Origin of the sequence: Thiocystis violacea (assembly GCF_016583565.1) — a bacterium.
Lineage (GTDB): Bacteria > Pseudomonadota > Gammaproteobacteria > Chromatiales > Chromatiaceae > Thiorhodococcus > Thiorhodococcus violaceus_A.
Genome location: NZ_NRRF01000005.1, coordinates 1 through 115,343 on the forward strand (window position 1 = coordinate 1; position 115,343 = coordinate 115,343).

General features: G+C 66.8%; 88 protein-coding genes (1 of these 88 running past the window's edge). 28 read left to right on the top strand and 60 right to left on the bottom strand.

The window, feature by feature from the left end; all coding sequences use genetic code 11:
- Positions 1 to 534 (bottom strand): helix-turn-helix domain-containing protein (locus CKO23_RS03150; RefSeq protein ID WP_207168410.1); only part of this gene is annotated, 534 nt, incomplete at its 3' end.
- A gap of 104 nt (positions 535 to 638) precedes the next feature.
- On the opposite strand from CKO23_RS03150, the gene CKO23_RS03155 reads away from it, so the two are divergent.
- The 7 genes from CKO23_RS03155 to CKO23_RS03185 all read left to right on the top strand — a co-directional run bounded on the left by CKO23_RS03155 (position 639) and on the right by CKO23_RS03185 (position 10,262).
- Positions 639 to 854 carry a 4Fe-4S dicluster domain-containing protein gene (locus CKO23_RS03155; protein WP_200328302.1) on the top strand — a complete coding sequence of 72 codons (216 nt, stop codon included), beginning with the start codon at positions 639 to 641 and terminating at the stop codon, positions 852 to 854.
- Between the two features lie 2 nt (positions 855 to 856).
- Positions 857 to 1,513, top strand: a complete 657-nt coding sequence (locus CKO23_RS03160) for a ferric reductase-like transmembrane domain-containing protein (protein WP_200328303.1) — start codon at positions 857 to 859, stop codon at positions 1,511 to 1,513.
- A complete protein-coding gene (locus CKO23_RS03165) occupies positions 1,510 to 3,309 on the top strand; it encodes an FAD-dependent oxidoreductase (protein ID WP_200328304.1) in 1,800 nt (599 codons plus the stop codon). Before CKO23_RS03160 ends, CKO23_RS03165 begins: the two co-directional genes overlap by 4 nt.
- 24 nt (positions 3,310 to 3,333) lie before the next feature.
- Positions 3,334 to 4,626, top strand: a complete 1,293-nt coding sequence (locus CKO23_RS03170) for an efflux RND transporter periplasmic adaptor subunit (RefSeq protein WP_200328305.1) — start codon at positions 3,334 to 3,336, stop codon at positions 4,624 to 4,626.
- The gene (locus tag CKO23_RS03175; protein ID WP_207168411.1) at positions 4,623 to 7,796 is read left to right on the top strand and encodes an efflux RND transporter permease subunit; all 3,174 of its coding nucleotides are present in this window, start codon (positions 4,623 to 4,625) and stop codon (positions 7,794 to 7,796) included. Before CKO23_RS03170 ends, CKO23_RS03175 begins: the two co-directional genes overlap by 4 nt.
- A 354-nt stretch (positions 7,797 to 8,150) precedes the next feature.
- Positions 8,151 to 8,969 (top strand): O-methyltransferase, encoded by an 819-nt coding sequence (locus CKO23_RS03180; protein WP_200328306.1) that lies wholly within the window; start codon positions 8,151 to 8,153, stop codon positions 8,967 to 8,969.
- Between the two features lie 150 nt (positions 8,970 to 9,119).
- Positions 9,120 to 10,262, top strand: a complete 1,143-nt coding sequence (locus CKO23_RS03185) for a hypothetical protein (protein WP_200328307.1) — start codon at positions 9,120 to 9,122, stop codon at positions 10,260 to 10,262.
- A 159-nt stretch (positions 10,263 to 10,421) separates the two neighbouring features.
- Here CKO23_RS03185 and CKO23_RS03190 read toward each other — a convergent pair whose 3' ends face one another.
- From CKO23_RS03190 to CKO23_RS03230, 9 genes are all read right to left on the bottom strand, one after another.
- Positions 10,422 to 11,510 (bottom strand): radical SAM protein, encoded by a 1,089-nt coding sequence (locus CKO23_RS03190; RefSeq protein ID WP_200328308.1) that lies wholly within the window; start codon positions 11,508 to 11,510, stop codon positions 10,422 to 10,424.
- A gap of 730 nt (positions 11,511 to 12,240) precedes the next feature.
- Positions 12,241 to 17,361 (bottom strand): CHASE domain-containing protein, encoded by a 5,121-nt coding sequence (locus CKO23_RS03195; protein ID WP_200328309.1) that lies wholly within the window; start codon positions 17,359 to 17,361, stop codon positions 12,241 to 12,243.
- 208 nt (positions 17,362 to 17,569) lie between these two features.
- Positions 17,570 to 20,377, bottom strand: coding sequence for an AMP-binding protein (locus tag CKO23_RS03200; RefSeq protein WP_200328310.1), 2,808 nt, complete (start codon positions 20,375 to 20,377; stop codon positions 17,570 to 17,572).
- A 269-nt stretch (positions 20,378 to 20,646) separates the two neighbouring features.
- Positions 20,647 to 21,582, bottom strand: a complete 936-nt coding sequence (locus CKO23_RS03205) for a diguanylate cyclase domain-containing protein (RefSeq protein WP_200328311.1) — start codon at positions 21,580 to 21,582, stop codon at positions 20,647 to 20,649.
- Positions 21,579 to 25,796 (bottom strand): PAS domain S-box protein, encoded by a 4,218-nt coding sequence (locus CKO23_RS03210; protein ID WP_200328312.1) that lies wholly within the window; start codon positions 25,794 to 25,796, stop codon positions 21,579 to 21,581. Before CKO23_RS03210 ends, CKO23_RS03205 begins: the two co-directional genes overlap by 4 nt.
- Positions 25,797 to 26,298: 502 nt before the next feature.
- A complete protein-coding gene (locus CKO23_RS03215; RefSeq protein WP_200328313.1) occupies positions 26,299 to 27,870 on the bottom strand; it encodes a methyl-accepting chemotaxis protein in 1,572 nt (523 codons plus the stop codon).
- 1,364 nt (positions 27,871 to 29,234) lie between these two features.
- A complete protein-coding gene (locus CKO23_RS03220; protein ID WP_200328314.1) occupies positions 29,235 to 29,543 on the bottom strand; it encodes a hypothetical protein in 309 nt (102 codons plus the stop codon).
- Entirely contained in the window at positions 29,519 to 31,174 is a 1,656-nt protein-coding gene (locus CKO23_RS03225) for a hypothetical protein (protein WP_200328315.1), read from the bottom strand. The genes CKO23_RS03220 and CKO23_RS03225 overlap by 25 nt, the downstream gene beginning before the upstream one ends.
- Positions 31,171 to 34,977: a DUF4132 domain-containing protein gene (locus tag CKO23_RS03230; RefSeq protein WP_200328316.1), complete on the bottom strand. Its 3,807-nt coding sequence runs from the start codon at positions 34,975 to 34,977 to the stop codon at positions 31,171 to 31,173. The genes CKO23_RS03225 and CKO23_RS03230 overlap by 4 nt, the downstream gene beginning before the upstream one ends.
- A 511-nt stretch (positions 34,978 to 35,488) precedes the next feature.
- Between CKO23_RS03230 and CKO23_RS03235 the strand changes: the two genes are divergently transcribed.
- Positions 35,489 to 39,766, top strand: a complete 4,278-nt coding sequence (locus tag CKO23_RS03235) for an EAL domain-containing protein (RefSeq protein ID WP_200328317.1) — start codon at positions 35,489 to 35,491, stop codon at positions 39,764 to 39,766.
- Positions 39,767 to 39,839: 73 nt separating this feature from the next.
- Here the strand turns inward: CKO23_RS03235 and CKO23_RS03240 are convergent, their stop codons facing one another.
- The 6 genes from CKO23_RS03240 to CKO23_RS03265 form a co-directional block, all read right to left on the bottom strand.
- Positions 39,840 to 41,057: a VWA domain-containing protein gene (locus tag CKO23_RS03240; protein WP_200328318.1), complete on the bottom strand. Its 1,218-nt coding sequence runs from the start codon at positions 41,055 to 41,057 to the stop codon at positions 39,840 to 39,842.
- Complete coding sequence (locus tag CKO23_RS03245; protein ID WP_200328319.1) at positions 41,047 to 43,437, bottom strand: DUF5682 family protein; 2,391 nt, start codon at positions 43,435 to 43,437, stop codon at positions 41,047 to 41,049. Before CKO23_RS03245 ends, CKO23_RS03240 begins: the two co-directional genes overlap by 11 nt.
- Positions 43,428 to 44,540 carry an ATP-binding protein gene (locus CKO23_RS03250; RefSeq protein ID WP_200328320.1) on the bottom strand — a complete coding sequence of 371 codons (1,113 nt, stop codon included), beginning with the start codon at positions 44,538 to 44,540 and terminating at the stop codon, positions 43,428 to 43,430. Before CKO23_RS03250 ends, CKO23_RS03245 begins: the two co-directional genes overlap by 10 nt.
- 33 nt (positions 44,541 to 44,573) lie before the next feature.
- Positions 44,574 to 44,828, bottom strand: a complete 255-nt coding sequence (locus tag CKO23_RS03255) for a PAS domain S-box protein (protein ID WP_200328321.1) — start codon at positions 44,826 to 44,828, stop codon at positions 44,574 to 44,576.
- A 109-nt stretch (positions 44,829 to 44,937) separates the two neighbouring features.
- Positions 44,938 to 46,482: a GTPase family protein gene (locus CKO23_RS03260; protein ID WP_242482183.1), complete on the bottom strand. Its 1,545-nt coding sequence runs from the start codon at positions 46,480 to 46,482 to the stop codon at positions 44,938 to 44,940.
- A gap of 8 nt (positions 46,483 to 46,490) precedes the next feature.
- The gene (locus CKO23_RS03265) at positions 46,491 to 47,720 is read right to left on the bottom strand and encodes a YcjF family protein (protein WP_200328323.1); all 1,230 of its coding nucleotides are present in this window, start codon (positions 47,718 to 47,720) and stop codon (positions 46,491 to 46,493) included.
- Between the two features lie 310 nt (positions 47,721 to 48,030).
- Here CKO23_RS03265 and CKO23_RS03270 point away from each other — a divergent pair, with 310 nt between their 5' ends.
- Genes CKO23_RS03270 through CKO23_RS03280 form a run of 3 tightly spaced genes read left to right on the top strand, consistent with a single transcriptional unit; the run spans position 48,031 to position 49,913 of the window.
- Positions 48,031 to 49,056 carry a serine hydrolase gene (locus CKO23_RS03270; protein ID WP_242482184.1) on the top strand — a complete coding sequence of 342 codons (1,026 nt, stop codon included), beginning with the start codon at positions 48,031 to 48,033 and terminating at the stop codon, positions 49,054 to 49,056.
- Positions 49,057 to 49,064: 8 nt separating this feature from the next.
- Complete coding sequence (trhA, locus tag CKO23_RS03275; protein WP_200328324.1) at positions 49,065 to 49,679, top strand: PAQR family membrane homeostasis protein TrhA; 615 nt, start codon at positions 49,065 to 49,067, stop codon at positions 49,677 to 49,679.
- A gap of 18 nt (positions 49,680 to 49,697) precedes the next feature.
- Positions 49,698 to 49,913 carry a SlyX family protein gene (locus CKO23_RS03280; protein WP_200328325.1) on the top strand — a complete coding sequence of 72 codons (216 nt, stop codon included), beginning with the start codon at positions 49,698 to 49,700 and terminating at the stop codon, positions 49,911 to 49,913.
- 87 nt (positions 49,914 to 50,000) lie between these two features.
- Here the strand turns inward: CKO23_RS03280 and CKO23_RS03285 are convergent, their stop codons facing one another.
- Positions 50,001 to 53,252: an efflux RND transporter permease subunit gene (locus CKO23_RS03285; RefSeq protein WP_200328326.1), complete on the bottom strand. Its 3,252-nt coding sequence runs from the start codon at positions 53,250 to 53,252 to the stop codon at positions 50,001 to 50,003.
- A gap of 332 nt (positions 53,253 to 53,584) precedes the next feature.
- Between CKO23_RS03285 and CKO23_RS03290 the strand changes: the two genes are divergently transcribed.
- The 7 genes from CKO23_RS03290 (at position 53,585) to tcuB (ending at position 62,784) form a co-directional block, all read left to right on the top strand.
- Entirely contained in the window at positions 53,585 to 54,559 is a 975-nt protein-coding gene (locus CKO23_RS03290; RefSeq protein WP_200328327.1) for a TIGR01212 family radical SAM protein, read from the top strand.
- A 21-nt stretch (positions 54,560 to 54,580) separates the two neighbouring features.
- Positions 54,581 to 55,576, top strand: a complete 996-nt coding sequence (gene ubiU / locus CKO23_RS03295; protein WP_200328328.1) for a ubiquinone anaerobic biosynthesis protein UbiU — start codon at positions 54,581 to 54,583, stop codon at positions 55,574 to 55,576.
- A 170-nt stretch (positions 55,577 to 55,746) separates the two neighbouring features.
- On the top strand, positions 55,747 to 56,667 hold the full coding sequence (gene ubiV / locus CKO23_RS03300) for a ubiquinone anaerobic biosynthesis protein UbiV (RefSeq protein ID WP_200328329.1): 921 nt from the start codon (positions 55,747 to 55,749) through the stop codon (positions 56,665 to 56,667).
- Positions 56,668 to 56,812: 145 nt separating this feature from the next.
- Complete coding sequence (locus CKO23_RS03305) at positions 56,813 to 58,687, top strand: sensor histidine kinase (protein ID WP_346014556.1); 1,875 nt, start codon at positions 56,813 to 56,815, stop codon at positions 58,685 to 58,687.
- Positions 58,684 to 60,078, top strand: a complete 1,395-nt coding sequence (locus CKO23_RS03310; protein WP_200328330.1) for a sigma-54-dependent transcriptional regulator — start codon at positions 58,684 to 58,686, stop codon at positions 60,076 to 60,078. Before CKO23_RS03305 ends, CKO23_RS03310 begins: the two co-directional genes overlap by 4 nt.
- Positions 60,079 to 60,269: 191 nt before the next feature.
- Positions 60,270 to 61,694: an FAD-dependent tricarballylate dehydrogenase TcuA gene (gene tcuA, locus CKO23_RS03315; RefSeq protein ID WP_200328331.1), complete on the top strand. Its 1,425-nt coding sequence runs from the start codon at positions 60,270 to 60,272 to the stop codon at positions 61,692 to 61,694.
- Positions 61,681 to 62,784, top strand: a complete 1,104-nt coding sequence (gene tcuB, locus CKO23_RS03320; RefSeq protein WP_200328332.1) for a tricarballylate utilization 4Fe-4S protein TcuB — start codon at positions 61,681 to 61,683, stop codon at positions 62,782 to 62,784. The genes tcuA and tcuB overlap by 14 nt, the downstream gene beginning before the upstream one ends.
- A 139-nt stretch (positions 62,785 to 62,923) precedes the next feature.
- Here tcuB and CKO23_RS03325 read toward each other — a convergent pair whose 3' ends face one another.
- Positions 62,924 to 63,862 (bottom strand): SAM-dependent methyltransferase, encoded by a 939-nt coding sequence (locus tag CKO23_RS03325; protein WP_200328333.1) that lies wholly within the window; start codon positions 63,860 to 63,862, stop codon positions 62,924 to 62,926.
- 157 nt (positions 63,863 to 64,019) lie between these two features.
- On the opposite strand from CKO23_RS03325, the gene CKO23_RS03330 reads away from it, so the two are divergent.
- Positions 64,020 to 64,568 (top strand): cytochrome b, encoded by a 549-nt coding sequence (locus tag CKO23_RS03330; RefSeq protein ID WP_200328334.1) that lies wholly within the window; start codon positions 64,020 to 64,022, stop codon positions 64,566 to 64,568.
- Positions 64,569 to 64,661: 93 nt separating this feature from the next.
- Positions 64,662 to 65,411, top strand: a complete 750-nt coding sequence (locus CKO23_RS03335) for a cobalt-precorrin-6A reductase (RefSeq protein WP_200328335.1) — start codon at positions 64,662 to 64,664, stop codon at positions 65,409 to 65,411.
- 87 nt (positions 65,412 to 65,498) lie between these two features.
- On the opposite strand, the gene CKO23_RS03340 is transcribed toward CKO23_RS03335, so the two are convergent.
- From CKO23_RS03340 to CKO23_RS03485, 30 genes are all read right to left on the bottom strand, one after another.
- Positions 65,499 to 65,957, bottom strand: a complete 459-nt coding sequence (locus CKO23_RS03340) for a DUF2802 domain-containing protein (RefSeq protein WP_440870557.1) — start codon at positions 65,955 to 65,957, stop codon at positions 65,499 to 65,501.
- Between the two features lie 142 nt (positions 65,958 to 66,099).
- Positions 66,100 to 66,501, bottom strand: a complete 402-nt coding sequence (locus CKO23_RS03345; protein ID WP_200328336.1) for a hypothetical protein — start codon at positions 66,499 to 66,501, stop codon at positions 66,100 to 66,102.
- Between the two features lie 81 nt (positions 66,502 to 66,582).
- Entirely contained in the window at positions 66,583 to 67,029 is a 447-nt protein-coding gene (locus CKO23_RS03350) for a chemotaxis protein CheW (RefSeq protein WP_200328419.1), read from the bottom strand.
- A gap of 228 nt (positions 67,030 to 67,257) precedes the next feature.
- Positions 67,258 to 68,178 carry a flagellar motor protein MotD gene (gene motD / locus CKO23_RS03355; RefSeq protein ID WP_200328337.1) on the bottom strand — a complete coding sequence of 307 codons (921 nt, stop codon included), beginning with the start codon at positions 68,176 to 68,178 and terminating at the stop codon, positions 67,258 to 67,260.
- Between the two features lie 6 nt (positions 68,179 to 68,184).
- Positions 68,185 to 68,931 (bottom strand): flagellar motor protein, encoded by a 747-nt coding sequence (locus CKO23_RS03360; protein ID WP_200328338.1) that lies wholly within the window; start codon positions 68,929 to 68,931, stop codon positions 68,185 to 68,187.
- Between the two features lies 1 nt (position 68,932).
- On the bottom strand, positions 68,933 to 70,015 hold the full coding sequence (locus CKO23_RS03365; RefSeq protein WP_200328339.1) for a protein-glutamate methylesterase/protein-glutamine glutaminase: 1,083 nt from the start codon (positions 70,013 to 70,015) through the stop codon (positions 68,933 to 68,935).
- A 4-nt stretch (positions 70,016 to 70,019) separates the two neighbouring features.
- Positions 70,020 to 72,098, bottom strand: a complete 2,079-nt coding sequence (locus CKO23_RS03370) for a chemotaxis protein CheA (RefSeq protein ID WP_200328340.1) — start codon at positions 72,096 to 72,098, stop codon at positions 70,020 to 70,022.
- A 57-nt stretch (positions 72,099 to 72,155) separates the two neighbouring features.
- Positions 72,156 to 72,908 carry a protein phosphatase CheZ gene (locus CKO23_RS03375; RefSeq protein WP_200328341.1) on the bottom strand — a complete coding sequence of 251 codons (753 nt, stop codon included), beginning with the start codon at positions 72,906 to 72,908 and terminating at the stop codon, positions 72,156 to 72,158.
- 217 nt (positions 72,909 to 73,125) lie between these two features.
- The gene (gene cheY, locus CKO23_RS03380; protein WP_200328342.1) at positions 73,126 to 73,503 is read right to left on the bottom strand and encodes a chemotaxis response regulator CheY; all 378 of its coding nucleotides are present in this window, start codon (positions 73,501 to 73,503) and stop codon (positions 73,126 to 73,128) included.
- 93 nt (positions 73,504 to 73,596) lie between these two features.
- Positions 73,597 to 74,328 carry an RNA polymerase sigma factor FliA gene (locus tag CKO23_RS03385; protein ID WP_200328343.1) on the bottom strand — a complete coding sequence of 244 codons (732 nt, stop codon included), beginning with the start codon at positions 74,326 to 74,328 and terminating at the stop codon, positions 73,597 to 73,599.
- 16 nt (positions 74,329 to 74,344) lie between these two features.
- Positions 74,345 to 75,172 (bottom strand): MinD/ParA family protein, encoded by an 828-nt coding sequence (locus tag CKO23_RS03390; RefSeq protein ID WP_200328344.1) that lies wholly within the window; start codon positions 75,170 to 75,172, stop codon positions 74,345 to 74,347.
- Positions 75,159 to 76,403, bottom strand: coding sequence for a flagellar biosynthesis protein FlhF (gene flhF / locus CKO23_RS03395; RefSeq protein WP_200328345.1), 1,245 nt, complete (start codon positions 76,401 to 76,403; stop codon positions 75,159 to 75,161). The genes CKO23_RS03390 and flhF overlap by 14 nt, the downstream gene beginning before the upstream one ends.
- A 23-nt stretch (positions 76,404 to 76,426) precedes the next feature.
- A complete protein-coding gene (flhA, locus tag CKO23_RS03400; protein ID WP_200328346.1) occupies positions 76,427 to 78,535 on the bottom strand; it encodes a flagellar biosynthesis protein FlhA in 2,109 nt (702 codons plus the stop codon).
- Between the two features lie 5 nt (positions 78,536 to 78,540).
- Entirely contained in the window at positions 78,541 to 79,686 is a 1,146-nt protein-coding gene (gene flhB / locus CKO23_RS03405; protein WP_200328347.1) for a flagellar biosynthesis protein FlhB, read from the bottom strand.
- 1 nt (position 79,687) lies between these two features.
- Positions 79,688 to 80,461 carry a flagellar biosynthetic protein FliR gene (fliR, locus tag CKO23_RS03410; protein ID WP_200328348.1) on the bottom strand — a complete coding sequence of 258 codons (774 nt, stop codon included), beginning with the start codon at positions 80,459 to 80,461 and terminating at the stop codon, positions 79,688 to 79,690.
- Positions 80,462 to 80,510: 49 nt separating this feature from the next.
- Positions 80,511 to 80,780, bottom strand: coding sequence for a flagellar biosynthesis protein FliQ (gene fliQ, locus CKO23_RS03415; RefSeq protein ID WP_200328349.1), 270 nt, complete (start codon positions 80,778 to 80,780; stop codon positions 80,511 to 80,513).
- A gap of 11 nt (positions 80,781 to 80,791) precedes the next feature.
- Entirely contained in the window at positions 80,792 to 81,541 is a 750-nt protein-coding gene (fliP, locus tag CKO23_RS03420) for a flagellar type III secretion system pore protein FliP (RefSeq protein ID WP_200328350.1), read from the bottom strand.
- On the bottom strand, positions 81,541 to 81,987 hold the full coding sequence (gene fliO / locus CKO23_RS03425) for a flagellar biosynthetic protein FliO (RefSeq protein ID WP_200328351.1): 447 nt from the start codon (positions 81,985 to 81,987) through the stop codon (positions 81,541 to 81,543). The genes fliP and fliO overlap by 1 nt, the downstream gene beginning before the upstream one ends.
- Positions 81,987 to 82,433, bottom strand: coding sequence for a flagellar motor switch protein FliN (fliN, locus tag CKO23_RS03430; protein ID WP_200328420.1), 447 nt, complete (start codon positions 82,431 to 82,433; stop codon positions 81,987 to 81,989). Before fliN ends, fliO begins: the two co-directional genes overlap by 1 nt.
- Positions 82,434 to 82,564: 131 nt before the next feature.
- Positions 82,565 to 83,542, bottom strand: a complete 978-nt coding sequence (gene fliM / locus CKO23_RS03435) for a flagellar motor switch protein FliM (RefSeq protein ID WP_200328352.1) — start codon at positions 83,540 to 83,542, stop codon at positions 82,565 to 82,567.
- A gap of 8 nt (positions 83,543 to 83,550) precedes the next feature.
- Positions 83,551 to 84,090 (bottom strand): flagellar basal body-associated FliL family protein, encoded by a 540-nt coding sequence (locus tag CKO23_RS03440; protein ID WP_200328353.1) that lies wholly within the window; start codon positions 84,088 to 84,090, stop codon positions 83,551 to 83,553.
- 237 nt (positions 84,091 to 84,327) lie between these two features.
- On the bottom strand, positions 84,328 to 85,824 hold the full coding sequence (locus CKO23_RS03445; RefSeq protein ID WP_200328354.1) for a flagellar hook-length control protein FliK: 1,497 nt from the start codon (positions 85,822 to 85,824) through the stop codon (positions 84,328 to 84,330).
- A 10-nt stretch (positions 85,825 to 85,834) separates the two neighbouring features.
- Positions 85,835 to 86,287 carry a flagellar export protein FliJ gene (locus tag CKO23_RS03450; RefSeq protein ID WP_200328355.1) on the bottom strand — a complete coding sequence of 151 codons (453 nt, stop codon included), beginning with the start codon at positions 86,285 to 86,287 and terminating at the stop codon, positions 85,835 to 85,837.
- Entirely contained in the window at positions 86,284 to 87,687 is a 1,404-nt protein-coding gene (gene fliI, locus CKO23_RS03455) for a flagellar protein export ATPase FliI (protein WP_200328356.1), read from the bottom strand. Before fliI ends, CKO23_RS03450 begins: the two co-directional genes overlap by 4 nt.
- A complete protein-coding gene (locus CKO23_RS03460) occupies positions 87,684 to 88,634 on the bottom strand; it encodes a FliH/SctL family protein (RefSeq protein WP_346014557.1) in 951 nt (316 codons plus the stop codon). The genes fliI and CKO23_RS03460 overlap by 4 nt, the downstream gene beginning before the upstream one ends.
- Positions 88,631 to 89,641: a flagellar motor switch protein FliG gene (gene fliG, locus CKO23_RS03465; RefSeq protein WP_200328357.1), complete on the bottom strand. Its 1,011-nt coding sequence runs from the start codon at positions 89,639 to 89,641 to the stop codon at positions 88,631 to 88,633. Before fliG ends, CKO23_RS03460 begins: the two co-directional genes overlap by 4 nt.
- The gene (gene fliF, locus CKO23_RS03470) at positions 89,631 to 91,322 is read right to left on the bottom strand and encodes a flagellar basal-body MS-ring/collar protein FliF (protein WP_200328358.1); all 1,692 of its coding nucleotides are present in this window, start codon (positions 91,320 to 91,322) and stop codon (positions 89,631 to 89,633) included. The genes fliG and fliF overlap by 11 nt, the downstream gene beginning before the upstream one ends.
- Before the next feature lie 38 nt (positions 91,323 to 91,360).
- Complete coding sequence (gene fliE / locus CKO23_RS03475; RefSeq protein WP_200328359.1) at positions 91,361 to 91,696, bottom strand: flagellar hook-basal body complex protein FliE; 336 nt, start codon at positions 91,694 to 91,696, stop codon at positions 91,361 to 91,363.
- Positions 91,697 to 92,028: 332 nt separating this feature from the next.
- Entirely contained in the window at positions 92,029 to 93,444 is a 1,416-nt protein-coding gene (locus CKO23_RS03480; protein ID WP_242482185.1) for a sigma-54 interaction domain-containing protein, read from the bottom strand.
- 114 nt (positions 93,445 to 93,558) lie between these two features.
- Positions 93,559 to 94,089, bottom strand: a complete 531-nt coding sequence (locus CKO23_RS03485; RefSeq protein WP_200328361.1) for a PilZ domain-containing protein — start codon at positions 94,087 to 94,089, stop codon at positions 93,559 to 93,561.
- A 160-nt stretch (positions 94,090 to 94,249) separates the two neighbouring features.
- Here CKO23_RS03485 and CKO23_RS03490 point away from each other — a divergent pair, with 160 nt between their 5' ends.
- A complete protein-coding gene (locus CKO23_RS03490; protein ID WP_200328362.1) occupies positions 94,250 to 94,519 on the top strand; it encodes a late competence development ComFB family protein in 270 nt (89 codons plus the stop codon).
- Between the two features lie 36 nt (positions 94,520 to 94,555).
- On the opposite strand, the gene CKO23_RS03495 is transcribed toward CKO23_RS03490, so the two are convergent.
- Positions 94,556 to 95,977, bottom strand: a complete 1,422-nt coding sequence (locus CKO23_RS03495; RefSeq protein ID WP_200328363.1) for an HDOD domain-containing protein — start codon at positions 95,975 to 95,977, stop codon at positions 94,556 to 94,558.
- Positions 95,978 to 96,162: 185 nt separating this feature from the next.
- Between CKO23_RS03495 and motA the strand changes: the two genes are divergently transcribed.
- Together motA and motB are read left to right on the top strand one after the other, a co-directional pair.
- On the top strand, positions 96,163 to 97,029 hold the full coding sequence (gene motA / locus CKO23_RS03500; protein WP_200328364.1) for a flagellar motor stator protein MotA: 867 nt from the start codon (positions 96,163 to 96,165) through the stop codon (positions 97,027 to 97,029).
- Positions 97,030 to 97,042: 13 nt separating this feature from the next.
- A complete protein-coding gene (motB, locus tag CKO23_RS03505) occupies positions 97,043 to 97,933 on the top strand; it encodes a flagellar motor protein MotB (protein WP_200328365.1) in 891 nt (296 codons plus the stop codon).
- A gap of 91 nt (positions 97,934 to 98,024) precedes the next feature.
- On the opposite strand, the gene CKO23_RS03510 is transcribed toward motB, so the two are convergent.
- Genes CKO23_RS03510 through CKO23_RS03525 form a run of 4 tightly spaced genes read right to left on the bottom strand, consistent with a single transcriptional unit; the run spans position 98,025 to position 103,544 of the window.
- A complete protein-coding gene (locus CKO23_RS03510; RefSeq protein ID WP_242482186.1) occupies positions 98,025 to 100,094 on the bottom strand; it encodes a putative bifunctional diguanylate cyclase/phosphodiesterase in 2,070 nt (689 codons plus the stop codon).
- Positions 100,095 to 100,122: 28 nt separating this feature from the next.
- Positions 100,123 to 100,572, bottom strand: a complete 450-nt coding sequence (locus CKO23_RS03515) for a response regulator (RefSeq protein WP_200328367.1) — start codon at positions 100,570 to 100,572, stop codon at positions 100,123 to 100,125.
- Positions 100,573 to 100,585: 13 nt separating this feature from the next.
- Positions 100,586 to 102,595 (bottom strand): PAS domain-containing sensor histidine kinase, encoded by a 2,010-nt coding sequence (locus tag CKO23_RS03520; RefSeq protein WP_200328368.1) that lies wholly within the window; start codon positions 102,593 to 102,595, stop codon positions 100,586 to 100,588.
- On the bottom strand, positions 102,588 to 103,544 hold the full coding sequence (locus CKO23_RS03525) for a PAS domain-containing protein (RefSeq protein WP_242482187.1): 957 nt from the start codon (positions 103,542 to 103,544) through the stop codon (positions 102,588 to 102,590). The genes CKO23_RS03520 and CKO23_RS03525 overlap by 8 nt, the downstream gene beginning before the upstream one ends.
- A gap of 382 nt (positions 103,545 to 103,926) precedes the next feature.
- Here CKO23_RS03525 and CKO23_RS03530 point away from each other — a divergent pair, with 382 nt between their 5' ends.
- The gene (locus CKO23_RS03530) at positions 103,927 to 105,021 is read left to right on the top strand and encodes a hypothetical protein (protein ID WP_200328370.1); all 1,095 of its coding nucleotides are present in this window, start codon (positions 103,927 to 103,929) and stop codon (positions 105,019 to 105,021) included.
- On the top strand, positions 105,018 to 105,785 hold the full coding sequence (locus CKO23_RS03535) for an OmpA family protein (RefSeq protein WP_200328371.1): 768 nt from the start codon (positions 105,018 to 105,020) through the stop codon (positions 105,783 to 105,785). The genes CKO23_RS03530 and CKO23_RS03535 overlap by 4 nt, the downstream gene beginning before the upstream one ends.
- A gap of 185 nt (positions 105,786 to 105,970) precedes the next feature.
- Here CKO23_RS03535 and CKO23_RS03540 read toward each other — a convergent pair whose 3' ends face one another.
- The 5 genes from CKO23_RS03540 to CKO23_RS03560 form a co-directional block, all read right to left on the bottom strand.
- Positions 105,971 to 106,843: an HDOD domain-containing protein gene (locus CKO23_RS03540; protein WP_200328372.1), complete on the bottom strand. Its 873-nt coding sequence runs from the start codon at positions 106,841 to 106,843 to the stop codon at positions 105,971 to 105,973.
- Positions 106,844 to 107,069: 226 nt separating this feature from the next.
- Positions 107,070 to 108,281 carry an HDOD domain-containing protein gene (locus tag CKO23_RS03545; protein WP_200328373.1) on the bottom strand — a complete coding sequence of 404 codons (1,212 nt, stop codon included), beginning with the start codon at positions 108,279 to 108,281 and terminating at the stop codon, positions 107,070 to 107,072.
- Between the two features lie 263 nt (positions 108,282 to 108,544).
- Entirely contained in the window at positions 108,545 to 109,540 is a 996-nt protein-coding gene (locus CKO23_RS03550) for a hypothetical protein (RefSeq protein WP_200328374.1), read from the bottom strand.
- 40 nt (positions 109,541 to 109,580) lie between these two features.
- Positions 109,581 to 109,865, bottom strand: coding sequence for a PilZ domain-containing protein (locus CKO23_RS03555; RefSeq protein WP_200328375.1), 285 nt, complete (start codon positions 109,863 to 109,865; stop codon positions 109,581 to 109,583).
- Positions 109,866 to 109,912: 47 nt separating this feature from the next.
- Positions 109,913 to 110,233, bottom strand: a complete 321-nt coding sequence (locus CKO23_RS03560) for a hypothetical protein (protein ID WP_200328376.1) — start codon at positions 110,231 to 110,233, stop codon at positions 109,913 to 109,915.
- Positions 110,234 to 110,516: 283 nt separating this feature from the next.
- On the opposite strand from CKO23_RS03560, the gene CKO23_RS03565 reads away from it, so the two are divergent.
- Positions 110,517 to 110,744, top strand: coding sequence for a putative motility protein (locus tag CKO23_RS03565; protein ID WP_200328377.1), 228 nt, complete (start codon positions 110,517 to 110,519; stop codon positions 110,742 to 110,744).
- Positions 110,745 to 110,812: 68 nt separating this feature from the next.
- On the opposite strand, the gene CKO23_RS03570 is transcribed toward CKO23_RS03565, so the two are convergent.
- Both CKO23_RS03570 and CKO23_RS03575 read right to left on the bottom strand, forming a co-directional pair.
- Positions 110,813 to 111,559: a putative metalloprotease CJM1_0395 family protein gene (locus CKO23_RS03570; RefSeq protein WP_242482188.1), complete on the bottom strand. Its 747-nt coding sequence runs from the start codon at positions 111,557 to 111,559 to the stop codon at positions 110,813 to 110,815.
- A 129-nt stretch (positions 111,560 to 111,688) separates the two neighbouring features.
- Positions 111,689 to 113,440, bottom strand: a complete 1,752-nt coding sequence (locus CKO23_RS03575; protein ID WP_200328378.1) for an AAA family ATPase — start codon at positions 113,438 to 113,440, stop codon at positions 111,689 to 111,691.
- A 209-nt stretch (positions 113,441 to 113,649) separates the two neighbouring features.
- On the opposite strand from CKO23_RS03575, the gene CKO23_RS03580 reads away from it, so the two are divergent.
- Positions 113,650 to 114,246 carry a YfbR-like 5'-deoxynucleotidase gene (locus CKO23_RS03580; RefSeq protein ID WP_200328379.1) on the top strand — a complete coding sequence of 199 codons (597 nt, stop codon included), beginning with the start codon at positions 113,650 to 113,652 and terminating at the stop codon, positions 114,244 to 114,246.
- A gap of 341 nt (positions 114,247 to 114,587) precedes the next feature.
- On the top strand, positions 114,588 to 115,343 hold the 5' end (the start) of the coding sequence (locus tag CKO23_RS03585; protein WP_200328380.1) for a methyl-accepting chemotaxis protein. 861 nt of this gene lie beyond the right edge of the window; only the first 756 of its 1,617 coding nucleotides appear in the window; the start codon lies at positions 114,588 to 114,590; its stop codon lies off the right edge, out of view.

A 115,343-nucleotide genomic window follows, 5' to 3' on the forward strand; every position in this document is an offset into this window, starting at 1 on the left:
GGTCTCGCAGACATCGCGACAGCGCTTGGCGAAATCACCATCGCGCGGGGTGTTGATCCAGCCCTGTACGCGATGCGGCTTGAGATCGATCTCGCGTAAGAAGCGTCCGATGGAGTGCGCGGAGATGGCGTCGACGATCCCGCGCGCCTTGGCCTCTTCAGCCAAGTCCTCATGGGTCCAGCGCGCCAGCGTCACTCCCTCGCGGACCGCAGGCTCGCACGCCAGGGCGATGATGGCGCAGATCTGCTCGGGGGTGAAGGTCGGCGGTGTCCCCGAACGCGGCTCATCGCTCAGACGCTCGAGCACCGGGTGATCCGCGCGCTCGCGCCAGCGGCGGCGCCAGCGTTGGACCAACGAGCGACTGACCTGCAACGTGGCGGCCGTTTCGTGCATCCCCTTGCCGGCGTCGGCGGCGAGAATGATTCGGGCTCGGATCGCCAGTTGCTGCGCCGTGGTGTGCTGACGCACCAACGCCTCCAACTGGGTACGTTCTTTGTCGGTGAAGGAAACGGGAATCGGGGTGCAGCGTGGCATCGTGTCATCAACTCGTCGGCGAAACTCAAGACAGATGAGTAGGATGCCATCGATCGCCCAGAAACAGTATTAGGACTTTCACTCTAGACCACTAGGCAAACCAGATGGCAATCAGCAGCATCGATGGATGTATCGGATGCGGGACCTGTGTTCAGTCCTGCCCGACCGACGTCATCCGCATGGACCCAGGCACCGGAAAGGCCGTCATTCGATACGTGGCCGACTGCCAGATCTGCCATTTGTGCCGAATGTATTGCCCGGTCGATGCCATCACCATCACGCCGGACAAGTCGATACCCGTTGTCGTCTCCTGGGGGTGAACGTGAAATCCGATACCAACAAGTGCCGGTTGATTGCAGCGGCACTGATGCTCTTGCTTCCGCCGCTGGTGCTCCTCGCCCTGGGGGACACCCCCAGGCGCTCGCTGCTGAAGGAAACGCTTTCCATGCTGACCCTGGCCGCGTTCTTTCTCCTGCTTGGGCAGTTTTTGCTCGGGCGCGGCGCGCGCTTCGTCAACGCGGGGATTCGGCTCGGCAGGCTGTTGAGCCTGCACAAGATCATCGGCTATTCGGTGGCGGGCCTGTTGCTCGTTCATCCCTTGCTGATCGTGCTGCCGCGCGCCTTCGAAGGCGGCATCTCTCCCCTAGAGGCATTGACGAAGATCCTGACCACCCTCGACAGCCTCGGCGTCGTCCTGGGGATGATCTCCTGGGTGCTGATGCTGGTGATCGGCGCCACCGCCCTGCTGCGCGCGAGGCTGGGGCTGGACTATCGCACCTGGAAGCTGGTGCACGCGCTGCTGTCGATCCTGCTGATGGTCACCGCCTCCTGGCACGCCATCGCGCTGGGGCGCCACACCGACGCGGCCATGTCGCTCCTGGTGGTGGCGCTGGCCTCGACGGCGGTGCTGGTGGTGATCCGGCAAACCCTCTCCGACACGCACAACCCCCTAACACGAACCCAGGGTGCCCGCCCATGAAGGATCCGCATGAGAACAACGGCATGTCACGCCGCCGCTTCCTGACGCTAGCCGGCGGAACCGCCGGGCTGACGACGCTCGCGGCCATGGGGCTGGCCCCGGGATGGGGCGAGAACCGGGCCGCCTTCGACCCCGATGACATGGACGAGCGGGCGCTCCAGACCGATGTGCTCGTGATCGGCGGCGGCATGGCCGGTCTGTTCGCGGCGGTCAAGGCGCACGACGCCGGCGCCCGTGTGATGGTGCTGTCCAAGGGGCGGCTCGGCGCCTCGGGACAGACACCGTTCGCCAAGGGCATCTTCGCGTTCGACGCGCGCGAGGCGGGCATCTCGCTCGATGCCTTCGTGGCCGAGGTGTCGCGCTCCGCGCTCGGCACCAACAACCCGGTCTACACGCGCCAGATGGCGGAGCATTCGGCGGCCAGGGTCGCGGAGCTGCGGGAGTGGGGCTTCTTCGACTCGCCGCTCTACAACAAGGCGTTCTCGCGGCCCATGGAGACGCGCGGCATCCCCCTGATCGAACGGGTCATGGTCACCCATCTCATTGAGCACGAGGGCCGCATCGCCGGTGCCGCGGGCTTCACCCTGGACGACGGGCAGCTGATCCAGGTTGCCGCCAAGAGCGTGATCCTCTGCACCGGTGCCGGCGGCTTCAAGCCCAACGGCTTTCCGATCTGCGACCTGACCCATGACGGCAGCGTGATGGCCTACCGGATTGGCGCCAAGGTCACCGGAAAGGAATGGAACGACGGCCATCCGGGCCAGGCGCAAAACCCGGCCGCCTGCTTCGACGGTTGGCACGGCATGTTCGAGCGCAAGCCGGACGTGACCGGTGTCGGCATTCGCCACGATCTCGGCGTGGAGCTGAACTACGCCGCCTATATCCATGGCGCGTCGCTGCCACCGGGTCCACCGGACAGGATGGCGGAAACGTTGGAAGGTGGTCCCTACAGGCCGCAGGGCTTCGACCATCCGCACGGGCCACCTCCACCGCCTGGAGGTCGACCCCTGGCCGGCGGTGCGGATCATCGCCCGCCGCCCCCTGGCGCCAAGGGTGGGCCTGGGGGTGGGCCTGGCGATCGACCCGGCGGCGACAAGGGTCCGCCCGGGATGCGCGGAGCGCCGGTCGGCGGCTCCTCGGCGGGCATGGCGATCCACAAGTCAGAGGGGCTGGTGCCGATCAACGACCGCTGCGCGTCCAACATCCCCGGACTCTATGCGGCGGGCGATGCCCTGGGATCCTACATGGCCGGGGCCATCTACACCCAGATCGGCTCCTCCCTGGCAGGCTCCGCGGTCCAGGGGGCCGTCGCCGGCGAGGCCGCCGCGGAGTACAGCAAGGGTGTGCAGATGCCGTCCGTGCCGGCGGACAAGCTGGCTCAAGTGGAGCGCGAGATGCTGGCGCCGTTGCGGCGGGAGGCAGGCTACGGCCCGGCCTGGGTCACGCAAACCCTGCAGGGCATCATGATTCCGAACTTCGTTCTCTACATCAAAAAGGAGTCCATGCTGAAGGCGGCGCTGGCCTATATCGAAGAGCTGCGGGATCACCATCTGCCGATGCTGCGGGCCAGCGACCTGCACGAACTCAGGCTGGCCCATGAGACCGCGAACATGATCGTCAGCGCGGAGATGAAGCTCAAGGCGTCGCTGATGCGCACGGAGAGCCGCTGCAGTCATTTCCGGCTCGACTACCCCGACATGGACGACGCAAACTGGCGGGCTTGGATCAACATTCACCAGGACGCCGAAGGCCGGATGCGGCTGGAGAAGCAGCCATTCGATCGCTGGCCGGCGTAGTTTGCCGATGGGACTCAAGCATCAATGCCACACTCCAGACGACCTCCCGACCCGGACGCCTCCTCGCGCGTGCGCCAGCCCGGCCGCAACTGGAAAATCGCGCGCTGGCTGCTGCCCCTGGTCGTGATCGGCGTCGGTTTGGCGATTGCCCAGATCCTTGTCAATAGCGGACCTCGGGCGCGGCTTGCCGCCCCTGCAAAACAGCCCCGGCTGGTGGAGACGCTCCGTTTCACGCCAGCCGAGGGCACACCCGTGCTCGAGGCCATGGGCACGGTCGTCGCCGCCCGTAAGAGCACCCTCTATGCACAGGTCAGTGGGCCGATCGTGTCGGTTAGCCGTCAGCTGATTCCCGGCGGCCTGTTCCAGGCCGGCGAGGAGATCCTGCGGATCGACGAAGCCGACTACCGTCTCGGTCTGCGCCAGCAAGAGGCCAACGTCGCGAGCGCTCAGGCCGCCCTGCAGGAGGAGTTGGGACAGCGGGTGGTCGCACGTCGCGAGTATGAACTGCTGGACCAGAAACTGGATTCAGTCGTCCAGGCCCTGGTGCTGCGCGAGCCACAGCTCGCCAGCGCCCGTGCCACGCTGGAAAGTGCCGAGGTCAGCCGCGATCAAGCCCAGCTCGCGCTTGAGCGAACCAAGGTCGTCGCACCGTTCCTCGGTATGGTCACCAGTCGAAACGTCGACTTGGGGACCCGTGTCGACCCCAGCACCGCCTTGCTCTCGCTCGTGAGTATCGAAAACGTCTGGGTGGACGTCAGCGTGCCGGTCGCCGATCTGCGCTGGATTACCATACCCACCAGCGACGCTGGCAGGGGGGCAAGCGTAGAGTTGCGGCAAACCGGCTGGGACGCGGGCACACGTCGCACCGGGCACGTCCTGCGCTTAATTCCAGAGCTGGACGGCGATAGCCGCATGGCGCGTCTGCTGGTTGAGGTCCCCGACCCCCTGGCCTTGAAACCGGAGCACGCCGGCCTGCCGCCGGTGATGGTGAATGACTTCCTGCGGGTGCGCATCAGCGGCCGTCCGCTTGAGGATGTTGTGGCCATGGAGCGCCGTTTGCTGCGCGATGGCGACCAGGTTTGGATCATGGCGCCGGACGACACACTCGAAATACGCCCCGTCGAGGTGGCTTTCCGCGGCCGTGATCAGGTGTTGATCAAGGCGGGGATCAGTCGCGATGACCGGGTGATCACTGCGGATATGGACACGCCCGTCGCCGGGACTCCGCTGCGCGAGCGCCGCGATTCTGGCGCTGTGACGCATGAAGATCAGGCACCGCCCAGTCAGCGCAAACCAGGCCCGGGAGCCGGATCATGAGCACCCCCACTATCGAGGCCGACAAAGACCGTGGCCCGATCGCCTGGATGGTGCACAACCGGGTCACCCCCAACCTGCTGATGCTGGTGTTCCTGGTGGGTGGCCTGTTTGCCTCCTGGACGATCAAGGAAGAGGTCTTCCCCGACTTCACCCTCGACCAGGTCGACATTTCAGTCACCTATTCCGGCGCCAGCCCGGAGGAAGTGGAGCAAGGCATCGTGCTGGCCGTGGAAGAGGCCATTCGCGGGATCGATGGGATCGAAGAGATCACCGCGACCGCCAGGGAGGGAAGCGCGGCCATCAGCGCCGAGCTGAGCGGTGACGCCGAGGCCATGCGCGTCTATCAGGAGATCCAGCAAGAGATCGACGCCATCACCACACTGCCCGAGGACGCGGAAGCACCTCGGGTCACCCTGGCCAGCCGCCAGCGCGAGGTGTTGGGACTGGCCGTCTCGGGGCCAGTGAGTGAGTGGACGCTGCACCAAGTCGCGGAGACGGTTCGGGATCGGTTGCTGCAACAGCCGGATATCAGCCAGCTGGAGATGCGTGGCGCTCGCGACTATGAGGTTCATGTCGACGTCGACCGTGACACCTTGCGCCGCTACAACCTCACGCTCGGCGATATCGCCACCATCATCGACAACAGCTCCGTGGAGCTGCCCGGCGGCAGCCTCGAAACCAAGGGCGGAGAGATCCTGCTACGGGTCACGCAGCGCCGCGATTGGGCCAGCGAGTTTGCCACCATCCCGGTCGTAGCGACCGGCAACGGCGGCTATCTGTCTCTCGGTGAAGTCGCCCGGATCAGTGACGGCTTCGAGGACGACGACAGCGCCCAGCACTACAACGGCAACCCGAGCATCGTCCTGCAGATCGACCGGGTCGGTGACCAGACGCCAGCGCAGGTCGCCGCAGCCACGCGCGCAGTCATGGCCGAACTTGCCTCCGAGCTGCCTCCCTGCGTCACCCTGGAGATCGACCACGATATGTCGGAAGTCTACCAGCAACGCCTCGATCTGCTGCTCAAGAACGCCTTCCTGGGTCTCCTGCTCGTGCTGGTGCTACAAGGGCTGTTTCTGGAATTCAAGCTCGCCTTCTGGGTCACCCTCGGCATCCCGACCAGCTTTCTCGGCGCCTTTCTGTTCCTGCCGCTGATGGATGTGTCGCTGAACATGATCTCCATGTTCGCCTTCATCGTCGCCCTTGGCATCGTGGTGGACGACGCCATCATCGCCGGGGAAAACATCTACGAGCTGCGCCAGCAGGGCATGGGATACCTGCGCTCGGCCATCGTCGGGGCGCGCGAGGTCTCGATGCCCATCGCCTTCAGCATCCTGACCAATCTGGTTGCCTTCATGCCCCTCTATTTCGTGCCGGGCACCATGGGTAAGGTGTTCCAGGTCGTCCCACTGGTGGTCTCGACGGTGTTTCTCATCTCCTGGGTGGAAGCCCTGCTGATCCTGCCGGCCCATCTGGGGCATTCCAATCCGGAGCACCGCAACCCCCTCGCGCGCTGGGCGCATACACGCCAGCAACGGGTGTCGGCCGCACTGGACCAGTTCATCACACGCCGGTATCAACCGTTGCTGGAGTTGTGCCTGCGCCAGCGTTATCTCACCCTGGCCGTCGGGATCGCCGTGCTCTCCATCGTTCTGGGATACGCCCTGAGCGGGCGCATGGGCTTCACCCTGATGCCACGGGTGGAAGGGGATCGCGCCATCGTCACCGCCACCCTCCCCTACGGCTCGCCAATGGAACAGGTCGAGCAAGTGCAGGCGCGACTGGTGTCCGCCATCGAACAAGTGGCCGCGGAGATCGGCCGCGATCAGCTCCTAAAGAGCATCGACACCAACATCCAGGAGAATGTCGTCAGCATTCGGCTGACCCTCACCGACGAGGCCATCCGTCCCCTAAGTACGCGCGAGCTGACACGCCGCTGGCGCGCAGCCAGCGGGGTGCTGCCGGGGGTGGAGTCGCTGCGTTTCGAGTCGGATCTGGGCGGACCGGGCCGCGGTGCCGCGCTGACGGTGGAATTGAGCCACGACGACATCGATCTACTCGATCGCGCCAGCGCGGCGCTGGCGGAACGGCTCGGCGAACTGCCGCTGGTGACGGACATCAAAGACGGATTCTCCCGCGGCAAGCAGCAGCTCGACTTCACCTTACTGCCGGAAGGACGCAGCCTCGGCTTGAGCGCCAGCGACCTGGCCCGACAGGTGCGCAACGCATTCTACGGCGCCGAGGCACTGCGCCAGCAGCGCGGCCGCAACGAGGTGAAGGTGATGGTGCGCCTGCCCGAGTCGCAGCGCATCAGCGAATACGACCTGGAGCAGCTCCAGGTGCACACGCCGGCCGGCGCCTGGGTGCCACTCATGCAGGTGGCGAAGGTGGAACGGGGACGGGCCTATACCAGCATCGAACGGCGTGACGCCCGACGCACGGTCAGTGTTACCGCCAACGTCGAGCCGGTGGACCAGACCAATCGGGTCGTCGCGGTCTTGGGCGATCAGATACTGCCCGACCTGCTGCGCCACTACCCGGGACTCACCTATAGCTTCCAGGGCAAGCAAGCCGACACCAGCGACAGCGTCACCAGCCTGCGCAACAGCGCCCTGGCGGCACTCGTCATCATCTACGCCATGCTGGCCATTCCCTTCCGCAGCTATGTCCAGCCGATTCTGGTGATGGCAGCCATCCCGTTCGGCGCGGTGGGTGCCCTACTCGGCCACCTGATCATGGGCTATAGCCTGAGCGTGGTGAGCATCATGGGCATGATCGCGCTCTCCGGTGTGGTGGTGAACGACAGCCTGGTGCTGATCGACTATGCCAACCGGCTCAGACGCCAGGGGTTCGACGCTCAGGCCGCCATGGTCGCCGCCGGCACCCGGCGTTTCCGCCCCATCCTGCTGACCACCATGACCACCTTCGGCGGATTGGCGCCGATGATTTTCGAAACCAGCATCCAGGCGCGGATCATGATCCCGATGGCCATCTCGCTGGGCTACGGCATTCTCTTCGCCACCCTCATCTCGCTGCTGCTGGTGCCGAGCCTCTACCTCATGCTCGACGGCATCGTTGCCGTTCGCCCGCCACGGACAGAGGACAGCCTTGATGTCCAGTCCAGCATCGGTTCGCCGATGACCCCGGCGCCCAAAGGAACGCTGCCGAAATAGCGCCGGACTCAAGAATGCCGGACTCGGGTGCGGCGCGGCACGAACTCCAGTCTTCGACGCCCGCCGCCGCTCTCCTGGCCTGTCCGCCGCGGCGCATCCATCCCCATGGACTGCTCACATTCGCCCCATCCTCGCTTCAAGGTCGCGACGTACTCTGAGTTCGTGTTGAGGGGCCTCCCCTGCTTGCCTGTTCCCTGGGCGCCGGTCTCGCCGATCCGGTCAATGCGCAACTGTCGCTGACCGCGGAGTCTCCGTGCCTGGATCTCGGGAGCGCGGGAGAGGAGCGATGGCAATCCGGAAACGAACGCCGCCGCCTTCGCCTCGACACCCCGATGAATCACGAGGAGACGACTCATGAACCAGACCATCACCGCGCTCGCCATGAGCATCTCGACAACGCTGGCCGCGGACTTTCGGCCGATCCCGCAACGGCTCGGTTTGATCGGCGCGATCTTCCGCGAGCTGGGCCGCTCGGCACGGGCGACGCTCGGGAGACAGCCGCGTCGGGAGCGGGCGGCCTTGGACTTCGTGCGCGCAGAGGCGGTCGAGGGCGATGCCGAGTCCGTCCTGTGCGCCCTCGATCGCTTTGCACGCGAGCAGCGCTTCATGATGAATCTGGGAGACGACAAAGGGCGCGTCCTGGATGCGCTTGTGGCCCAACTGCCCCTGAACGCCCATGTGCTCGAACTTGGAACCTATTGCGGCTACTCCGCGGTCCGGATGGCGCGCCTGCTCCGAGGGGGCGGGCAGGTCGTTTCGATCGAGGCGAATCGGCGTCACGCAAGGATCGCCCAGGCGATCTGCCAGTTCGCCGGCGTGGAGGATCAGGTGCGCATCCTGGTGGGAGAGAGCGGCACGATCATCCCTACGCTGACCGGTCCCTTCGACCTGGTCCTCATGGACCACAACAAGGACGAGTATCTCGTCGACCTCTGGCGCATCGAGGACAAGGGCCTCCTCGAGCCCGGCAGCAAGATCGTCGCCGACAATGTGGGACCGCTTTTCGATGCGCGTGAGTACCTGAAGTACGTGCGTACCAATCCGTACAACCCCTACCGATCTCACTACGTCGAAAGCCGCCTGGAGTACTACGAGGCGCATCCCGACGGCATGGAGATCTCGGTTCGGCTGAGTGCCGGCCAAGGCGATTCACCAAGTCTCGGCACCGGTTAGGGCCTGCTCCAACGCTTCAAAGGCATCGGCACACGCCGCCGCCGTCTCATGCTGCTCCCAATCCGCGCGCGTCGAATGGCGCCCTCATTGGCAGCGGCACTTCATCGTTCCGATCACGGCGGCATCCGCCGTCCTCAACAAGGTCTCGACATGACCACACCGCGCATCGTTCTGCATATCGGACTGGAAAAGACTGGCACGACCAGCATCCAGCGTTTTCTCACGACCAATCGCGCCCGCCTGCTCGCGCGCCATGGCATTCTCTATCCGACAGCCCCGGAGCTCTTTCGGCACGAGACACACTCGGTCGTGGCAGCCGCATTGCTTGGCTCCGGCGCACAGGACTTCGTCACAGGGGGTGATACGCCGAGACTCGATCGCGTCATCGCGGCGATCGATGACGCGGCCGACACCTATGCCGAGCAGATCGTGCTGAGCTCCGAGCACTTCTCGTCCCGGCTCACACCCGAGGCGATCACCAGGCTGGCGCAATGTCTTGCGCCATTTCCGGTCGAGGTCTTGGTCTACTTGCGCCCTCAGGACGAGATGGTCCTGTCGGCATTCTCGACGCGGTTGCTCTGTGGCGGGCGAGAATGGATGCGCCCTCGTGGCGTCGGACCCCACCTACGCTATTTCAATTACCTCCAATTGCTCGTCCCCTGGGCCGACGCCTTTGGATACGAGCGGATACGGGTGCGCCTGTTCGACCGCACGCACATGCAAGATGGCGATGTGGTAACGGACTTCCTCGCCACGCTTGGCGTTCGCAACTCTGGCCTGTTCAAGCAGTCGCCACCCCTCAACCGCTCCCTCAACGTCGCGGAGGCCGAGCTGATGCGCCGACTCAACCAGCGCCTGCCGACCTGGGAGGAGGCCAGCCGCAGAAGGCGCCCGCAGATCTATCATCGGGCACAGCGCGTGCGTCGCACCCTACTCGCGGAGACACGCGCCGCCAGGATGTTCGAGCATTCACCTCCCCTGTCAACGCTGCTATCGAGCACGGAACGCCAACAGCTCCTCGACCGCTTCAGTGACGTCAACACCCGCCTGGCCCGCGACTTTCTGAGCCGCGGCACGCTCTTCAAGGAACCCTCCACCTGCGCGGACCGATCGGAGGCAGCCGACACCCGCGCGGCATGGAGCCCGGACGAGGCGCTGCTCGCGGAGGTCATGGCCTCATTCGAGCAACGCCTCAGGCCGCGCAGGCCGATCCCGCTCGGGCGAGCGCTCGTCCGCAAGGCGGTGTCCCTGCTGGGTTACAGGCAGCCGGCGCTCCCCGAGCAAAGCGGCTGAATCCCGCGCCCCCGCGTCTCGACCGCCTCGCGCGCCCGCGGCGGAGGTGGCGGGCGGCGAAGCCGTCTCATCGGACGGTCGGTCATCCGCCGTGAGGCGGGCATCTTCAACTCGCGACGCAATCGTTTTGGAAACAGCCCGCGCAACGCCACCCAATCCTCAACCCAGGCCGACCCCGCTCACCCGAGTCCCGCACGCGGGGCACTGCCCGCCACGGATCTCATTGGCCACCAGCTGGAAGCCGAACCGCTGGATCAACCGCTTGCCGCACTGGTGGCACAAGGTGTCCTCCCCGCCCGCGCCGCGGAGGTTGCCCCGGTAGATGTAGCGCAGCCCCGCCTCCTCGCCGATGTCGGCCGCCCGTCGCAGGGTCTCGGCCGGCGTGGATGCCACCCGCGTCATCTCGTAGGCACCGTGGAACCTGGAGACATGCCAGGGAATCTCCGGCGAGACCGACCCGATGAAGCGCGCGATATCGCGCAGCTCCGCGTCGGAATCGTTGACGCCAGGAATGATCAAGGTCGTCACCTCGAGCCAGACGCCCAACGCCTGATAGCGGGCGATGGCATCGAGCACGGGCCGCAGCTTCACCCGGCTCAGATGGCTGTAGCTGGACTGGCGGAAGAACTTGAGATCGACGTTGGCCGCGTCCAGCACGGTCGCCAGCTCGTGCTGCGGGGCCTCGTTGATGTAGCCGTTGGTGATGAAGACATTCGCCAGGCCAGCCTCCCTGGCCAGACAGGCCGTCTCATAGGCCAGCTCGTAGAAGATCGTCGGCTCGGTGTAGGTGTAGGCGATGGAGCGCGCCCCGCTGGCCAGGGCGCCCTGGACGATCTGCGCCGGCGTCACCGGCTCCCCGGGCACTGTGTTATCCAGGTCCGCCAGACGCGGGCACAGCGGCTCGGCGCCCTCCCCGACCGGACCGGCGTCCAGGTGCTTCGGCAGCCGCTCGCGCGGCCATTGACTGATCTCCCAGTTCTGACAGAAGTCGCAGCGCAGGTTGCAACCGACGGTCGCGATCGAATAGGACTGCGAGCCCGGATAGAAGTGGAACAGCGGCTTCTTCTCGATCGGATCCAGATGACGCGAAATAACGCGGTCGGCGACCAGGGTGTAGAGGACACCCCCGGCGTTGTAACGCACCGCACAGACCCCGCGTGCCCCGTCGGCAATGACGCAATCGTGGGGACAGAGTCTGCACTGAACCCGGTGATTCTCGAGCCGGTCGTAGAAACGCGCTTCTTTCATCGCGGCGATCCCCAAGCAGTCTGAGCTGCTGTAAGTATGGACCACCCAATCCCGAGTGCTGCGCGAGGCAAAACAGGTCACCGCGGAGCGGTGCCAGGAGAGACGATCCCGGAGCGCGCTCCCCGCCTTCTGTGCGGGGCATTTACAGCATGCGTCGCGTCAAGCTCCGTGCGTCTCGAAAAAGAAATAGCCGGTGATCGCCGCGCTCGCCATCAGGACGAAGGTCTTCACCTGTGCCTGCGGGAGCTTGCGCGATAGATGCGCCGCGGCGTAGCCGCCCGCGCGCGTGCCGAGCAGAACCAGGAGCCCCTCCCGCCACGCGATCGCGCCTTGCCAGACGAAGAGTGCGATGGCGATGAGTGAGACGGCGGATGAGGCAAAAAGATTGAGAAGCTGTCTGAAAAACTCTACCGTCTCGTGGCACCGCTCCGCGCCTTCGGACCTCTCTGTTTAGGCGATTTCCGGAAATGACCTTACCCAAATAGACCCGGATCGGCAGGATGGGCAGGATGGGCAAAGTCCGCGCTCTGGGCTCGCGTCCAACCTCGACGCCAGACGGACGTGCCCATCGTGCAAGCCGCCGAGCTGGGATGATGGGCACGCCCCTGGACCCTCGGCACTCCGAAAGCAGCGCATCGCCAGGGCTTTGCCCATCCTACCGGATCGGAACCGCGGGTCTGTTGTTTCCCGGAAATCACCTTATGCCGACGTCCGAGAGACTCGCTGTCCATCAGGATCCCGCCGAAGCCGGCCGCTCGGTCTGCAAGACAGCCAGCGCGGCGTCGAAATCAAAGGCTTCGAGAGACTCCATGAGTGTGTCGAACCCGTCGCCAAGGACGCCTCTGAGCACTGGCGCATGGGTCTCGCACAGCCGCAGGGCCGCCGTGTCCGCCTCCGCGACCAGCGTGCTGAGTTCGCTCAGGATGGCCGCGGCGGCCGCCGGGTCGCCCGGCGCCTCGACCGGCTCGGGCAAGGGCCTCGGCTGGGTCGGCTCCAACGCGGCCGAGAGCACCCCGAGCATCTGCTCCATCTCGTCGATCACTGGCGTGATCAAGGCAGGATCGGGGGGTTCCGTCTGGCGCAGCAGGCTGTCAAGGCGGGTGGCGGCCTGCGCCATCGCGCTGATGCCGAGGGTGCCCGCCACGCCCTTGATGCTGTGCGCAATCCGCCGGGCCGGCTCCTGCTCGCCGGCATGGAGGTGAGCCGAGATTTCGGCGGGCTGCTCCCGGCTGCTGGTGATGAAGCGACGCAGCAGCGCAAGATACTTGTCCGAATTCCCGTTGAGCGCGGCGAGTCCGCGAGACACATTGAGGCCAGAAAGCCCAGCCAACCGGTCCAGCGCGGATGCCGCCGAGGCTGACGGCGCGGTTGCGGTCTCCACGGGGGCATCGCGCATCTCGGCGAGGGATTCCAGAGGCGTGCCCGGTGTTCGCGGCAGCCAGCGAAGCAGCGCCGCATAGAGCGCCTGCGGCTCCACCGGCTTGGGGACGAAGTCGTTCATGCCCGCTTGCAGACAGGCCCGGCGGTCCTCGTCGAAGGCATTGGCCGTCAGGGCGAGAATCGGCAATTCCGCGCACCCCGGCAAGGCGCGGATCGCGCGCGTCGCCTCCAGCCCATCGAGCACGGGCATCTGCACGTCCATCAGAACCAGGTCATAGTGCTTGGCGCGCACCCGCTCCAGCGCCTCGCGACCATCGCTGGCGGTCTCGGCACTCAGGTTGACGGCCTTCAGAATCTCGAGCGCGACCTCCTGGTTGATCGGGTTGTCTTCCGCCAGGAGGATGCACGCGCCACTGTAGTGCTGTGCAATCTCGGCGGCCACCTGCCGGGAAGGCGTCGCGCGCGATTCGGGATGAACGGCCGCCCCCTGCCGCACGCGTGCGGTGAACCAGAAGCAGCTGCCCTTGCCGGGCTCGCTCTGGGCGCCGGCGTCACCGCCCATCAAGCGCGCCAGACGGCCCGTGATCGCCAGTCCCAGTCCGGTCCCGCCATACTTGCGCGAGACGGATTCATCGGCCTGCTCGAAGGCCTCGAACACGCGCGCCAGCGTCGACGGCTCGATGCCGATCCCGGTGTCCTCGACCTCGAAGCGCACGAGGAGCTGCTCGCCGTCTTCGTGCTCCAAGAGCGCACGCAGAACGATCCGGCCGCGCTCGGTGAACTTGACGGCATTGGCGGCGAGATTGAGTAGGCACTGACGCAAGCGCGTCAGATCGCCGCGCAGCCATCGGGGGAGACCGCGCGCATCGACATCCACCCGCAGTCCCTTGGCGGCCGCCGACTCCGCGATCAGGAAGCGCGTGTGCTCCAGGACCTCCGGCAGCGCGAAATCACGCGCTTCCACCTGCATGTGTCCGGCCTCGATCTTGGTCAGATCGAGGATGTCGTTGATCACGCCCAAGAGGTGATGGGCCGATGCATCGATCTTGCCCAGGCGCTCGTGCTGCGCCTCGCTCAGGCGCGACTGCTGAAGCAGATGCGTCAGCCCGATGATGGCATTCATGGGGGTGCGGATCTCATGGCTCATGTTCGCCAGGAAGCGGCTCTTGGCCTGGCTGGCGGCCTCCGCCTCTTCCTTGGCGGCCACGAGCTGGATCTCGGCGCGGCGACGCCGGTAGATCCGCCAGAGGTCGTTGCCGATGGCCTGGAGTTGGCGCACATCGGATTCGTCGTAATCCCTGGACTTGTTGCCGACCCCAAGCAGGGCACGCACCTGCCCGTCGTCGATCACGGGAACCCCAAGGTAGCGAACGAGCTCGATATGGCCTTGAGGTTGACCCCGTCGTTCGTTCAACCGCTGAAAATCGTTGTGGATGACGGGACGTGCGAGACGCACGGTATCGGCCCAAACACCGCCCTCGCTGATGGGAGCGTGCGGTTGAGGGGCGACGCCGCAACGGGCCAGCGTCCCGCTCGACCAGATCACCAGCCGGATGGCCTTCTGCTCGGCGTCGAGAAAATACAGAGAGCCGACCTCGCTCTCGGTCAGACGCACCCCCGCGTCGATCCCTTGCTGTAGCAGGTCGTGCTCGTCCAGCGTATCGGCCAACTGGCTGATCTCGAACATGGCCCTGAGCCGCTCGTCGGCGCGCGACAGGACGGCGTTGGCCCGCTCCAGCTCGCGCGTGCGCTCACCCACCAGCCGCTCCAGGTCCTGCTGGTGCCGCTCCAGCTCGGCCTCCGCCCGCTTGCGGGCGGTGATGTCCTGATGCAGACAGAACAGATAGCGCTGCCCCATGACTTCCACGCAGTTCACACTCACCTCGACGTCGTACTCGCTCCCGTCCTTACGGCGGTGACGGGTCTCGGCGATGCGGTGTAACTCATCCGCACGCCGGAAATAGTCCTGCAGTCGCGCGCGCGGGATGGCGACGTCCCAGTCCCAGACAGACAGCTCCATCAGCTCGTCCAGCGCATAGCCCAACATGGCGGCAAAGGCCGGATTGGCCTCGACCAGGGAGCCATCCGGGCGGAGTAACGCGATGCCGTCCCTTGACTGCTCGAACAGGATGCGACGCCGCCGCGCCTCATCGCGCAGTGCGTGCTGGGTCTCCAGCCGTTCGATCGCCGCGGCCACGGAGATCAATGCCTCGTTTACACGCGCCACCTCCGAGCGATGGCGTGTATCGGCGAGCAGCAAGCAGCCGGCCGTGTCGATGCCCAGCTGCAGCGGCACACTGATGCAGGTGACGACGCCCAGCGCGGACAGCGCAGCCGGAATGGATTCGGCGGGTGGTCGGCCGTCCGGCTCCTGGGACGATTGCACGCCCTTGTCTGCCGATGCGCTCTCGCTCGCCACCACGGGTGCCAGCCGACCAGGCACGACATCGGCCAATCCGACGCTGCTCAGAAAGGCCATGTCCTCATGGTCAGGATCCAGGCGCGCAATGGCGGCGATGGGAAAGTCCAGCCGCGCCGCCAGCAGCGGCGGCAGCGCCTGATGGAAACCATCCAAGCTGTCGCAGGTGCTGGCGAGCTGCGCGACGGCGCTCACCGTCTCATGTCTGCGTTCGCTCGCGACCCGTTCGCCGATGTCGCCGTAGGTGAGGACGACCCCGCTGCTCGGGGGCGGCAGGGCCGCCGCGATGACCTCAAGCCAGGTGACCTCGGTATCGGTCCGCACGAAGCCGAACTCCCCGCTGTAGAGACTGCCGCCCTCGCGGAGCGCGCGCACGCCGGGGAATTCCTCGGCAGGCATGGGCGTGCCGTCGCGTCGCAGCAGCTGCCAGTCCGCGCCGTCCAGCGCGCGGCTCAGATGCGCGTCGCGCGCAAGACCCAGCAGGCGCTCGGCGGCCTGGTTGGTCTCGCGGATCCACCCTTGAGCGTCGGATACCGTGATCCCGAGTGGAAAGCTCTCGAACAGGACGCGATATTTGGCGAGGGCGAGGTCGCGCGCCTGCTCGGCGCGCCGAGACTCGGTGATGTCGATGTTGAGGCCGAAGATGCCCAGGATGCGCTCCCCTTGGCGGATGGGGGCAAGAATGTTGCGGAAGATCCGTCTCTCACCCTCCGGCGCATAGGAGACCTCTTCATCCACCACCTCTCCCGCCATGGCGCGCGCGTTGTTGCTCAGCCAGAGGTTCCGCGCCTCCTCGGAGACCGCCGCTTCCGGCAGACGCTTGCCGATCTGGCTGCCCCAATGCCGAATCAGCAGCGCGTTCTCCATGAAACAGCGCCCCTCGAGATCGCGCGCCCAGAACTCGAAGGGGAGGCTGTCGATCACGGCCCGCAGCGTGGATTCCTGTTCCAGCAGCGCAGCATTGAGCTGCTTGACCTCAGCCTCGGTCCGCTGCCTGGCATGCAGTTCCCGCGCGAGTTCGGCACCGTGCTCGCGGGATCTGCTCAGCGCCCGCAGCAGACCGGCCAGGAGCAGGCTGATGAGACCGCCGCTGATGGCCACCAGCAGCACCGGAAAGGCCATGATGGCCGGCGGCGCATCGGCCATGGGCGTCACCTGAAGCGTCCAGCGCTGTGCATTGAAGTCCAGGGGCAGCTCGATCGCGCGACCCGAGGTCTCGCCTTGGCCGTTGTCGCCCGTCGGGTCTGGGTACAAGCGGCTCTCGGGGCTGATTCGGACACCGTCGTAGACCGCGAGCCGCACCTGAAGGGGGGCGGATCGATCCCTGCCGCCCAGGATGCCCCGCATGAGATCGGGCAGCCGATAGACGCCGTAGATCCAGCCCATGAGGGCCGACTGGCGCTCCGTCACGCTGGCGGTTGGCAGACCGGCCCGATAGACGGGGACGAACATCAGATTGGCCGGGGGCACGTCCCCCTTGGTCTCCCGATCCAAGAGGACATGGTTGGCAAGCACGACCAGATCCTGATCGCGCGCCTGCTCCATGGCGACCCGGCAGCGCGGGTTGGTGAGCAGGTCGTAGCCCAGCCTGCCCTGGCTGTCGGCGGAGACAGGCGCCTGATCGACGATGGCGGAATACAGCGTCCGCCGCCCCGCCGGCCAGACCCGATACCCGGGAAAGCCCTCGGCGCGCAGCCCCCGCTGATGCGCGTCGAGCTGGTCCGGCTGGATCAGCTGAGCGAAGCCTGCTTCCTGGATGGCGGGGAGACCCCGGTGCGTCTTGCTCTGCGCGATGAAGGTCTGCCACTCCTGCCGCGTCACCTCCGATGAAGCGGCAAAGAAGGCGGCGGCGGCGCGCAGAAAGAGTGCCTGGGCATGGACCTGCTGATGCAGCTCATACACGAGGTCATGACCGATGAGCCGCAGCGCTTGGTCGCGTTTGGCCTCCTCGCCGGAGCGCACATCGAGGGTGGCGAACAGGGTCAGGAGCAGTCCGATCCCGAGTGCGATCCAGCTGAGTCCTGGGTGAGGAGCTGCATTCATCGGTGCCATCGCGGGTGCCCTCCTTGGGCAAGGACGCATCTACCTGGCAGTGTACCCCAGAGGTACTGTCGATCCGTTGCTGGCCAAGGCTTGGGTGCGCAACGCATCGAATTTGATCGTCAGGGTTCGGAAAAGCAACCAGCGGCAGACAGCCGGTGGCTTTGCGTCGCGCACGAAACAACCACATCTCGCGTGCTCGTGACACCGCGCTGCGGCGTCACTCAGGCTGGGCTCCACATGCGGGCTCCATCAGCTGCGCGGCAATGACATCGCGCGCGGCATCGCGCAGCCCGACCGCCGCTTCCCAATCCTTGCCTGTCGGCTCCAGCGCGGGTCCGATGCGGACGCTGACCTGGCCGGGCCTGGGTCTGAAGCTGTCGCCCGGCATGATCTCGCGGGTTCCCCGGATCGTCACGGGGAGCACCGGCACCCGGGCCTGGGCAGCGGCCGCGAAGGCCCCCATGCGGAAGGGCATGAGGCCCGGCTGTTCGCGAAAGGTGCCTTCGGGAAAGAAGGCGAGGCAGCGGCCCTGCGCCAGGGCGCGATCGAGCTGCGCCGACTCCGAGCTGCTGCGCTGGAGGTCGAACCGATCGACGAACAGGGTGCCCATGCGCGCCAGGAACCGACCCACCAGCGGATTGCGCGTCAGCTCGCGCTTGGCGACGAAGCTCAGGGGATGCGCGATGGCGTCGATCAGCGCCAGGGCGTCCAGATAGCCTTGATGATTGGCGACCAGCACATAGGAGGCCCCCGCCGGCGGCAGCCGCTCGCGCCCGCTCACCGACAGTCGCACGAAGGTGAGCCGCCGCATCAGCCGCAGTCCGAAGCGCACCAGACTCCAGCGCCAGCTGAGCCGAGGCATGATCATGGCGCCGATCCAGAACCAGGGCGCGATGAGATAGAAGACGGCCCAGGCATAGGCGCCATAAAGCCGCCCCGGCAAACGCCGCAGGAAGTGCCCGGCGCGCAGGGGCACGGCCGAGACGGCCAGCCGCAGGACCTGGATGGACGGCCGCGGCGCCCCCTGAAAGAGCTTGCCCGCCAGATAGCGCTCGCGGGTGTCGACCCGCCGCAGCTTGCCGCTTGAGGTCTTGAGCACCGCGCGCGGCGGGGCCAGCACGATCTCGTCCGGCGGCAGGCCGAGGATGTCCGTCGCGCACGCGCGCGCCCGCTGCATCAACGCCGCCCGCCGCGCCGGATCATGCTCCTTGGACTCGGCCACGATCACCAGCCGCTCGCTGCCCTGCTTGGGATCCTTGGCCGCGAAGGCGACGACGCAGCCCTTGCGGATGCCGGGCAGTTCGCCGAGCGCCTGCTCGACCTCGTAGGGGTAGATGTTACGCCCGCCGCGGATGATGAGATCCTTGACACGGCCGGTGAGGTGGATGTCGCCACCGGCCAGATAGGCGCGGTCGCCGGTCTCGTGCCAGCCGTCGCGGATGAGCGCGGCGGTGGCCTCGGGGTTGTGGTAATAGCCGCGCGTCGCGGAGGGTCCCTGGAACTGCAGCAGTCCCTCGTGCCGCTCCGGAAGCGCCCCGCCCTGAGCGTCCACCACGCGGACGGCGTAACCCGGCAAGGCGCGACCGCAGGCCACGACCTGGGTCGCGTCGGGGTCATCGCAGGGCACGGGCAGCGCATAGCCGGAGTTCGCAAAGCGCACGGCGTCGATGCAGTCGATGCGCGGACCGCGCGTCGGTGGCGGAAAGGCCAGTCCGACCGCCGCTTCCGCGAGTCCGTAGACCGGCGCCAGGGCGTCCGCGCGCAGGCCGTAGGCGCCGAAGCGCTCGGCGAAGCGTTGCAGGGTGTCGGCACTCACCGGCTCGGCGCCGTTGAAGGCCCGCCGCCAGCAGCTCAGGTCCAGTCCCCGCAGCTGGCTGTCCGACAGCCGCGTCAGGCAGAGTTCGTAGGCGAAGTTGGGCGCGGCGGAGAGCGTCCCGCCATGCCGATGGATCGCGCGCAGCCAGCGGCTGGGCCGCGCCAGGAAGGCCAGCGGCGACATGGAGATCAGCGGCACCGCGAAGTAGAGGCTGCCGAGCCAGGCGCCGATGAGCCCCATGTCGTGATAGAGCGGCAGCCAGCTGACGAAGACGTCGTCCGTATCGATGGCGATGGCCTCGCCCATGGCGCGGATGTTCGCCAGCAGGTCGGCGTGCGAGAGCATGACGCCCTTGGGGTTGCCCGTACTGCCCGAGGTGTATTGGAGAAAGGCCAGATCCTCCGGCGCGGGATCCGCCCAGACGGCGATCTCCGGCTCGTCCATCACCCCGTCCAGGGTCATCACCTCCCGCAACGAGGACAACTGGGCCTTGAGGATCCGCGCCACGGCGCGCGCCTCCGGCACCGTGATCAACAGCGCCGCGCCGGCATTTTCGAGGATGCGCGCGTGCCGGCGCAGGTGGTCTTCCAACTGCTGCGGCCGCGCCGGCGGATAGATGGGCACGGGCACGCCGCCGGCGACCAGGATGCCGAAGAAGCTGTAAAAGTAGTCCGGCCCGGTCGGCAGCATGACCGCCACCCTAGCGCCCGGCTTGAGACCGGCGCGCCGCAGCCGCTCGGCAACCCGCGCGGCGCCGGTGGCGAGATCCGCATAGCTGATGAGATGGGTGGCGTCGTCGCCGTCGTAGTAGGTGATATGCGTCCGCGCCCCATGGTGGTCGCGGTGCCAGGCAAGCACATCGAGCAAGGTCCGCGCCGCCGTCGGCACGCCCGCTTGCGCCGCGCTCGCTACCCCCGAGTCGGCGGATGCGACACCGCTCAAGACGCCCTGCCCCGCGCCGAGCATCACGAGCAGATCACGCGGCGTCGCCGCCAACAGGGCCGCATCCGGCAGCCGCCTGTCCAGCCCGGCCTCCAGGCGGGCGATCAGCTCGGAGCGGCTCAGGCTGTCCAGACCCAGGTCCGACTCCAGGCGCGTGTCCAAGCCGATTCCCTCCTGGGGCAAGGGGATCCGGGAGTCCTCGACGAAGGTCCGCAGGATGGCGAGCAGTTGGGCGGTGGTCTCTGAAGACGGGGTGTTATCGGTCATGGGTGAGGGCCGGCGATCGATCGCGCTAAGGTGAATTCCGGGAATGAACAGACCCAGGAAGCGGTGGCGGGTAGGAGGGGCAAAGTCCGTGCTCCAGGCTTGAATGCAGCCTCGACGTTGGACGGACGTGCCGACGCCGACCATCCTTCGGGCCAGTCGCTTTCTGTAGTGTGGACAAGCGCAGCGCAGTCCACCAACAAGGGCGCGGGATTCGGTGGACTTCGCTTTCGCTCGTCCACCCTACCGGTCCAAACCGATCCTGCTGAGGATCAAGGCCGCGCCGCCCGCGCGGAGAAGACGCCGACGCGATTGCGGCCCTCGCCCTTGGCGGCATAGAGCGCCTGGTCGGCCAGACGCAGCAGCTCGCGCGGCCGGTCGCCGGCTGCCGGCACCCGCCAGGCGGCGCCGATGGTGACGGTGACCCACGGCGAGGTCGCGGATTGGGCGTGGGGGATCGCCTTGGCCTCGACCGCGGCGCGCAGCGCTTCGGCGATCCGCCGGGCCTCCTGCTCGTCGCATTGGGGCAGCAGCACCGCGAACTCCTCGCCGCCATAGCGCGCGGCGAGATCGCCGGGCCGGCTCAGGGTCTCGGTGAGGCAGGTCGCCAGGGCGCACAGACAGATATCTCCGGGGCCATGCCCGTAGTGGTCGTTGTAGCCCTTGAAGTGGTCGACGTCGATCATGAGCAGGGAGAGCGGTTCCCGGTCCTTGACCGCGCGCCCCCATTCCACGTGCAGTGCGGCGTCGAAGCGGCGCCGGTTGGGGATGTTGGTCAGACCATCCAGGGAGATCAGGGACTCGAGCAGATCGGCCTGCCGCTTGAGCCTGACGTGGGTGCGCACGCGTGCGCGCACGCTCGGCAGCGAGAAGGGCTTGGTGACATAGTCGACGGCGCCCAGGTCGAATCCCAGGGTCTCGTCCTCGATCTCGTTCTTGGCGGTCACGAAGATGATGGGGATGTCTTGGGTGGCCGGACTGACCTTCAAGCGTCGGCAGACCTCGTAGCCGTCCATGCCCGGCATCATGACGTCCAGCAGGACGAGGTCCGGCTTCTCCTCGGCCGCGAGCAGCTCGAGCGTCTCCTCGCCCGAGGTGGCGAACTGAATCTCGTAGTCGCTCTCCAGGGCGCCGATCAAGACCTCGATGTTCGCCGTCACGTCATCGACGATCAGGACCGTGGGCCGTTTGGTGAAGAACTGCGTCATGGCGTTTGCCTCCCCTCCAACGCGAGCAGTGCGCGCAATCGGACAACAGCGTCCTTGAACTCGAGTCGGCGGATATGCTGGTGCAGCTGTTCGAAGGCGTCCGCCAGGGCGGTTGCGGACAGCGCGGCGCCGAGCGCCTCCGCCTGACGCCGCGCCTTGCCCTGCTTCTTCAGCAGCATCGCCTCCAGCTCGCGCAACTGGGGGCGGATTTTGCCCCAATCCACCGGCTGTGACACCCCGGCGAGATCAGGTTCCGCCATCCCGTCAGCGCGCCCCTGGACGTGCTTGCCCGCCCGCCCGCCGCTTCTGCGCTCCAGGGTCGGCGCGGCGCGCCCCCGCATGCGCGGCGCGATCCACTGCACCAGCGTGTGGGCGAGCCGCTCGGGATCGATGGGCTTGGCCAGATGGGCGTTCATCCCCGCCGCCACCGAGGCCCGCGCGTCATCCGCCATGGCGGCGGCGGTAAGGGCGATGATGGGGATGTCGGCCCCCGTGCCCATGGCACGAATGGCGCGCGTCGCCTCGAAGCCATCCATCCGCGGCATCTGTAGATCCATGAGGATGGCGTCGAAGCCACTGGCCGCGACCCGCTCGAGCGCGGCTTGGCCGTTGCTCGCCGTGGTCACCAAGAGACCCATCCGCGTCAGCAGATCCTGAGCCACCAGCCGGTTGTTCTCCAGATCCTCGACGAGCAGAATGCGCGCCCCGTGAATCGCCCGGGTCAGCTCCCGATACCCTTGCAGCGCCCTGGGCGCGGTGGTGTGGTCCGCGCGCCTCGGGGGTCCTTCGAGCTGGCTCAGGAGGGCGCGGAGCGCGGACGGCTTCACCGGCTTTTCGAGCAGGGCATCCAGACGGATGTCGCGGCGCGCCGCCTGGACATCGCCGCGGCCAAAGGCCGTGACCATCATCACCACGCGGGCAGGCGCAACCTCCCCGTTCGCGACCATGGCGGCGAGGCGCCGGACCATCTCGATTCCATCCAGACCGGGCATCCGCCAGTCGATGAGCAGGAGTTCCATGGGCGCGCCCTTGCGATCGGCCGCGACCAGGGCCCGGAGGCCGGCCTCGGCGCTGTCCGCCAGGGTTGTCTCGCAGGCCAAGGCCGCGAGCTGTTTCTTCATGAGCGCGCGCGCGGTGGGCTGATCGTCGACGACCAGGGTGCGCGGGGGGCGCGGCCGTCCCGCATGGGGTTCGGGAGGCTTGACCGCCGAGCGACCGAGACGCACCCGGAAGCTGAAGGTGCTCCCCGCTCCACGGCGGCTGTCCACCTCGATCTGCCCACCCATCATCTCCACCAGGCGCCGGCTGATCGTCAGTCCGAGCCCGGTCCCGCCGAAGCGGCGGCTGATCGAGGAATCGGCCTGCTGAAAGGGATCGAAGAGCCGCGCGCATTGCTGCGCGCTCAGCCCGATGCCGGTGTCGCGCACGGCGATGCGCAGCTCAACCTCGCTCTGCGTCATGGCCGCGCAGGCGACCTGGAGCTGGATCTCGCCGGCGTCGGTGAACTTGACGGCGTTGCCGACCAGGTTGTTGATGACTTGCCCAAGGCGCAAGGGATCGCCGCGCATCACCGCTGGCACCCCCGGATCGATGTCGAACAACAGCTCCAGGCCCTTCTGCCCGGCCGCGAACGCGAACACCCCTTGCGTGGCGTCGAGGATCTCATCGAGCTGGAAGTCGACGGCGTCCAGCTCCAGGCGACCGGCCTCGATCTTGGAGTAGTCGAGGATGTCGTTGAGGATGCGCAGCAATGCCTTGGACGCGCGCTCGATCTTGTCGAGATAGTCGCGCTGGCGGGCATCGAGCTGGGTGTCGAGCAGCAGCTGCGAGAGACCGATGACGGCGTTCATGGGGGTGCGGATCTCGTGACTCATATTGGCCAGGAAGGCGCTCTTGGCGCGGCTTGCGGCGTCCGCCGCCCGCGTGCCCTCTCTGAGCTTCTGCTCAGTCTCGCGCTGCGCGGTGATATCGCGGTTGATGCCCACCATGCGCGATCGCCGCCCGGACGCATCCCGCTCCACCAAGGCGGCCGCGTGGAGATAACGCAGACCGCCATCGGGCAGGACGATCCGGAAATTGCGGTCGAAATCGCCATCCCCGTCGCGCGCCGCCCGGAGCGCCGCCTCGGTGTCGGCGAGGTCGTCGGGGTGACAACGGGCGCGCCAGACATCGTAGAAGACCCCGCTCGCCGCGAATCCCTCGGGCACGGCGTAGAGGGCGCACATGCGCGCATCCCAGGTGAGGCGATTGGTCGCGAAGTCCCAGCTCCAGATGCCGATCTCCGCGGCGCGGGCGGCCAGCAGCAGCCGGTCATGGGCCATGCGCATCTCCTCTTCCGCACGCTTGCGCTCCGTCAGATCCTCATAGACGGCGACCACCTTGCCCGAGGACAACCGATAGACGTCATTCTCCCGCCAACCGACGATGCGCTCGTCCCGATAGAGCGTGAGCGGATGGGTCTGCGCCTCGCCCGTCCGCCAGACCTCGTGCAGGACACCGAGGAAGCCGAACTCCCGCACCCCCGGAAAGACCTCGGTCAGACGCCGGCCGACGATGTCGGCCCCGCGCACGCCCTCGATCCGCTCGACGGCGGGATTGATATCGACGAAGACGAAGTCGGCGCCCTCGTCGACCGCCTCGTAGACGGCCACGCCGCCGCTCATGCGCTCGAAGATCTGGCGAAACTGCTCCTCGCTGAGCCGCAACGCCCGCTCGGCCTTGCGCATCGCGGTGACGTCGCTGGCCATGAGGAGCAGATGCCGCTGCTCGGCCTCCTCGATGACCGTGAAGGCACAGGCCAAGACCACCTGATTGCCGAAGCTGGTCTCGATCTCGGCCAGACAGTCGCGCGGCCGACCGCTGGCCAGGACGTCGAGCGCGGCGGCGAGCAGACCGCTCGCCTGCCAGGAGGGAATGGCTCTGAAGCTCTGGGCCAGCAATTGCTCCACGCTGGCGCCCACCGAGACGGCAAGCGCCGCATTGGCCATCAGACAGCGGCCCTCCTCGCGATAGACCGCGATACCGACGGGCGATTGCGCGATCAGCATCTCATTGAAGCGCAGCAGAGACTCCAGCCGCATCCGCGTGCGCCTGCGCTCGCTGACGTCGCGGATGATCCCGGAGGCCCCCAGGACCGTCCCCTTGAGATCGCGGATGGGCGAGCAGGTGATGTCGATCGTCACCTCGCTGCCGTCTTTGCGGTACAGCGTCTCCTCATCGGTGGACAGGCATTCGCCCCGGCGGATGCGCTCGAGCAGCGCCGCCTGGCGCGTCGGCTCCCGCGTGGCCAAGAGCAGGCTGACCGGTTGGCCGATGATCTCCTCGCGCGCGTAGCCGAAGAGACCCTCGGCCGCGCGGTTCCACAGGTTGATGGTGCCCTGCGCGTCGGTGCCGACGATGGCATCGTTGGAGGAGTCGATGATGGAGCGCCAGTAGTCCTCCGCGCGCATCTGTGCGCGAAACGCCCGCCCCAAGCCGATCATCAGGACCAGGAAGACGAGCGCATAGGCGCCCCAGCGCAACAGATGCAGCCACCACCAGGCCGGGGTCCATGCGCCTGTCTGCAGGAAGAGCAGACCCGAGGCCCCGAGCAACGCACAGAGCAGCGCAAAGAGCCGGTCGCCGAGATCCCGCGTCTCTTGGTAGCGCATGCACAGGCGCACAGCGGCAAGAAAGAAGAGCGCGGCACCCAGCAGGTCGAGCCCTGTCGCCCATGGGCCGAGGGCGATGCCCCCGCGCATCCCGGGAGCCCATCCGGCAAGGATCAGGGACGACACCCCGAGCATGAGCGCGACGCCCGCGACCGCCAGGACGCGCCCGCGATGCGTCGCGGCCGGTACCTGTCCGAATGGCAGCCAGATGCTCGCGAATGCCAACCCGCTGATGCAGAGCGCAAGGCTTTGCAGCCACATGAACGCATGACCGGGTTCGGAGATCGCGTAGCAACCCGCAAGGACGCCCAGCGCGAACAATCCCATGGGGATGGCGGCGGGCATCCCCGGCTCCCCGCGCCGCGCCGGGAATGTCAGCATCAGGATCGCCAGCGCGATCGCGACAACGGCCCCCAGCGCCTCGAGTGCCGTATGCAGCGCAAGCCGCGGCCAGAGCGGATCGCGCGGCAGCAGCAGTCCGACCAGCGCCAAGGCGATCGGCGCGAGCAGCACGAGTGATCGGCGGCTGGGGCAGGCGTTGCGCGCGGCGGGCGAGGTATTCATCCGGCAGCCTCGAGGTCGGGAGCGATGGGGAGGTGGACGGCGTGGGTTCTGGCCGATGCGGGCCTGCGCCCGAGCGCGCCGCCACCATCCTGGTTTGGCGGGCCAAGGCGTCACGCGAAACCCATGACCGGCGAACGCTAGCACCCTGATCATCGGCGGGCTGTGACGGTCGCCACGATCCGCGCCTTCAGGCGCCCAGGCGTCAGAGATCCTGTGTTAGGAAACTGTCCATCGTCTACGTCCTGCTTCGGGCCTGGTGACGAAGCTCCGCTTCGTCACCCGCGAGACGAAGCTGGAGCTTCGTGACCAGAAGATCCCGATTGCTCGGGCGGGAACATGTGTCTCTGAGCGCGGATCGGCGTCACCGGGCGCGGAGCGGTGCGACGAGAGCCATCGGGTTGTGAGCCATCGAGTCGCTGGAGTCCGCCCGCCTGAACGGCGGGGGTTTGAACCTTGGGTATCGAAATCGCCCCTAGTCCGGGCGGACGCCTGTCACCGTCGCTCAAATCTTGTACTGATGCGCCAGCCCCATGAGTCGCCCGGCGAGGTCCTCGAGATGACTGGTGGCGCGCACCACGCCGTCGGTACTCTCGAGGGTCTGGATCGAGAGGTGACGAATGCTCTCCACATTGCGGTTCATCTCCTCCACCACCGCGCTCTGCTCCTCGGCGGCGGTCGCGATCTGGGCGTTCATGTCGTTGATCTGCTCGACCGACTGAGTAATGGCGTCCAATGAGCGATCGGTCTCGCCGCCGGAGGCCACGCTCTGCTCGGCCTGCTCGCGTCCGCGCTGCATCATGGCCACGGCGCTGCGCGCGCCGTCCTGCAGACGCGCGATCATCTCCTGGATCTCCTGGGTGGATTCCTGGGTGCGCTGGGCGAGCGCCCGCACCTCATCGGCGACGACGGCGAACCCGCGCCCCTGCTCGCCGGCCCTGGCCGCCTCGATGGCGGCGTTGAGGGCGAGCAGGTTGGTCTGTCCGGCGATGCCGCGGATGACATCGAGGATCTTGCCGATGTTCACCGAGTCGCTTTCCAGCCGCGTGATCGTCCGCGCCGCCTCCATGACCCCATTGGCCAGCGTCTGGATCCCCTCGACACTGTCGCGGACCACCATGCGACCGTTGCGCGCCTCCCCGCTCGCCTGGTGCGCGGCATCGGCGGCGGCCGAGGTGTTGTTGGCGACCTCGGCAACGGTGGCGGACATCTCGTTCATGGCCGTCGCCACCATGTCGGTCTCCTGATGCTGCTGTTCCATCAGCCCGTGGGTCGAGTTGGTCGCCTGGGCGAGTTGAGCGGCGGCATCGGCGACGCCGGTCGCGGAGTCCTGGATGTGCCCCATCACCGTCGCCAGGCGCGATTGCAGCATCTTGATGGACTGCAGGACCTCGGCCGTCTCGTTGTTGTCCGCGACATGGATCGGCGAGGTCAGATCGCCACTGGCGATCTTCTTCGCCATGCGCACGCTCTCCTCGATGTGCCGAAAGATGCTCCTGGCGCTGATCTGGGCCAGAACGAGCCCGATGAGGAAGACGCCCAGACCCACCCAGGGACTCTTGAGCCAACCCGCCGCGATCGCGCCGAGCCCAACCAGGGCGAAGGCGCCGGTCAGCCAGGCGCGATGATTGAGCGCGGGCAGCAGCGGCCGGGGCAGATCCTCCATCTTGCGCGCGCGCACGCGGGCATAGAGGCGCTCCGCCGCATCGATGCGCGCCCGCGTCGGCTTGGTGCGAACCGATTGGTAGCCGACCAGGGTCTCGCCTTCGTAGACCGGCGTGACATAGGCGTCCACCCAATAGTGATCGCCGTTCTTGCAGCGATTCTTGACCAGACCGCGCCACGGCTTGCCCGTCTTCACGGTCGCCCAGAGATCCTTGAACGCCGCCGGCGGCATGTCGGGGTGGCGGATGACATTGTGATTGGCGCCGATCAGCTCGGACTCCTCGAAGCCGCTGATCTCGATGAAGGGCCTGTTGCAGTAGGTGATGATCCCCTTGGTATCCGTGGTGGAAACGATGACGAGGGAATCGGCGTAGTCGTTCTCGCGGTTGGTGACGGGCAGATTGATTTTCATGGGTCGTCAAGGGCGTCTGATTGGTGACTTGATGTCCTCCCTGGCGTATCCGCTCGCATCGCTGCAAACCGATCCGTCGTCCCGTAGGATGGGCAAAGCCCGCGCGATGCGCTGTGTTCGCTGCGCCGAGGATCGACGGGCGTGCCCATCATCCCGACGCCGAGACCTGCACGATGGGCACGTCCGCCCAGCGCCGAGTGCTCCTTCGAAGCCAGAGCACGGACTTTGCCCATCCTACCGAGCTGGCCGATCCACGCGCCTCGCCGCAACGCGCTCCCGTAGGATGGGCAAAGCCCGCGCGATGCGCTGTGTTCGCTGCGCCGAGGATCGACGGACATGCCCATCATCCCAGCGCCGAGACCTGCACGATGGGCACGTCCGCCCAGCGCCGAGTGCTCCTTCGAAGCCAGAGCACGGACTTTGCCCATCCTACCGAGCTGGCCGATCCACGCGCCTCGCCGCAACGCGCTCCCGTAGGATGGGCAAAGCCCGCGCGATGCGCTGTGTTCGCTGCGCCGAGGATCGACGGACATGCCCATCATCCCAGCGCCGAGACCTGCACGATGGGCACGTCCGACCTGCGCCGAGTGTTCCTTCGAGGCCCGAGCACGGACTTTGCCCATCCTACCGAGCTGGCCGATCCACGCGCCTCGCTGCAACGCGCTCCCGTAGGATGGGCAAAGCCCGCGCGATGCGCTGTGTTCGCTGCGCCGAGGATCGACGGGCGTGCCCATCATCCCGACGCCGAGCCCTGCACGATGGGCACGTCCGCCCAGCGCCGAGTGCTCCTTCGAAGCCAGAGCACGGACTTTGCCCATCCTACCGAGCTGGCTCGCATCGCTGCAAACCGATCCGTCGTCCCGTAGGATGGGCAAAGCCCGCGCGATGCGCTGTGTTCGCTGCGCCGAGGATCGACGGACATGCCCATCATCCCAGCGCCGAGACCTGCACGATGGGCACGTCCGCCCAACGCCGAGTGCTCCTTCGAGGCCCGAGCACGGACTTTGCCCATCCTACCGAGCTGGCCGATCCACGCGCCTCGCCGCAACGCGCACCCGTAGGATGGGCAAAGCCCGCGCGATGCGCTGTGTTCGCTGCGCTGAGGATCGACGGACATGCCCATCATCCCAGCGCCGAGACCTGCACGATGGGCACGTCCGCCCAGTGCCGAGTGCTCCTTCGAAGCCAGAGCACGGACTTTGCCCATCCTACCGAGCTGGCCGATCCACGCGCCTCGCATCCTAGCGCAATCGGATCGCGCCCGAATCCCGGAGTCTGCGTCCGCGTTGCGCGTTGGGCTTCGGCCGCCAATCTTTGGGATCGACAGGGTGTCCAGCACGGCGACGTCCTGCAACACCATGCCATCACCCATCGTCCACGCCCCCGGCGAGCCGTTCGGCATCGCGCAGCCGCTGGAGCGTCTCCAGCCACACCAGGAGATCGAGCAAGGCGGCCGCGCCCGAGCCTTCTTCGGCGCGGCGCAAGGCGTCCGCGAGCGCGCGCACATGCGGCCACTCGCCGGTCCCCGCGTCATCCGCGCAGTGATCGAGCGCCAGTCGCGCGGCGGCGGACGGCGCGGCGCAACCGGTCTGAAGCCACAGGTCGAGGCAGTCTCGCCAGCGCTCGAGCAGCGCGTCCAGGCGCGTGCCTAGCGCAAGGTCAGGCTCGTCCATGCCGCCGCTCCGTCGTTCAAGAGTGCAATGGGGTCGAGGACCAGACCGCTCGGCGAGCGGTACAGGGTCCCGAAGATGAGCCGGCCTCGCGCCGGACCCGCGCCGAACGCCTCCATGCGCTGGCGTTTGAGCGCATTGACGGGGTCGCGGATCAGGATGCCGAGGGTCAGCCCGGCGCCAGCGGCGTCGGTCAGACGCTGCGTCCACCACTGGCTCTGCGTGTCCAGTCGCGGGGCGGCCGTCTCCGCGATGCGGATGACCACCGGCAGACGCGGCGGCGGGGCCATGAGGTCGTCGGCCATGGCCTCGGCGAAGCGTCGGCGCACGGCGGCGAAGTCGGTCTGAATCGGCAGCTCCGCCGCGGGCTCGCGCAACGCCCGGTGCTCCAGCCGGGTGCCAGGACGCCCGGACAGGCGGCCCTCGGCGCTGACCCAGCCGAGGTGCAGAAGCACCTCGGCGGCCGGCAGCTCGCGCAGCAGCGGCCCGTCCGCCCAACGGCCCCTGTTCCAGCTCTCCACCGGATTCCATGACCGCGGCTGATCCTGCACCGGCCGGCGGGTCTCGCTCAAGCGGTACCAGCGCGCCTCCCGGGGGGCATAGCAATGCAGACTGATGCCTTCCTGCCCCTGCTGTCCCTGCCAGTGCTCGGCGGCGACGCCGATCAGGCGCAGACCACTGACCTTGCGATAGAGGGCGCGATTGACGCCGGTGAGGCGCAGCAAGGGCACCCGTGGCGACGCCTTCTTGAGCCCCGCGGTCAGCAGCCGCAAGGCCGCGAGACGCTCGCCGATCCCGCGCGCGCCGGCGAAGCTGCGCCCACGCTGCCGTGCCTCCAGCAGGTCGAGGAGGCCCGCCAGCAGCGCCCCGACGCGCGGGAGATCGGCCTGGCGGGCGGCCGTGGCCAGGACACGACCCTGGTCGGTGGCCGCGAGGGTCACGCCCGTCAGGCCGGCGGTAGCCAGTTGCAGCATCCACCGCTCGACGGCGGCGAGCGCCCCGGTCTGCTCCGTGCTCAACGCATCCTCGACCGACGCCGGATCGAAGAGGCCCAGGCGGCGGCGCAGTTCCAGCACCACCAGCGCCCGGTGCGCACAACGCGCGCCCCCGCAGGTGCAGGTCGCGGCCTCCGGTCCCGCGGAGCGCGCCATGCGCACGCGGTAGGACTCGCGCTCGGTGACCTCGCCAACCCAGCCGCCCGGCCCCTCCTCCAGCTCGGGGACGAGCCCGAGCCGCATCCAGCGACCGGCGCGCGCCACATGGGCCTGTCCCAGTTGGCGGGTCAGCGCGGCCTGGTCACCGAGCAGCCAGTCCGGGGCGGACGGCTCCGCCCCGGCTGGCGCGGCGGCCGTCTCGACCCGCCGCGACTTGGCGAGCAGCAGGAAGGCGATCAGGTGGTGACAGGGTCCAAGGGCCGCGCAGCCGCAGTCCAGCCGCTCGAACCCCGCTCCCCGCAGCCTCTGGCGATGACCGTCGAGCGTCGCGATCAACTGCTCGCCATCGGCGGCGACGCCATCCGCGCCCGCGGCCTCCGCCAGCTTGCGCCCGCGCCGCAGCAGGCCCTTGTTGGCCCAGTCCTCGATGTCCCCGTCGCCGATCTCGGCGAGCCAGGCGTCGATCGCCGTGCCTGTCACGTCTTGGTCAGGATGCGCAGCTTCTCGAGGACGGCCGCGATGAGCCGCGGCGGCACCTCGCGCAGCCTCAGTGTGTCGCCGGACCCGGAGTCCTTGCCAAGGCGCCGGAAGTCGACCCTTCCGAGCCTGCAGGCCTCGTCGAAGCGCATGGAGACCTGGCAGTCCTGCATGTCGATCACGACCTTGATGCCACTGATCAGATAGCTGTGCTCATAGCCGAAAATATGGACGCCGTCCTGGTCCGCGACCCGGTAGTCCCACCTCGTCATCAGGCGTTTGACGTCGCCCCAGAGCGCCTCTTGCCCCGCGTATCGGTTCAGCGCCTCCTGCCCCAGCTCGCCCGCGTCGAGCCGGTGGACCGGCGCCTCGACCTGGGTGATGAAGGGGGTCAGCTCATAGTCGGCGAAATGGTCGCGCCAGCCGGCGATCTCCTCGTCGCTCGCCTCCAGCGGATGCCACAGCCGGACCTCGCCGCCACTCAGTGCGACGGGCTCGTCCTCGCGGTCGATCAGCGAGCCGTCTTCGCTGATGCGGAAGCTCCGAGCCGCCCCCTCCCCCGTCGCGGTCCAAATCAGGCTCTTGCCGACCAGCCGCAGGATGGGATGCTCCAGAAACAGCCGTTGCCAGCGCGCGGCCTCCCAGGACTTGCCGCAGTCGAAGGCCTCCTCCAGGCGCGGCCCCAACTGCTGGACCACCGGCTTGACGTTCTTCTTCAGCAGCGCGAAACGGCTCTCGGCGGCGGCGCGGAGCGTCGGATCCTCGTCCTTCCTGGCCTTGGGCAGGGACTTGCTCTGCTTGCCGGTGGCGCCGTGGGTGACCCTCAGCGACAGGTCCGGCAGCAGCTGGGCACGGTAGACGTGGGGACCGACGTCCAGCACCAGCCCGTCCGGCCCCAGGTCCAGCGTCGGCACCAGCTCGTCATAGAGTTCCTGGAGCGGGAGGCCGCGGCGCTCGGCCGCGCCCTTGAGTGCCTGGTAGGCGTCCGCGCGCACCAGGTCGCGGAACTTGCCGCTCTTGCGGATCTCATCGACGGTGAAGAGCGCATAGGTGGTATCCAGCTCCCCGAGGGTCCCGACCACCCATCCGGCGCGCTGGTAGTGCTTCTTGTTCCAGAGCGTGACCAGCTCCTTGAGCTGGGGGACCAGCCGATCGTCACCGAAGGCGGCGGCCAGACGCAGCACCCAGCGGTCCTTGTTGTCCGCGGCGCCCTGGCCCCAGGCCTCGACCAGCCGGGACGCCAGCTCGGCGCGCTGATCGACCGTGAGGAGCCCCCAGAGCTGGCGCACGCCACGCGGCAGGCATCCCCATTCCTCGTCGCGCGCGAGCATGCCGCTCCATTGCAGGGCATCGCGGGAGAAGGGCAGGCCCAGCTCCTCGATACGCGGGTTCCAGAGCCGCTCCAGCACATCGCTGCGCTTGCCCTTGAGCACCTTGGCCGCCTGCGCCTCGAAGGCGGCGGCGTCCGCCCCCCGCAGAGGGTCCAGCGCCGCGACGTCGCGCCCGAAGTGCTCCAGCCGATCGAGGATGTGGCCACGCTGGATGTCGGTCCAATGGCTCGCCCGCTGGCCGAGACAGGACTCGAGCACCGGCGCGGCGTCGGCCTCGTCCCGCGCGCAGAGCCCGCGCAGCGCGAGGTCGCGAACGGCCTTGTGGCTGTCGGAGAGCAGGCCGCTGTCGCGCAGACGCGCGGGCGTGATCCGGGCGAGCCCCTCGGCGGCCTGAGGCACGACCGTCTTCTGGGTCGCCAGCGTCCGCAGTCGAGGCAGGCTCGCCGCGAAGCCCGCGTCACAGAGATGCCTCAGTGCCCATCGGGCGGCGTCGCGACGTGCCAGCAGCGGATCGGGGTCATCGGTCATGCCGCGTTCGAGCAGCGCGAGGACCGCCGGCTGGCCGAGCAGGTTGGCCGTGCCGTAGTCGCCGGCCTGGTTCAGCGCGGTCGCGAGCGCGTTCAGCATGGCGCGACGGCTCGCGGGACCGAGCCAGTCCCAGGCCGCGATGGCGACGCGGTAGTCGACCTCTTCGATCGCCGCGAGCGCCTGATCGGACAGCTCGGCGTCCTGCAGATACCAGGCGCGCAGCCTCTCGAATGCCGGCCCCGCGACCGCCGCGCCCTCCGTCAGCAAGGACGTCTGCGCGAAGGCCTTGATCAGCAGCGCCCGCTCGTCGCCGTTTACGCGGTGCGCCCAGAACCAGTCCATCCAGTCGTCCGGCAGGATCGATGACTGCCCGCACCAGAGGCGCAGGCAGTCGGCCCGGCGCGCCGCCAGCAGCCCCTCGTCCGGCGCCAGGCCGTCGAGCTGCCAACCCAGGTTGCGGATCGCCGCCTCTTGCAGCTCTGGATCACAGCGCCCGTCGAAGATCAACCGCCGCAGCAAGGCCCGGTCACCGACGAACCAGAGATGCGCAACCCTGAGTCGGTCGACCCTCTCGGGGTGCGTCTGAACCCAATGGTTCAACACCCGTGCCTGAACCTGGCCCTGCGGGGTGTCGGACCAGCGATAGCGGTGACGCGACCCGTCCTGCCCGATGCGATCGAGCACCTCCAGGGTCAGCTCGCCGCCGACCTCGGCGCTCAGCCAGTCGGCCATGCCGTCCCAGCTCGCGGTGTCGTCGCGCGCGGGCAGGCGTGCCGGCAGCAATCCGTCCCTGGCCAGCACCCGCGCCATCGCGAGCCAGCCACCCGGTTGACCATGGCGGGCGGAGAGGTGATGCGCGGCCAGCGCGGCGCGCCGCGACGGCGTCAAGGCCGCAATGAAGTCGGAGACGTCGTCGAAGGCGCAGCCGAGCATGTCCATGACGCCCGCCAGGTGCTCGAAGGCGTCGTTGCGCAGCCGCCGGGGGTGCTCCAGCATGAAGGCCCGCGTCTGCTCGTCGGCCAGCGCCAGCCAGGGGTTGTCGGGGTCGACGCGCTCCTCGCAGTCGATGCCCGAGGCGATGGTCAGGATCCAGGTCTTCAGATCGAGCAGTCCCGCCCGGGCCGCCCGCGTGATCGCCCGCGCCTGGGCATCGAACTGGATCGCCACATCCGCCGCGACACGGCCAGCCACCAAGGCATCGATCGAGAAGAACGGCGCCTCCAGCATCACCCAGCGGGCGTAGACCTCGCCGGTGCGCTGGTCCTCGCCCAGGTTGCGGACCTCGGCCAGCAGCGGACGATAGTCTTGCCACGCAAAGTCGGGGCAAGAGCCCGCTCCGATCCGCGCCTTCAACGCCAGGAGCCAGGAGGCGACCTGCGCGGCATCGCGGTCGTGCATCAGAAAGCCGAAGAGGGTCTCGGCGTCCGGCGTGTCCTCCGCACCGGAAAGCCCCTTCGCCATGTCGACATAGGTCCCGCAAAAGGTCCGCAGGCGCTCGGCGCTCGCGATGGCGTGGAGTCGGGCCGCGTGCCGGTCGAATTGGTTGAACAGCGCGGCCTGCGTCGTCCGGTCAACGCCGAGCGGGTCCAGACAGGCGCGGCTGTCCTGGTCCTCGACCCAGCGCCCCATCAGCACGCGCATGATGACCCGCCGACAGTCATCGTTGATCAGCCCCCGCTCGACGCTGGCGTCCAACAACAGCTCGGCGGTCTCACGACCACCCCGCAGCGCCCGCAGCAGCGGCGTCTGGCCAGCGTCGTCCGCGCGCATCGGATCCGCCCCCTTGGCGAGCAGCAGGGCGACCGCGCTCGGGCACTGATGCTCCACGGCATAGGCGAGTGGCGTCATGCCCTGGCCATCGATTCGCATGTCCAGGGTCGCGGGCGTCAGGGCCTGCACGATGGTCTGGGTGTCGTCTTGCCGGATAGCTGTCGTCAGCGTCTCCATGGGGCGGAGTCTCCTCGGGTCGGTTCTCGGTTGTCGTGGGTTCTAGGTTGTCGTCGGCAATGCATCGCCCGGACGGCCGCGCCCCCGACCCGGATCGAGAGTCGGCTGCGTGCCAGCGTCAGAAACTGGAACCTTAGCCCGTCATCTAGACGCGTTTCGTGACCCTCGACACAGCACGATCGAAACGCGCTTCATCAGTCGCCAGCCGTCTTCCGGGATCGCTCCCAGTCCAGGCGACACTGGGTTCCGGTCGATCGCCAGCCCTGACCGGTTCGGGACTTTCATCCAAGGGGTCATGGTGAACGAGTTCCGAAGCTCACCATCCCTCGCCTGTTCATTCCCCGGCCCCAGGCGTTGCCTGGGGCAAGCAGACGATGCTCTTCAACAGGCCATGCTCTTCAGCAGGCTATGCTCTTCATATGACACCGCTGATCAACAGCCCTCGCACGATGACCGCTCCGCCTCGGGCGCACGCGGTCGGCGTGCGGGTCGGCCCGGATAGGACCTGAAGATGTCCACCGCCATGTCCACCCTCGGCCGATTCGGATGGCTGCGCCCCTTCCTGCCGCCAGCGCTGATCCTGGCCATCGGGCTGACGACGACCGGCCTCCTGTGGTCGATCGCCCAGGAGCATGTGCGACAGCAACGGGAGCAGGAGGTCGCGGTGTTGGCGAGCAAGGTCGCCGGCTTGATCGATGAGCGGCTGCGGGACAGCATCCAGTTGCTGCGCGGGGCGGCCGCCCTGTTTGATGTCCCCGAGTGGATCACGCACGAGCGATTCCGCCGCTATTTCGAGACGCTCCGACTGGAGGATCAGTATCCCGGCATCCAGGGGATCGGCTTCTTGCTGCTGATCCCCGATGACGAGAAGGACGCCCGTGTCGCCGCCGTGCATCGGGAGGGTTTTCCGCAGTTCCAGATCCACCCCGAGGGCGAACGGGCCTTCTATGCCGCAGTGCTCTATATCGAAGGCTTCTCCGGTCGCAATCTGCGCGCCTTCGGCTATGACATGGCCTCGGAGCCGCTGCGCTGGGAGGCGGCGACCCGCGCTCGGGATCAGGCGACGGCGGCCCTGTCGGCGAGGGTGACCTTGATGCAGGAAGGCGCCACCGATATCCAACCGGGCTTCGTGTTGTTCCTGCCGGTCTATCGCGCCGACGCCCCCCATGACAGCCTGGCCGAGCGACGCGCGAATCTGCTCGGCTGGGTCTATTCGCCACTGCGGATGCACGATCTGATGCAAGACGTTCTGCGACCCCTGCAGTCGGACCTCGCGCGTCCCGGACTCCGGTTGGATGTCTACGATGGCAACCGCCCGGCGCCCGAGAATCCTCTGTTCACCTCAGGGCCGGCGCGGATCCGTCCAGATGCCGATGGGACGGTGCGCAAGATTCAGTTGGTGACATTCGGGGGGCATCAATGGTCCCTCGCCGTCACGGTCGCCCCCCGGTTCGAGCACGCCTTGAGCAGCGACATCGCGACATGGATCGGGCTGACCGGGCTGATCACCAGCCTGCTGGTGGCACTGCTCGTCGCTGTTCAAACACAGGCTCGGCGGCGCCTTGCCATCGCAATCGGGGCCTTGGAGCGCACCAACCAGCACCTCGCCGAGCAGGAACGGCTGTTGCTGTGGGCACAGCGGACCGCCCAGCTCGGGAGCTGGACCTTTGATCCGGGCACCAAACAGGCGAGCTGGTCGGAGGGCATGTTTCTGATCTGGGGCGTGGACCCCAAGGATGGACCACCAAGCTACGAGGGGCATCGTCGCTACATCCATCCCGACGATTGGGTCGCCTTCGACCAGACCGTCAGCCGGGCCGTGGAGCGGGGAGAACCCTACCGGCTCAGGTTGCGCATCCGCCGCCCCGACGGCGAGGAGCGCATCATGATCGCCATCTGCACGCCCCATCTGGACGCCCAGGGCGAGGTCGTCAGCCTCTCCGGCACCGTTCAGGACATCACCGAGCACGAGGAACTGTTGAACCGCCTCGAAAAGATTGCGGCCCATGTGCCGGGCGTGATCTATCAGTACCAACAGTGGCCCGACGGGCGCACCGCCTTTCCCTATGCCAGCGCGGGCATCCGAGACATCTATGGCGTTGAACCGGCTGAGGTCGCGACGGACGCGACAGCCATCCTCGACGTGCTACATCCCGACGATCGCTCCCGGGTCGCGGCCAAGATCGCGGAGTCGATGCACCAACTGACCACCTGGAACGACACCTACCGGGTGAAATTTCCCGAGGGGCGCTTGATCTGGGTCCAGGGTGAGGCATCGCCCGAGCCGCAAGCGGACGGCAGTGTCCTGTGGCACGGTTATATTCGAGAGGTCACCGACCGCCAGCAAGCGGAAGAAAAACAGCGCCAACTGCAAACAATGCTCACCCGGACCGAGCATCTCGCCCAAATCGGCAGTTGGGAATGGGATGTGGCGAAGGACAAGGTCACCTGGTCCGAGCAGCTGTTTCGCATCGTTCAGATGGATCCGGCCAAGGGCGCGCCCGCGTTCGCGGAGCACCACCGGCTCTTCAGTCCCGAAGATCTGGCAGGCGAACAGGCCGTGGTGGACGCGGCGATCAAGCAAGGCAAACCCTACGCCCTGGAGCTGCATCTTCGACGCCGCGACGGCACCACGCGTGTGTGTCTCGCGCATGGTTATCCCGAGATCGGGCCGAATCACCAGGTCACCTATTTTTACGGGACCTTTCAAGACATCACCGAGCGCAAGCAGGCTGAAGACAAGTTGCGCCTCGCGGCCAGCGTCTTCGAACACAGCTCCGAGGCGATCCTGGTCACGGATGCCGAGAATCGGATCATCGACACCAACCACGCCTTCAGCGCCACCACGGGCTACGAGCGGGCCAGTGTGCTCGGCAAAGATCCGAATATCCTCGCTTCCGGCCGCCACGACGCGGCCTTCTACCGCGCGATGTGGGATGCGATCACGCACACGGGGTCTTGGCGGGGCGAGATTTGGAATCGGCGCAAGGATGGCGAGATCTACGCCGAGCTCTTGGCGATCTCGACCGTTCGGAGTGCCGACGACTCGGTCCAGAACTATATCGGCGTCTTCTCCGACATCAGCGCATTCAAGGCCCACGAGGCGGAACTGGACCGGATCGCCAACTACGATCCTCTGACCGCGCTGCCAAACCGACGGCTCTTGAGCGACCGACTTGAACAGGCGCTGGCCGGAATCCGACGCTCGGGCCGGCTCATGGCCGTGTGCTATCTCGACCTCGACGACTTCAAGCCCATCAACGATCACTATGGGCACGAGGTGGGCGATCAGGTGCTGATCGGCATTGCCAATCGGCTGCGTCAGCTGTTGCGCGCGCAGGACACGGTGGCCCGACTCGGCGGTGACGAGTTCGTCCTGCTCTTCAACGACCTGGCGCGATCGGAAGACAGCCATGCGCTACTGGAACGCGTGCTGGCCACCGTCACGCGTCCGATCATCTTGAACGGCGTGACCCACCGTGTCTCCGCCAGCATCGGGGTGGCCCTGAGTCCGCCTGATGTCAACAACGCCGACAGCTTGCTGCGCCATGCCGATCAGGCCATGTACCGCGCCAAGGACGCCGGTGGAAATCGCTCTCACTTTTATGACGCCGAACAAGACCGGCTGATTCAAGACCGTCGGCTGAAACTGCAACATCTCGAGGCAGCGCTGAACGGCCAGGAGTTGGTGCTCTACTACCAGCCCAAGGTCGACATGGTCAGTCGCAAGGTGATCGGCGTCGAGGCGCTGATCCGTTGGCCGCATCCGGACGGTGGTTTGCTGTTGCCGGCTGCCTTCCTGCCGATTGTCGAAGGGAGCGACCTGGAGATTGCCATCGGCGAGTGGGTGATCGCGGCGGCCCTGACCCAGATGGCCAGCTGGCAGCGTCAAGGCCTGAACGTGTCGGTCAGCGTCAATATCGCTGCCGGACATCTGCTGCAACCCAGCTTCGCCCAACGCCTGGAGCGGTTGCTGGCCGCGCACCCCGAGTGTGATCCGGGTCGTCTTGAACTGGAGATCCTGGAGACCTCTGCCTTGAGCGATATCGCACGAGCCAGCCAAACGCTCAAGGCCTGCCGCGCACTCGGGGTGCGCTTCGCCCTGGATGACTTCGGCACGGGCTATTCATCACTGGCCTATTTCCGCCGCCTGCCGATCGACGTGCTGAAGATCGATCAGAGCTTCGTGCGCGATATGCTCGACGACCCCGAGGACATCGAGATTGTCGAGAGCGTCGTTCGCTTGGCACTCGCCTTTGACCGATCGGTCATTGCCGAGGGCGTCGAGACACCCGAGCATGGGGCCTTACTGAACTCGCTCGGTTGCCGCTTGGGCCAGGGTTTCGGCATTGCCCGCCCGATGCTGGCGGATGCGATCCCGGCGTGGGTGTCAACCTGGCCAGAGCAAGGCGAATGCATGGTCGTCGACAAGGGCATCAGCAAGCATGACATTCCCTTGATGATGGCCATCCAGAATCACCGCCGTTGGATCGACGAATTTGTCGATGCGCTCAACGACGCGGACATCGCGAGACTGGTCGAGATCGAGAGAGGCCCTTGTCGCTTCGACCGCTGGTACCAAGGCAGCGGATCAGCCCACTATGGGACACTCGAAGCCTTTCATTCGGTCGGCCAGCGTCACGTCAAGGTGCATGAGCTGGCGAGCACCATCACGGCGCTCGCGGAACAGGGCGAGATGGCGTCGGCGCGAGCGCAGTTGCCGAGCCTCTTGGCGGCGCGTAACGAGCTGATTGGCCATCTCGGTGTCTTGAGCGAGAGGCTGAGGTGAGTTCCGCCTGTCTGGTCACGAAGCCGGAGCTTCGTCACCAGGCGCGAGTCGGGACGTCGAAGATGGACACGTCCTAACCCCGCCGAGCCATCGCCTCGCCGACCCAATCGGCGAGGCGATCCGGCGTCATGGCGCCGATTTCCATGCCGGCGGCGGCGAGTCGCGCGGCGAATGGCCGGTCGTAGTCGGGAGTGCCCCGCTCGTCGAGGGCCGCCAGACCCAGCAGGGCGACACCGCTCTGATGTAGCCGTGCGGTCAGCTCGACGAGCGCCGCGGGGTTGCCCCCTTCGTAGAAGTCCGAGATCAGCACGATGAGGGTCCGGCGCGGTGTCTCGACCTTGCCGCGGGCATAGTCCATCGCCGCCGCGATGTCGGTTCCGCCCCCGAGCTGGACGCCGAGCAGGACCTCGACCGGGTCGCCGATACGCTCGCTCACGTCGACCACCCGGGTGTCGAACAGGACCAGGCGCGTGCGCAGGACACGCAGGCCATGGAAGACCGCGGCGAGCACGGCGCTATGGATCACGGAGCTGAGCATGGAGCCGCTCTGGTCGACCAGCAGGATCAGATCCCAGGACAACTGACGCCGCTGGCGCCGCCAGAACCACAGCCGTTCCGGGATCACGACGCCCAGCTCCGGCTGATAGTGCTTGAGGTTGCGGCGCAGCGTCGTCGCCCAATCCAGATTGGCCAGCATGCGCGCGCCGCCGTGCTCCTGGCGCAGCCGTGGACCCAGGATGCTGTTGCGCGCACGCCGCGCCAGACGCTCATCCAAGGCGGCGACGACCGTGCGGATCAGCCGCCGCGCCTCGCCCATGGCCTGATCGGACAGCAGCGCGCGAAACTGGATCAGCAGCCGCACCGTGTCGAGGTCCGCGGGCGCCTGGCGCAGTACCCGCGGATCGACCAACAGCTCCCGCATGCCGTAGCGCTCCAAGGCCTGCCGCTGGAGGGTCTCCGCGGTCGATTGCGGAAAGAGCGCGCGCACCCCGGCCAGCCACCGGGGGACGCTGAGCCCGGACGAGGTCTGGCCGGCGCGCCGGGCGCCCGTGCTCTCGAAGACGCGCTGGGCGTGCTCGCGGCCATAGAGGTGCTCCAGCAGCGCGTCCCTTTGACGGTCGCGGTCGGCAAGCAGTGGCCGGGCCTGTCCGGCCGAGGCTGCGGCGGCATCCTCGGCGCCCGAGCCGGAACCGAAGCCAGAGCCAAGCGTCTCCTCGGCGGCTGGTCCCAGGATCAGCCGCCAACGCCGCAGCAGCTCGCCGCCCTCCTCGCTGGACAGATCAGTCAGCATCGGCGAGCCCCCAGCTCTGCAAGGACTCGCAGGCGCGTTCGTAGAGCCGCCTGGCCTCGGCACGCTCGGCCTCGCCCCACTCGGCCGGGGGCGCGGCCCGCGCTGGCGCGAGCAGGCGCGCGATGAGCGCGCCGAGTGTCGAGGCCTCCCTGGGCGTCAGGGCGGTGAAGGCGAGCCGCAGGTGCGGCAGGACCTGGAGCAGTTGCGCCTCATCCCAGCGCAGCAGCACCCGGCTCATGCTCGCGGCCAGCTCGGGCTCTTGCAGCAGCAGGGCGCGGGCCGCCGGCAGGAAGCCCCGCAGGAAACCGCCGAGCCTGACCGGGGTCAGCTCGCCCTGGCGCAGCGCCCGCTCCAGCGCCGCGCGACCCCGCGCGAGCGGCCACAGCCCGCGCGCGCTCAGGATGCCGGCGGCCCGGCCGGCCAGGATCGGCGCCGGGGCGCGCTCGGCGACGCCGATCAGGGTCTCCCGATAGAGATCCAGGTCGCACCAGGGCGCATCCGCTCGCGCCAGACCGTTGAGGAGCCCCAGGGACTCGGCGCAGCCGGCATCCCGCTCCGGCTCCAGCTCGCCGAGCCAGGACAGGCGCCGGCAGGCGTAGCGGAATCCGCTCCCCAGCAGCGCGTCCAGGGCCGGCGCGTCCTGGGCCTCCAGCAGGTGCCTGGCGCCGCGGGCGAGCTCGATCCGCGCCAGGCCGGCGACCAGCCCGACGAGGTCGCCCTCTTGGCCCAGCCAGGCGGACAGGCGTTCGAGCAGTCGCCCGATCAGGTCGCGCAGACCCATCTGTAACGCCGCGATCAGCAGCGCGGCGGCGTCGTCTCCGGCGGCAAGGCGCTCGGCCAGCCGCGCCGCGGCCGCCTCGCTCACCCGCGCACCGTAGAGGCTGCGCTCGGTCAGAACGGCCTCGGTCTCCGGCCGCCAGCCCAGGCGCCACTCCTCGCGCACCCGATCGAGTCCGGTGCCGCCGACGAAGTCTGGCCCGGCCTCCCGCGCCGCGTAGGGGACAGCGAGAAAGCACAGCTGGTGCAGGAAGCGCGACACCGCCCGGTGCCGCGCCGAGCGATAGAGATCCAGGGCGCGCGTGCGCTCGGCGGCGGCGCCATGGGCGAGACGAAAGTGCCTGCAGCGGGCGCGGAAGTCCTCCACCAGCGGCGCCACCGGATAGCCCTCGGGCACGCGCCCGAGGTGCTCGTCCGTGGTCAGCTCCCGCAGCAACCGACGCCAGGCGGTCGGATCTGTTTGCAGGCCCTTGGCGAAGGCCGTCTCCATGGCGTCGAGCAGCTCCGGGCGACCCGGCGGACAGCCGCGCAGGGCGGCCAGGCGATGGGCGACCAGGGTGGCCTCCAGCGCGTCCGGCAGCGTCACCGGCTCGCCGCGCGCGCGCAGACGGCGTCCGACGCGGGCGGCCGCGAGGCGGATGGTCTCGGCGTGCGGCGCCGGCTGACGGCGCTGACGCCACAGCTCCTGGTAGTAGGCGCTGTCGGCGATGCCGGCGGCATAGCCATTGGCGGCGTCGAGACGCGACAAGGAGTAGGGGATCAGGTAGCTGCCCTGCTCGCCCCCGTTCGGCGCCTCGGGCACGCGCTCGACCGCGCCGGCGTCGGCGTCCTCGATCAGCCCCGCGATGGCCTCGCAGTGGTAGCCGCCGGTCACGACCAGGGTGGCGCCCTCCTCGGCGCGGGCGCCGCGCACGGCGGCGGCCATGGCGCGCTCGCGCGCCGCGGTCTGCGCGTCGCCGCGATCGTCCGGCGCGCGCAGCAGCAGGCACCAGAGCTGCAGGTCCTGAAAGAAGGCGGCGGGGTCGTCGGCGAGAAGGCGCGACTCGAAATGACGGTCCCACCACTCGTTGAAGTCCCGGCACCCCGTGCGCTCCAGGAGCTGCCCGGTCGCCCAGGACTGCTGCAGCCGCCGGTCCTCCGCCAGGGTCGGCTCCACACCCTCGGGTTGCGCCTCGGGTTGCGCCTCGGGATCGGCGTCTAGCGCGCTGCGCGCCGCATAGGGCAGGTCGATGAAGCGCAGCTCGAGGCCGAGCCGCCGCCCCTCGCGGATCGCGATCCATTCCGGCGAGAAGGCGGCCAGCGGAAAGAAACTGCGATGTCGGACGGGCTCGCCGCTCGCGGGGTGGCCGCGCGGGGTGTGGAAACAGTAGACGGCCAGCGGCGGGCGGGCATCCTTGGCGGCGAGGTGCGGGATGAGGGCGGTGGCGTCCGCCGGTCCCTCGATCAGGATACGGCGCGGGCGGACACGGCGGATCAGGGTCCGCAGGTGCAGCGCGCAGGCCGGACTATGGTGACGGATCGGGATCAGCCAGAGCTCGGGGCCGAAGGGGATGCGCGCCAGCCGCGCGGCATGCGGCTGAACTGGCGGCTCGCTCAGAGCCACACCTCCCCCTCCAGCAGCGCCCGCCAGGCCGGCTCATCCGCGCGGTGACCGCGCACCAGGCGCAGATAGTCCCGCAGCCGTCGGCGGTCGTCTTCCTCGCCCTTGATCAGGGTGCCGCCGAGGTGGCGCAGCAGCTGAGCGGGGCCGGCCGAACCATCGCCCAGGTACCAGCAATCGGCCAGCGCGCTGTGCAGCACGTTGATGGCCTCCGCGGTCGAGAGGACATTGCTCATGGGCTCCAGCGCGACGCCGAGCGCCTGGGCCTGGCGCAGCTCCTGAAAGAGCGTGACCAGCAGTCCGGTCAGCTCGGGCGCGACGCTGGCGCCGATCCCCTCCGCCGTGAGCAGGCGCTGAACCTCGCGGCTCACCAGCTCGCCCTCCAGGCGCGGGTCGGTCAGGGGCTGCATCGTCTCGAAATTCAAGCGGCGCTTGAGGGCGGATGACATCTCGTTGACGCCGCGGTCCTTCAGGTTCGCCGTCGCGATGATGTTGAAGCCGGGCCGGGACAGCACCAGGCTGCCCTCGCCCTTCAGCTCCGGGACGTGCAGCACGCGATCGGAGAGCACGGGGATCAGCAGATCCTGGATCTCCACCGGGCAACGGGTGATCTCCTCGAAGCGCATCAAGGCGCCCTGCTCCATGGCCTGATGCAGCGGGCCGGCGACCAGCGCCGCCGGCGTCGGGCCGTCGCGCAGCAGCAGCGCATAGTTCCAGCTATAGCGGATGCCCTCCTCCACGGTGCCGGCGCTGCCCTGGACCGTCAGGGTGCTGCGCCCGGAGATGGCCGCCGCCAGGAGCTCCGAGAGCAGCGACTTGGCCGTGCCGGGCTCACCGGCGAGCAGCAGGCCGCGCTGACCGGCCAGGGTGACGATGGACCGCTCGACGAGCACGTCGTTGCCGAAGATCTTGCGCTCGATCACACGCCCGCCGAGCGCCTCGCCGTCGCTGCCCAGGATGAAGGAACGCACGGCCCGCGGGCTCAGTTGCCAACCGGCGGGGCACGGATGCCGATCCCAGGCGCGCAGCGCGGCGATGTCATCGGCATGGCGCTGCTCGGCGGGAAACCGCTGCGCGGAGGGTATCGATTGGACATCGCTCGTCATCGCTTGCGCGCTCCTCTAGTTGACGATGCCGATTCAGGGCTTGCCAGCCTGGACCGTCTTCCAGAGGTCGGCGAAGGCCGCCGCCGGCATGTCGGGATGACGAATGAGGTTGTGCGGCGCGCCCATCAGCTCTTCTTCCAGGAAGCCGCTGATCTCGACGAAGGCGCGGTTCACCTGCGTGATGCGGCCCTTTAGATCCGTGCTCGACATTAGATCCGTGCTCGACACGATGATTCGGTCGGCCCGCATCTCGTGCTCGATGTCGGTGCCAGGCAAGTTGACGCGCATGGCGACTCCCATTCGCTGCGAGCCCAGACGGAGTCAACACTGAGCGTCGCACCCCGACGGGCAACCTGGAAGCGAGCATAACCAGCCGTCAGCAGAGCGACAGAACAACTTATTGATTCCGCGACATGCGTCGCGGTAATGCGATCAGAAAACGCCCGGCATTGGCCAACTGACGGCGCAGCAGATTCCAGTTCTCCTCGCGCCGGCGCTCGTCCTGGCAGCGCAGGAGGCGGGTGCGCTGGGCGCGGTCCATCTGGTCGAGGATGGCGGTCCAGAGGGTGTCCTCGACATTGTAGAGGCGGCCTTCGGCAAGGCAGACCGGAATGACGTTGGCGATGGGCACCTCCAGGTCGGTCGCCAGCGCGGTGACCGCGGCCTGAATACTCATCGCCTTGAGGTTGGTCGAGTCCGTGAGGTCATAGGGCGGCAGCCACTCGCGCAAGGGCCGCAGCCGGTCGATGTAGGTCACCACGACCAGCAGGGGTGGTGGCCGGCGATCGACCCGCGCGGCCTGCGCCGTGCGCACCGCATCGAGCGTCTGGCGCTCGGACTGGCGGTCCGGGCGATGCGCGGCGCTCACCCAGATGATCATGTCCGCCGAGATCGCAGCCTCGTTCAATGTCTTGTACGCCAGCCGCTCGACGCCCGGCGAGTCGAAGATGAGCGCGAGGTCGAGGCCGTCGCGCTCGAGCCGGTAGGGCATCAGCGCCCTGGTGGTCTCGGGCAGGACATCCGTCGCCGCCCGCAGCTGGCCGAAGAGCAGGTTGATGAGAGAGGATTTCCCGGTGTTGGAGCGCCCCAGCACCAGGATTCGCAGCGGCTCGCCCGGCAAGGGCTCCGCCTCGGCCACCTCGCTGCTAACGGCGCGTTCCACGTCTTCGCGCGAGACTTGGGTCAGGCGCATGATCGGGGTGTCGTCGGTCAGCAGCAGGCGTCCGCTGTAGAGGTCGATGGCGTAGGCGCCGACCTTGCGCACGTACTCCTGCAACAGCCAGCGGTAGACGTCCTGCTGGGCCATGGCGAAGCCGCGCTTGCGCAGGTGACCCCAGGCCTCCGACAGCAGCGCGTTCGCCGGATTGACCACCCAGTATCCCGCGCGATACATGCCGAGCAGGCGCTCGGCAAAGGGCTTCCAGCGATAGACGCGGACGAGCGAGCCGATGGTCAGCCGATGGCTGAAGGGGATGTTCTGGGTGATGGACTCGCGCAGGTCGCGACTCGCCCGCTCGATCACGAGCAGCGCATGCGGCACGCGCAGCTCCAGCAGCGGCTGCTCGACCTCGGGATGGAAGTAGCTCGCGACGCGCTCCAGCGTAAGCTGGGCCAGCTCGCCTAGACGGGTTCCGTCGTCGAGGGGCCAATCGTCCGGCTCGATCTGCTCGACGAGCGACTCCACCCGCGCCCAGGCCCCTTCGGCCACGGGCGGCCAGGTCGGGTCCGGCCGCGTCTGCCCCTCATCGAGCTGATGCTGCTGCCGCTCCTTGAGCCAGCTCTGCAGGCCGAAGCCAGCCCCGCTGAGCAGCAGCAAGGAGCCGAGCCAGACCAGCATGGCGCCGTGCTGCTGCAGCCAGAGCAGCCCCAGGGGTACGAGCACGGCGAAGGGCAGCACCCAGAGCAAGAGCGACCCGAGCCAGAGGCCGTCGATTCGGCTCATGATTCTTTTCATGTCTTACCTGACTTGAAGCGGTCCCGCAGCATGTCCGAGCCTTGTTCGAGCTGCTCGGCGAACAGCCGCCGCAGAACCTGCGCCTCTGCGTCCAGACCCAGAGTGCGCTGATGGAAGTAGTAACTGGCGGCCTTTCCCAGGGCATAGGTGGTGGCAGCGCTCGCGCTCGCGCCCCAGACCGCGCCCAGGGTCTGCCCCAGATAGGGCAACAGCTTGATCAGGGTACGCCCCGCGTAGCGGGCCGCGTAGGTCAGGGCGACGCCCGAGCCGAGCAGCCCGAGAAAATCCAGCATCGCCTGGCGATCCCAAGGCTGCGCGTAGATGGCAGCCAGACTCTGCAGCATCTTGGCCTGGATCGCGGGCACCGCGGCCAGATCGACCAGCGGAAAGGCCCCGACGCCAGCCGCGGCCAGGGCGTAGCCCAGGATGTGCGGGTGAGCGGCCTGCGCGAAAACGTCCTTCACACCCGCGTCGCGCCCAAGCACCCAGTGCAGCCGCAAGGCCGACAGGGTGTCGATGGCGCGCCAGAGCGCCTCCAGCCCATAGTCGACGGGTTCATAGCCGTCCTCGGGCAAGGTCAGATCCACCGCCACCCAGTGGACCCTCGCCTTGCCCGGAAGCTCCCCGGCGCGCTCGCGCTGGTAGCGCAGTGAACGCGCCAGGTCGTGCGGGATGGTCGCGGGCCAGGGCTCGCGCTCGAAGGGGTACGGGAGCCGGTGCTCCCCCTCCGCCGGATAGAGCTCGTGCAGCCCGGTCTGCGCAATGATCAGCGGCCACTCGGGGTGACGCTGGCGCACCGTGCGCAGCACCTCAAGCACGGCATCCTGGTCCTGGTCGCCGGCCTTCATGACGGCCAGCAGCAGGTGCGCCCGAGACTCGCCGAAGCGGATGTCGTCCTCCGGGTCGTAGGCCACTTCACCCAGGCCGCGCGTATCCAGAAAGCGGACCACGGGGGCCTCGCTCGGGAAGTCATAGAGCCGCGCGCTCGCCGTGCAGGGCTGGAAGCCGTTGCCGATCTCCGCCAGCTCGCTACCGGTGAGCGCGCGGATGATGGAGGTCTTGCCGGCCTGGGTCTTGCCGATCAGCCAGACGACAGGCAGCGCCGCGCCGGCCCGCGCGGCATTCAGGGCCGTCTCCAGCCGCCGCGCGTCCACGCGCGGACTCAGGAGCGCCTCCTTGAGTCCGCGCCAGCGACCCGGCCATGTGCTCGCGTCCGAGGTGATCATCTCATCTGAAGTGTCAATGACGTATCCGGGAATGGCGTATCCGGCATATCCGGGCGTTCAGCCTGCATGGCGGTTCACCGACGCCGCGCCGGACCTGCCCTGTCCGCGACGGATTGTAGTCCCGAGGGTCCTCCGAACCGCACTGCCAATTCAAGACAGCTGGAAAATGCGGCGCACAGCGTGTTTCCTTCCGACCCTCGATGTGCAAGCTTCGCGTCAGAGATCGCAAATCAGCATAGCCGTGCGATACGTCTACCTTTATTCTATCCCGCTTAATTTCTACCCAACTCCAACGCCGAGGTTGCCACCGTTGTTTGTCCTTTTGCGATCCCTCTACGAATACACGCCCGCTCGGCTCGGTCGGTTGATGCTCATGGCGCTTCTGGTGGGCGGCATCGTGCTCGGTGGCGCGGCCTGCGCGACGGACTCCGACAGCCGAGCCTATGACTCGTCCTACCGCCCGAACCCCAACTCTCCGGCGGTCTCGAGCTATCGGTCAGCCTATGAGCCGAGCTACACGCTCAACCGTCTCGACGACGGCAACCGCAGCGATCGCGCGGACAGCCTCCCGCCGGGACTGCGCCTGCAGACACCGAGCGCACTGGTCGTCGATGATCGCGGCAACCGCCTTTACGCGAGGAACACGCGCCAGGCACGCCCCATCGCCTCCGTCACCAAGCTCATGACCGCCATGGTCGTTCTGGACGCCGGCGTCTCCATGAGCACGCCGATCAGCATCGTCGAGCAGGATCGCGACCGCTTGAAGAACAGCAGCTCGCGCCTGCGCATCGGTGCGGCCCGGTTGCCACGCAACCAGATGATGATGGCCGCGCTCATTTCATCGGACAACCGCGCGGCGCACGCACTCTCGCGCACCACCTTCCGCGGTGGAACCCCTGTCTTCGTCCGCGCCATGAACCGCAAGGCCAAGGCGCTTGGCATGCGCGACACCAACTTCGTCGACCCGACCGGGCTGGATCCGCGCAACCACTCCACGGCCGAGGACATGGTGAAGATGGTGCAGGCCGCCTCGCGCTACGCCTTCATCCGCAGCACCACCTCGCGCGGCGAAATGACGCTCTACCCCTTCGCGGATCACCGGCCGCTGCAGTATCGCAATACCAACCCGCTGGTCAGAGACCCGGACTGGCAAATCGAAGTCAGCAAGACTGGCTTCATCAACGAGGCGGGGCGCTGCCTGGTCATGCAGACACGCATCGGTGACCGCAGACTCACCATCGTCCTGCTCGGCGCGAACGGCAAGATGACACCCGTCGGCGACTCGAACCGGTTGCGTGACTGGATGCTGAGCGGGAGCTATACGGCCTCGAGGTAGTCAAGAGGATGTACGCGGGCGAATTCTTCAACAGCATTTCGCACCTCGTCGGGGCCGTCCTCGCCCTGATCGGCGTCACCGTCATGGTGACGCTGGCCAGCACCGAGGGCGGCGCGCTGCGCATCGTCAGCATGAGCATCTACGGCGTCACCCTCTTCCTGCTCTATCTGTTCTCGACCCTCTATCACAGCTTCCGGGGTCGCGCGAAGCAGGTCTTCAGGGTGCTGGACCACGACGCCATCTATCTCCTGATCGCGGGCACCTACACGCCTTTCACCCTGCTGGTTCTGAAAGGGCAGACCGGCTGGTGGATGTTCGCCGGGGTCTGGGCGCTGGCGCTGGCCGGCATGGTGCTGGATTCGCTCCCCAGAAAAGGGCCGCGGATCCTGTCCATGGTGATCTATCTCACCATGGGTTGGCTGGTGCTCCTGGCGCTCGACCCACTCATCGCCGCCCTCCCCCCGGCCGGCTTCTGGGTGCTGCTCGCCGGCGGGCTCTTCTACACGGTCGGCGTCATCTTCTACCTCCTCGACGACCGCTATCCATGGTGTCATGGCGTCTGGCACCTCTTCGTGCTCGCCGGCAGCGTGAGCCACTATTTCGCCATCCTCCTCTTTATCTGAGTCGGGAGATCAGCGCCCATGAGCCATGATGACATGAGCCATGCCGAAGCCATCGCCGACCTCCAAATGCGTCTGACCTATCAGGACGACGACATCAAGGCGCTCAACCAGGTCGTCAAGCAGCAGCAAGACCAGATCGACCTTCTTCGTCGCGATATCGAGCGGCTGCGCGAACTGCTTGCGGTGATGGCCCAGTCCGATTCCGGCAGTCAGGAGCGGCCGCCGCACTACTGATCGGGATCCATAGGATCGGGATCCACCCGCCTGACGCGAATCCTCGATGGATGCCGATCTGCGCTTGGTGCGGTTGGCGCTCGCAGCTCACCCGCCGACGGTCTCCGTCTCGACGACACCCCCCCGGTACTGATGCCGCATCGCCAGGTAGTAGATGATCGGGACCGCCATCCGTGACAGGAGCAGCGAGGCGACCTCTCCAGCCATGAGCGAGACCGCCAGTCCCTGGAAGATGGGATCGAAGAGGATGACGCTGCCGCCGACGACCACGGCCATCGCGGTCAGCAGCATCGGGCGGAAGCGGATGGCGCCGGCGTCGACGACGGCCTCGGCCAGGGGCATGCCCTGTTTGACCCTGAGCTTGATGAAGTCGACCAGGATGATGGAGTTGCGCACCACGATCCCGGCCCCCGCGATGAAGCCGATCATGGAGGTAGCGGTGAAGAAGGCGCCGAGCGCCCAGTGCGCGGGCAGGATGCCGACCAGCGAGAAGGGAATCGCCGCCATGATGATGAAGGGCGTGCGGAAGGAGCGGAACCAGCCGACGATGAGGGCATAGATCAGGATGAGGACGACGCCGAAGGCGGCGCCCAGATCGCGGAATACCTCGTAGGTGATGTGCCACTCGCCGTCCCATTTCATCGAGGGCTCGAAGGTGGAGAAGGGCTGGCGGATGTTCCAGACCTCCATGGGCGCCTCCCGGCCCTCGGGAACATAGGCGTTGATGCGCTCGTTGAGCTTGAGCAGCGCGTAGACGGGACTCTCCTCCGCCCCGGCGACGTCGCCCGTCACATAGACGACCGGCAGCTGGTTCTTGCGGTAGATGCTCTTCTCACCGACATCCGCCTCGATCCGTGTCACCTCTCCCAATGGGACGCAGTGGTCGTCCACACAGACCGGGATGGGCGTGATCGACTCCGGCTGCGCGCGTTGACCGATGGGTAGGCGAACCCGGATGAGCACGTCCTCCCGCTCAGCCCCGGCATGCAGCAGGCCGGCGTCGGCGCCCTTCTCGGTGATGCGGATCAGCTCCGACACCTGATCCGCGCTGATCCCGTGCAGGGCGGCCTTCTCCTGATCGAAGCGGAAACGCGCCAGCGGCTGATCGGCCTCGATGTAGGAATCGACATCCACCACGCCGGGCGTCTCCTCGAACAGCGCCTCCACCTGGCGCGCGATGGCCAGTTGCTCGTCATAGTCCGGGCCATAGATCTCGGCCACCAGCGTCTGCAGGACCGGCGGTCCGGGCGGCACCTCGGCGACCTTCACCCGCGCACCGCATTGGGTCGGGATGGCATGCAGCCGGGCGCGGATGCCTTTGGCGATCTCATGGCTCTGGCGGGTGCGCTCCTCCTTGGCGACCAGGTTCACCTGGATATCCGCGACATTGGGGCCGCGCCGCAGGAAGTAGTGCCGCACCAGACCGTTGAAGTTGTAGGGTGCCGAGGTGCCGGCATAGAGCTGATAGTTGAGCACCGCGGGCTCCTTGCGCAGCTCGGCCGCCAGGGTGCGCGCGAAATTGGCCGTGCACTCCAGCGCGCTGCCCTCGTCCGTGTCCACGATGATCTGCAGCTCGCTCTTGTTGTCGTAGGGCAGCATCTTGACCTTGACCGCGCCGACCGCGACCAGACCGCAGGAGAGCACCAGCAGGAGGCTGATCGTGGCCAGGAAGGCCATCCCCAGCCTCGGCTTGCGGATCATCGGACCCATGACACGCCGATAGGCGCGGGTGGTCCAGTCCTCCCTGTCAGCGCGCTGCCCCGCCTGGCGGCTATGCCACTTCAGCATCCGGTAAGCCGCCCAGGGCGTCGCGATGAAGGCGACCGCCATGGAGAAGAGCATGGCCGCGGTCGCGCCGACCGGAATCGGGCGCATGTATGGACCCATGAGGCCCTGCACGAAGGCCATGGGCACCACGGCCGCGATCACCGTGAGCGTTGCCAGCACCAGGGGGCTGCGCACCTCGTTCACCGCCTCGACCGTCACCTCCTTGAGCGAACGGTTGCGGTTCTCCGGCAGCCGGAAGTGCCGGACGACGTTCTCGACGTCGACGATGGGGTCGTCCACCAGGATGCCGATGGAGAAGATGAGCGCGAAGAGGGTCACCCGATTCAGCGTGAAGCCGAGCAGGAAGAAGACCGTCAGGGTGAGGGCCAGCGTGACCGGGATGGCGATGGCGACCACGCCCGCCTCCCGCCACCCCAGGACGGCGGCGACCAGCAGGCTCACGCCGATGACCGCGAGCCCCATGTGAAACAGCAGCTCGTCCGACTTCTCGCGCGCCGTGTGGCCGTAGTCGCGGGTCACGGTGACCTCGACCGCCGCGGGGATGACCCGCCCCTGGAGCAGCTCCAGCTTGCGCATCACCTCCCCGACCACGCCGACCGCGTTGGTGCCCGGGCGCTTGGCGAGGGCAAGCGTCACCGCGGGCTCTTCCACGGCGGCCTGGCCGGCGGACTCGGCTCCGGCGCCCCGGCCAAAGAGCACATAGTCCTCGACCTCCTCGGGTCCATCGAGGATCTCCGCGATGTCGCGCAGATAGACGAGCTGCCCCTGATAGACCCCGACGACGACGGCACCCACGTCGAAGGCGTCACGCAGGAACCCCCCGGTCTCCACCAGGGTCTCCCGATCGCCGAGCGGAAAGCTCCCGGCGCGGTTCTGCCGATTGGCCGCGCGCAGCGACCGCAGGACATGGCTCGGGTCCAGCTGGTAGGCCGTCAGCCGGCTGGCGTCCAGCTCGACTCTCAACTGGCGGCGTTGCCCCCCGATGAGGGTCGTCTCCGAGACGTCCGGGATCTGCTTCACGGCGTCCTCGACCTCCGCCGCGAGGCGCCGCAGCGCATGGCTGTCGTAGCCGCCGCCATGGAAGGTCAAGGCCAGGATGGGGACGTCATCGATACGGCGCGGCTTCAACAGCGGGCTGGATGCACCCTCGGGAATCCGATCCAGGTTGGCATAGAGCTTCTGGTAGAGCTGGACGATCGCCTGCTCCTCATCCCAGCCGACCAGGAAACGCACGATGGTGAGCGACTGGCCCGGACTGGAGGTCGAGTAGATGTATTCGACCCCAGGCAGCTCCCACGCCAGCTGTTCCAGCGGTCGAGTGACCCGCTGCTCGACCTCTTTGGCGCTGGACCCCGGCATCTCGACGAAGACATCGATGACCGGAACCACGATCTGCGGTTCCTCTTCGCGCGGCAGCAGTGCCACTGCCAGGGCGCCAAGCAGGATGGAGGCCCCGATGAAGAGCGGCGTCAGCGGCGAGTCGACGAAGAAATAGAGGATCCTGGCGATGATCCCGAAACGAGGGACGCGATAGCCACGCTTGCCTTTCATCCCAGACCCCCTCCCGTATCGACAAGGAAGGCCGCCCTCTAGCCAGGCCAAGACATTCGCGGCACAACGACCAGGCAGCAGTCAGAGCGGAAACAGAGAGACTTTTTGAGTTCCGATTTTCAGTATAGCGGCCTGCCACCGCCCTGCTCTGCCTGAGGCGGATCGCGCTTGCGGGGATCTTGATGCCGTGAGCGGGGGGGCTCGCGTGCGCGACTCAGGCGCGCGGGTCTGGGCGGGAAATCTAACCAGACGCACGGCGGGCTGAGACTGATATACTTTGAAGTTGATCTTGATCATAGGGTTAATCCGCGACCCCGGTTATTTTTGTTCGAATGCCTGCCTCTCCCCTGCCCCATCGCGCGCTCAGTGATCGCGTCAACACCTTCGGTCAGTACCTGCTCAAGCGCTATGGCCAGCGGGTGCACAAGCTCGCCCTGAGCGCGGGCTTCACCTGCCCGAATCGCGACGGCTCCAAGGGACAGGGCGGCTGCACCTTCTGCAACAACGTGTCCTTCGGCCCCAACGCCAAGCGCTCACCGCAGATCGACCCTCAGCTGGAAGCAGGTCGCGGCGTGCTGGCCAAGCGCACGGGCGCCCGGCGCTTCATGGCCTACTTCCAGACCTATACCAACACCTACGACGATGTCGAGGTGCTGCGCGAGCGCTACGACAGCGCCCTGACGCATCCTGACGTGGTCGGACTCTCGGTCGGCACCCGGCCCGACTGCGTGCCCGAGGCCGTGCTGGATCTGCTGGCCAGCTATCGCACGCGCGGTAAGGAGGTCTGGCTCGAATTGGGGCTGCAATCCGCGGACGATGCCACCCTGGCCAAGGTCAATCGCGGCCACGGCTTCGCGGAATACAGGGCAGCGGTCACGGCGGCCCATCGGCGGGGCATCCAGGTCTGCACCCATTTCATCATCGGCCTGCCTGGCGAGGGGCGGGATGCGGCCTTGACCACGCTCGACCGTGTGCTGGAACTGGGCGTCGAAGGGCTCAAGCTCCATCCGCTGCATGTGGTGCGCCATACCCAGCTGGCCATCCAGTGGCGTCGCGGCGAGTACGAGCCGTTGAGCCTGGAGACCTACATCCAGATCTGTGCCGATCTGGTCGAGCGCACGCCACCCGGCGTCATCTACCACAGACTTACCGGCACGGCCTCGAAAGACATCCTGCTGGCGCCCGACTGGTGCAGCCAGAAGTGGGCCGTCCTCAACGGCATCGAGGCCGAGCTGTATCGCCGCGGCACCCGCCAGGGCGATAAGGCCAATACCACCTCTCATCACCAACGCGTCAAAACTGCGTAGCCCGCAGGAGATCGAAACACCATGGAGCTCGTTTGTCCCGCCGGCAATCTGCCGATGCTCAAGGCCGCCGTCGACAACGGCGCCAATGCCGTCTACATCGGCTTCCGCGACGACACCAATGCGCGCCACTTCGCCGGTCTGAACTTCAACGACAAGCAGATCGCCCAAGGCGTGCAGTACGCCCATGACCGCAAGGTCAAGGTCTTCGTCGCAATCAACACCTATGCCCAGCCCAACGGCTGGGAGCGCTGGACGGCCGCGGTCGACCGCGCCGCCGACTTCGGCGTCGACGCCATCATCCTGGCCGACATGGGCGTGCTGGACTACGCCGCCGAGCGCCATCCGAACGTGAACCTGCACCTCTCCGTGCAGGGCTCCGCCACCAATCCCTCGGCGATCGGCTTCATGCAGCGGCACTTCGGCATCAAGCGCGTCGTGGTGCCGCGCGTGCTCTCGCTCGCCCAGGTCGCGCACCTCATCGAGCAGACCTCCGTCCCGGTCGAGATCTTCGGCTTCGGCAGTCTCTGCGTCATGGTCGAGGGGCGCTGCCTGCTCTCCTCCTATGCCAGCGGACAATCGCCCAACACCTTCGGCGCCTGCTCGCCGGCCGCGCACGTGGAATGGCGCGATACCCCCGATGGTCAGGAGACCCGCCTCGGCGGCATCCTCATCGAGCGGCGCTCCCACGCGGAGGCCGCCGGCTACCCGACGCTCTGCAAGGGCCGCTACGAGGTCGACGGCGAGCTGCGCCACGCCATCGAGGAGCCGACCAGCCTCAACACCCTGGATATCCTGCCGCACATCCTCGGGGCCGGCGTCAGCGCCATCAAGATCGAGGGGCGCCAGCGCAGCACCCGCTACGTCTCTCAGGTCGCCAAGGTGTGGCGCGAGGCGATCGACCTCTGCAAGCGCAATCCGCAGGCCTTCCGGCCGAAGGAGAGCTGGCATCAGATCCTGGCGCAGGTCTCCGAGGGCGCGCAAACCACCATCGGACCCTACGAGCGGACCTGGCATTGATCTCATCGGGACCGCAAGGGCACAGAGGACGCCGAGCGCGTCGATGTCAGTCGTCGCGATGGTTGGCCTCATCATCAGGTGAAGCGCACCGCTCGACCGACTGATCCGCCTGCCTGCGTCCTCCCCGCGCCTGTGCGGCCCGCACGACCATTCACCTTCGAACCCACCCCATGGCACCCTTGAACACCACGACCCATCGCCCCCGTCTCTCACTCGGCCCCATCCTCTATCTCTGGCCCCGTGAACAGGTTCTCGACTTCTACGCCGAGCTGATCGAAACGCCGGTGGACATCGTCTATCTCGGCGAGACCATCTGCTCCAAACGCCGGCAGCTGCGCCCGGAGGATTATTGGGAGATCGCCGAGCGTGTGGTCGCCGCCGGCAAAGAGGCGGTCATCTCCACGCTCGCGCTCATCGAGTCGGACGGCGAGCTCAAGACGCTCAAGCGCATCTGCGACGACGCACGCTTCATGATCGAGGCCAACGACCTGGCCGCGCTCGACTTCCTCGAGGGCCGACCCTTCGTCACCGGCCACTCCATCAACATGTACAACCATCGCACCCTGGCGTTTCTCGCCAAACAGGGGCTCAAGCGTTGGGTGCTCCCCGTCGAGCTTGGCCGCGACACCGCCACCGAGCTGCTGAAGTCGCGTCCCGAGGGTGTCGAGTGCGAGCTGTTCGCCTTCGGACGCCTGCCGCTGGCCTACTCCGCGCGCTGCTTCACCGCCTACAACCGCGATCTGGGCAAGGACGACTGCCAGTTCTGCTGCGGCGACTACCCGGACGGCCTGGTGATCACCACCCAGGACGGCAAGGAGTTCCTCAACCTGAACGGCATCCAGACCCAGTCCGCCAACACCCACAACCTGCTCCCGGCCCTGGCCGAGGTCAGCGCCATGGGCGTCGACGTGCTCCGCATCAGCCCTCAGTCGGAGCACACCGCCGACATCGTCAAGGTGTTCGCCGACTGTCTCACCGGCGACCTCGAGCCCGGCGCGGGAACCGCCAGCTTGCGTGAGTGGGCGCCCTCGGGACTGTGCGACGGCTACTGGACGGGGGATTCCGGCTACAAGGCTGGGATGTCGGTCTAGCCGGCGATCCGGGCGCGCATGATCGCGGGCCTCGACCGAACGCCCGGCGCAGGGGGCGCTGGCCCGAGCAAGGCGCATCGCCGGGTGGACACCCGCAAGTCGCCTAAGCGGCCATGAACCGCGCCCGATCCGTCATCCGCCCCAGGTGTGCACCATCGCCCAAGCCGACTCTGAACGAGGGACCCGCTGGACGCGCGCCCTGCTCTGGACCAGCCTGCTCGCCGCGCTCGGCCTTGGGCTCTGGGGTCTGGCGACCTGGGCCTACCGAGACGGCGTGGCCCGTCTTGCCGATCAGGGCCGCACCGACCTCGATCTCTATGTCGCGCACCTCCACGGGCTGCTCGCCAAATATGAACCGCTGCCCGAGCTACTGGCGACCAATCCGCGCCTGAGCGACTTCCTGCGCGCCCCCGGCGGCCAGGCCAGCATCGAGGCGCTCAACCGCTATCTCGAAACCATCAACCGGATCAGCGATGCGGCGGATACCTATTTGATGGACGCCACGGGGCTGACCATCGCCGCCAGCAACTGGCACGCGGAGCGGCCCTTCGTCGGCCGCAACTTCAGCTTTCGACCCTATTTCCGCGACGCCATCGGCGGGCAGCTCGGCCGCTACTTCGCGCTCGGAACGACCTCCCGGCAGCGCGGCTACTACTTCGCCTATCCGGTGCGCGAAGGGGACGAGATCCTGGGCGCGGTCGTCGTCAAGATCGACATCGCCGAGGCCGAGCAGCGCTGGAGCAAGCCCGATCGCATCTTCCTGGTCACGGATCCCGATGGCGTGATCTTCGTCTCGACGCGCCCCGAGCAGCGCTTCCGCACCCTCTTTCCGGTCGACGCGGCGACCCGCGCGCGCATCCAGCGCAGCAACCGCTACCCAGAGGCCGAACTGGCCGCGCTGGACATGACCCTGGGCGCGGCGCTGCCGACCGGCCAACTGGTGCGCTTGAGCACCGGACGACGCTGGCCCGGGCGGCAGACCTATCTGCTGCAATCCCGCGCCATGCCGGCCGCCGGCTGGCAGGTTCACGCGCTGACCGACACCGGCGAGGCGCTCCGCGACAGTCTCCGGCTGACCATACTGGCCGCGGCCATGGTCGTCATGTCCGGCCTGATCGCCGCCCTGCTGCTGCAGCAACAACGCGGAAGACGGGCACACGCGGCACTCGCCGAGGCGGCTCGGGCGTCGCTGGAGCGCATCAACCTGCAGCTGGAGGAGCGCGTCGCCAGCCGCACCGCCGAACTGACGCGCAGCAACCGGCGCCTGCGCGACGAGATCGATGAACGGCTGCGCGCCGAACAGGCCCTGCGCGAGGCCCAACAGGCGCTGATCCAGTCGGCCAAGCTGGCAACGCTCGGGCAGATGTCCGCCGGCATCAATCACGAGCTGAACCAGCCGCTCTCGGCCATCCGTACCTATGCCGACAACGGTCGCCTGCTGCTGCGCCAGGGTCGCGCGCGGGAGGTCACGGACAATCTGGAGCAAATCCTCGCCCTCACCGACCGCATGGCCAAGATCGGCTCCCAGCTCAAACTCTTTGCGCGCAAGACCTCGGGCGAGCTGACCGACCTGCCCCTGGCACCCGTGATCGAGGGCGCCGCGCGCATTGCCGCGCCGCTGCTCGCCAAGAGCGACGGACACTTGGAGACCAGGGTTCCGGCGGACCTGCGCGTCCGCGCCAACGACGTCCTGCTCCAGCAGGTCCTGGTCAATCTCCTCGGCAATGCCTGCCAGGCCATCGCGGGCGGGCCGCAGCGCCGGATCCTGCTGTCCGCGGTTCGGCTGGAGGACATGATCGTCACCCGCGTTCAGGATACGGGTCCAGGCATCCCGCGCTCGGATCTCGACCTGATCTTCGAGCCCTTCTTCACCACCAAGGACGCGGGCGAGGGACTTGGGCTGGGCCTGGCGATCTCGGCGCGCATCGCCATCGAGATGGGCGGCGCGCTGAGGGTCGTGCCCTGCCCGAACGGCGCCTGCTTCGAGCTTCGTTTACCAGCGGCGGACATCCACGCATGAGCAATAGCCCCAAGGTCATCTTCGTCGATGACGAACCGCATATCCGCGCGGCCAACCAGCAGACACTGGAACTCGCCGGCCTGCGGGCGCAGGTCCTGGATCGCGCCGAGCCCGCGCTGCCGCTGCTGAGAAAGGACTGGCCAGGCGTGCTGATCACGGACATCCGGCTGCCGGGGATGGATGGCTTGGAGCTGCTGGAGAAGGCGCATGCCATCGACCCCGATTTGCCGGTCATTCTCATCACCGGCCACGGCGACATCAGCACCGCCGTCAACGCGATGCGCGCCGGCGCCTACGACTTCATCGAGAAGCCCTACCCCGCCGAGCGCCTGATCGACACGGTCCAGCGCGCCCTGGACAAACGCGCCCTGGTGATGGAGAACCGCAACCTGCGCGTCGAGCTCATGGCCAACACGGCGCTGGGTCCGCGCATCATCGGCCACAGCCCGGAGATGCGGCAGCTGCGCGCGACCATCGCCCAGATCGCGGACACGGGTGCCGACGCGCTCATCCTCGGCGAGACCGGCACCGGCAAGGAGCTGGTCGCGCGCTCCCTGCACGAGCACAGCCGGCGGCGCGATCGCAACTTCGTCGCCGTCAACTGCGGGGCCGTGCCCGAGAGCATGATCGAGAGCGAACTCTTCGGACACGAGTCCGGCGCCTTCACCGGCGCCAAGGGCCGGCGGATCGGCAAGTTCGAGCACGCCCATGGCGGCACCCTCTTCCTCGACGAGATCGAGAGCATGCCGACCTCCGCTCAGGTGCGCCTGCTGCGGGTGCTACAGGAGCGAGCGATCGAGCGACTTGGATCCAACCAGCTGATCCCACTGGATTTCCGCGTCGTCGCGGCCACCAAGGTCGACTTGCGCGATGCCGCCACCAGCGGCACCTTTCGCGAAGACCTCTACTACCGCCTCAATGTGGTCACCCTGCATATCCCGCCGTTGCGCGACCGCCGTGACGACATCCCCCTGCTCTTCCATCACTTCCTCCTCGTCGCCCAGGACCGCTTCCAGCGCGATGCGCCCTTCCCGGACCAGGGAGACATCACCCGGCTGCTGAGCCACGACTGGCCCGGCAATGTGCGCGAGCTGCGCAATCTCACCGAGCGCTACGTACTGCTCGGCGAGCAATATGGCTGGTCCCTCGACGGGCTCCAGAGCGGCACCCAATCCGACCAGCCGCGAACGCTGCCGGAGCAGGTCGAGTGCTTCGAGAAGAGCCTCATCGTCCAAGCGCTCGCCTCGACCAAGGGCAGCATCAAGGACACCATGAACATGCTGGGTGTCCCGCGAAAAACCCTCTACGACAAGATGCAGAAGCACGGTCTCGACAAGGACGACTACAAGGGGTCTGCCCGGGATCGGTGCGACGCCTCGTCAGTGATCTGAGAGATTGCGCCGCATTCGAACACGCCGAGGCACTCGAGGCTCGCCCCCTTGCGTCGCGATCGCTGACACTGCAAAGCAGTGTCCTGCGTACAGAAAGAGACAAGACAGAGTACCTCCAACCCTTTCAGATTCAGAGAAAACCCTGACACCTGAAAACTGACACCTGACACCTGACACCTGACACCTGAAACATGAACCACGCCCCACATCGCCTGTCCCCGCCAAACCCGTCCGCGACGGAGCCCGAGGTGCTGGTCATCGGCGGCGGGACGGCGGCCTTGTGCGCGGCTATCTCCGCACGTCGCGCCGGAGCCTCCGTCTGTCTGCTGGAGCAGGCACCCAAGGGGCTACGCGGCGGTAACACCCGCCATTCGCGCAACCTGCGCTTCATGCATCCGGGAACGACCCCGCTGGCGAGCGGCCCCTATCCGGTGGCCGAATTCCGGGCCGATCTGGACCGCGCAACGGGCGGGACCATGGACAGCACGCTGACACCATTGCTGATCCAGCACTCGGCCGATGTGCCGGACTGGCTGGAGGACGCCGGGGTGCGCTTTCAACCGACCGCGAGCGGCGTCCTCCCGGCGTCGCGCAAGACGGCCTTCCTGCTCGGCGGCGGCAAGTCGATGCTCAACGCGCTCTACGCCACGGCCGAAGGGATCGGTGTCGAGATCCAGTATGCGGCCGAGGTGCGAGACCTCATGATCCGGGAGGGTCGGCTGGAGCAGGTCCTGGTCGCCCAGGGCGAGCAGGTGCGTGCATGGCGGCCGCGCGCCGCCATCGCCTGCTGCGGCGGCGCCCAGGCGAACCGCGACTGGTTGCGCGCCCAGTGGGGCGAGGCCGCCGCGGGCTTCATCAACCGGGGCACGCCCTTCGCCGAGGGCCAGGTGCTGGGCTCCATGCTGCGCCAGGGTGCCCAGCCGGTCGGCGACCCGCACAGCGCCTATCTGGTCGCCGTGGATGCCCGCTCGCCGGCCGATGACGGCGGGATCGTCACCCGGGTTCGCTGCATGCCGGCGGGCATCGTGGTCGACAGGAACGGACGCCGCTCCCATGACGAGGGTGGAGACACGGCATCCACACGCTATGCGGTCTGGGGCCAGCGTCTCGCCGGCTACCCGGGGCAGATCGGCTATCTGATCCTGGACGCGCGCGGTATGCGGGAGGCGCCGCCGTCGCTCTATCCGCCGATCAGCGCGGACGGCATCACGACGCTCGCCGCCGCCTTGGCCATCGATCCAGTCGCGCTCAGGACGACCATCGCCCGCTACAACGCCGCCGTTCGTCCGGCCGACCAAGCCGACGACCCTGCCGGCTGGCACACCCTGGGGCTGGATCCGCCCAAGTCCCGCCAGGCCCTGCCACTGACCGAACCGCCCTTCGCGGCCTACCCCATGCGCCCGGGCATCACCTTCACCTACCATGGGGTGCGTGTCGATGCTCAGACCCGGGTGCGCCTCGGCGACGGCCTGGCGGTCGAGAATCTGTTCGCCGCGGGCATGATCATGGCGCCCAACATCATCGGCCGAGGCTATGTCTCGGGGCTGGCCATGACCATCGGGATCGTCTTCGGGCGTCTCGCTGGCGAGGAGGCGGCGCGCCGTGTCCAGGGATAAGACCCTCGCGGAGGCGCGTCGCGTGCTGGGCATCTGCAACGCCTGTGGCTACTGCAATGGTTTCTGTGATCTCTTCGAGGCCGCGAAACATCGACCGCGCCTGGCGGACGCGGACCTGGCGCATCTCGCGAATCTCTGCCACGCCTGCCGCAACTGCCTCTATGCCTGCCAATACGCCCCGCCGCACCCGTTCGGCGTCAACGTGCCGCGCGGCCTGGCCCGGATGCGCCAGCAAAGCTATGTCGACGGTGCCTGGCCCAGACCGCTGGCCGCCCTGCTGGAGCACAGCCTGCTCGCCGCGCTGCTGGTCGGACTTGGCGCGGTGGGACTCCTGGTCGGGCTGGTGCTGATGAGCGTGCCGGCCGAGGTGCTCTTCGCCCGGCAAACGGGCGCGGGTGCCTTCTACCGCATCCTGCCCTGGAGCGGCATGCTGGCCATCGGCGTGGTCCCGCTCGCCTGGTCGGGCCTGGCGATCGGGATCGGCCTGCGCCGCGCTTGGCGCGCCACGCGGACGGCGGCGGCACCTGTGACGCTGCGCGCACTGGGGATGGCGGTGCGCGACGTCCTCCTCTTGCGCAACCTCAGCGGCGGCGGGCCGGGCTGCAACGACCTCGATGAGCGGCTGTCCCACAAACGGCGCTGGCTGCATCAGACGATGGTGCTGGGCCTGCTGTCGAGCTTCGCCGCCACGGTCGTGGCCACCTATTACGACCATATCCTAGGTTGGGAGGCCCCCTACCCGCTGCTGAGCGTCCCCGTGGTGCTCGGGACCCTCGGCGGCCTAGGGATGTCGCTGGGGATCGCCGGGCTCCTCTGGCTGAAGTGGCGCGGGGACAGGGACCCCACGGCCCCCGAGGCCCGTCACGCCGATTATGCCCTGCTGGTCCTGCTGCTGTCGGTCGCCCTGACCGGCTTGGCACTGCTGGCGTGGCGCGACACGGCGGCCATGGGGCTGTTGCTCACGGTCCATCTCGGCGGCGTGCTCGCCTTCTTTCTGCTGCTGCCGTACAGCAAGCTGGTCCACGCCGGCTATCGCTTCATCGCCCTGCTGATCGAGGCCATGGAGCGGAATGAACGGCGGGACGGATGACGCGCGCGGCCTCCTGCCGCTGACCACTGGCCCAGGCATAACGGGCCAACGGCCATTCACCTCCACCAGCCAGGGTCCGGCCAGAACCGATGGATGCGCCAACCGTCAGCGCTCGGTCTCCAAGGGAAACCTCAGGGCATCACGCCGGCTTGACCGCGCTCGCCAGTACATAGTCCAGGCCGCCGTAGACGCCGCTGGCGTCGAAGCGCAGCGCGAACCGGGCGGCCAGCCGGGCGACGGGGTGGAGCCGCTCGACCGTTCTGGAATGCGCGCGCAGGTAGGCATGCAAGGGCGCATAGACCTGGTCGCGAATCGACACGACACGGATGTCCTCGAAACCGCGCAGCGCCAGCAGGGAATGATAGGTGGGCCGGGTATAGGCATTGGCCGGCGGGATCGCGAACTTGCTCGCCACCAGCCACCAGGACAGACGCTGCGTCAGCCGCGCCCAGCGACCGCCCGCCCTGGGCATCGGCAGGATGTCCGCCACGACCAGGCGCCCGCCGGGGCGCAGCACCCGCCAGGCCTCGCGGAAGAATGCCTCGCGGGTGTCGAAATGGAAGGCGCATTCGACCGCAACCACCCGGTCGACGGACGCGTCCTCGATCGGCATCTCGGTCGCCGAGCCCTGGCGCAGATCGATCCGCTCGGCCAGCCCCGCGTCTTCCACGCGCTGACGCGCCACGGCGACCTGAGACGCCGTCACATTGAGCCCGGTGATGCGCTCCGGACCGCGCCGGCGCATCCAGAGCATGTCCTGGTCGCCAAACCCATAGCCCACGTCCAGAACCTGATGGCCCGGCCCCATGTCCGCCGTGTCGGCCACCAGCATGGCCAGGGCCTCGCTGGCGGTGTCCAGGTTCTGGGCCCGCGGCCAGTATCCCAGATTGAGGTAGAGCCCTTGCTCGGTCGGTGATCGCGTGGACAGAAGGTCGTAGACCCCGACCACGCCGAGGCGTTGGAAAGGATTGAAGACCCAGTTGAGATATCCCAATGCGGTCTTGAGCCGCAGCGGATTAGCTTGAAGTTCGACGGTCACGAGAATCTGAGGTCCAGTCGCATAGGATTGAAGGTTCATGTGAGGCCGAGCGCCCGAGCCGCAAGACGCGCGCGCCAACGCGGCCGAGCAAATGCTGTCGAATTCGCACCGCCCGTATAAGATAGACAGGCGGTCCGGCCGCGGATCCACCCTTCCCGAGTACACCCATCCCAGCACCCATCACGAGGTAACCACCTTGACAACGAACCGCTATACCCTGCTTCAACGCCTGCTTCACTGGCTGATTGCACTCATCGTCTTCGGCCTGCTCTTCGCCGGCCTGGCCTTTTGGGCGCTCGGCTACGACGGTCTCAAGGGCCTGGTCGGCGAAGACACCACCAACACGCTCTTCATGGCCCACAAGAGTTTCGGCATCCTGCTCCTGCTGCTGACGCTTCTGCGCATCGTGCTGCGCGTTCGCACGCCCGCCCCGCCCTATGATCCGCCGCTCGGCGCGCTCGAGCGTCTGGTCGGCGGCGGCATCCATCTGCTGCTCTACGTCTTGCTGATCGGGTTGCCGATCGGGGGCTGGATCGCAACCGCCGCCTCCGGCTACCCCATTCAGTTCTTCGGCATGACCCTGCCCGGGCTCGTCGGCGAGAACAAGGAACTCGGGGAGATGCTCTTCTTCTACCACGGCCTCGGCGGCTTGATCGTCGCGGTTCTGGTCTTGATCCACATCGCGGCCGGCCTCAAGCACTGGCGCCTCAAGGACGGCATCATGACCCGGATCAGCCTGCCCTAGCGCGTCCCCGTGACACCGCGACGCGGTGTCACGGGCGCTTGCGCCGCACCTTCATGCTTGCACCATCGACTCCAATGACACCGCGATGACGCGATGACAACCAGCATCCTCCTGCTTGGCGGTACCACGGAGGCCTACGCCTTGGCCGAAAGCTTGGTCGCGGACACGCGGCTGCGGGTCATGAACTCACTGGCCGGACGGACGACCAATCCCCGGCTGCCGGCGGGCGAGACCCGCATCGGGGGCTTCGGCGGGATCGAGGGGCTTGCGGACTATCTGCGTCAGGAAGGCATCCGCGCGGTGATCGACGCCACCCACCCCTTCGCCTCCACCATGGGCTGGCACGCGGCCGAGGCCTGCCGATCGACGGATGTTCCGCTGCTCCGGCTGGAGCGCCCCGCCTGGGTGGCCGCGCCGGGCGATCATTGGGAGTCGGTCGAGGACTGGAGGGCCGCTGTCGAGGTGTTGGAGCGGAGCGGATCGCGACACGTCCTGCTCGCCGTCGGCCGCCAGGAGGTGGCCCCCTTCGCCAGTCTGGATGACATCCGCTTTCTCATCCGCGCCGTCACGCCGCCCGACCCCATGCCGCCCTTTCGATCGGCCGAACTCCTGCTCTCACGCGGCCCCTTCGATCTCGACAGCGAGCGCCGACTGCTCGACGCGCACCGGATCGACACCATCGTCTGCAAGAACAGCGGCGGCGAGGCGACCGCCGACAAGCTGGTCGCGGCGCGCGAGCGCGGCATCCGGGTCGTCATGCGCCAGCGTCCCCAGCGCCCCAGACTGCCGCTCGCGACCAGCGTCGCGCAGGCGCTGGCCTGGGTGGATGGCATTCGAGGCTAGCCGGCGACCAGGCGCCCGCGAGCGACCCTCTGATCTGTCGGCACCGGCGACCTCCGCGACCTGACACCCAGCAACCGGCGCGGCCCGTCAGTTGCGCTGCGGCGGTCCCGCGCCTTGGGCATGCAGGCTGAAGAGCAGATCGACCTCGGAGTGGGTCAAGGCGCAGAATTTCCGCACCTCCTCGCGGCTCTTGCCGTGACGAATCAATTCGATGGCATGGCTGTAGAGGCCTTCGTCGACGTCGCGCAGGCTCAGCTCGCTCTGGCGGTCTGAGAGACGTTCCAGGGCGCGCGTGACGGAGGACTGATGCTGGCCGTGCGTGATGACGTCCTCGGAGATGACCTTCATGGCGCCATGCAGCGCGAGGAGCGTGGTGCTCTGTCGTTGCTGGTCGCGTCTGATCTCGCGCACCTGCTGGCGCAGACTCCGGACCGCGCGCAGCGCCAGGATGGCCAGGGAGAGCGCCAGGATCAGCCCGAGGGCCAGAACGCCGACCAGGATCCAGAGCGGATCCATGTTCGACAGCTTCGACAGGATTTCGATCACGTTCTAGGGTGTCCGACTCGATAGGCGCCACGCCGAAACGAGACATCGGCACCGGCGACCCCGCGGATGGGCAAAGACCGCAGGATCAGCGCCGTTCCGCGCGCTCGACTGCACCATGGGCAGCGGCGTCGAACCGCGAAGCTCAGGCATAGTCGTCGATGATGCCCCTGCGCCGACCGGTCGTTGGCGCGGGCTCGCTCTGCGGATTCGGGGTCGGCCGCGAGCCGCGCGGATTGGCCGAACGCCGATCGTCGGCGCGGCGGTCACCGTCGCGGCGCTCGCGCCCCCTGCGATCGATCCGACGGCGATCATCGGAGAGACGAGCACCCTCACGGCGATCGTCCGAGCGGCGCTCGCCGGATCTGCGCTCCTTGCGGCGGCGCTCACCCGAACGGCGATCGTCGGAGCGGCGTTCTTCATCACGCTTTGCCTTGCGCAGAACCCAGGTTCTCTGCCGCTCCAAACCGCGCTCCTGCTCGTCGGCCGGCGCGCGCGAGGGCGTTTGGGCCTGAACCGGACGCAATGGCTTGATTGGCTCACTCATGGACTCCTCCTGGACCGTCCCGGTCCAGCTCTGTCAGATCGACGCAGGGCCGCTCGGAGTGGAGCCCGCCCCACGCCCGCCTCAGAGATCGCGGATGGCCGCCCACTCATCATCGGAGAGTAGCTTATTCAAATCGATCAGGATCGTCAGCCCCTCCTCCGTGCTGCTCACCCCGAGGATGAAGCGGCTCGTCTGATCGTTGCCCACCGCCGGTGCCGGGTCGACCGCGCTCGGCGCAATCTGCACCACCTCCGCGACGGCATCGACCAAGATGCCCACGTTCTGATGATCCACGTCGATGATGACGATCCTGGAGGCATCATCGGGCTCGCGCGAAGGCAGCGACATGCGTCTGCGGGCGTCGATCACGGTGACGACGTCGCCGCGCAGATTGATGATACCCAGGATGTAGTCCGGCACGCCGGGAACCGGCGCGATCTCGGTCATCTTGAGCACCTCCTGTACCTGCAGGACATCGATGGCGTAGGTCTCCTCCGCCAGGCTGAAGGTCACATAGGAGGATGACATCCCCTGCTGGGCATCTTTGGATTCTGGTGCGTTCACGTGGCTCCTCACCGATTTCAGTAGACATGGAAAGGGCGATCAGCCGCTCGCGAGCCAGCTTCAGCCTCGCACCGGGGCTGCGCCCCTGGCCCATCACCCGTCGCGCTTCAGCGGCTGAAGCTGTTAATGAAGCTGTTAACGGCCAGCGCCGCAATTGCTGGAGACTCGACGCCGGGCAGCCGCGCAAGACGGCTACTGGATCTTGCCGAGCCCCGCCTCATAATCGGCCTTCAGGCGCTCGGGCGCGCGGTCCTGACCCTGGCTCTGCGCATCCACCTCGGGCAGCACGATGACCTCGACACGCCGGTTCTGCGCCCTGCCCGCCTCGGTCGCGTTCGACGCCAGCGGTTGGAACTCGCCATAGCCGATCGCCACCATCCGCCGCGGATCCACGCCCTTCTGCGCGAACAGATTGACGACGGTCGCGGCTCTCCCGGACGAGAGTTCCCAATTGGACGGATAGATGGTGTTGCTGATCGGCAGATCGTCGGTGTGGCCTTCCACATGGATGCGCACCTCGCGCTTGCCGAGGATCCGGGCGACATCGCCGAGCACGGGTCGCGCCGCCGCCTCCAGGGTCGCGGAACCGCTGGAGAACAGCAGGTTGGTGTTGATGTTCAACTCCAGCCAATAGGGCTTGCGCTGGATCTTGATATCGCCTTTCTCGATCAGCGGCTCCATCGCCACCTCGATCTCCTCGGAGATCTCCCGGATCTCGCGCAGGATGCGGTTGCGGTCCTGCTCGCTCGTCGCCTCCAAGACCGACTCCATGGCGACATCCGTCGGCGAGAGCGGCAGGACGGGCGTCTCTTGCCTGTCGCCGGATGAGGCACCGCCGCTCTGGATCTCGATCGCCGCCAGCGAGCGGTGGACATCGTCGGTCATCAGATTCAATGCCAGACTCGGCTCACCGATCTGGATGGGCTCGACGGGCACCTGCGCCCCAAAGGCCTCGACCAAGGAGTTGGACAGGACGCGATACTTGCCGGCATCCACGACGGAGACGGCATACATGACCACGAAGAAGGCCATCAGCAGCGTCACGAGATCGCCGTAGGGAATCGCCCAAGCCTCGTGATTGCCGTGCTCTTCATGCCGCTTTCTGCGTGCCATGCTCGACTATCCACCCTGAACGAAGCCACTCAGCTTGTTCTCGATGTTGCGCGGATTCTCACCCTCGGCAATCGAAATCAACCCCTCCAACAGCATCGTCTGGAAATTGACACGGGCCTGCACGACCCCCTTGAGCTTGTTGGAGACCGGCAGAAAGAAGAGGTTCGCCATACCCACCCCATAGATGGTCGCGACGAAGGCGGCGGCGATGCCCTGTCCGAGCTTGGCCGGATCCGCGAGGTTCTGCATGACGGCCATCAGACCCATGACGGCACCGATGATTCCGAGTGTCGGCGAATAGATCCCCATGCTCTCGAACACCTTGGCGCCTTGCAGATCGAACAGCTCGCGGTTGTCCAGATCCGCCTCGAGGATCTGGCGCAAGGCCTGCGGCTCGGCCCCGTCGACCAGCAGCTGCAAACCCTTGCGGATGAAGGGATCCGGCTCCTCGTCAGAGAGATTCTCCAGACCCAGCAGACCCTCCTTGCGGGAGATCTGAGACCACTCGACGATGCGCTCGATCATCTCCTCCATCTCCAGGCGCGGGGGCCGAAAGACCCAGGGGAAGATCCGCAGGGCATGCACGAAGACCGCTGTCCGCGCCTGGATCAGCGTCGCGCCCAGGGTACCGATCACGACGATGAGAAAGGCGGCCAGATTCCACAGCGCCCCAAGCGAGCTGCCCTTGGCAACGGCTCCCCCAAGGATGGCGACCAATCCCAGGACGATGCCGATGAGGCTCAGGACGTCCATGTCAGCAGAAGCCTTTGACCAGCGCCGGCCCGACCTCTTTCAATGAGAAGATATGATCCGCGATTCCCGCCTCGATCACTGCGGCAGGCATCCCAAAAACGACCGAACTCGCCGCATCCTGCGCCCAGACATGCGCCCCTCGCGCCTTGAGCGACCGCGCCCCTTCGCGTCCGTCCGCCCCCATGCCGGTCAGCACCACGGCGAGCACTTGCGCGCGCAGGCTCTCCACGGCTGAATTGAAGGTGATGTCGACGCTCGGCTTGTAGATGGTCCCCGGCGGGCTGTCCTCGATCCGGATCCTGGTCTGCACGCCGGCCGTCAGGACGAGCTGCTGTCCGCCCGGCGCCAGATAGGCGCACCCGGGCTTGAGGACGTCGCCATTGGCGGCCTCCTTGACCGCGATCTGACAGAGATTGTTGAGGCGCTCGGCGAAGGCCGGCGTGAAGCTTGCCGGCATGTGCTGAACGAGCACGAGCGGCAAGGGGAACTGCTTGGGCAGGACCTTGAGCACCTCCTGGAGGGCGACGGGTCCGCCGGTCGAGGTGCCGATCAAGACGGCGCGCAGCGCGTGCAGTGGCGTGGCGCTGAGCGGAGCCGGACGCATGACCAGGGGCTGGCGTGTCGGAGCGGCGTGGTCCGCGGCGGGCTGACGCCCCTGCTGGTCGAGTTGCGCGGGGCGCTGGACACGCGTCCGGCCCAGCGCGCGCACCCGCCGACGCAGCAGGATCTTGGCCGAATCCTCATCCTTGGCCATCTCACTGAAACGCTTGGGCAGGAAGTCCGTGGCGCCGGCGTCCAGCGCGTCCAGGGTCGCCTTGGCGCCCTCTGTGGTGAGGGTCGAGAACATGAGAATCGGCCGCGGCGACTCGGCCATGATGCGCCGCACCGCCGTGATGCCGTCCATGACAGGCATTTCGATGTCCATGGTGACCACGTCGGGATCCAGACGTTTGACGACCTCGATCGCCTCCAGTCCATTGGCGGCCGTGCCCACGACCTCGATGCCGATATCGGCATTGAGGATCTCCACGATCCTCCGCCTGAAGAAGCCGGAATCGTCGACGACGACGACGCGCAAGGCCATCGGCTCAAGCCTCCGCCGCGACCAGGGGCTCCGTGGCGCGCGCGGCGCGACCACCGAATCCAGGGCGACCCATGAGCTTCACCAGCGCCGGCACATCGATGATGAGGGCGATCCCGCCATCCCCGGTGATGGTGGCACCGGCGAGGCCAGGCAGACCGTGCAATCCGAAGCCGAGCGGCTTGATCACGACCTCCTCTTGACCGACCAGTCCGTCGACCACCAGCCCGACCTTGCGCTGCGCCACGTTCACGACCACCACATGGGCGTCCGTCTTGGGCTCGATGAGACGATAGGGGTGGAGCCAACGCGAGGCGTAGTAGAGCGGCAGCGCATGCGCGCGCACCATGATGGCTTCCTGATCGTCGACGAAATGGGTGCGCGTGAGATCCAGGTCGAGGATCTCGGAGACCGAGGCGAGCGGAACGGCGAAGCGGCGCCCGTCCAGAATCACCATGAGGGCCGGCAGAATGGCGAGCGTCAGCGGCAGCTTGACGTGGAGCTTGGTGCCGACACCGAGCTGAGAGTCGATCTCGATGGAACCGTTGAGCTGCGTGATGCGCGTCTTGACGACGTCCATCCCCACGCCACGCCCGGAGACGTCTGAGATCTCCTCCTTCGTGGAGAGACCGGCCATGAAGATGAGATCGAAGCATTCGCGATGCGACAGGCGCTCGGCCATCGCCGGATCCATGAGCCCCTTCTCGACCGCCTTGGCGCGCAGCTTCTCGGGGTCCATGCCACGCCCGTCGTCCTGAATCAGCAGGGAGATATGATCGCCTTCCTGCGCGGCGCCGAGCACCACCGTCCCCTTGCGCGGTTTGCCGGCCGCCTCGCGGACGTCCGGCATCTCGATGCCGTGGTCGACGGCGTTGCGAATCAGGTGGACCAGGGGATCCGCGAGTGCCTCGACCAGGTTCTTGTCCAGGTCGGTCTCCTCGCCGAAGGTCTCGAGATCGATCTCCTTGCCAAGATTGCGCGCCAGATCGCGCACCACACGGGGGAAGCGGCTGAAGACCTTCTTGACCGGCTGCATCCGCGTCTTCATCACCGCGGTCTGCAGATCGGCGGTGACCAGGGCCAGGGAACCAATCGCCTTGCCGAGTTCGTCGTCCTCGGTGCGGGCACGCAGCATGCTCATGCGGTTGCGCACCAGCACCAGCTCGCCCACCAGATTCATGATCTCATCGAGTCGCTGGGTGTCGACCCGCACCGAGGCCTCTCCAGCCGGCGCGCGCTGACCCTTGGCCGATCCGCCCAGCGTCAGGTCGCGACTCGACTCTTGCGCGGCAGGCTCTGGCGCCGACATCCGAGACTCGGCGGCAACCGGCTGCGTGGGCGGGGGCGCCGCCGGTGGCGGCGGAGCGCTCAAGGACGCCGCACCACCGCCGCCGTGGAGCTGGTCGAGCAGCGCCTCGAACTCGTCGTCCGAGATGAGCGCGTCAGCGTCGGCGGCCATGGCGGCGGGCGCCGGCTCGGCGGCGGCGGGCGGCTCTGGCGGCCCGCTCGGCGCCGCCGTCGCCCCCCCGAGGGCGTCCAGCAGGGCATCGAACTCCGCTTGGGTGATCTCGTCATCGCCACCCACACCCCCCTGGGCCGCAGCCGTTTCGCTCGGGGGTGGCTGCACGGGCACGGGAACTGGCTCGGGTGCCTTGGGCGCTGAAGGCTGCGGGGCCGCCGGCGCACTCGCGGACTCACCGGGTGCGGCGAAGCGCGCCAGGTCCGCAACCAGGCCATCGGGCGCCGGCGCGGGCTCCTTGCCCGACTTGAGATCGCCAAACATGACGTTGAGGACATCCAGCACACGCAGCACGGTGTCCATCAGAAAGGGGTCGATCTTGCGCTGGCCGTTGCGCAGCAGGTTGAAGACGTCTTCGGCGTGGTGGCAGACCACCACCAGGACGTTCAGATTGAGAAAGCCCGCCCCTCCCTTGATCGTGTGGAAGCTGCGGAAGACCGAGTTGAGCAGGTCGCGATCATCGGGATTCTGCTCAAGGTCGATCAGTTGCTCGTTCAAGCCCTCGAGTAACTCTCCCGCCTCGACCAGGAAGTCCTGGAGAATCTCGTCGTTGGGATCGATTGCCATGCGTGATCACCCTGATACTGGATCGTCCGGAGACTGGATCATCCGAAGAAAGGCGGACTAGAAGCCCAGGCTGGAAAGCAGCGCGTCCACGTCGTCCTGCCCGCTGACGACATCCGCGACCGTGTCCTGCGTGTTCGGCACGATGGGTCCATGGCCCTTGGTGTCGTCTTCCACGACGGCTTCCATTGCCGGCTTGGGCTCCATCCGGGAGCTGGACAGGCGGATCAATCCGACCAGGTTTTCCTCGACCTCCTGCACCAGGCGGATGACCCGTCGGATGATCTGTCCCGTGAGGTCCTGGAAGTCCTGCGCCATCATGATCTCGGACATCAGGCCCTTGACGCGATCGGTCTCCTGTCCACTCTCGATGAAGAACTGATCGAGTTCCTGGGCGAAGACCCGAAACTCGTCGACGGAGAGTTCGCGGTTGCGGAACCGGGTCCAGCGCTCGGTCAGCTCGAGCGAGCGCTCGTGCAGCGACTCGATCAAGGGCATGCCTTCGTCGAGCGCGTTCAGGGTCCGGTGAGTCGCCTGTTCCGTCATGGAGACGACATAGTTCAGGCGCTCCTTGGCGTCCGGAATCTCGTCGCGCGTCAGCTCGACCAGGCGGGAGTCTCCACGGAAGCTGTTCAGCGCCTCATGCAGGTCGCGGGTGAGCTTGCCGAGTTCATCGAAGAGCTCGCGGTCGAAAGCGTGTCGGAGTTGCCGAATGATCTCGTCGGCGGCCTGGCTTTCGCCAGCCTCGAGGTGCTTGACCAAGCGGCGTGCCTGATCCAGCTGTGACGTCCTGCGTTCTTCGTCATTTTCCATCGATCGTTCCTGAGCGAAACCTCTGTTGATCCCGACTCCTCGAGGGCCAGGTCCGCGGTGAGTGCGACGATGCGCCGCTGATGAAAGCCGCCGCTCTCCAACAACCCCCTGAGCAGGACGGACTGACCGACCGAGGCACCCAGGGCACGAGGAGCTAGGTCCCTGGAGAAAACCGCATTGAGTAGAGCCTCATTGGGCAAGCCTCACTAAGCAAGCCTCACTGCGCCTCAAGGCGCTCGAAGATCTTGTCGATCTTCTCCTTCAGGGTCTCCGCCGTGAAGGGTTTGACGATGTAACCGTTCACGCCGGCCTGCGCGGCCTCTACGATCTGATCGCGTTTGGCCTCGGCGGTGACCATGAGCACCGGCAGGGACTTGAGCATCGGGTCCGCGCGCACGGCCTTCAGCAGCGCGATGCCTTCCATATTCGGCATGTTCCAGTCCGTGACCAGGAAGTCGAAGCCACCGTTCTTGAGCATGGGAAGCGCGGTGCTGCCATCGTCGGCCTCCATGGTGTTGTTGAAACCCAGCTCACGCAGCAGGTTCTTGATGATGCGTCTCATCGTGGAGAAGTCGTCTACGATGAGAATTTTCATGCCTTTGTCCACAAAAAACTCCTCATGGCATCTGTCAGGTTGAAGTTGATGAGCCAGCGTCCGGATGGATCCAGGTCTTATTGGATCCAGGTCTTACTGGATCCATTCACTCAAGCGGCCACGCACACGGTGCAGTGCCTGGCTGCGGATCTGGCTCACGCGCGATTCGGTGATCTCCAGCACCGCACCGATTTCACGAAGATTGAGCTCTTCGTCATAGTAGAGCGCCAGCACCAGACGCTCGCGCTCCGGCAAGGTCGCCAGCGCCTCCGCCAGGGCCTGGCGAAACTGGTCTTGTTCGACCTGCTCGGTCGGCGTCGCGCCAGCGCCCGGCAGCAGACGGTCCGGGTCGGCACCCTCGCCGAAGAGGTCCGCCAGACCCAGTACCTGCGAGCTGGCCGTGTCCTGCAACATGCCGTGATAGTCGTCGAGCGAGACTTGGAGCGCCTCGGCGATCTCACGGTCGCTCGCGGCGCGCCCCTCGCGCCCCTCCACCTGCTGCATGGCCTCGCTGATCCGACGCGTGTTGCGATGGACCGAGCGCGGTGTCCAGTCCGCCCGGCGCAGCTCGTCGATCATGGCGCCGCGGATGCGAATGCCGGCGTAGGTCGAGAAGGTTGCGCCCTGCCCCGACTGGAACTGGCGCGCCGCCTCGATCAGCCCGACCATGCCGGATTGCACCAGGTCCTCGACCTGCACCGAGGCGGGCAGGCGCGCCGCCATGTGGTGGGCGATGCGCCGGACCAGCTCGAGGTGGTCCGAGACCAGCTGCGCCGAGCGATCAGCGGCACCTGCGTAGCCGGTCAGTGCGCGATTCAGCGTCATCGGGCAGTTCCTGTCGTCACGCGGTCTGCAAGAGACGCTCGACGAAGAAGCCAATGCCTCCCATGTCGGTATCCGAGGCACTCCAACGGCCCATCTGCTTAGCCAGCTCGTTGAAGGCCCGCGCCGAGGGGCTGCCAGGATAGAGCGTGACGACAGGTTGGCGTTTCTGCACCGCAATCCGCAGCTTGTCATCCATCGGGATGAAGGCCGCGGATTCCAGCACGACATCCGACAGATAGTGCGCGCAAACGGACGTGAGCTTCTGCATCAGGCGACGCCCGGACTCGGGATCACGCAGCATGTTGCAAATCACGCGAAAGCGTCGGATACCGTGCTCCTGGTGCAGGACCTTCATCAGGGCGTAGGCATCCGTCAGTGATGCCGGCTCGTCGCAGACGACGACAAAGACGTTCTGCACCGCCTTACAAAAACTCGTCACCGAATCCTGCACGCCGGCCGCCGTGTCCACGACCAGCACATCCAGCGGTTTGTCGTAGGAGCTGAAGGCCCGGATCAGCCCCATGTGCTCCGCGGGCGTGAGGTTGGCCATGGAGCCGATACCAGACGCCGAGGGCACCAGCAGCATGCCCTCGGGGCCTTCCAGCAAGATCTCTTCCAGACTCTCCGCGCGCCCAGCGACCAGATCGTGCAAGGTGCGGGTGGGGCGCAGTCCGAGCATGAGATCCGCGTTCGCCAGCCCCAGGTCGGCGTCGAAGAGCATGACGCTGCGCCCGCTGCGTGCCAGTGCCACAGACAGATTAACGGCGACGTTGGTCTTCCCAACGCCGCCCTTGCCACTGGCGATTGCGAGGCTCTGGAGCGGCCGACTCCTAGTAGGCTGCATGGACGCGTTTCCTGAAAGGCACCACGGACTCGAGAACCATACTCTCCTGCTCGACTCGAGTTTGTGAGGTGAATGGCAATCTGGTTACCCGATCGTCCTCGATCGGCTTGTTTTTCGCAGTATCGGCCATCCGCGCCGAGCTTGCAGGCTCGCGCAGCGCAAGCCGGGTGAGATAGAGGGTGTCGGCCTTGTGGAAGTCCTCGTCGATGCGTTGACCTTCGCTGTAGAAGGCGAGCCCCAGGCTCTGCTCGAGCAGGACCGACAAGGTCTCGCCCATCTGCTCGGCCTCGTCGACCTTGGTGAGCACCAGTGCTGACGGCTCGCAGCTCTGGAACGCCTGCAGCACCTGGCGCAGCACGCCGGCCTGATGGGTGGCCGGGATGACCAGCCAGGTCTCGAGATCGATCTGGTGGCGGACCTGGGCGAACAGGCGGCGCTCGGCGGCATCGCGGGCGGCCTGCCCTTCGGTATCGATGAGTACCAGCGTGCCGTTGCCGGCGCGGCTCGCCAGAGCGGTCAGGTCACGCTCGCTCTCGAGCAGCATAACCGGGATTCCGGCCATCTGACCAAAGGCCTGCAGCTGCTTGTAGGCGCCGATGCGCTGCCTGTCGAGCGTCACCAGGATGACCGAGTCTGGCCCCATGCGGCGAATCTGACGCAGCGCGAGCCGGATGATGGTCGTGGTCTTGCCCACGCCGGTCGAGCCCACCAGCGCCAGCATGCCACCCTGCTCCAGCACCCGCGTCTGCGCGGTCGCGATGGAGGCGGAGAGGCGCGCGCGCAACCGCGACCAAGCCTCATCGGACGGGGTCGTCTCCTGGATACTGCCGGCCAGCGAGCGCGCGAGCTTCTCGCTGAAACCGCAGGTCAAGAGCCGCTCGACGAGCTCGGCGGCCAATGGATGGCGCGACGTCCATTGGTCACGCTCGCTGAGCACCTGCTGCTGAACCAGCAAGGAGCGCAGGTCGCAGAGCTCGCGGCGCATGGCGGCCAGCTCGGGATCGACCGGAATGGACAGGATCGGCTTCAGCTTGGGCGCACTGGCCGGAGCCGCGGCCGGCGCACTGGTCTGCGCGGCGGTCTCGAGCGCATCGGTCTGCGTGGCCGCCACCACCTCCAACAAGCCGTCGACCCGGCGACTGGAGAGGATCACGGCATCCGGGCCTTGATGCTCGCGCACCTGGCGCATCGCCTCGCGCATGTCCCGTGCCTGATAGCGCCGTACATTCATGGATCTGACTCCTGCTTGCTCGTTCATGCCCGCGCCTGAGCGGTATCACCCTTACCCACGGTGGCCACGACTCGGATGCGCCTGTTGTCCGGGATCTCCGTGAAGGCGAGGACGGTGAGATTGCGCACCGCGCCCCTCAGCCAGCTCGCGATCCAGGAGCGGATCTCCGGGGCCACCACCAAGACCGCCGGCGCACCTTCGGACTCCTGTCGTCTCGCCGCATCCGTGACCGATCGCTGCACGCGTTCCGCCAGTCCGGGCTCGATGCCGATGGTTTCGCCTTGACTGCCCTGTAGCGATTTATGCAACAGTTGTTCCAAGGACGGGTCCAGGGCGATCAGCGGCAGCTCGTCCTCCGGACCCAGCAAGTCCTGCACGATGGAGCGCGCGAGGGCGACCCGCACCGCCGCCGTCAAAGCGGCGGGATCCTGACTCTTCGCCGAACGCTCCGCCAAAATCTCGGCAATGCTACGCAGGTCGCGGATGGAGACCTGCTCGGCGAGCAGGTTCTGCAGGACCTTGAGCACCACGCCCAGGGAGATCGACTTGGAGCCGAGCAGGTTCTCGACCAGCTTCGGCGAGCGACGCGAGAGTTGATCGAGCAGGTGCTGCACCTCCTCGTGCCCGATGAGCCGATGGGCGTTCTCGCGGAAGACCTGCGACAGATGCGTCGCGATCACGGTCGCGGCATCCACCACGGTGTAGCCGGCGGCCTGGGCCGAGTCGCGGTTGGCGGGGTCGATCCAGAGGGCGTCCAGATTGAAGGTCGGATCCTTGGTCGGCGTGCCCTCGACGCTGCCGAAGACCTGCCCCGGGTTGATGGCGAGCTCGCGATCCGGGAAGACCTCGGCCTCCGCCGTGGTCACGCCGAGCAAGGAGATGCGGTAGTGGTTCGGACCCAGCTCCAGGTTGTCGCGGATGTGCACCGGCTGGATGAGGAAACCGAACTCCTGCGAGAGCTTGCGGCGGATGCCCTTGATGCGCGCCATCAGCTGACCGTCCTGGCTGCGGTCGACCAGGGGGATGAGTCGATAGCCGACCTCCAGCGAGACCAGGTCGACCGGCGGCACGTCCTCCCAGGAGAGATCGCGATCCTCGGGCGCCGGAAGCTGCATGCCGTCCGGCAGGCGCTCCACCACCTCCGGGCCTTCTTCCGCCTTGGGCTTGGCGATGCCGTAGCCGGCGCCGAGGAGCATGGAGGCAATCCCCAGGAAGACCAGATTCGGCATGCCGGGGATGAGGCCGAGGATCCCGATGACGCCGCCCGCGACGTAGAGCACGCGCGGGTTGGCGAACATCTGCCCGAAGACCTGCTGGCCCATGTCCTGCGAGGTCGTGGTCCGGGTGACGATGATGGCCGTGGCGGAGGACAGGAGCAGCGAGGGGAGCTGGGCGACCAGGCCATCGCCGATGCTGAGCAGGACGAAGTTGTTGGTCGCGTCGGCCAGGGTCATCCCGTGCTGGGAGGTGCCGATGACGATGCCGCCGAGGATGTTGATGAAGAGGATGAGGATGCCGGCCACGGCATCGCCGCGCACGAACTTGCTGGCACCGTCCATGGAGCCGTAGAAGTCCGCCTCCCCGGCCACGTCGGCGCGGCGCTTGCGGGCGTCCTCCTGCGAGATGAGCCCGGCGTTGAGATCGGCGTCGATGGCCATCTGCTTGCCGGGCATGGCGTCCAGGGTGAAGCGCGCGCTGACCTCCGAGACGCGCCCGGCACCCTTGGTGACGACCACGAAGTTGATGATGACCAGGATGGTGAAGACGACGACGCCGATCGCGAAGTTGCCGCCCAGCACGAACTCGCCGAAGGCCTCGATCACCTGCCCCGCCGCATCGGTGCCCTCCCCGCCGTTGAGCAGGATGACCCGGGTCGAGGCGACGTTGAGCGCGAGGCGCAGCAGGGTCGCCAGCAGCAGCACCGTCGGAAAGGAGGCGAAGTCCACGGGGCGCGGTGTATAGACCGCGACCATGACCACGATCAGCGAGAGCGCGATGTTGAAGGTGAAGAGCAGGTCCAGCAGGAACGGCGGCAGCGGGAGCACCAGCATGCCCAGCAGGGCAACCAGCAGGATCGGCGTCCCCAGGCCCAGTCGGCCGATGCCGCCGAGACGCTCGGCGATGGTGGCCATGCCGGCTATCGCCTCGCCCGACGGCCGCTGCGCGGGTCGAGATACTCCTCGGGCACGGGGAGTTCGCCCGGGATCTCGGCGTCCGGGTCGTCGCGCTTGAGCTGATAGACGTAGGCGAGGATGCGCGCGACGGCGACGAAGAGCCCGCCTGGGATCTCCTGATTCAGCTCGGTGGTGAAGTAGATTGCACGTGCCACGCGTGGGGCCTCGACCAGGGTGATGGCGTTGTCCTTCGCAAGTTCGCGGATGGCTGCCGCGACTGCGTCCGTCCCCTTGGCAAGCAATTTTGGTGCCCGCATCGCCGCGGCCTCATAGGCGATGGCGACCGCATAGTGCGTCGGGTTGGTGATGACGACGTCCGCCTTGGGCACCTCGGACATCATGCGCCGGCGCGCCATCTCATGCTGCATCTGGCGGATGCGGCCCTTGACCTCCGGCTTCCCCTCCGTCTCCTTGAACTCGTCCTTGATCTCCTGCAGGGTCATGCGCAGCTGCTTCTGGTGATTCCAGAGCTGGAAGGGCACGTCGATCATGGCCACGACCAGCAGCGCGGACGAGGCGATCAGAAAGACCCAGGTCGCCATCCGCCCCGTCTGCACGATCGCGCTGTCGATGGGCTGCTCGCCCAGGCCGATGAGGCTGCCCCAGATGGTGCTGATCGCCAGCCCCGCGACCAAGCCGACGAGGAAGAACTTCCCCAATCCCTTCAACAGCTCCATCAGCCCCTGGACCGAGAAGACACGCTTGATGCCGGTGAGCGGGTTCAGCTTGGAGAACTTCGGCGCGAAGGCCTTGGCCGTGAAGTTGGCCCCGCCGATCATGATGGGCGCCAGGATGGCGACCACCGTGAGCACGATGAACAGCGGGGCCAGGATGAAGAGGGCGCGACTGACCAGCGCCTCCATGTGCGGGATCATCAGGCTCGGGTCGTAGATCAGCGCGCGCTCGAGCGTCCAGGCATCCGTCACCAGGGCGCTGAGCTGCCCGCCCATCCCGCCACCGGCGAGCAGCAGAAACGTCCCCCCCGTCATGAGCATCACGAAGGTATTGAATTCACGCGAGCGTGCGACCTGCCCCTTCTCGCGGGCCTCGCGGACGCGCTTGGCGGTCGGTTCCTCGGAGCGTTCCTGGCCATTCTCGTTCTCGGCCATCTCATGCCCTCGTCAGCTGTTGAATGACAGGGAAGGCGGACATGAGCAGCTCCCCGATACGCGCGGTGAGGCTGGGCAGAGTCAGCAGGATGATGACGAAGCCGGCAAGGAGGGTGACCGGAAAACCGATGGCGAAGATGTTCAGCTGCGGCGCAGCCCGAGTGATGACACCCATCGCCAGGTTGACCAAGAGCAAGGACGCGATCGCGGGGAGTGCGATGAGCACCGCGCCCGCGAACATGGCGCTGCCGAAGCGGGTCACCGCCCAGAGGTCATCGGTGGTGAGACCCTCCGCCGCGATGGGCAGCGTCTCGAAGCTGTGCAAGAGGAATTGGAGCAGCATCAGGTGGCCGTTGAGCGCCAGGAAGATCAGCGTGGCCAGGATGGTGTAGTACTGCGACACCATGGGCACCTGCACGCCGCCGACCGGGTCCATGGCCGAGGCGAACCCCAGGCCCATGGAGAGGGCGATACTCTCGCCAGCTTGCGTCAAGGTGGAGAACACCATCTGCATCAGGAATCCCATGGCGATACCGATGAGCACCTGATGGACGGCGACCACCAAGCCACCGAGGCTGAGCGGATCCACCTGGGGCGCCGCACCCAACTGAGGCGCGATCACGAGCGCCAGCAGAAAACCGAGCGCCAGGCGCGCGCGCACGTTGACGTTGCGGGCACCGAAGATGGGCGCGACCAGCATCACCGCCGTGATCCGCACGAAGGGCCAGATGAAGGTACTGACCCAGCGCAGGATGTCATCGGCTTCGAATGTCATGCGGGGAGTCCTCCATGGCTGGTGGATTGGCCCGTCACGCGCCAGGCTCCTAACCAATGAGATTCGGGATGCTCTCGTAGAGCCGGGTGACATAGTCGGTGATCAAAGACAGCATCCAAGGCCCCGCGAGGACCAGTGAGCCGCCGATCCCGATCAGCTTGGGAATGAAGGTCAGGGTCATCTCCTGGATCTGGGTCGCCGCCTGCAGCAGGCTGATCGCCAGACCGATGATGAGTCCGGTGAGCAAGGGGGGCGCGGCCAGCAGAATGATGATCTCGCCAGCCTCTTTGCCGATATCCACGACCATTTCGGGCGTCATCGCCATTCTCCTCAGGTATAGAAGCTCTGCGCCAGCGTGCCCATCAGGAGCGACCAGCCGTCCACCAGGACGAAGAGCATCAGTTTGAAAGGCAACGAGATAATGAGCGGCGATAGCATCATCATGCCCATGGACATGAGCACGCTGGCCACCACCAGATCGATGATGAGAAAGGGGATGAGGATGAGAAAGCCGATCTGAAAGGCCGTCTTCAGCTCACTGATGACGAAGGAAGGCACCAGCAGGTTGAGCGGGATGTCGTCGGGCGAGGCAAAACCGTCGAGCCCGCGGATCTCGGCGAACATGGCGAGATCGGACTCGCGCGTCTGCGCCAGCATGAAGGTCCGCAGGGGCTTGACTGCCTTGGCGAGCGCCTCCTCGGTGCCAAGCTTCTCGTCCATGTAGGGCACCAGGGCGCTGTCGTAGATCTCCTGGAAGACGGGCGCCATGATGAAGAGGGTGAGAAAGAAGGCCAGACCGAGCAAGATCTGATTCGACGGCGTCTGAGAGGTGCCAAGCCCCTGACGCAAGATGGCAAGGACGATGATGATGCGGGTGAAGGAGGTCATCATGATGAGGGCCGACGGCAGCAGGGTCAGCACCGTCATCAGCAGCAGGAGCTGCAACGTGACCGAGTAGACCTGACCGCCTTCCGGCTTGGTGGTCACGGTCACGGCATCCAGCCCGCCGATCTGCGCCAGGCACAGACTCGGCAGCAGCACGAGAACCGCCCCCAGCCACCAGCGCGATGACCTTGTCATCAGGGCGAGCCGCCGGACCTGATGCGCCCGAGCAGACTTGCGAAATCGCCCTTCCAGGGCTCCTGCGCCGTCACCTCCACAGGCGTCGAGAGCCGGTGCAGCGTGCGCACGCCGGTCGGGGCCACACCAATCAGCACCTGCTCCTCGCCCACCTGCACCAGCATCAGACGCTCACGGGCGCCGATACTGCGCACCGCGAGGATCTGTATCAGCGCCTGACCCTGGCCCTGCCCCTGCACGGCGGGCAACCGGCGCAGGAGCCACGCGAGCATCAGGATGACCAGGATCACCAGCACCAGGCTGCCGAGGAGCTGCGCCAGATAGCCAGCCGCAAGCTGTCCGGACGACTCAGCCGACGCCGCCGCCTGCGCCTCGGCCGCCAGGATCCAGGCCAGGGCGGCCGGCCCCAGGGACACCAGGCGTCGACACGGGCGGGAAGCCGGCATCACCTGAGCTTCCGCACCCGTTCGCTGGGGCTGATGACGTCGGTCAGGCGGATGCCGAACTTCTCGTTGACCACCACCACCTCGCCATGTGCGACCAGGGTGCCGTTGACCAGGACGTCCAGCGGCTCACCCGCCAAGCGATCCAGCTCGACCACTGAACCCTGATTGAGCTGCAGCAGGTTGCGGATCGGGATCCGCGTCCGCCCGATCTCCATGGCGATGGTCACGGGCACGTCCAGGACCAACTCGAGGTTGACGTCGCTCGCCGCGGGCGTCTCCAGATCGCTGAAGTCCTCGGGCTGCACGGGCGCGGCCTGACCGGCAGCCGCGCCACGCGCGCCAGTGCCGGGCTTCGGCTGGGCGCCGCCAGCCTGAGGTGGCGCCGCCGGCCCCGTTGCCTCGGTCTCCTTCTGCTCCTCCAAGGCGGCCGCCCAAGCGTCGGCCATGTCTTCATTCGGGTCCTCGGCCACTGAGGGATCTCCCTAGTCGTTGTCGTTGCTCATATCGATGCGGAAAGCCTTCCAGCGGCCATCGCTTCACGCGCCGTCGCTCGGTCGATCCGCGAATGCTTGATCCGCTAATGCTTGATCCGTTCGACGATCTTGATGGCATTGATGCCATTGGCAACACCGAATTTTCCCTTGAAGAGCGGGATGTCTTCGACGTTGAGGATCACGTTTTCACGCAGATCGATGGGGATGATGTCGCCCGCCTTCATGTCCAGGAGCTGCCGCACCGTCAGCGTCGCCTCGGCGAGATTGGAGAAGATCTCGACCTTTGCCAGCGGGATCTCCTCCTCGAACGCACGCTGCCAGCGTCTGTCGACACCCGTCCGGTCCGATTGCAGGCCGGTATCGAGCTGCTCGCGGATGGGCTCGATCATCGAGTAGGGCAAGGTCACGTGCATGTTGCCACCGCCGCCCTCCAGCTCGATATGGAAATCGTTGATGACGACGATCTCGGTCGGACTCACGATGTTGGCGAACTGCGGATTCACCTCGGAGTTGATGAATTCGAATTCCAGCTTCATGACCGGCTCCCAGGCCCTCTGCATGTCCTCGAAGGAGGCGTCGAGCAGGTTCTTGATGACCCGCATCTCCATGGGCGTAAAGTCACGTCCCTCGATGCGCGAGTAGTAACGGCCATCGCCACCGAAAAAGTTGTCGACCAAGCCGAAGACCAGCTTGGGATCGAAGACGAAGAGCGCGGTCCCGTGCAGCGGATTGACACGCACCAGATTCAGACTGGTCGGAACATAGAGCGAGTGCAGGTATTCCGAGAACTTGGTGACACGGGCACCGATCACCGAGATCTCGGAGGCGCGGCGCAGCAGATTGAACAGATGCACCCGCAGATAGCGCGCGAAGCGCTCGTTGATCATGTCCAGCGTGGGCATTCGACCGCGGACGATGCGGTCCTGAGTCGTGAAATCGTAGTTCCGCGCCTGGCCATCGGCAGGAAATTGATCAGAATCCGTCTCGACATCGCCACTGTCGACGCCATGCAAGAGTGCGTCGATCTCGTCCTGGCTGAGGATGTCTGTTTGCTGGGACATGGCCGAGCCTACTGCATGACGAAGTCGGTGAAGAGGATGTCGGTCACGCCCGAGGGCGCGCCCATCCGGGTCAGAATGCCCGAGACCGTCTGCTTGAGCTGCTCACGCAAGGCGTCCTTTCCTTCCGGGGTGTTCATGACGCTGGACTCCTGCGTCGCCAGCAGCGCGAGCAGGTCATTGCGGATCATTGGCATGTGCTTGTCGACCGCCGCCACCACGCCTTCATCGCGCGTCACGACCGTCATCTGCAGGCGGAGAAAACGCACCGGGCCAGGCGTCGTGATGTTGACGGTGAAAGGCTCCAGCTCGTGATAGATGAGCGGCCCCTGGGGCTGGGCCGGTGTCGCCGCCACCGGTGCCGCCCCTTCTTCGGCGTCAACGGCATCAGCGGCCACTTCCGTCTGGTCCGCCGCCTTGTAGATCAGGAAGTAATAGGCCACGCCAGCGCCGCCGCCCAGCAACACAAGCAGCAACAGGATCAGGATGATCCACTTCATCTTGCCACCGGAAGGCTTTTCTTGCGGTTCGTCTTTCTTCTTTTCAGCCATGGCTCACCTGGGAGTCGCTAAACAATAAGTCACTAAGACGATCATGTCGTCGGCCGCTCGGCCACGAAAGCGGGCGGGCGAGAAACCGCCTTCGCCGGGCCTCACCCCTCACCAAGGGCGTTTCCGTCACCTCGATCGAGGATGGAAGTCTAGCACTTGCCGCGGGCGACAGAGGCCGTGGCGCTTGCGCTCCCGCCCGCGAGACCGGGTGGGCAACATGCCTCAGCAGCCCATGTCTCAAACGAAATAGTCGAGTCGCCTCGACAAGGTCGACAAGGTGCCCGCGGCCAGACCAAGATCTTCGACAGCCTCTTCGCCCAGGGCGTCGACGTCCTGACGATCCGGTGACGGCGAGGATGCACCCTGTCGAAAAGCCCCGTCTCTGTCAGCCGCCTCCCCAAAGACGCTCAGATCGCCCGGCGACAGGCCCTCCTGACCCAGTGCCTCGCGCAGCCGCGGCATGGCGGCCTCCAGAACCTCCTTCACGATGGGATGCGGCGTGACGAACTGAACGTGGGTCTTGTCCTCCTCCCGGGTCACGCGGATGTTCAGGGTACCCAGGCTCGGCGGATGCAGTTTCAACTCGACGGTCTCGAGACCCGCCTGGGCATGCCATCTGATCCGGTCGGCTAGACTGGCCTCCCCTCCAGGCTGCAAAAGTCTCATGAGGTCCAACCGTTGGGTGCCCTTGACCCCAGCCTGCCTCTGCGTCGCACCCGAGTCACTGGCTGCAATGCCACCGAGAAACGCATTGACCTCCGCGCGGCCAGCGTCCGCCGAACCCGCGAGGTCGGCCTGCGGGAAACCGCGCCCCAAGCGCCCCAAGCGCCCCATCAGGGTCTCGCGGACCGCGGATGCCGTTCGACTCGCGTCGCCGACATCGCCAGAGCCACCATCAACTGTTGCGACGCCAGCGGGATCCGACGTACCCGTGACAAATGCCTCTCGAAACGACTTGAGCCAGGCCTGTGCCGTCGAGCCACCCGATTCAACCTCAACAGGCCCAAGGTCCACGCCCGATGTCAGCGGCATCGACGGCTGTCCTGCCAGCCCGCCCAGCCGCAGCAGGAAGGATGACAGCGCGTCCAGAGCGACCGTCTGAGTGGCACCTGGCACGGTACCCTGGTCCTCGCTTACCATCCCGGAAACCTGGCCCAGCGCAAACCGCTCGCCAGTCCCATCAGGTCGCTCGATCCGCCCGCGCCAAGCGTCCGACTCAAAGGCAACAGGCATCAACGTTGACCCTTCGGCTCCGCTCCGCTGAGGCACGTCCCCCGCGCGGCTCAGGTTCGCGGGCGTGGTGCCGGACGCGGACAACAGCTGCAGCACGAAAGACGGCAGCGCGCCGAAGTCGACCGCCCCGTTTGCGTCCGAGGTGGCGCCGTCATCCTCGCCCGGCGCGTCTTCCGCTTCGATACTCGCCCCTAAGGAACCAAGCGCCTGCTGAAGCAAGGAGACCGCGCCGCCCCGCGGCGAGACTGCATCGACCTCCGCCATCGGCGTCTGCCCCTGCATGAAGCCGAGAAATTCGGCGACCAGCGCCTCATTGTCGATGCCGCTCAACGCGTCCTTGTCGAGGCCCGATCGACTCAGCAGGTCGCGTAGCTGATGGCCCATGGTGTCGACGAATGCCCGATCGTCCGCGCTCTCCAGGACGGTGCCATCGCCCAAACCGGCATTCAGAAGTTGGGACAAGAGCCCAGCGGCGGCGGATTGAAGCGTGGTCGTTTGCATGGTTTCGTCCTTAGTCGTCCAACCCCGAGAAGCCGCTCCCCTGACCCTTCTGGAACGCCTTGAGCGTTGCCCACATGTCCAGGGCGCTCTGTTGTTTGCGCGTCTCCTCGACCGCATCGGCACGCCGCCTGCGCTCGATCAGCTTGTCGAGCGACAAACTCGCCTGATGCCGCTCGAGCCAGACATTGCGGGCTTGATCCACCTGCGACTGTGCCGCCGCCACACGCAGGTCCTGCTGCACCAGCGCCTCGCGCAGTTGCTGGTGCATGAGCGAGAGCTGCTTCATCAGACGAACGTCGTTCGGAATCGAGGTATTGAGATAGAGCGACTGATACTCGGCGAGCTGATTGCGCTGTTGCTCCACCTTGGCGAGATCGGAGAGCCGCGCCGCGAGCACCACGGCGGTCTCGTTCTCCTGCGCCTCGCGGATCTTCAGCAACCGTTGAAAACGCTTCACGCTCATGCGCCCTGACCTCGGCCAGGCATGCCCTGACCGGCCAGCACCTCGAAGAGGGCCTGGCGCGACTGCTCGAAGCTGGCGGCCTCGAGACGCTCCTGACGCAAGTAGTCCTCCAGCCGCGGATTCATGGCGACCGCCTCGTCCAGCTGCGGGTCCGAACCCTTGCGATAGGCGCCGACCGCGATGAGGTCGCGGTTGCGGGCATAGGTGGACATGATGCCGCGGAAGCGATAGGCCGCGCGCTGATGCTCCGGCGTGACCACCGCGCTCATGACGCGGGACACCGATGCGCCCACGTCGATCGCCGGATAGCGGCCGCTCTCGGCGATCTCGCGCGACAGCACCACATGCCCATCCAGGATGGCGCGCGCCGAGTCGACGATGGGGTCGTTCTGATCGTCGCCCTCGGCGAGCACCGTGTAGAAGGCGGTAATGGAGCCACCGCCCTTGTCGCCGTTGCCGGCGCGCTCGACCAGCTGCGGCAAGCGGGCGAAGACCGACGCCGAATAGCCCTTGGTCGCCGGCGGCTCGCCGATCGCCATGGCGATCTCGCGCGCCCCTTGTGCGAAGCGGGTCAGGGAATCCATGAGCAGGAGGACATCCAACCCACGGTCGCGGAAGTATTCGGCGATCCGGGTGGCGACCCAGGCGCCGTGCTGGCGCAGCAGGGGCGACTGATCCGCCGGCACCGCCACCACGACGGTGCGCCTGCGCGACTCCACGTCCAGGATGTCGTGAATGAACTCGTTGACCTCGCGCCCACGCTCGCCGATGAGCCCGACGACGATGACGTCGGCTTCCGTATGGCGCGTCATCATGCCGAGCAGGACGCTCTTGCCCACGCCGCTGCCCGCGAAGAGCCCGATGCGCTGACCGCGGCCGACGGACAGCAAGCCGTTGAGCGCGCGGATACCCACGTCCAGCGACTCGGTGACCGGGGCGCGCTTGAGGGGGTTGATGGGCCGACCTTCGATGCTGACGGCCTCCTGCGTGCGGATAGGTCCGCCATCGTCCAGCGGCTTGCCGAGTGCGTCGACGACCCGCCCCAGAAGTTCGGGACCGACGGAAATCCGACGGCTCTGCTCCAGCGGCTCGATGCGCGCGCCAGGGATGAGTCCCTCCAACTGACCTTCCGGCATGAGGAAGGTCTTCTCGCCATTGAAACCCACCACTTCGGCGGCCAGACGCTTGCCCGTGGAGGTATGGATGGCCGCGCGGCCACCGACCGGTATCCGGATACCCTCGGCCTCCAGCGTCATCCCGACCATGCGCGACAGTCGACCCTCTGGCTGGGGCGCGAGCGTCTCGTCGATACGCTGGCGAGATTGGCTCAGCCGCTCCCTCAGGCCGGAGGTCAGCTGACGCTGCCCTTCTTGCTTGAGCCCTTGGATTACCTCACTCATGGCTGCTCCTCCGCCGATGGCGGTTCGATCACCTCGCCAGGCACGACCGACGCGTCCGAATCGCCGTCTTCGCGCGGCTCATCGCTCCCACTCGGCTCATTGCTCCCACTCGGCTCATCGCTCCCAGGCGGCTGAGCGCTCTCAGCCGAGTCATGGCGCTCAGTCGGCTCGACCGCCGCGTCCGGCGCCTCGATGGCGTCGGGCCGCGGCTCATCCGAGCGCGACTCGGCCTCGAGCCCCGTCGAGGGTCGCTCGAGATCGCCCCAGATGGCCTCGACAGCCTGCCTCAGACGCGCATCCAGGCTGGCGTCGATGCGGCTCGGACCGCTCTCCAGAACACAGCCACCCGGCTCCATCCCAGGCTCCGGCACCCAGCTGATGTCCTCGCCCTGGTGCTCGGCATAGGATTCGAGGACGGCCTGCTGATCCGGATGCACGTAGAGCCGGACCGCATGATGGCGCGACGGCAGCTGACCCAGCGCCTCGCGCAGAACGCGCTGGATCAGCTCAGGGCGCGTCGCCAGCTCCGCCATGATGACCCGGCGGGCCACCGCCTCGACCAAGGCCAGCAGCTCCGGCTCCAGCGCGTCGACCGCGCTGGCGAGCGGATCAGCCAGCTCAGCGGCGATGGCCTCCAGCGCGCCGACCGTCTCGGCGAGGATGCCCTCCTGAGTCGCGCGCTGCTCGGCTTCACGCACCTCGCGCTCCCCGCGCTCGACCTCCGCCTCCCGCGCGGCCTTGTCGCACCCTTCCTGGTACCCGGCCTGATAGCCCTCGCGGAAACCCGCCTCGGCACCCGCCCGCCGGGCCTCCTCCTCGATCGCCGCAACCTCCTCGGCCGTGGGAAGGCGCACATCCTCCACCTCGGGTTGGCTCGCCCTCAGTGTCACGTCCGGCGGCATCCAGCGTGTCACATCCTCCGCCCGCGAGGCCGGGGAGCGGCTCACAGCATCGTCTCCCCACCCTTACCACCGAGCACGATCTCACCGCTATCGGCCAGCCGACGCGCAATGGCGAGGATCTCTTTCTGGGCGACCTCGACGTCGCTGAGCCGCACCGGCCCCTTGGTCTCCAGATCCTCGCGCAGCATCTCGGCGGCCCGTTTGGACATGTTGCGGAAGATCTTGTCCTTGAGCTCGTCCTCGGCGCCCTTGAGCGCGAGCACCAGGGACTCGGTCGAGATCTCGCGCATGAGCGTCTGGATGCCGCGGTCGTCGACGTCCACCAGATTGCCGAAGACGAACATGAGCTCCTGGATACGGGCGCCCAGGTCCTCGTCGACCTGCTGCACACCGTCCATGATGGAGGCCTCCTTGGAGGCGTCCATGTAATTGAGGATGCTCGCCGCCGTCTTGACGCCGCCGATCATGGAAGACTTGGCGGTGTTCTTGCCGGAAAGTTGACGCTCCAGGATCTCGTCCAGCTCCTGCAGGGCCGCCGGCTGGACACCGTCCAGGGTGGCGATGCGCAGGATGAGGTCGGACTGCATGCGCTCGGGCAGGTGCGACAGGGTCTCGGCGGATTGGTCCGGATCCAGGTGCGAGAGCACGATGGCGACGATCTGCGGGTGCTCATGGCGAATCATCTCCGCCACGGCGCGCGGATCCAGCCACTTGAGCGCCTCCAGACCCTTGGAGTTGCGGCCCAGCAGGATGCGGTCGATCAGACCTTCGGCCTTGTCGTCGCCCAACGCGGAGCGCAGCACGTTGCGGACGTAGTCGTCCGCGCCGATGCCGAGCGAGGTCTGGTCCTGCACCAGGTCGGAGAACTCCCGCAACACCTGATCGATATCCGAGCGGGAGACGCGCTCCAGCGAGGCCATGGCGGTACCGATCTTCTGCACCTCCTTCGGTCCCATGTGCCGCAGGATCTCGGCCGCCGCTTCCTCACCGAGGCTCATCATGAAGATGGCCGCGCGTTCGGAGCCCGTGAATTTCTTGACTTCAGTTGCCATCTTCCGCCAACCATGACTTCATGACTTGAACCACCCGCTTGGGATCTTCCTTGACCATCTGGCGCACGGCCTCCAGGTCGAGCTGTTGCTGATCCGCTCCCTTTGGACCCATGAGCGAGCCGATCGCCGAGGGCTGATGACTCAGCGCGACCAGCTCCTCGCCCTCGCCATCGCCCTCTTCGTCGGAGTCCGAGCCGGATTGGTCGGTCAAGGCCGGATGCTCCCCATCCGCCTCCAACGCCGCTTGCTCTTCGGGCGGCTCAGGCTGGGGCATCAGCTGCCGGATACCGGGCCGCACCACGAGCAGGAGCACCAGCAGGGCCGTCAGGAATCCGCCGACGACCTTGACCAGTTCGAGAAACCAGGTCTCGGTCCAGAACTCCACCCCGTCCGCGTCGGCGGACTCGGGCACGAAGGACGCCGAGCTGACCCGTATCGAGTCGCCGCGAGCCTCCTTGAACCCGATCGCCTCGCGCACCAGGGCGCGGATGGTCTCAAGCTCGGCCTCCGAGCGCGGCACGCGCACCGGCTCGCCAGCATCATTGACCTCGTCCTGATAGTCCACCACGACGGCCGCCGTCAGACGCTGAATCCCACCCGGCGTCTCCTGCACATGGGCGATGGTCCGGTCGACCTCGTAGTTGCGCGTCGTCTGCTGGCTGCGACTGCTCGGCACCAGCGGCGAAGCGTTGGCCGCCGCGCGCTCGCCAACGGTCCCGCCCTGCGGCGGCTGATTGGTGAGGGCACCGGGAATCCCGCCCGCCGCCGGATCATTGCCGATGCGCTCTTCTTCATTGCTCTGCTCGGAGCGCACGGCGGTGCGGTCCGGGTCGAAGGTTTCCTCGGTGCGCTCGACACGCGAGAAATCGAGATCGGCCGCGACCTGAACGCGAACGCGATCGCGCCCGACGATGGGTGTCAGCAGCGCCTGCACGCGATCGGCATAGCTCGCCTCGACCCGATGGGTGTAGTCGAGATTGTCGAGACTGAGCGTGTTGCCCTCGTCCTTGTCGTCCAGGGTCAAGAGGCGGCCGGTCTGATCCACGACCGTGACGCGCTCGGGAGTCAGCTCGGGGACGCTCGATGACACCAGATGCACGATGGCGCCCACCTGGGCATCCGTCAACGACCGACCGCCCTTCAAGTGAACCACGACCGAGGCGCTCGGCGGCGTGCGCTCGCGCACGAAGACGGACCGTTCGGCCTTGGCGATGTGCACGCGCGCGCTCTCGACCGGATCCAGCGCAGCCACCGAGCGGCCGAGCTCGCCTTCCAAGGCACGCTGATAGCGCGCGCCCTCGATCAGGCGACTGGTTCCGAATCCGGCGTCCTGCTGCAGCAGCTCGAAACCGATGTCCGTGGACTTCGGCAGACCCTGACCGGCGAGGAGCAGGCGGGTTTCCGCGATGCGTTGCTGAGGAATCTCGACGCGACCCGTCAAATTATCGACTTTGTAGGGGACGCCCAACTGCGTCAGGGCTTGCATGACCTGCGCTGCCTCGGCGCTTTCCATCTGGCCGAAGATCGGCGCATAGGAGGGCTTGAGCGCCCAAAAGAGAATGGCGACCGCCGCCACCACGCCACCCGCGATCATGCCGATCAGCGCGACCTGACGCCCTGTCGGCATCTCCGTGAAGGTCTTCATGCCGGTCGAAAGCGTGGCTGTAAGGGAGGACGCCATGGGGATGAGTCTCAGCTAGCGGCGCGTTGCGGTCAGGGTCAGACCGACATGCTCATGACTTCTTGGTAGGCGGACAGCAGACGATTGCGCACCTGGTTGGTCGCCTCGAAGGCGATGCTCGACTTATTCATGGCCACCATGACCTGCGGCAGACTCACGTTGTTGTCGCCCAGCTCGAACTTGGTCTGCATGCCGGTGGCCTCTTGTTGGATCTCGTTGACGTCACGGATCGCCTCATGGAGCTTGGACGCGAAGTCCGACCCGGCGGCCTGCGGCTCCTTGACGGCTGCAACCGGCGCCGAGCCCTCGATGCGACCCGCTTGCGAGAGCGCGCGCATCTGCTGCAAGACGCTCTGGATCTGCATTTCGCTCATGTGATTCCTCCTGGCTCCACTCGGCGCTCCCAGGCCAGGCGCCCCGGAGGTCACTCAAGTGACCGAATGTCGGCAGGCGCGACCCAATGATGCAATTGCTAGTGCAAATTCGGTGCCGCTGGCGGAGGAGGAATTCGCGGGCCGTGACCGAGGTCGCAGGACAGGTGGCAGGTGGCAGTCGAGGGTTTTCTGGTCACGCAGCTCCAGCGGCGTGACCCGTGCGATGAAGCTCCGCTTCACGCGGCATCGGCGCGGCCCGCCGATTCATGCAGTCGAGCTTCCTCACCCGAGTCCAGATCGGGAATCAGGCGCGCAACGCGCCGACCGCGGCGTCAAAGAGCCGACGCTTCGTCGCGGACATCGCGCTCGAGTCCGAATTTGCGCATGCGCTCGACGAGTGTGGTGCGGCGCATGCCGAGTCGCCGCGCGGCCCTGGCGACGACATGGTCGTTCTGCTCCAGCGCCGCGACGATCATCTTGCGCTCGACCTCATTGAGGTACTCACGCATCTCGGTGCCTTCGGGCGGAAGCATGTCCGCGCCGATCCCGGGCAAGGGCGCGGCGGGGGCCATCGGCGGGGCAATCGCCTCGTACAGAAGCGACGGCTTCAGGTCCGCCGGCCGGAAGCGGGTCGGCAGCTGGGCCAGGTCGACGAGCTGATCCGGATACATGATGGACAGCTGCTCAAGCAGGTTCGCCAGCTCGCGGATGTTCCCCGGCCAGGGGTGTTGCTCGAGGTGGGCGAGCACCGCCGGGGTGAGGTGCGCCGGCTGCCCGCCCTGCTCGCGCAGGCGGCCCTCCAGGGTCGCGATCAGCAGCGCGATGTCGCTCTGGCGCTCGCGTAACGAGGGCAGATCGATGGGAAAGACGGCGAGCCGGAAGAAGAGATCCTGACGGAAATTGCCCGCGTCCACCGCCTCCTCCAGATTGCGGTGCGTCGCCGAGATGATGCGGGTGTTGGTCTGAATGGGTTTGTTCGAGCCGACACGCTCGAAGGTCCGCTCCTGGAGCACGCGCAGCAGCTTGACCTGCATCGGCAGCGGCATATCGCCGATCTCGTCGAGGAAGAGGACACCGTCCTCCGCCAACTCGAAGCGCCCCGCGCGGGCCGTGAAGGCCCCGGTGAAGGCCCCTTTCTCGTGACCGAAGAGCTCGCTCTCCAGCAGTTCGCCCGGAATGGCCCCGCAATTGACGGCCACGAAGGGCTTGCCGGCGCGGCTCGATGCCTGGTGAATGGCGCGCGCGACCACCTCCTTGCCAGACCCGGTCTCGCCGAGGATGAGGACGGTGGCCTCGGTCTTGGCAACCTGGGCGATGAGGCGCTTCACCACCAGCATCGAAGGATGGCGGCCGACCAGGTCGACGTCCGGAACCACCTCGGCCTGCGTCTCGAGCTGCAGGCGCTGCAGGATCTGGATCACCGATCCAGGCGACAGCGGCGACTCGGGGATGAAGGCAGGGCGCGCGAGATCCTGAGTGCCGCCGTCAATGAATTGACACACCAATCGCGGCTCGGGCGACTGCGGCAGCCGCTCCAACAGGCCGGGGATCGCGGCGGCCGTCTCGCAAATCCAGAGCACCGCGGGGCGCTCGGCCACGACCGCCGCCAGGCTGTCCAGCTCCATGACCTCGCAGCCGAGAAACTCCAGGACAGAGCGCGTCGCGAGCCGTGCCGATGCCTGACCATAGAGACCGATTCTCATCACCTGATCCGTTTCCCCTATTCCAAGAGACCGTCCGCCTCGCATTCAGCTGCCACCAGCGCGCACCCATGCAGGATGCCCCTTGCCTTGCGTCCTCTGCGACGCGGCCGCAACCGAACCCCAAGGCCCCATCGGCCAGCGCGCGAGGCATGGACAGCGCTAATCGGCACGCGCAACACCGCTATTCATGCGCCGACGCGCCACCTCCCGCCGATGCATGCGAAAGACCCAGCGGCCCAGGGCATCGCGCAGCGCGCTATCCGGTGAGCGCCAGAGGCCGCCGCAGGCGTCGCCGCGCACCCTCAGCTCATCCAGCTCCAGCACCAAGGGCTGCGCCAGCCATTGACTCGGATAGAGCTGCAGGCTACCGCATCCCGGTTCCATCAGCGCGGCGGGACACACCAGACCCTCACGGCTGATCCAGAGGTTCACAGGTGTCGGGACCCTATCTGTAAGCAAAGACGAGACCAGGTCGGTCAGCAGATCGATCTTGAGTTCGAGTCTCTGGATATCCGCCGGCGGATCCTCCGGCTTCTGGCCCTGGGCGCCGTCCTCCAGCACAGCGATGGCGTCGAGCAGATGGGCGGCGGCATCCCCGGTGGTCGCCGATCGGTCGCAAAACGCCGCGGGGATCTCCAGGTTCACCGCGAGCTCATCCCCGAGCACGTCGCGCCAATCCTCTTTGTTCATCGTCCGTTCGAGCTCTGCGTGAGATGAAGGCTAGCGGGATGCTACCCCGCTTCGGACCCGACCGGAACCCGGCTCGTCGGCTCCACCGCTCGAAATCCGCTCAAACCCCGCACACCGGGCTATCATGCGCGGAGAGCCATTGCGACCCAGAGGAGGCAACATGCTCTCGAGCATCCAGAACTACCACGAGCGTCTGGTCATGGAGTGTATCCAGGACAGCCTCGCGGGGACGGACACGCTAGCGGACCCGGACTATGTGGACGACCTCGCCTGCATCGCACTCAACACGCTGCCCCCCAGATACGTGCGCCACCCGGTGGACTTCGCCTCCCATCTGGGCGACGAGGAGCGCCGGACGATACAGGCGCAGGTCGCCGAGGCGGTCGGCCAGGCGATCGAGACCATCGCTCGCCGCCACGCGGGCCGCTAGCGGGCGGCCAGACAGGGCGGGGGGGCGCCGCGCGGATCAGGTCGAACAGCGCTGCAGCGCCTGGCGCGCGTGCACCACGAGCGTCAGAAAACGCCGATAGGCACCCGCGTCCAGCGCGCAGCTGGCGCTGCGCCGGTCGGCGTAGACCAGCCCCAGCGCACGCGCGCCGACCCAGAGCGAGGCCGCGAAAAAGCCCGTCGCCCCGATCAGCTCCCGAATGCCCTCGGGAATCCGGGGCTCCAGCTGCGCACGGTTGTCCGCATTCAACCAGAGGGCTCCAGGCGCCTCGATCAACTCCCCGAAGAGGCCGCTCGCTTCGAGCGACAGCCGGAAGCGGTTGAATCTGGGCTCGAAGTCGGTCCCGATCAGGTGCTCGGCCACGAAACACCGCGCCTTGGGGTCGTAGAGCGCAATGACGACGCGGTTCAGCCCCAACCCTCGCTGCAGGCCATCGAGCAGCGTCCTGAAGAGGATGTCGGGCTCCGTGACCCCCGCGTCATCGAGGACGGCCAGGGCGCGGTCATAGTCGTCCGCCCGTGGCGCCAGACAGAACCGCGAGCCGCGCGCGGACTCCAGCCCAACGGCCTCCTCTGCGCACCCCATCACCGGAAGCATGGGCAAGGGCTCCAGGGCGTAGCGGCTGGCCCTCGTGTTGAAGCCGGCAAGCACCCGGTTGATGCGCTCGCGCAGGGCCGCGAGATCCAGGTCCAGCACCTGGGCGACCAGGCACAGATCGGCGTGCTGCATGGGGTGGCGCCAGCCGGTGAAGGCGTATCGAGCGACCTGGGTGGCCAACATGACGCAGAGCGCCCTGAGATGCCGGGCGTTACGCGCCCGCATGGACTCGCGCACCATCTCCGGCAGTCCCCAGCGCCGCGCGAGCCGATAGCCGAGCGCCTCCAGGCTCATCCCCAGCGTGACGTACTCGGCTTCATGGGGATAGGCGTGGCAGCGCTCGACGACCTCCAGATAGCGCCGCATCCTGGCATCGCCATGCGCGAGCAGAAAGAGCTCGCCGAGATTGTTCAGGAGCGCGGCGAGGCTGATCTGGGTCGGAAAGCGATCGCGATCCAGCTCCGCCCAGTCCCGCGCCAGCAGCGCCGCGAGCACGGCACGACCGCAGCTCTGGCGATAGGCCTGGAGGCGGTCCTGGTCCAGCACCACCTCCGCGACCTCGGCCCCGGCGGCCATGTCCGAGATCGTCCGTGTCCCGAGCATGTGCACGGCATCCTCCAGCGCGGCGAGCTCGCAGCGAAAATGCCGATGCGGCACCGCGTTCGCCCGCTGCAGCACGCGCAGAGACAAGGCCGGATCGGCCAGGATGGCCTCAGCGATCCGCCGCAAGGGCGCAAGACCGTCTTGCAGCAAGCCCGCCAGCTCCCGCCAAGTCCCGCCAAGCAGCGGCAGCTCCCGGGGATCGGCCTGCGCGCTCACCCGGCTCAACCAACTCGAGTGCATGCGTCGCTAAACCTCCGCTGTGCTGGATTTCATGACGGCGTTCCCGACTCGGACAGCTTCATCCCACGCCCCTGCCCCTTTCTCGCTATCATTCTGCCCTGTCGAACGCGGGAAGGGCTGATTCGATGCCATCCCTTGCGGGGCATGGATGCCGCCTCTCCTCGACCACAACAGGACCCCATGGCGTGAATCTGATCCTGGGCTCAATCATCGTCCTTTTCGGCGTGCTCGGCGGCTTCGCCTTTCAAGGCGGGCACCTGCTGTCGCTCTGGCAACCCTTCGAGCTGCTGATCATCCTGGGCGCCGCGATCGGCGCCTTCGTCATCGCCAACCCCATGAGCCTGTTGCTCAAGACGCTGAAGTCGATCCCCACGATCCTGGCCGGCGCCAAGTACCGCAAGGCCGACTACCTCGACGCCCTCGCCTGCATGTATGTGCTCTTCAACAAGGCGCGCAAGGAGGGCCTGATGGGCATCGAGTCGGATATCGAGGAGCCGGACAGCAGCCCGCTCTTCGAGAAGTATCCGCGCCTGCTCCAGGATCGGCATGCAATCGACTTCATCTCCGACTACATGCGTCTGGTCGTGAGCGGCAACATGAATCCCTTCGAGCTCGACAACCTCATGGAGGTCGAGCTGACCACCCACCACGAAGAGGCCGAGGCGGCGTCGCACGCCGTGCAACGCGTCGCCGACGGTCTGCCGGCCTTCGGCATCGTCGCCGCCGTGCTCGGCATCGTCCACACCATGGCGGCGCTCGGCGGACCCATTAACGAGATCGGCGGCCTGGTCGCCGCCGCCCTGGTCGGAACCTTCAGCGGCATCCTCATCGCCTACGGCTTCGCCAGTCCCGTCGCCACGGTGCTGGAGCGTCTGGCGGCAGAGGAGACCCGCTTCCTCGCCTGCCTCAAGGCCTGCATCCTCGCCAACGTCCAGGGCTACAGCCCGCAAGTCTCGATCGAGTTCGGGCGCAAGACCATGCCGCCAGAGCTGAGGCCCAGCTTCAACGAGCTGGAGCAGCACCTGCGCGACGCAAAGACGCCGAAGTCATGAGCATCACACCAGCATGAGCATCGGCGAGTCCAAGCAGCCCATCGTCATCAAGCGGATCGTCAAGAAAGGCGGTCACCACGGGGGTGCCTGGAAGATCGCCTTCGCGGACTTCGCGACCGCCATGATGGCCTTTTTTCTGCTGCTATGGATCATGAGTTCCACGACCGAATCCGAGCGGGCAGCCATCTCCGAGTACTTCCAGAACCCCTCCGCCTTTAGCGGCAGCAGCGTCTCGCCATCGCAGAACATGGGTGAAGGCACGGGCTCCAAGCCCGCGATCATCGAATTCGAAGGGGCCATCGACATGGCCCCGGAGACCGCGACGCCGCCGGAGCGCCTGAGCCAGGAGCAGCTCGACGCGCTGATCCAGGCGCAGGACGAGGCCCGCCTGCAGGCGCTGGAGCAGAGGCTCGAGCAGGCCATCGAGCAGAGCGAGACCCTGGCGCCCTACAAGGATCAGCTCCTCATCGACATCACCTCGGACGGGCTGCGCATCCAGATCGTCGACAAGGAGAACCGATCCATGTTCGACATCGGCAGCGCCCGCCTCAAGCCCTACACGGAGGCCATCCTCAAGGAGCTGGGATCCATCATCAATCAGGTTCCCAACCGCATCAGCCTGACCGGCCACACGGACGCACGCCCGCTGCAAGGCTTCAACTACAGCAATTGGGAGCTCTCCACGGAGCGCGCCAACGCCGCCCGACGCGCCCTCATCGCGGGCGGGATGGAGACGGACAAGATCGGGCGCATCGTCGGGCTCTCATCCACCGCCCCCTACGACAGCCGCGACCCCAACAACCCGGTGAATCGACGCATCAGTCTCATCGTCATGAACCAGCAGACCGACGAGGCCATTCACGAGGAAACCACCAGCCTCGAGGCACTGAAGACCAAGCCCTAGCGGCCGCCAATGCCGCCGGGCTCGGTGGACTTCGCTCGCGCTCGTCCACCCTACCTCACTGCCACCTGCCACCTGCCACCGCCAGCGGATCTCAGTTCAACCGCCGCGCCTCGCGCCCGTCGCTCCAGGCGGCAAGCTCGGCGACGGCCAAGGGCTTGGCATAGAGGTAGCCCTGCGCCAGACAGCAGCCTTCGCGCTCCAGGAAGGCGGCCTGATGGGCCTCTTCCACGCCCTCGGCGACGGTCTCCAGACCCAGACTCCGCGCCAGGGCGACCACGGCACGCACGATGGCCTCATCGTTCGTGTCGTGCCCGATGTCGTGGACGAACGACTGATCGATCTTGAGCCGATCCAGCGGCAGACGCTTGAGGTACGCCAAACTGGAATAGCCGGTGCCGAAATCGTCCACCGCAAGCTCGACGCCCAAGTCCTTGAGCGCGGTGAGGACGGAGCAACTGCGCTCGGGGTCGCGCATCAACAGGGATTCCGTCACTTCCAGCTCGACCCGCCGCGACGCCAGGCGATTGGTTCGCAACATCCGCGCCATGCGCTCGACCACGCCCAGATGTTCGATCTCCTTGACCGACAGATTGATCGAGACACGTGGCACCTGGAGCCCGGCACCATCCCAGGCGGCCAACTGACGGCAGGCCGAGCGCCAGACCCATGCGCCGATCTCGCCGATGACGCCGATCTCCTCGGCCAAGGGGATGAAACGGTCGGGCGGGATCAGTCCCAGCTCTGGGTGCCGCCAGCGGACCAGTGCCTCGACCCCCGAGAGCCGCCCGCTCTTCAGATCCAGCTGAGGCTGGTAGTGCAGCACCAGCTCGTCGCGCTCGACCGCCAGGCGCAGGGCGTTCTCCAGCATGAGGCGCTCGAAGGCGCCCGCGGTCAGGGCCGGCGTGAAGAACTGAACATCGTTGCGACCCTGCTGCTTGGCCTCGTACATGGCGCGATCGGCGTGGCGGATGAGGGTGTCGGCGTCGTCCCCGTCACCTGGATAGAGGCTGACCCCGATACTCGCCGTGACCACCAGCGTCTGGCCCGATACGCGCATGGGCTCACTCAGCACAGTCAACAGCTTGCGTGCGACCCTGGCGACGTCCGGGGCGCTGGATTGGGCCTCGAGCAGGACCACGAACTCGTCGCCGCCGATGCGGGCCAGGGTGTCCGTCTCGCGCAGGACGCCCATCATGCGCCGGCTGGCCTCTCTGAGCAGCTCATCGCCGGCTGGGTGGCCGAGCGTGTCGTTGACGGTCTTGAAGCGATCCAGATCGATGAAGAGCAGCGCGACGGTCTTGGATTCGCGCCGCCCGCCAGCAAGGGCGTGGCTCAACCGCTCATGGAAGAGACTGCGGTTGGGCAGTCCGGTCAGGGCATCATGATGGGCCAGGAAGTCGATCTGCGCCTGCGCCGCCTTGGTGTTGCTGATGTCGCTGAAGATCTCAACGAAGTTGATGATCTCTCCCTGGTCATCGCGCACCGCGCTCAAGGTGCTCCACTGGGGGTAGATCTCGCCGTTTTTGCGCCGATTCCAGAGCTCGCCGCGCCAGTGCCCAGCCTCGCTCAGGGCCGCCCACAGGTCGCGGTAGAAGGACGCCGACTGACGGCCGGATTGCAGCAGCTTGGGGTTCTTGCCCAAGACCTCCGCCGCGGAGTAGCCGGTGATCGCCTCGAAGGCGGGATTGACCGAGAGGATGCGCAACTGCGCATCCGTGACCAGGATCCCCTCCGCGGTGTGCTGAAAGGCGCGCTCGGCCAGCCGCAGCTGTGCCTGGGCCCGATCACGCTCGCGCTGCAGGCGCTGCTGCTCCAGTGCCTGACGCACCGCCTCGCCGAGTCGGGCCGGACGGTCCTTGAGCACATAGTCGCTCGCGCCCTGGTGCATGGCCGCGATGGCGGCCTCTTCCCCGATGCCGCCGGAGACGATGATGAAGGGGATATCCAGATGACGCTCGCGCAAGAGTTCAAGTGCGCGCTGGCCGCTGAAGCTCGGCAGGTGCCAGTCGCAGAGAATGACATCCGGCCCCTTCTCCAAGGCGGCAATGTAGTCCGCCTCGGTCTGTACGCGCTGCCAGTCCAGCACGAACCCCTCGTCCGCCAGGCGCAGGGCCATCAGCTCGGCGTCGTGGGGCAGGTCTTCGACGATCAGCAGCTTCATGGGTCGCTCCCTCGCGTTCATAGCGCTGTCATGGCGCTGTCAGTGGCGGCCCGGCATTGAGCGTGAGCCAGTAGTTCGCGATCTCGCGCACCACCTCCACGAAGCCGGCGAAGGACACGGGCTTGACGAGGTAGGAGTTGGCCCCGCTGTCGTAGGAGAAGACGCGGTCGCCCTCCTCCCGCGAGGATGTCAGGATAACGGTCGGAATCCGCTTCACCAGGGGCGCCTCCTTGATCTGACGCAGCACCTCGAAGCCGTCGATCCCCGGCATCTTCAAGTCGAGCAGGATGAGGTCCGGCAGCGGAAAGCGGTCGCGGTCGGCGTAGTGGCCGACGCCGAAGAGGTAGTCGAGCGCCTTGCGGCCATTCTCCGCGACCTCGATGCGGGTGGAGAGTTTGGCCTCACGGAAGGCGTCCAAGGTCAGCTCGATGTCCATGCGGCTGTCGTCGACGATCAAGATGGTGGCGATACGGCTCATGCCCGTGCTCCTATCATGCGGACTCAGTGGCGGCCGGCAGGGTCACGGTGAACCGGCTCCCGGATCCGGGGCTGGATTCGACCCTGACCTCGCCATTCATGAGATGTGCCGCCTTGCTCACGATCGCCAGGCCGATGCCCGTGCCAGGATAGCTATCCTGATCGTGCAACCGCTGGAAGACCTTGAAGATCTTGTCGTGATAGGCGGAGTCGATGCCGATGCCCTGATCGGCCACGCTGAGCTGGATGTGGCTCCCATGACTCTCCGCCGCGATGGTGATGTCGGGCGCCTCATCGCCCCGACGATAGATCAGGGCATTGTCGAGCAGGTTGTTGAGCACCTGCCCGATGAGGGTCGGATCCCCGAGCGGCGTCGCCAGCGGCGCGAGCACCTGGATGCGGGCCCTGGTCTCGGCGATTCGCTCGCCGAAGGTGGACTGAAGCCCCTCGATGATGGGCGCCAGCTCGACCGGGCGGAGTCGGATGGCACCCCGCCCCAGGCGCGAGTAGTCCAGCAGGTCGTCGATCAGGGTACCCATGTGGCTGCCCGCGTCGACCACGTTGTCAAGATAATGACGCCCCTCATCGTTGAGGGCATCACGGTGCCGGCGGGCGAGGATCTGGGCGAAGCCGGTGACCGCTCGCAGAGGCGCGCGCAGGTCGTGCGAGACGGAGTAGACGAAGGACTCCAACGCCTCGTTGGCGGCCTGAAGTTCCGCGGTACGGTCGCTCACGCGCTGCTCCAGCTCGGCATTCAGCCGCAGGATCTCCTCTTCAGCCCCTTTGCGCTCGGTGATGTCGCGCCCGACACCGATGATGGCGGTCACCTGGCCCTGCCGGTCGGTGATTGCGGTATCCATCCAGCCGAGCCAACGCCAGCCGTTGATGGTCATGGCGCGCTGCTCCACGTAGGCGACATAGGGCGGCGCGAACAGCGCCTCTATCGCCTTGGCGGTGCTCGCCCGGTCGTCCTCGTGGACCAGCGGCATGAAGGTCTGGCCCAGTAGCTCGGCCTCGCTCTTGCCGAAGAGACGGCAATAGGAGGGGCTCACGAACTCGAAGCGACCCTCTGCACCGATCTTGACGACCAGGTCCATCTGGTTGTCGACCAGCAGCCGATACTTTTCCTCGCTCGCGCGCAAGGCCAGCTCGGCCTGCTTGCGCTGGGTGTTGTCCTGATAGATGGCGACGATCTCGCCGCCTGGGATCTTGAACACATAGTTTTCGAGCCAGAGCGAGAGAGGCGCGTCCTGGTAGAGACTGCTGGGATGATGCTCAGGCTCGCCGCTGCGCCAGACACGCTGAAAGACCGCGAACAGCCCCATGGATTCGACCGCCGGAAAGACCTCGCGCACCAGGCGTCCGATGATCTGCGCCCTGGCGATGCCGCCGATCTGTTCGGCGGCGTGGTTGTATTCCTTGAATCTGAAATCCTCACCGTTCCCCACCACCTCATAGACCGCAACCCCGTCGCTCATGCTCTCGACCAGCCCGCGGTAGCGGGCCTCGCGCTCGCGCAGGGCCGACTCGGCCGCCTTCGCGTCTTCGAGCACGCTCAAGAGGGCGCGTCGGGAGCGTTCGGCGCGATCGAGCGACTGCTGGATCGTAGTGTGAGCGGCACGGTTCTGGGCTTCGATGCGCTTACGCTCGGTGATGTCCAGCACGAAGCCGAACAGCTCCGCGCCGTCGCCGTCGATGGCGTGGCCGTGTTCCCAAACCCACCGCTCCTGCCCACTCGCCGTGCGGATGCGGTACTCCAGCTGGAAGTCGACGTCGTTTGTCAGTGCCTGCTGCACCTGTGCCCAGACGGCATCCCGATCATCCGGGTGAATCAGTTCCGCATAGCGCGGCCCGGTCTCCCCGACCAGCGCCTCCGGTGGATAACCCGTCAGGTCGTGGCAACCCGCGCTGACATAGGACAGGGTCCACTGTCTGTCATTGCGGCAACGGTAGAGCATGCCCGGAAGATGGGCCAAAAGGCTGTCGTAGAGACCCGCGCCCAAGGCGTCGGCGGCATCAGTCATGGTCGAGGCCTCCTTGCGCTGCCTCCGCACGGGTGCTGGCATAGCGCGGCGCTCGCCCCAGCTCGGCCAGCAGTGTATTGACCTCCTGCTTGAGCGCCAGAATCCGCTCCTCGCGGCCGAGGACGACGTCGTGCCAGCGGCGCAGCTCATCGAGCTGCGCCTGAAGGGTGGCCTCGGCCTGGCGGCGCTCGGTGACATCCGTGGAGAAGATCTGGGCCAGGGGCTCTGCCCCGTCGGTACCCGCGACACAGTGGATCCGCGAGATCAGCCAGCGCTTACCCGTGGGAAAGCTCACCTCGTCTTCGTACTCGGTGGTGCGGCCGGTGTCGATCGCCCGCCTCACACGATCGGCGTACTCATCTCCAAACTCATCATGAAGCGACTGGAAGCGCTTGCCGACGAAATCCTCGGGCTCGCCGCCGAAGAGATGCGCGACCTTGCGGTTCATGAGTCGACACACGCCGTCACGATCGTAGACGGACAGCAGACCGTCCGCGCACTCGAACAACTGGCGGTAGCACGCCTCGCTGCGGCGCAGGGCGTCTTCCGTCGCCTTGCGCTCGGTGATGTCGTGACCAATGCCCAGAACGCCAATGAGCCGACCAACGGCGTCGTAAATGGGGGTCTTGGTGGTCTGCAACAGGACGCGGCGGCCGTCGTCGGCAAGGGTGATCCATTCCTCGTTGCACTTGGGTCCGCCAGCGGCGATGGCCTCGCGGTCATGGTCGCGGAAGAAATCGGCAAGCTCGTCGCCCACGAAATCGTGGTCTGTCCGACCGACGATCTGGGACTCCTTGGCGCCGAAGAATCGCTCGAAGGCCGGGTTGCAGGCGAGATAGAGCCCGTCGGGATCCTTCAGCCAAATGAGATCCGGGAGGGTGTCGATCAGGGTGCGCAGCCGACCCTCACTGGCCATCAAGGCGGCATCGATCCGCGGCGGGTTGCTCAAGGAAGACACTCCAATTGTCCAAAACTGGTTGGGAACGGCAAGCCGCTGAACCAGGCGCCTCATGCGCCGCCGCTTCCCTCGTCAAGAACCATGCCCCCTCTCGAGCATGGGCGCTCACCGGCTCGTTCGCCCGACGCGGGGGCCTGGTCCGCCGCGAAGCGGGCCATCGACATGCCGCAACCAACACGCAATGACCAGCGGAAAGCATACTGCAAGCGACCCGAACTGGGGAGCAGGCTCAGACGAACGCTCAGGCGCGCCGACAGCCTGCCTCAGTACCGCCGCCAGCGCCTGAGCCGTGCTGGCCTGATTTCTGCTTTTCACCTCGCAAAGGCCCAGACACCAGGGGCCAAGCCACTGACACCCGAATGGAAGGCCCATCATGTTCGAACTGATTGCCCTGGGCGTCGTGAAGGCGCTGGAAAGCATGGACTCCACCACCGTCACCGGACTCTTCGTTCTGGTGATGCTGGCCCTCTTCGGCCTCGCCCTGACGGGGATCCTGCGCCGGCGCGCCGTCGCCTTCTATCAGAGCACGCCCACGCTGCTCACCACCCTCGGCATCCTGGGCACCTTCCTCGGGATCGCCATCGGGCTCCTGGACTTCGATTCCAGCCGCATCGAATACAGCATTCCCCTGTTGCTGAACGGCCTCAAGCTCGCCTTCACCACCAGTATCGTCGGCATCCTGCTCTCCGCCTGTCTGCGACTGGTACTGGTCCTCGGGCGCGACGGCAGACAGGCGCGGCAGCCTGCGTCAGCCGCCGATGAATCCGCCGAAAACGTCAATCTCCTGACGCTCATCGTCCGTCAGACAGAGGTTGCGGACGCACAGTTGACGGCGACGCTCCAGCTCGGCGAGCAGGTGAGCCGCATGGACGAGCGCTTGATCCAGACTCTGGAGCGTCAGCATCAGAGCCACCTGGCGGCGATGCAGGGCTTCGCGGAGCAGCTCAGCGAGATGGGCTCGCGCCAGCTGATCGCCGCCCTGGAGTCCGTCATCCACGACTTCAACAGCAACCTCGGCGAGCAGTTCGGCGAGAACTTCCGCCGGCTCGACGGCGCCGTCGAGAAGCTCCTCGACTGGCAGGAGCAGTACCGCAGGCACATGGAAGGACTCGGCGAGCAGATCGATCACGCGATCGAGGGCATCGCCCGATCCCAGGACAGTCTGCAGGCAATGACCCAGCAGGCACGCCAGATCTCCAGCCATGTCGAAGACCAGGAAGCCACCATGCTTGCCCTGCGCCGCGAGACCATGGAGCTGGAGGCCCTGCTCGGCAGCATCGCCGAGCTGCGCGACAAGGCCAAGCAGGCCTTCCCGGCCATCGACCAACGCCTGAACGCCATGTTGGAGAGCATCGAAAACGCGGTTCTCTCCGGACTGAGCACGCAGCAGCGGCTTGGGCAATACGGCATGGAGGGCGGCGCCTTTGGCGACGCCCGCAATGAGCGTCCAGCGAGGGCACAGGCATGAGCGCACTCCTCGCCCCCTTCCGCACCACCGCGGCGGCCCCGGAGGACGACAGCCATTGGCTGGTGGTCTCCGACCTCATGGCGACCCTGATGATGATCTTCCTCTTCCTGTCGGTGCTCTACATGGCCCAGGTCGAGCGCACCCATCTGGTGGAGACCGAAGTCAGAACGACCGCCGCCGAGTCGCGACAGGCCATCTATCGCGCCCTGGACGATGAATTTCGCGACGACCTGCCGCGTTGGAACGCCGAGTTGGTCGAGGCCACGCTGACGCTGCGCTTCCGCGAGCCTGACGTGCTCTTCGATCGCAGCTCGTCGCGAATCAAGCCCGAGTTCGAGGCGATCCTGCGCGACTTCCTGCCGCGCTACCTCGCCCAGCTCAGCGCCTTCGAGGGCGTCATCCGCGAGATCCGGATCGAAGGCCATACGTCGAGCGAATGGAGTGCCGACACAACGCCGCTGCAGGCCTACTTCCTCAACATGGATCTGAGCCAGCAACGCACGCAGGCGGTACTGAAATTCGCCTATGGCCTGGAGGGACTGGCGGGCGAGACCTGGTTCCGGGATCGCGTCGCCGCCGTCGGACTCTCCTCCTCGCGACTGGTCTACGACCGTGACGGGCATGAAGACGCCGAGGCCTCGCGCCGGGTCGAGTTCAGCGTCCTGACGAATTTCGAATCCAAGCTCTTGGAACCGATCCGGCTGAAGACCACCGCGGGACAGGCACCCGAGACGCTGAAACCACAGCTTGCGTCGGGCCAATAGAGACAGATCGGTAGGATGGGCAAAGTCCGCGCTCCGGGCGTGAATGCCGTCCCAGCGCTGCGCGGACGTGCCCATCTTGCAAGGCTCTGAGCTGGGATGATGGGCACGCCCGTCGAGCTTGAGTGCTCCGAAAGAAGCTCATCGCGCGGGCTTTGCCCATCCTCTCATCGCCAAAGCGAATCCCTTCAATCCGCCAGACTGGGGTTGCGCAGGGCCTCCACCGCCAACACCTGCTGCTGCGCCGTATCGATGATCTCCAGCAGCACCTCGGTGGAAACGCCGAGCTGTGTCAGGACCTGGGGCTCGATGGGTGGGGCGTCACGCAGATCCCTGGAATCCAGCTCCGCGAGGTGGGCCAAGGTGTTGGCGACATGGACCAGCCCGACCGGGAGCCTGAATTCCTCCGGCGCGGCCAGTGGCGCATGGTGATAGTGCAGACAGGCGCAGAGGCTCTCCGGCAGGCCCCAATGCTCGGCGAGCGCGGCCCCCAACTCGGCGTGGTCGAAGCCCAGCTCCGAGCGCTCGGCATCCTGAGGCGAGACCGAGGCCGGCTCGCTCAGGCTGGCGAGGAAGGCCTTGTGTGCCGCCTCGGGCTCCTGGGTGAAGAGGATGAGAAGCCCCAGGTCATGCAGCAGTCCGCCGAGGAAGACGTTCCCCGCATGGGATGGCGATACCCGCTCCGCCAGGAGGCGGGCGATGGTCGCGCAGTATGAGGAATGCCGCCAGAACAGCTCGAGCGGCAAGAGGGTTTGGGTCGGCAGCCGATCCGATGCCTGGGTCACGGCACCCGCAATCACCAGGCGGCGCAAATGATCTCGCCCCAGCAGCATGATGGCGCGCTCGACCGAGTCGACCGTGCGCGCCGGCGCGAACGCCGGGCTGTTGGCCAAGCGAAGCAGGATGGCGACCAGGGCCGGATCCTGCGCCAGGACATTGGCGATCTGAGCCTGACTGCTGTTGGGGTTGTCCAGCAACCGCAGGATCTCGCCGACCACCCGAGGGATGGCGAGCAAGCGCCCGGTTTTCTTGATCAGCGCTTCAAGAGGTGGTGATGACACGCGTGCTTGACTCCCAATCCCAAGAACCGAACGGCCTCGTCTGCCGGTATCGGATCGCACCCGACGGGGTCGATCCTGGCTCGGATCGCGCGAGAGACGATGCGAGCAGGCGACGAAGAAAGACGCGCGAACCCTGAGTTCCCGCGCCGAGACGGGCACTCCACCCGCGGTGCGACGGACGCCCGGTCGCGGCGGGGCGCCGCTCCCACTGATCGACCATCGCCAACTACAGATTGAACATCGACTTCAGCGCCTCGAGCGCATCGACACTGGCGTCGAGCTCGGCAATGCCGCCACCAGGCTCGGGTGTCGCCAGGCCCAGTACCTCGAACCCCGGCACGCCCGCGGCATCCGGAGGCTCGATACCCTCGCTGCGCAGGGCCGCCCAGCGCGCCACGGTGGCGATGGTCGCATAATCCGGCCGCGCGGCCCGATAGCCCCAGTCGCCGAAATGCTCGGCCGCCGCGACCAGGTCGTCTCCCAGGCCCCAGTAGTTGATGACGAGCACCCCGGTGATGCTCGAGAGCTTACCGACCAGGGAGTGAATCGCGTCCAGGCGCGGATTCAGGTCGCGCATCTCGACGAACTGAATGATGGGCACCGCGCCAATCCCCGCCACGAGCCCGCCGAGCAGGGCACGCTCACGGTCGAGCACCTTCATGCGGTCCGCGATGACATAGCTATAGGCGGAGGTGAGGACGCCTTCCCGCCAAACCTTCTGCATGGCCTCCTGAGTCACGGCATTCTTGGCCTTGAAGGCCTGGCGCAGCGCAAGATTGACCGCGAGCATGCGCGTGTTGCGAAAGCCCAGCCGCACCACGGCGTCGCGAATGGATTTGATCTCCTTGGCGGCCCGGAACAGCGGACTGTTGGTCGCGTGCAGGAGCGCACCGGCGATGGTGCCATCCGACTGAATGATCTCGGTCAGCTCCGCGATCCCGCTTTCGGGATCATTGGTCATCTCCTGGATCTTGAGCGCGACCTCGGGCCGCGCCGGCAGCGCGAGCGTGTTGTTGGCGATGAGACGGTAGAGGTCGGAGAGAAAATCGGCCTCCGTGGGGTCGAGATCGATATCGCTGACCTCCAGACTGGCCGAGAGCACGGCCTCCAGCGCCGGCCCGGGGATGCGCAGCAGAATGCAGTGTGTCTCCGAAACGAAGCAATCCTCGGGTTGCGGGGAGTCGCCGAAGAGGTCGACCGGCTCGCTGAGCCCCTGAAAGGCCTGCAGCCGCTCACCGACGCCCTGAGCCAGCCGAACGACGTGGCCGTCGACGAGGAAGAGGCGATCGCCGTGCACATCGGCGACCTTGACGCGCTTCTTGGGTGCGAGATCCTCGAAGCGGCACGCGGAGGCGAGTTCCGCGCGCACGCCCTCGGCGAGATCCCGGGTCAGCTCCAGATCGGCCAGTAGAGCCAATTCTTCGGAGGTCTGCTGCATGGTCGGCTTCCTGCATCGATGGGCTAGGCTAAGGGAGACACTGAATCGCTGGGACACGCACTGAGATCCGCTGCCGAGCCGAGCCCAGGGCACCCGCAGCCGTGCGAGATCCGCCTTTCCGAGGGCGTCACCCCTCCCCGCCTAGTCTAGCAGCATCGATTGTCGACCTGACCGCTGCCCTGCCAAGGAATTGTCAGCTCTGTGAACGAGCCGACATCCTTGCGGGTATCGCCACCCAGGCGACGCCGGGACGGCCATCGACATCATGCCAGGTGCTTGTGCCCGAGCAGGACATCCGCGGCCTCCCCGCGACTCCCGTCCTCGCGGGTGAAGTGTGCGGTCTGCGCCACTTGGTCGTAGAGGTCGAGCGCCTTGCGGGTGTTCTGGTAGCCAAGCTCGATGGAGACGACCTTGGCCTCGCCGAGGGACTGGGTCGACTGCTCGCCGTCCCCGTTGATCTGCAACAGGCGCAGCTGCGCATAGACATCGTCACCGGCATCGATCCGCCCGTCCTGGTTGGAGTCGTAGCGCGCCAGCTCCTCGAACCCATTGGCCGCCCCGTTCTGGTCCCCGAAGAGCTCGCGACCATCGTCGATCCGGCCGTTCTCATTCCAGTCCAGCGCCAGAAACCAGCTGTCGGCACGAACGCTGCTGGTCTGATCCAAGCGGCCATCGCCATCGAGATCGAAGAGGACGCCGGCGTCCACGCCCGTGGTCCGAACACCCTGTCCGCCGAGATCCAGGATTAGAGGATCGCCGAGCTGCACTCCCGACGAGGCATCGAGCCTGAGATCGAGATCCAGGCGCTCGCGCGCGACGCCGGAGACCTGCAGGGCGAGGCTTGCGTCCTGGCTGCGTGCCGAGAACTCGATGCTGGAAGCCGACATCTGGCTCCAATCGACCTCCAGGTTGAAACTCGCACCCTCGACGACGCCCTGGGCGAGACCGGCGTGCCGAGCGCCCGAGCGGACATCGCCAGAGAGATCGAGCTGGCCCGCGGCGTCCGCGCGGCCTTCGCGCCGATGCAGTGTTTCCGTCACCCGCGACTCGTCCAGCGAGAAGGCCTTGCGCAGGATCTGGTAGTCGAGATCCTGCTCCATCAGCAAGGCGACCTCCTCGGCGATATCCAGGACATCCCCGCCCGAGCTGGATGGAGCTGAAGTGACAGGTGCCGGACCGGGCGCCTGGCGCGGAGATTGACCCGAGCCGCTCTGACCTGGGGTCGAGAACAGCGGGTGTCCGACACGTGGCAGCAACATCATCGCACCTCACGCGGGTTGAATGACCGGGGCATCAGATTCAGACATCGTCCGTGAACCTCACCGCCACGCCTTCATCGGCATGGCGCACCACCGTCGCCGCGACCATGGGTGCCTGCTCATCGCCACCGAGCAGTCCAGCGACCCGGACCCGCACCTCGGCCCCCACCGGCGGACGCTCCTCGCCGTTGAGAATCAGCAGCACACCGCCATTGCTCAGATCCTCGGTCCGCGCGATACAGAGCGGATGCCCTGGCCAGTGCAGCTCGACCTCGACTTCCATTGGCAAACGCGGATACAACCGTCGCTCGGACACTGGGTTCATCGGCGTTCCATTTCTTCCGCAGTCCAAAGCGAACACCCGGCAAGCCCTCAGCCGTCAAGTGCCGGGTGAGTGAAATCCCCAAGGGACCAGAAGTCGATGCCTCTGACGAAACCAGGTTCGATCGCATAGACCAGGGACGCCGGTCGGCCCTTCTGGTCGCGATCCAGCACCCAGTGATCTGGCAGACCGTCCAGGAAATGCTCGCGCGAGAGGCGGCCATCCTCCATCTTGCACAGCCTGACCTCACCGGTTTCCAGGTGACGAAACGCAGGCAGAAAACCGGCCATGACAGCGGCCGGAGCGAGTCGCCGCGGGGTCTCGGACGTCGAAACAGCCGCCGATTCCGTCGTGTCGCGGGAGAGTTGCATCGCGTGATCTCCTTGTTGGTTCGAAGCTGTAACGGCCAGGAAACGAGGAACTTGAGATTTGCCACCCCAGCACAGCTCTGACAACTGACAACTGACAACTGACAACTGACAACTGACAACTGCCGCCTCCAAGCTCAAACTGAGTGCTGAGTCTCGGCATCGCATCGAGCCGAACGTCTAGACTTGACACTGGGCGCACAAGTCTTTTGGGTACACAAGGCTTTTGTTGCCCCATCATTCCACACGAAACCCAGCGGACGGGTCGACGACCGGAGGTCCATCCATGGACGTCTCATCGGTAAACGCACTCCCGAGCTACACACCCGCGACGGCGAGCACGCAGTCGGGGACAGGCGTGGAGGTCGCGACACTCAAGAAGTCAATGGATCTGCAGGCGGACATGGCAACGCAGCTGGTCCAGGGCATTCCGGACGCCTCGGCGGGGCTCTCCGAGGGCGCCTCGACGGGGCGCCGCGAGGGTGTTGGCGCGATCATCGACGTCACCGCCTGAACGGCTTGGCACAGGCGCCCGCAGACCTTGGAAGCCACCGCTGGAGACCCGGCTGAAGCGCTGAGCACTCAGGCATACTGGCTGACGACAGTCTCGACGGGAGCCGCGAAGAGGTTGGCGATCCGCTCTTTGAGGCGGGCTTGCGCGCCAATTCCGGCCGAGTTGGAGGCACTGGTCGAGCTGGGCGACGCGGACGCATCCTCAGCCGCTCCCTGGGCAGACGCCTCGTCCGCCGCGCCTGGCGATGCCGCTCCCGCCACCACGGCCTCGCGCCGCGCGTCTTGCAACTCGGTGAGCTGGCGCTGGGCATCGATCTCCATCGACCGGGCGGCGGCCGCCACCCGTTGATCCTGCCCCGAGGGTTCGGCGGGCGCCAGCGCGGCCCGGATGATGGTGCGCGCCTTCGCAATGGCCGCGGCGGGGTCTCCGGAGATCGCCGAGGTATCGATGCCGACTTCACCGCCGATGGCATAGCTGTTGCCGTCGGGGCCGCGCTGATAGGAGTAGCTCGGCCCACCCGTCACATACTGGCCACCCGCCGCCATATGCGCCTGCTCATGGGCACGCACCTCCGCATCGCGCTGCTTCAGCAGCTGCACTTCGCGCAGCTCCTCGTCGCTCAGCGATTGTTCCGCGGACGCGGCTTGGGGCGCGGCACCGACCTTCCGCGCCTCCTCGTCGGCCGTATCCGGCGCTGACGGGTCCGACTCGGCCGCGACGCCGGCGTCCGCTACCGCGGGCGCGGCCTGGCGCGGCTCACCCGCTTGGGCAAACGGCCTGACTGAACTGAAGCCGGCGCTCGAGTGGATTTCCAACAGACAGCCCTCGCTCTCCCCCACACTGAAGTCTAGCCAAAGAGGCCGCGCAGGCAGCGGCGGCCCTCTGCCTTTGTGACCGGCGTCCCATTCTCAGTCGCAACCAGACCAGCGTAACCTGTTCGCGCGTCAGGGCAAGGAGCCTCGGATGGATCCGATGGTGCGGATCCAGGGACCATTGTCGCGCACGGCCCGTGGTAGATCCGGCAGCGCCTTGGAGGCGGCGGCGCGATTGGGGAAGCTGCCGAAGAGCGCGATCACATAGGTGCGCGTCTTGATGTAGTGGATGCCACCAAGGTCGTGCGGAGCCATGAACGCCTTGGAGGTCGCGAGGTCCGCGGCCGCGACCAACTGAACGGTGAACCGCTCGGGGTCTTGGCGCATGAGCCAATCGAGATCCTCGGCCATGTCCGCGCCTTCCGTCGCTGGCTGCGCGGTGACTGCGCTGGGGGGCTCCTCCGGCGCGACGGGCTCGGAATCCGCCTCGGGCTCCACCGGCTCGACGGGGACGGGCGGGGACGGCTCGGGCGCCTCGGAGACCGCGACCGGCGCCGCGGGCGTCTGCGCGGGTAGCGCCCGCGTCTGGCCGGAATCGACCGCATCCCCTGGAGGTGCCTTCACCTCGGGCGACGCGGGTTGGACTTCCGCGTCGCGGCTCGGCACCTGGCGGGGCGCCTGCTCCATGAGCTGAAATCCGACCGGAATCAGAATGGCGACGAGGACGACGAGGACGATGACCGGAATGAACCAGGGCCTGTTCCAATAAGGCAGCGTGGCGGATGCGGAGCCCGGCGCGCTCGCCAGCTCCGCCTGTTGCGCCGGCGTCTGGCTGCGCGCGTGCTGCCGCACGTGGCGCAGGATCTGCTCGAAATCCTCGTTGTCGCGCCGGACATCTTCTCCGACCAGATACCTGGACAGCTCAGGGTCCGTCGGCTGGACCCTGGCGGACGGACGGGATTCGGCCTCGCTTTCCAGCTCAAGAATGCCTTCTGGAACCTCATTCCCCGCATCCACGCGAGCCCGCAGATCGTCGTCCGGCGGTCTGTCGAAGCGGGACTGAGTCGGCATGGCTGCACTGCCCCTCGAACCGCTGAGTTTGGCCGTCACGGAGGGTTTGGCCGCGCCCGTGCTGCGGCAGCGGCGCGTCAGCCAGGCGTTGGCGTTGCGATCCAAGGCCCGAGGCAGCCCCTTGCTGTTGGTCTGCAGCACGGCGATGTCGCCCGAAGTCATAAAGGTGTCGGGGTCCTCGACACCCGCGACGCGCAAGCGATGCCTCAGATAGGCCCCCGCCTGCTCCAGATTGAAGGGACGCAGATTGAGCCGCACCACCTGAGCGTCGTCGATCGGGTCGGGCAGCGGCAGGCTGCCGCGGCTGAAAGACGGGTCGCCGACCACGACCAGCCGCAACCCCTGCCCGCCCGCCTCCAGGATCTCGGCGCGGATGCGCAGCAGCCGGCGGACGCTTTCGGCCCCGACCAGATGGGCGTCATCGATGGCCAGCACCAGGGCCACCCCGGCGCGCGCGCGCTCCCCCAGTAGCTCGGAGAGCGTCCGCCGAGGGTCGTCGAAGCCCCCGGAACGCAGGTGATTGCGGATCGTGACGTCGATGGCGTCGAAGGCTATGTTGGCCCGACCGCGAAAGGCGATGAGCTCGAAGCCGTCATCCAGCGCGCCCAGCAAGCGCATCAACTGGACACTGCGCCCAGACCCCTCGGCCCCGGCCAGGATGACGATGGCGCCAGGCGCGCGCAGCGCATGAGAGGCCGTCTCGACCAGGCTCTCGAGCAGCGGGTCCGTGTAGAGGAAGTCCTCGCTGGGGACCTCGTCGAAAGGCTGCTGGCGCAGCTTGAGCTGCGCCAGACACTCGGCATCCAGTGGCATGGCGGGGATCTTTGACTCAGGGATTCTGTCGGCTGCGGTGGGGCCGTGATGCTACACCCCGAAAAAGGGGTGTTCAATGCGAAAGGGCTGCCCGAAATACGAAGGAACTGTCAATCTTCGTCCCGATTTGAGCCTGAGGTCACGAAGCTGGAGCTTCGTGACCAGAAAATACTAGTGATCGAGACATCGACCCTGACAGGGGAGTCTGGATGAACGATTTGAAACTGAACATGCAGGATATCGCGCGCTCGGGTCATGTGACGCGCTGGCATTCGGTGCGTTGCGCGCGCAGCCAGACCCTGGCCGAGCACCACTACCTGGTGACCATGATCGCCCGCGAACTCATGCGACGCATCCTCGGCGAGGGACTCCCCGCGGAGACGCAGTTGCGCGTCCTGGAATATGCCCTGACCCACGACACGCCCGAACTGCTGATGGGCGACCTGCCCTCGCCGCTCAAGCGCCGGATCGCCGAGATCAGCGGCGAGCAGGACCCGTTGACCCGCATCGAGGGCGAGATCGCCCCGGAGATCACGCGCTTGAAGAAGGCGCTGCAGGGCTCTGCGCTCGCCTACATCGTCAAGCTGGCAGACCTCATGGACGCCTGCCTCTTCATCCGCGAAGAGGGCATCGGTCGCCACGCGGCCGTGGTCGCGCGGAAGTCAGAGACGCTGCTGCGCGAGAAGGTCGCGGAGGCCCAACAGCGCTTCTCGGAGCTCGACTGGTCGCCGGTAATGGAACTCTATTCACAGATGCGGGGTGAGACTGGGGCCGATAATCGGCTTCTGTTCGAGGAGACGCCTTAGGCGGCCCCGTGCCCGTGCCGCCGGCGAAGAGTTTGCAGCATCCGCCGGCCGACCCGGCTGTTTCGCCGGATCTGGTCGGCGCGGAGATCAAGGCCCTGGTCATCCGTTGGACCGGTAGGGTGGACGAGCGAGCGCGAAGTCCACCGAATCCCGCGCCGTTGTTGGTGGACTGCGCTGCGCTTGTCCACCCGACCGAAGACGACTGGTCCGAAGGATGATCGACGCCGATATCAAGAACGATGGCCTCACGACGGGTCACGCGAGACGGACGCCAGCCCGCGTTGCGACTCAGGAAGGGGGTCGGCTCAACCGCCAGACAATGAGAGGACGCGAGAACCGCTATGCGAAGAATCAACGATTTCCCGATTTGGGTTCGGCTTCTAGGGGCGATGTGGCTCATCTTGGTACCGGCATGGACGGGGCTCATCCTGTGGGCCGCCGATCAGCAGCGACAGACCGCGATCGAGCAGGCCGAGTCCTTCACCAGCACCCTGCACGAGATGACCCTCGCCGGCCTGACCACCATGATGATCACAGGCACCATCAGCCAGCGGGCCGCCTTTCTCGATCAGATCGTTGAGCTGCGCAACGTCGATGATCTGCGCGTGCTGCGCGGCAAGCGCGTCATCGAGATGTACGGCGAGGGCACGGACCACGAGCAACCGCGTGACGACATCGAACGTGCCGTGCTCGAAACCGGCGAGCCCTATCTCGCGCTCTCCGACGATAAGCGCACACTGCGCGCCGTGGCAGCCGCCATCTCAAGCGAGAATTATCTCGGCAAGAATTGCACCACATGCCATTTACCGACCTCCAAGGGCCAGGTGCTCGGCGCCGTCAGCATGGAGATCAACCTCGACGAGGTGAATGAAGACGTGCGCTGGTTCGCCATCAAGATCTTGGGCATGGCGGCCCTACTCAGTGTGCCCGTCTTCCTCATCCTCTACTTTTTCGTCTCGCGCTTCGTCACCCAACCGCTCCGGCACATGACGATCGGACTCCAGGGCATCGCCCAAGGCGACGGCGATCTGACGCACCGGCTACCCGACGACAACAAGGATGAAATCGGCCAGGCGTCCAAGGCGTTCAACGCCATG

Excerpts from the sequence above, each read along its gene's own strand:
- CKO23_RS03155 (WP_200328302.1), top strand. The coding sequence starts at position 639 with ATGGCAATCAGCAGCATCGATGGATGTATCGGATGCGGGACCTGTGTT.
- CKO23_RS03165 (WP_200328304.1), top strand. The coding sequence starts at position 1,510 with ATGAAGGATCCGCATGAGAACAACGGCATGTCACGCCGCCGCTTCCTG.
- CKO23_RS03170 (WP_200328305.1), top strand. The coding sequence starts at position 3,334 with ATGCCACACTCCAGACGACCTCCCGACCCGGACGCCTCCTCGCGCGTG.
- CKO23_RS03175 (WP_207168411.1), top strand. The coding sequence starts at position 4,623 with ATGAGCACCCCCACTATCGAGGCCGACAAAGACCGTGGCCCGATCGCC.
- CKO23_RS03180 (WP_200328306.1), top strand. The coding sequence starts at position 8,151 with ATGAACCAGACCATCACCGCGCTCGCCATGAGCATCTCGACAACGCTG.
- CKO23_RS03185 (WP_200328307.1), top strand. The coding sequence starts at position 9,120 with ATGACCACACCGCGCATCGTTCTGCATATCGGACTGGAAAAGACTGGC.
- CKO23_RS03190 (WP_200328308.1), bottom strand. The coding sequence starts at position 11,510 with ATGAAAGAAGCGCGTTTCTACGACCGGCTCGAGAATCACCGGGTTCAG.
- CKO23_RS03195 (WP_200328309.1), bottom strand. The coding sequence starts at position 17,361 with ATGGCACCGATGAATGCAGCTCCTCACCCAGGACTCAGCTGGATCGCA.
- CKO23_RS03200 (WP_200328310.1), bottom strand. The coding sequence starts at position 20,377 with ATGACCGATAACACCCCGTCTTCAGAGACCACCGCCCAACTGCTCGCC.
- CKO23_RS03205 (WP_200328311.1), bottom strand. The coding sequence starts at position 21,582 with ATGACGCAGTTCTTCACCAAACGGCCCACGGTCCTGATCGTCGATGAC.
- CKO23_RS03210 (WP_200328312.1), bottom strand. The coding sequence starts at position 25,796 with ATGAATACCTCGCCCGCCGCGCGCAACGCCTGCCCCAGCCGCCGATCA.
- CKO23_RS03215 (WP_200328313.1), bottom strand. The coding sequence starts at position 27,870 with ATGAAAATCAATCTGCCCGTCACCAACCGCGAGAACGACTACGCCGAT.
- CKO23_RS03220 (WP_200328314.1), bottom strand. The coding sequence starts at position 29,543 with ATGGACGAGCCTGACCTTGCGCTAGGCACGCGCCTGGACGCGCTGCTC.
- CKO23_RS03230 (WP_200328316.1), bottom strand. The coding sequence starts at position 34,977 with ATGGAGACGCTGACGACAGCTATCCGGCAAGACGACACCCAGACCATC.
- CKO23_RS03235 (WP_200328317.1), top strand. The coding sequence starts at position 35,489 with ATGTCCACCGCCATGTCCACCCTCGGCCGATTCGGATGGCTGCGCCCC.
- CKO23_RS03240 (WP_200328318.1), bottom strand. The coding sequence starts at position 41,057 with ATGCTGACTGATCTGTCCAGCGAGGAGGGCGGCGAGCTGCTGCGGCGT.
- CKO23_RS03250 (WP_200328320.1), bottom strand. The coding sequence starts at position 44,540 with ATGACGAGCGATGTCCAATCGATACCCTCCGCGCAGCGGTTTCCCGCC.
- CKO23_RS03255 (WP_200328321.1), bottom strand. The coding sequence starts at position 44,828 with ATGCGCGTCAACTTGCCTGGCACCGACATCGAGCACGAGATGCGGGCC.
- CKO23_RS03260 (WP_242482183.1), bottom strand. The coding sequence starts at position 46,482 with ATGAGCCGAATCGACGGCCTCTGGCTCGGGTCGCTCTTGCTCTGGGTG.
- CKO23_RS03265 (WP_200328323.1), bottom strand. The coding sequence starts at position 47,720 with ATGATCACCTCGGACGCGAGCACATGGCCGGGTCGCTGGCGCGGACTC.
- trhA (WP_200328324.1), top strand. The coding sequence starts at position 49,065 with ATGTACGCGGGCGAATTCTTCAACAGCATTTCGCACCTCGTCGGGGCC.
- CKO23_RS03280 (WP_200328325.1), top strand. The coding sequence starts at position 49,698 with ATGAGCCATGATGACATGAGCCATGCCGAAGCCATCGCCGACCTCCAA.
- CKO23_RS03285 (WP_200328326.1), bottom strand. The coding sequence starts at position 53,252 with ATGAAAGGCAAGCGTGGCTATCGCGTCCCTCGTTTCGGGATCATCGCC.
- CKO23_RS03290 (WP_200328327.1), top strand. The coding sequence starts at position 53,585 with ATGCCTGCCTCTCCCCTGCCCCATCGCGCGCTCAGTGATCGCGTCAAC.
- ubiU (WP_200328328.1), top strand. The coding sequence starts at position 54,581 with ATGGAGCTCGTTTGTCCCGCCGGCAATCTGCCGATGCTCAAGGCCGCC.
- ubiV (WP_200328329.1), top strand. The coding sequence starts at position 55,747 with ATGGCACCCTTGAACACCACGACCCATCGCCCCCGTCTCTCACTCGGC.
- CKO23_RS03310 (WP_200328330.1), top strand. The coding sequence starts at position 58,684 with ATGAGCAATAGCCCCAAGGTCATCTTCGTCGATGACGAACCGCATATC.
- tcuA (WP_200328331.1), top strand. The coding sequence starts at position 60,270 with ATGAACCACGCCCCACATCGCCTGTCCCCGCCAAACCCGTCCGCGACG.
- CKO23_RS03325 (WP_200328333.1), bottom strand. The coding sequence starts at position 63,862 with ATGAACCTTCAATCCTATGCGACTGGACCTCAGATTCTCGTGACCGTC.
- CKO23_RS03335 (WP_200328335.1), top strand. The coding sequence starts at position 64,662 with ATGACAACCAGCATCCTCCTGCTTGGCGGTACCACGGAGGCCTACGCC.
- CKO23_RS03345 (WP_200328336.1), bottom strand. The coding sequence starts at position 66,501 with ATGAGTGAGCCAATCAAGCCATTGCGTCCGGTTCAGGCCCAAACGCCC.
- CKO23_RS03350 (WP_200328419.1), bottom strand. The coding sequence starts at position 67,029 with ATGTCATCCTCCTATGTGACCTTCAGCCTGGCGGAGGAGACCTACGCC.
- motD (WP_200328337.1), bottom strand. The coding sequence starts at position 68,178 with ATGGCACGCAGAAAGCGGCATGAAGAGCACGGCAATCACGAGGCTTGG.
- CKO23_RS03360 (WP_200328338.1), bottom strand. The coding sequence starts at position 68,931 with ATGGACGTCCTGAGCCTCATCGGCATCGTCCTGGGATTGGTCGCCATC.
- CKO23_RS03365 (WP_200328339.1), bottom strand. The coding sequence starts at position 70,015 with ATGGCCTTGCGCGTCGTCGTCGTCGACGATTCCGGCTTCTTCAGGCGG.
- CKO23_RS03370 (WP_200328340.1), bottom strand. The coding sequence starts at position 72,098 with ATGGCAATCGATCCCAACGACGAGATTCTCCAGGACTTCCTGGTCGAG.
- CKO23_RS03375 (WP_200328341.1), bottom strand. The coding sequence starts at position 72,908 with ATGGAAAATGACGAAGAACGCAGGACGTCACAGCTGGATCAGGCACGC.
- cheY (WP_200328342.1), bottom strand. The coding sequence starts at position 73,503 with ATGAAAATTCTCATCGTAGACGACTTCTCCACGATGAGACGCATCATC.
- CKO23_RS03385 (WP_200328343.1), bottom strand. The coding sequence starts at position 74,328 with ATGACGCTGAATCGCGCACTGACCGGCTACGCAGGTGCCGCTGATCGC.
- CKO23_RS03390 (WP_200328344.1), bottom strand. The coding sequence starts at position 75,172 with ATGCAGCCTACTAGGAGTCGGCCGCTCCAGAGCCTCGCAATCGCCAGT.
- flhF (WP_200328345.1), bottom strand. The coding sequence starts at position 76,403 with ATGAATGTACGGCGCTATCAGGCACGGGACATGCGCGAGGCGATGCGC.
- flhA (WP_200328346.1), bottom strand. The coding sequence starts at position 78,535 with ATGGCCACCATCGCCGAGCGTCTCGGCGGCATCGGCCGACTGGGCCTG.
- flhB (WP_200328347.1), bottom strand. The coding sequence starts at position 79,686 with ATGGCCGAGAACGAGAATGGCCAGGAACGCTCCGAGGAACCGACCGCC.
- fliR (WP_200328348.1), bottom strand. The coding sequence starts at position 80,461 with ATGACATTCGAAGCCGATGACATCCTGCGCTGGGTCAGTACCTTCATC.
- fliQ (WP_200328349.1), bottom strand. The coding sequence starts at position 80,780 with ATGACGCCCGAAATGGTCGTGGATATCGGCAAAGAGGCTGGCGAGATC.
- fliP (WP_200328350.1), bottom strand. The coding sequence starts at position 81,541 with ATGACAAGGTCATCGCGCTGGTGGCTGGGGGCGGTTCTCGTGCTGCTG.
- fliO (WP_200328351.1), bottom strand. The coding sequence starts at position 81,987 with ATGCCGGCTTCCCGCCCGTGTCGACGCCTGGTGTCCCTGGGGCCGGCC.
- fliN (WP_200328420.1), bottom strand. The coding sequence starts at position 82,433 with ATGGCCGACGCTTGGGCGGCCGCCTTGGAGGAGCAGAAGGAGACCGAG.
- fliM (WP_200328352.1), bottom strand. The coding sequence starts at position 83,542 with ATGTCCCAGCAAACAGACATCCTCAGCCAGGACGAGATCGACGCACTC.
- CKO23_RS03440 (WP_200328353.1), bottom strand. The coding sequence starts at position 84,090 with ATGGCTGAAAAGAAGAAAGACGAACCGCAAGAAAAGCCTTCCGGTGGC.
- CKO23_RS03445 (WP_200328354.1), bottom strand. The coding sequence starts at position 85,824 with ATGCAAACGACCACGCTTCAATCCGCCGCCGCTGGGCTCTTGTCCCAA.
- CKO23_RS03450 (WP_200328355.1), bottom strand. The coding sequence starts at position 86,287 with ATGAGCGTGAAGCGTTTTCAACGGTTGCTGAAGATCCGCGAGGCGCAG.
- fliI (WP_200328356.1), bottom strand. The coding sequence starts at position 87,687 with ATGAGTGAGGTAATCCAAGGGCTCAAGCAAGAAGGGCAGCGTCAGCTG.
- fliG (WP_200328357.1), bottom strand. The coding sequence starts at position 89,641 with ATGGCAACTGAAGTCAAGAAATTCACGGGCTCCGAACGCGCGGCCATC.
- fliF (WP_200328358.1), bottom strand. The coding sequence starts at position 91,322 with ATGGCGTCCTCCCTTACAGCCACGCTTTCGACCGGCATGAAGACCTTC.
- fliE (WP_200328359.1), bottom strand. The coding sequence starts at position 91,696 with ATGAGCGAAATGCAGATCCAGAGCGTCTTGCAGCAGATGCGCGCGCTC.
- CKO23_RS03480 (WP_242482185.1), bottom strand. The coding sequence starts at position 93,444 with ATGCGAGGCGGACGGTCTCTTGGAATAGGGGAAACGGATCAGGTGATG.
- CKO23_RS03485 (WP_200328361.1), bottom strand. The coding sequence starts at position 94,089 with ATGAACAAAGAGGATTGGCGCGACGTGCTCGGGGATGAGCTCGCGGTG.
- CKO23_RS03490 (WP_200328362.1), top strand. The coding sequence starts at position 94,250 with ATGCTCTCGAGCATCCAGAACTACCACGAGCGTCTGGTCATGGAGTGT.
- CKO23_RS03495 (WP_200328363.1), bottom strand. The coding sequence starts at position 95,977 with ATGCACTCGAGTTGGTTGAGCCGGGTGAGCGCGCAGGCCGATCCCCGG.
- motB (WP_200328365.1), top strand. The coding sequence starts at position 97,043 with ATGAGCATCGGCGAGTCCAAGCAGCCCATCGTCATCAAGCGGATCGTC.
- CKO23_RS03510 (WP_242482186.1), bottom strand. The coding sequence starts at position 100,094 with ATGAAGCTGCTGATCGTCGAAGACCTGCCCCACGACGCCGAGCTGATG.
- CKO23_RS03515 (WP_200328367.1), bottom strand. The coding sequence starts at position 100,572 with ATGAGCCGTATCGCCACCATCTTGATCGTCGACGACAGCCGCATGGAC.
- CKO23_RS03520 (WP_200328368.1), bottom strand. The coding sequence starts at position 102,595 with ATGACTGATGCCGCCGACGCCTTGGGCGCGGGTCTCTACGACAGCCTT.
- CKO23_RS03530 (WP_200328370.1), top strand. The coding sequence starts at position 103,927 with ATGTTCGAACTGATTGCCCTGGGCGTCGTGAAGGCGCTGGAAAGCATG.
- CKO23_RS03535 (WP_200328371.1), top strand. The coding sequence starts at position 105,018 with ATGAGCGCACTCCTCGCCCCCTTCCGCACCACCGCGGCGGCCCCGGAG.
- CKO23_RS03545 (WP_200328373.1), bottom strand. The coding sequence starts at position 108,281 with ATGCAGCAGACCTCCGAAGAATTGGCTCTACTGGCCGATCTGGAGCTG.
- CKO23_RS03550 (WP_200328374.1), bottom strand. The coding sequence starts at position 109,540 with ATGTTGCTGCCACGTGTCGGACACCCGCTGTTCTCGACCCCAGGTCAG.
- CKO23_RS03555 (WP_200328375.1), bottom strand. The coding sequence starts at position 109,865 with ATGAACCCAGTGTCCGAGCGACGGTTGTATCCGCGTTTGCCAATGGAA.
- CKO23_RS03560 (WP_200328376.1), bottom strand. The coding sequence starts at position 110,233 with ATGCAACTCTCCCGCGACACGACGGAATCGGCGGCTGTTTCGACGTCC.
- CKO23_RS03565 (WP_200328377.1), top strand. The coding sequence starts at position 110,517 with ATGGACGTCTCATCGGTAAACGCACTCCCGAGCTACACACCCGCGACG.
- CKO23_RS03575 (WP_200328378.1), bottom strand. The coding sequence starts at position 113,440 with ATGCCACTGGATGCCGAGTGTCTGGCGCAGCTCAAGCTGCGCCAGCAG.
- CKO23_RS03580 (WP_200328379.1), top strand. The coding sequence starts at position 113,650 with ATGAACGATTTGAAACTGAACATGCAGGATATCGCGCGCTCGGGTCAT.